This is a genomic window from Methanobrevibacter sp. TLL-48-HuF1, from assembly GCF_023617305.1.
Classification (GTDB): domain Archaea; phylum Methanobacteriota; class Methanobacteria; order Methanobacteriales; family Methanobacteriaceae; genus Methanocatella; species Methanocatella intestini.
In genome coordinates this window covers 465,001-580,343 of record NZ_CP081485.1, presented here as the reverse complement: position 1 = coordinate 580,343, position 115,343 = coordinate 465,001, and the positions used below count along the sequence as shown (strand labels likewise).

Here is a 115,343-nt window from a genome sequence, read left to right as displayed (position 1 = left end):
GTTTTAGAACAAGTACAGTCATAGCTATTGCAATTACTGCATCAGCGAATGTTTCAAATCTTGCAGTTTCCATAATATCAATATTGTTTAATTAATTACTTTAAATATATGTTTTTTTAATATAATTAAGTAAGGTGATAAAATGGATATGTTAATAAATGGTAAACATGTTTCAGCTGATGATTTGGCAGAAGTTAAAAATCCATATACTGGGGAAGTTATTGATACGGTTCCTGTTTCTCATTTAAACAATGTGGATTTAGCTATTGATGCTGCAGTTAATGCTAAAGATTCTATTGAAGAAATGTCTGCATTTAAAGTTTCAAATAAATTATATGCAGTTTATGAAAAATTAAAAGATAATAAGGATGAATTAGCTGAATTGCTTACAAAAGAAGTAGGTAAACCTATTAATGAGTCTGTTGTTGAAGTTAACCGTTCAATTGAAACATTAAGACTTTCAGCAGAAGAAGCTAAAAGAATTTATGGTGAAACAGTTCCATTGGATGGTGGAATAAACGGCAAAGGTTTTTTTGCATTTACTCAGAGGGTTCCATTAGGTGTTGTAGCAGCAATAACTCCATTTAATTATCCGCTAAATTTATCAATTCATAAAATAGCTCCTGCTATTGCATGTAAAAATACTGTAATCATCAAACCTCCATTAAATGCACCATTAACAGTTATGAAATTTGCTGAACTTGTAAATGAAGAGTTTCCAGATGGTGTTATTAATACTGTAACCGGATATGGTTCTGAAGTAGGTGATGCATTAGTAACTTCTCCTAAAGTAGATAAAATTTCATTTACTGGAAGTGTAGCTACCGGGCTGCTTATAGCTTCAAGAGCAGGAATGAAAAAAGTTACTTTGGAACTGGGAGGTAATGATCCTCTTCTTGTTCTAAAAGATGCAGATATTGATAAGGCAGTTAAAGGAGTAATGAACGGTGCTTATTTAAATGCAGGACAGGTGTGTATGGGTGTTAAAAGGATTATTGTTGATGAATCAGTAGCTGATGAATTTACACAAAAGTTAGTTAGTGAAACTAAAAAAATCAAAATGGGCAATCCTATGGATAAAAACACAGTATTGGGAACACTTATTGATGAAGATGCTGCCCGTATGGTTGAAGAAACAGTCAATAATGCAGTTAAAGCAGGTGCCAAAATACTGACTGGCGGAAAAAGAGACGGTGCATTTTATGAAGCTACTGTATTGGATAATGTTACTCCAGATATGGATGTTGTTGTAAATGAAACCTTCGGCCCTGTTGCGCCAATAATTAAAGTAAAATCAGTTGATGAAGCTATTAAAGTAGCTAATGATACAGAATATGGTCTTCAGGCAGGAGTATTTACTGAAAACTTTAGGGATGGTTTAAGGTGTGCAAATGAAATTGAGGCAGGTACAGTTTTTGTAAATAAACAGTCTACATTCAGAACTGATAACATGCCTTTCGGAGGATTTAAAAATAGTGGAACAGGAAAAGAAGGAGTAAAATATGCAGTAGAAGAAATGACTAAGGAAAAATTAATAGGATTAAATTTAAGGTAGCCTATTTTAGAAAGGCTTCTACCAGATTACGTGTTTCATTAAGGGAATCCATAGGAATTCCTTTTGGCATTTCTCCGAGATTTCCTTCAACTTCTTTTAAGATATTTCCGTCCATTCCAAGAAACATTCCTTCACTGGTTGTTTCCATAAATGACTGTGGCGGAAGTAATGACACGCCAACACTGTTTCCTTCTTTTACATTTAAATCATTTGTAACTACAGTTATGGCCCTTTTTCCTAGATTAACATTACATATCATTAAGGAATCTGCATTTGGATGTTTTGTAACACTCATTATTTCTCCAACTTTTATATCGATTCCAATAATTGGATCATTGATGGGACCTAGGGCTAAACGGTCTTTAAGGCCTAAAACAGAGTCTATAAAGAATCTTACTTTAGCTACATTTTCAATTGTTTTTTCCTTATCTTCTTTAGGAGCATTGCTTATAAAAGATTTGTTCCATCCGTCTCCACCTAAACATTCAACAATTTTTTCTCCTTTTTCAATTATTGCTGCAACATCTGGAGAGTTAACCAAATCATCTCCTTCAAGATAAGAGTAACTTAATGATTGGAAATCACTGTTCATGTTTTTTGCTGTTTCAATAGCTAATTTTTTATTCCAGTTTCCTCTAAATGATGCAGTTTGGATAATATTCAAATATTGTTCTCTTGCATGGTTTGCTACTAAAATTCTATAATCTTTACTTGTGTCCCACAATTTATAGTCTCCTTTGTATTCTCTTTAAAATATTTATTTTAATATATTCTTATATTTTTCCTTGTTTTAGGCCTTATTTTGCTTAAAAATTTGTTACATCATAAACTATTTATATTAACAAGTAAATAAATTTAAAATAAGTTAAAGTTATTAATTTACTTTAAGTATAACACGAATTAGATTACATATTGTGGTGTATCAAATGGTGGAAGTTTCAAGTTTAAAAGAATTAGATATTTATACAGTAACAGGACACTATGTCGGAAGAGTGGCTGATGTAATTCTTAATATTAGATTAGGTACAATTTCTAAATTGCAAGTAAGGGCTATTGAACCTGAAAAAAAACAGGTAGGTTTCAGAGACCTTATGAAAAGAAGTTTTCAGGTTGCTCCAGAAGAAGAACATGATGTAAGATCTTTTAAAAATGATTTATTAACTATTGATTTTGATAAAGTTCAAGCTATTGGCGATATAATGTTGATTAATCCAAGAGATATGAAAAAAGTAAGACATGAACCACCAGTGTCTGAGGCTATTTCTCCTAATCAACAATCTCAAATTCCAAAACAAAGTGAGCCTAAAGCACAAACAGAATTTGAAAAATTCTAAGGTTAATTTTTCATCTTTTTTTATTTATTTTTTTTATTTATTCTTGTATTTTTAATTAAATTATTTTTTTTGTTGTGATTTTATGAAAGTGGGAATTATAGGCTGTGGTGCTATTGCTAATATTATAGCTAGTACTATTGTTCCGGAAGATAATAATATAGATATTGAATATTTTTATGATAATGATGTTGAAAGAGCGGAAAACTTGGCATCTTTTGCTAATGGTGTAGCTGTTTTAGATTTAAATGACATGTTGGACAAAGTGGATTTGGTTTTGGAATGTGCTTCTCCGGATTCTGTTAAAGAACATGCTCCAAATGTATTGTCTCATGGTATAGATATGATTATTATGAGTATTGGTGCATTTATGGATAAGGAATTCTACAGTAAAGTAAATGATATTTGTAAAAAGAAAGGTACAAGAATACACCTTCCTTCAGGAGCAGTTGTAGGACTGGACGGTATTAAAGCTGTAGCTGATTTTAATTTGGAAGAAGTTAACCTGGTTACTCGTAAATCTCCTAAATCTTTAGGTAAAGATATTGATGAAGAGGAAGTTTTATTTGAAGGTAAGGCATCAGAAGCAGTAAAAGAGTTTCCACTTAATATTAACGTAGCTGCAACTATAAGTTTGGCCTGTAATCAGGACATTAATGTAAAAATTATTGTAGATCCGAATGTAGACAGAAATGTCCATGAAATTACTGCAAAAGGAGATTTTGGAGAGTTTAAAACAACTACTAAAAATTTCCCATGCAGTGCAAATCCGAAAACCAGTATGCTGGCTGCACTTTCCGCAATTAAATTACTTAAAAGTTTCAATGAATCCATTACTGTAGGATTGTAGGCAATGAAGGAATATGAAGTTTACAGGGATTTGAAAGTTCCTGTAAACTCAAGAATTATCTTAAGACTGGACGGTAGAAGTTTTCACTCATTAGCTAAAAATTTAAACCTTAAAAAACCATATGATGAAGATTTTGCAGAATTGATGGTTAAAGTTTCTAAAGATTTATTTAATGAGTTTGCTCCAGCATTTATTTACACATTTTCAGATGAAATAAGTGTTCTTTTAGATAATATTCCATTTAATGGCAGAATTGAAAAAATAAATTCTGTAATAGCCAGTTTTGCAGCCAGTTCATTTACATACAATTTAAATAAGGAAATTGCCAAGCCTGTTGCATTTGACAGCAGAATTATTCCGATAAATGGTAAGGATATTCCTAAATATTTTAAATGGAGACAGGACGAGGCCTGGAGAAACTGCATAAATGCTTATGGAATTCATATTTTAAAATCAAAATATGGTGATAAAACAGCTAATGAAAAAATAAAAGGATTGAAGTCTTCAGATATTCATGAACTTTTATTTAATGAAGGAATTAATCTGAATGATGTTGATAATTGGAAAAAAAGAGGAATAGCTATTTATAAACAAAATAAAGAAATCGTAGGTTACAATAAAAAGGAAAATAAAAATCAGGTATCTTACCGTAGCTTTTTATTTGAGGATTTTGAAATTCCAATTTTCAGCGAAAACTTTTTTAAGGATATAAATATAATTTAATTGTGATATTATGGGTTTTATTTCAAAATTATTTAATACAGATAGTGATGAATTCAAGGAAGTTAGAGTTGATAGGGAAGTCCTTGAATCTGTAATTTATTATGCTAAAAAAGCGTATCCTAATGAATTTTTAGCTTTTTTTGACGGTAAAATCAAAGATAAAATACTTTATATTACTAGTCTGATTTTTTTACCTGGTGAAACCTGTGATGTTGGAGCTGTTGTCCATACTGAGATGCTGCCGCCTACTTTAAAATACTGGGGATCAGTTCATTCCCATCCAGGACCAAGTGCACATCCTTCCGGTGCAGATTTAAAAACATTTTCTAAAAATGGTTTATTTCACATGATTGTCTGTTTGCCCTATAGCTTGGAAACATTTATGGCATATGACAAGTATGGAGAACCTATGGATTATACTGTAGGGGAATATGCTGATGAAATTGACGGAGACATTAGCGAATTTTTTGATGAAGACGATGTTTTAAAAGATGGTGAAGAGTTAAAACCGGGATTTTTTGATGATGAAGATGATTTTGACTTGGAAGACGAAGATATAGATCAGGATTACAGGGAATACGAGATGAAAACTCAAAACAGTAATCCTACAATAATTTCCAATATAGAATTGCCTCCTCTTTGTGATGGGGATAATATTCAAATTGAATTAGATGAAAACGGAAATATTAAATGTATTTATAAGCTTCCAAAAGATGAATAATTCTCTAATTTTTTATTTATTTTTAAAATCTTAATTCTAGGACAATATTGGATTTTAAATGTATTGTTCTATAAAAATAGCCATATTTGTTTCAGAAATTGAAAAAATATTGTAATTTATGAGTTTAATTCCTATTTGGATTATGTGGAATTTTATTTAATTGATAAACAATGGGGTAACTTTGTTTTTTTCGTAATGTTTTTATAGCTTTTTAATAATACTTTTTAAAAGAATGATTAAATGTGTTTAAATACTATAAAAAGAAAATAAAAATAATATATGTTTTTTTAAGGAAAGATGCAATTAAAATTTAATTAATAATGCTTTTGATAGTATTGGAATTAGTTTTAAATTCTTTAAAACATGATTTAGATAAGATATGATGTACATATCGGAGGTTGAAATATGGTAGATAAAAAAGTAATTATCTTGTCGACTGTAGCTATTATTTTAATGATTATTTTGGTTTTTATTTGTTTCGGAAGTAATTTATCAGTATTTAAACAAGAAACAGATTTGGTTATAACATCTAATTCTACATTGAATAATGGGGATAATTTTACAGTCAAACTGGCGGATAATAATGGAAAAGGAATAGCTAATAAAACTGTTTGTATAAAATTGGTAGATGATGGTGGAAATGTTAATAACTTGAATATTACTACTGATAAAAATGGTGTATCTAGTTTTGGTATAAATGCAAATTCTGGAAATTATGTGGCGAAATGTGTATTTTTAGGAGATGATAATTATGATTCATCGAATATTGTACAAAATATATCTATTATAAATAAGGTAGTTTCATTAAATCAGACGGATAATGTAAATTCTAATTCTTCAGATAATTCTCAAAATAATGGAGTATCAAAATCGGATGATAATTATCAAAGACCTACTACAATGCAAGGGGGTAAAGAACAGTTTACTGCTCATGAATCTGATGTGATGCCAGATGGATGGGATCCCAATAAACATGAATTGTATCGTGTTAATTTGCCTGATGGGAATCATAGAATATATTATGATGATGGATATAAAAGAGTATGTGATAGTCATGGATATGTTTTAAGTTGGGGTTATTAATTTTAAAAATCCATAGCTTCCAACTTATGTTTTTCTATTTTTTTTGTGTTTGTAAAAGTTTACGGGATGTTTTAATTGTATATTTTTTCCACTCCTTCAGCATTTCTGCAATTTCAGAAAGTTCTAAATATATTTCAATTTTATTATTAAATTTCTCCATGTGCATATTAGGTATAATCTTTTTGGTAAAATGCTATATTTTTAAAATCTTAATTCTAGGACAATATTGAATTTTAAGCGTGTCTTTCATTGAAAACATACTTAATAGGATTTATCCCGATACCTATCCCATTTTTTGGAACTAGGGTTCCACTCACGTCTAGTTTGGCTGTCTTCATAATCTTTTGTCGCTTCATTATATGGAGTGTAGCTATTTTCAATTGTTGCTTTCATGGAATCATACTGTGTTTTAGTAAGTTCCTCTTCAGGATAATTTTCATCATCCCATGGTAAATCTCTAGCTAATACTTTTTTTCTTAAATTATATGTGGAGCCACCATGAATATCATATTTTCTGCCATCAATAGTATAAACATAACTCCACGAAAACTTATTATGTTTTTTTATTTCAAATGAAGAAATTTTTTCATTGTTCATTTTATCACTTGTTTTATTTCAAATTAAGCATATTTTTAACTGAAAAACACATTTAAAAATATTTATTATATATTCTCTTACCCATACTATTTAAACACATATTATTCATTCTTTAAAAACATTGTTTGAAAACTATTGAAGCATCACTGAAAAAATCCATTATAATACAATGTTTTTTTGCAATTTCTAAATGGGGGTGACTTTTAATTGTATTTTTATTAAAAAACATGAAATACTTGATTAAAAAAGTAGAAGACAATTTAATGTCTAATTTGAATTATATTATGAATTATTTGGGTAGATTTAAAAAGAAGACCAAGTTTAATTATTTATTTAATGGAAAAATTAAACAAGAAAATAGTTAATAGAATTGTTTAAATTAATAAATGAAACAACTATTAATAAAAGAACTGCAACAGTATTATTAATGACTAAAAAACGAGAAGATTAAATATGCAATGGTATTATGATAGAATAAAAGATAAATCCTCAGAATTAGAAAAATACCCAGGATACCTTCCATCTATTGTGAGGATGGCTATAAATTTGTCTAATTGGTATGATTTTTTGAAAGAAAAAGGATTATATGAAAAAACAATGGATGAAATCTATTCAAAAAGACATATTTCAATAGATGAAGATTTTGAAGACTTCAGACAATGGGTTAAAGATAATCCGGAATATTCAGAATTTATTGATGAAAATAGTACTCCTGAAATTGATGATTATTCAGATATGCGTCCTGTTGGAGGATTAAATGTTGATTATTTTTTAGAGCATGCAGAAGAGATAATAAATGATACTGAGCATTTATCTAATCCTTATGATTTTAGTGCATTGAAATTTGATGATAATGAAATGGTTAGATATTATTATCGTGAATTGGAAAAAACACATAGGGAAATGTGGATGGCATTTGGTAGGGGGAATACTTTTATGAATCCTGGTGAAACAGATGAAGGTAAAGCTTTAGATAGAGTTACTCGGGAATATTGTGAAGCTACAGGACATTGGGATATGTATAATTGGATTGAAATAGACTATGATCATTACATTGAAGAGAATTTTAGGGATTATTAAAATAAAAAAGACATGTAATTTAATATAAATGTGTATTGGAGTATTAGATAAAACTATTAATTTTGATGTTTGATAGAAAATAATAATATGAACAGTCCCGAAGATTACATTTAACAACTTTAATGTAGAGCACTCTTTAATTGAGAAAGTTGGGGGGGATTTTTCAGGATGATTTTTATTATGGTGTTTTTTAAGTGATAATTTAAAGAATAAAAAAATAAAAAACAATATGGTGAAATAATTGTTTTTTATTATAATTCTAATCCAATAGCATCATAGACATTGTCTAAGTCTTGGATTCCTTTTATTACTTCTTTTGGAATTTCTTTATCAAGAGTTAAGATCATAATAGCTCTTCCGCCTTTTTCATCTCTTCCCACTTGCATGATTCCGATGTTTATTCCGTATTCACCTAATGCTGTGCCAATTTTACCGATGCTTCCAGGCACATCTTCATATTTAGCTATGAACATGTGGCCTTCAGGTTTTACATCTACCCAGTAGTCATTTACTTTTAAGATTTTAGGGTCGTGTAAGGTAGTTCCTTCTGCAGAGAATTCATCATCTTCACTTTTTGCAGTTACTTTAATTAAGGAATCATATCCTTTTGAATTTTCAGTTTTGCCTTCAGTTACAATGATTCCTCTGTTTTTAGCTACAATGGAAGCATTTACTGCAGTAACTGGTGAGCTTAAAAATGGATTTACTGCTCCCTGAAGTACAGTTCTGGTTAACATTTCAAGATTGTCGATTTTGGATAATTCTCCGGAGTAAATAACTTCAATTTCTTTAATTTTTCCGTTTACTGCTTGTGAGATGAAACTACCTAATTTTTCACATAATTCTAAGTAAGGAGTTACTTCCTGATAGGTGTTTCTGTCGATACGTGGGAGGTTTAATACATTTTGAGGTGTTCCTCCGTTGATTAAATCGATAATTTCATCAGCTACAATGATTGCAGCATCTCTTTGTGCTTCTTTAGTTGAAGCTGCAATATGTGGAGTTAATACAATATTGTCAAGTTCGAATAATTTGCAGTCTTTAGCTGGAGGTTCTTCTTCATATACATCTAAAGCCGCTCCTCCAATTTTATCATTGGACAATGCTTCATATAATGCATCTTCATCTATGATTCCACCACGTGCACAGTTTGCAATAAATGCTGTGTTTTTCATTATTTCGAACTCTTTTGTAGAGATTAAATGTTTTGTTTCTGGAGTAAGAGGTACGTGAATTGTAATGAAATCAGCTTTTTTAAGGACAGTTTCCAAATCAGTTAATTCCACACCCATTTGAGCAGCTACTTCTTCAGGCAAGTATGGATCGTATGCTACAGCATCCATTTCAAATGCTTTACATCTGTTTACAACCTGTGAACCGATTCTACCCATTCCGATTACACCGAGGGTTTTGTTTCTAAGTTCAACACCCATAAATTTTTTCTTTTCCCATTTGCCTTCTTTTACAGATTTATCTGCAATTGCTGATTTACGGGCAAGACTGAGTAATAATCCCATAGTGTGTTCTGCTACAGTAATTGAAGTTGATTCTGGAGAGTTAACTACCATAATACCTTTTTCAGTAGCGGCATTTAAATCAATATTGTCTACTCCAACACCTGCTCTTGCGATTATTTTAAGATTGTCTGCTTTGTCAATAACTTCTTTAGTAAGTTTTGTCCTACTTCTTACGATAATACCTTCATATTCATGAATTGTATTTGCTAATTCTTCAGGAGTAATTGTAGTATCTACAACGACTTCTGCAGCCTCCTTCAAATTTTCAATACCTTTTTCATTAATTGCATCTGCAACAAGTACTTTCATTATTTCACCATTTTGATTTGATTTTATTTATTGGAAAAATTTATTAAATTTATAAATTAATAAAATAAATACTGATTAAAATTTTATATTTCTTAATATTTAAAATTTTAATTATTTTGCCTATATTTATGAGGTTTTTATTATGGTATCTGTAAATGAGTTTCCAATAGCAACTGCAAATGAAATACCTGGTTTTAAAATTGTTGAAACAAAAGGTTTTGTATATGGTTTAACTGTTAGAAGTAGAGGTGTAGGAGGGCAGGTATCTGCTGGTTTACGCTCTTTAGTAGGTGGGGAAATTAAGGAATATGTTTCTATGATGGAAGATTCCAGAGATGAAGCATTGGAAAGATTAATTGAGCATGCTAAACAATTAGGCGGAAATGCTATTGTAGCAGTGCGTTTTGATTCTAATGATATTTCCAATGTTATGCAGGAGATTCTTGCTTATGGGACTGCTGTTGTAGCTGTAAAAGAAGAATAATTTGGTTGTGATTTTATTTTTCAAGATGATTTTGAATTTAAAAACAAATCAGTTCCCAGAATAATCTTAGGTAATGCTCCTTTTATAGCTGAACCTTATTTTGGCCACAGATCCAGATTGTATGATTTGGATTTGCATAGAAATCCTGATGCAATAGCAGATATTATTGTTGAGTCTTATAATAATGGAGTTAGAGCTATTAATTTAGTTAATGATGATGCATTAATTAAAGGATTTGACATAGCTTTAGATGAAGGCTGTAACATGGATGTTGTAGCTACTGTTGGCAAATCTGATGTGGATTATATGAATCCCAATTATGATGTAGCTAAAGAAGTGGATTGGGAAGATGATATTGAATTATTCAAGAATTATAATTGTCCTTTAATGCTTGTTGATGAGTTTATTGTTGACGGCTATGACTGGAATCTGACTTCAAATATTTTATCTCAGATTAATGATACCTCTGCAGCATCTGGGTTAATAACTGCATTTCCAAATAAAACTACAGATCTGCTTATAAATCATTCAATTTTGGATTTATTTGATTATTATATGATTCCTATAAATAAACTGGCTTATATGATGGATATTCCTTCATTTTTACCAAAAGAAAGACTGGAATTCAAAGCTAAAATTGAAAAATTGGATAAAAAAATAATAGCGACTCGTATTTTGGCAGCAGGGATTTTAAAGCCTGCTGAAGCATTTGATTTTTTAAATACTTTGGATTATGTTGATTTGGTGACTTTTGGTGTAGCTAGTAAAAAAGAAGTTGTGGAAGATGTTACAATATTGAAAAATATTTAATCTTCCTTAAAATCTACTATTTCATAGTTGTCAAATGGAACTAGATTTTTTTGTTTGATTTCAAGGTTTAAACTTTCCAAACCTTGCTCTAATTCTTTAATGTTTTTATTTGAAGGTTTTTTGCCAGTAATTTGCAGGTATTGTCTTGGATTAATTTTACAAAATTCACATTCAAAGTTGCAGCATCTGTCTTTTTCTTCGCAGCCGTAGCCTTCAAGTTCTTCTTTTGTTCCGATTACAATATCTTCAAGAATCTTTGAGACTCTTGAATCTGCTGCAAACATAGCTATTTTTTGAGAATATCCGCAAATTCCAATAGCTTTTTGCCCTCTAAAGTTACAAATCCATTTAATAGGATAATCTTTTATTCCTTCAATTTTTAAGTTTTCTACCATATTATCACAAGTTGTCTTTTCTTTCTCTAATAATTTTCAATAATTCAGAAGGATTTTCAAATTCTTTCAATTCCCAGGATTTAATCACAGGAATGGTTCCAAGTGAATCTTTTATTTTGTCATTATTTATTATAAAAACAGGTTCCGAAGATGTAATCATTGACAAATCTTTTAATGGGATAGCCATTCTTTTTAAAGTTTTTTCACTTCTGTTTTTCTCAACATTAGTTAATAATGATGATTTGTCTTTTGAGCTTTTCATTTTTGCTACAGCATCAAAAGGACTTTTATTTGTAGATAAAATACCGTAACCAAGTTTGGATAAATCATCTGCTCCTTCAACATTACTGTATTCAATATCTTCGCTTATGGTCGGTTTTAATAAATCAATATCCAATGTTACTTTTGTATTTAGTATTTCTTCGAGAATCATAGCTGTTTCTGTATTGGCTCTGACAATTTCATTTTCATATTTATACATTGTTGCTCTTGATACATGAGCCAAATCAGCTAAATCTTTTAATGATAATGAATATTCTTCTCTGTATTGCTTTATAACATTACCGTCAACTTTAACAAAGTATCCTCCTCTGTCTGCAAGGATTTCAGGATATTCATTGTAAAGCAGCATATTTTTCAGAGTTTCAAAGCTTATAGCAGGAACATCATATCTTTCATAGATTACTCCTTCTTCTAAAATACCGTTTCTTGATTTTTCACCAATTATAATGGGGGAAGCAAGGAAGATATTAGCTAATTGTTTCATTTCATGAGCTGTGGCTTCAGTAATACTGTCAATATTTAAAAAAGTTTTTAAAAGTAAAATTAATAAGTTCTTACGAGCTACAAGGTCAAATGATCCTTGGTCGTAAATGTTAGATGTTTTATAACCTTCAGAGGTTAATAAATTATCTATTTCTTGTAACATTTTACTTCGATTTAACATAATTTAATCCCTCTATGTAAATATATGTTTATATTATAGTTGTTTATAATATTAATAATAGGTGATTTTAATTAAATATTTGCATATTGGGATTGATGATACTGACTCTCCAGATGGTATGTGTACTACTTATTTGGCCTGCCATATTATTGATAAATTAAAGGAAGTAGGTATTGAAATTGTTGGTTATCCTCGTTTAATTAGATTAAATCCATTTGCAAGATTCAAAACACGGGGAAACGGCGGCGTTGCTTTTAAAATATTAAATGATGATAAAGTTGATTTAGCTAAGAAAATAGTTTTAGATGAAGTGGAAAAATTAGCTATGTTTGACTGTGATAATACAAATCCCGGTGTTGTATTTTATGATGGTGAAATAACTGAAGAAATGGCTGATTATTCATTTAGGGCTATTTATTCATTTATTACAATTATGGAAGCTGAAGAATTTGGAAATTCTATTGGCTGTGAACTTCATAAATTTAAAAAAGGAAGGGGAATTATCGGATCCATTGCAGCTATTGGACTGCCTTTAGATGATTTTACTTATGAATTATTAGCTTACAGAATACCTGAAAATTATGGTACTAAAAGACACATTGATTATGATTCAGTTTATTTGATGGATAGGGAAACTTATCCTGAAACTTTTGAGAATGTTGATTATGGTGAAGATTATATAGCTATTGAACCTAAAACTCCATGTCCTGTTTTGTATGGTATTAGATCAAATACTGTTGGCGCTCTTAAGAAGGCTAAAGAAATAGTTCAAGTTGAAGAACCTATAGAAAATTACTGTATTTTTAAAACTAATCAGCATACAGATATGCACATTCAAAAAACAGATGATATAAAGAGTATGAAACAATTTGGATGTTATGAAGTAGTGGGAACTGTCAAAAATAAACCGCGTGTTATTGATGGTGGTCATATGTTCTTTTATATCTTTGATGATTCTGGGGAGATTGAATGTGGAGCTTATGAACCAACAAAAAACTTCAGAAAAATTGTATCTGATTTAAGACCTGGGGATGTTATTAAACTCTTTGGGGGGATTGGGGAACAAAATACATTTAACATTGAAAAGTTTCAAGTTGTTAAATTAAATGATATTGAATATAAAAATCCTATTTGTGAATGTGGAAAAAGAATGACTTCTGCTGGAAAAAATAAGGGATTTAAATGTAAAAAATGCGGAAATAAAATTAATGATAATAAAAAAGTTCCTATTAAAATTTTCAGAAAATTAAAAAATTGTCAGTTTTATGAAACACCAGTTTCTGCTAGGCGTCATTTGTCAAAACCTATTTGTAGGATGGATTTATAGAAATTAACTATTATCTATTTTTATTTTTTATTTTTATTAACTCTGATTCTTTATTTCATCGTTCTTATTTTGTGAATTTTATCTTAATTTTTAAGGGTTTTTGTTCCTATTAAAGGAATTTTTGAGCTTGGAATAGTATTAATTTATATAATAGGTTGAATTATGTATTAGTAATAGATATTTTGATATGCTATTTATAAAATAGGTTGGAGTGGGCGCAGATTACTGATAAAAACGAAAAAGTTAAGGGGACAGAACACATATATCGTGATAAGACTGATAAAACTATTTTAAAGAAAGCACCATGGAAAGATTATAAATTACATATTACTGTGCTTTTATTGGTTATTATTTCCGAATTTATAGGGCCCGTTGAATTCAATCTTACAAAAGATATTTGTGTTGTAATTATGCCGTTGTTATATGCAATGGTTCTTGGTTTGGCTTTGTTCTTATTAAAACCAGTTAAATGGATTACTAAAAAACAATCTAAAATTGCAGAAAGTGCAATGCTGTTATTTATAGGACCTTTGCTTGCAAAATTAGCAGTAGCTAGTGGTCAATCATTCCATATTTTACTTGATGTTGGCCCTGCTTTAGTTTTACAGGAGTTTGGTAATTTGGGAACTGTATTTTTAGCACTTCCTGTGGCATTGCTTTTAGGATTTAAAAAAGAAACTATTGGTATGACTAATTCTATTGGTCGTGAAACCAATGTGGCAGTTGTTATTGATAAATTTGGATTTGATTCTGCAGAAACTAGGGGAGTTTTAACAGTATTTATTATTGGAACTGTTATTGGAACGTTATACATCAGTTTTCTGTCATGTTTATGTGTATCAGTTTTACCACTTCATCCATATGCATTTGCAATGGCAACAGGGGTAGGCAGTGCAAGTATGAATGCAGCTGCATTGGCTCCATTGTTAAGTGCTTTCCCGGCAAGTATGAGTACAAATATTCAGGCATTTGCAGGATTCAGTAATTTAATTTCCTTCTGTGTTGGAATTTATTTCTGTATATTTTTAGCTATTCCATTAGCTCAAAAATTATATGCTTGGCTTGAACCTAAAATTGGGAGAGAAACTCCTGTTTCTCATTTAGGGGAGGAAGAATAATGGTTGATGTAATTGACGGTTCAGAAACAGTTTCAACACATGGTATAACTAATTGGATTTTATTATTGGTTATATTTTCAGTTATCACAGTTGTCGGAAATTGGATAGGTTATAAACATCCGATATCTGATTCCCTTGTTGGAATGTTGATTTTATCTATTATAACTTTGGCAGGTTTATTGCTTGAGAGATATTTGCCATTTAATGTCTCTTCAATTATTTACATAAGTCTTATTGGTATTGCAGTTTCCCTACCTATGGTGCCGACTTCTCCATTTGTAGTTAAATATGTGGGACAAGTAGAGTTATTGTCTATTGTAACCGTGTTTTTGGCATATGTAGGTATTGGTATTGGTAAAAACTGGGATCAGTTCAAGGCTATGGGTTGGAGAGGTATGATAGTAACTATTTGTATCATTACTGGAACTTACCTTGGATCTGCATTAATTGCACACATAGTTTTAGTTCTAAGCGGTACACCTTGGTGTTAATTTTTAACACCATTTAAGTTAACTATTTAAGACTATTTTTACAATTTAATTATTAAGGTGTTTTATGTTTTTACAAAATATTTCCAAATTTATTTCAAATTATCGTTATGAACAGGCATCAAAAGAAACCCTTAATGTGGTAAAAGCAGCATTTATTGATTTTTTTGGAGTTACATATAGGGGAGTAAATGAAGAATCTTCTAGAATAGCTTTCAATACGATTAGTGAACTATTTTTTGGAAATATGGAGTTTGAGCTGGAATCTTCTGTTATTGGTATGCCCAATTTTAAAACAAATCTGCTGAATGCAGGTTTTTTAAATGGTATTTCAGCTCATGTTTTGGAATTGGATGATGGTCATAGAGGAGCACAAATTCATTTGGGTGCAGTTATTTTCCCAACTGCCTTGGCTATTAGTGAAGCTTATGATTTGGACGGCAAATCTTTTTTAGAAGCGGTTATTGCAGGTTATGAAGTTGGAATAATGATGGGCCAAATTGTCAATCCCCAACATAGAAACAATGGATTTCATACAACAGGAACTGTTGGAACATTTGTTGCAGGTGCTGTTGCTTCTAAATTGCTTAATCTTGATGAAAACCAAACATTAAATGCTTTAGGTTTGTGTGGAACTCAGGCTGCAGGTCTTTTAGAGTCTGACCATAATGGGAGTATGGGCAAAGTTCTTCATGTTGGAAAAGCTGTTTATAATGGATTAATATCTGCATTTTTGGCTTTAAACGGATTCACTGGTGCCGGAACAATTTTTGATGGGGATGAAGGTTTTTTAAAAACAATGGTTTTGTCAGATAGTGATTTTTCTTTAGATGTTGCTCTAAAAAATATGGGTAAAGTTAGGGTCAGAGACATTTACTTTAAAAAATATCCGTTTTGCAGACATTTGCACTCTTCAATAGATACTGTTTTAAAACTAAAGGCAAGTATAGGTGAAGAGTATGAGCATATTGGAAATGTGATTATCAAAACATATGATGTAGCTGCTAAACATGATAATTATAATCCGAAAAATGTCGAAGAATTAAAACAGAGTTTGCCTTATGCAGTGGCCATTATGCTTGTTTGTGGTGAAATTGATTTGGATGATTTAAATCAGTTAATTGAGTTTGGCCTGCTTGATAGCTATTCAACAGTTGATAAAGTTAACAGTATTAAGAATCTGGCTAGTAAAATAATCATTGTTTCTGATAGTGGATTGGATGAGCTATATCCAAATAAAAGACCATCAAATGTTATTATTAAGTTGGATGAATCTTTCAGAGGGGGAATTTTCCAAAATATTACATTATTGCCAAAAGGTGATTTTGAAAATCCATATCAATTAAAAGATTTAATTGACAAATTCAAAAGTTTGAATCCTGATTTTGATTTAAATAAATTGCTTGTTGTTGATAATATTGAAGATTATTCTATAAAACAACTTATGGAAACATTAAATGAGTAGATACTATGAAAAAAACTGAAGAATTCTTGGAACAGCTTGGAATTAAAAGGGCTTATGACGATTTTGAATCATTTAAACGTTTTAATGATGGAGGACAGTATCGTTTTGAGGTTCCAGGAATACAATCTCCAAAAATAATGGATACTTTACTTAAGGAAGCTTCTAAAAATGAAATAACTATTCATCGTATTACTCAAACCAAAGGAATAATGCTGCTTACTGATGAAGAAATTACAGAAATGGTTGACTTGGCTAAAAAATATGAATGTGAACTTTTTTTATCTGTAGGTCCAAGAGCTACCTATGATACCAGTGCAACTGTTCATACTAAGGAAGGAAGCAGGATAGGATATCGATTAAGAGGATATGACAATTTAGTTTATGCAATTGAGGACGTTAAAAGAGCGGCTGATTTGGGAGTTCGTGGAATACTGTTATATGATGAAGGTTTACTTTGGACTTTAAACCAGATGAGAAAAGCAGGTGAACTTCCGAAATCACTTCATTTCAAAATGTCTGCACATACTGGACATGGAAATCCCGCATCTGCAAAATTACTTGAAGAAAACGGTCTTAATTCTTTCAATCCAGTTAGAGATTTGCAAATTCCTATGATTGCAGCTATTCGTAAAGCAGTGTATATGCCTTTAGATTTGCATACTGAAAATCCGAAATCAACTGGCGGATTTATCAGACATTATGAAGTTCCGAAGATTATTAAAGTAGCTTCTCCAGTATATTTAAAAACAGGAGGTTCAGTAGCACAGTCTCATAATTGGAATACTTCTGAAAAAGAAGCAATTGCTCGTATTAAACAGGTTAAACTGGTTAAAAGAATGATTGACCAATATTATAGTGATGCAATATCTTCTCCTAAAGGATCTAATGATTTATCTATTCCTGAGTGATTATATGGATATCATAGAAGATGTTTCAAATGCAATAATTAAAGCCAGTACAAATCTCTCTGAAGATAAATTCAATGCATTAAAAAAAGCCATTTCTGTTGAAGATAATGAAAATGCTTTGTGGGCTTTAAATCAAATTTTAGAAAATTATAAAGTAGCCAGTAAGACCAAATTCCCTTTATGTGATGATACAGGAATTCCTCATGTAATCATTGAAATAGGTGAAAAAAGAGAAATCACCGGAGAGTTAATAGCTCAGATTAATGAGGGAATTGAAAAAGGATTAAATAATTTGCCTGCCCGCCCTATGGCTGTTAAAGGTAATGATGTTGAGCGAATTGAACAATCAAAAGGATTGTATAACAGTCCGGGGCAGATGAAAGCAGCATCCTTTTTGATAAATTCTTTCAGTGATGATTCAACATATAAAAGAAATATTTCTCCGGACACTTTAAACATCCATTTTATACTGGAAGGGGGAGGTCCTGAAATAAGAGCAAAGACATATAGGGTATATCATAAAAGATCAATTGAAAATGTAATTGGTACAGCTATCGGCTGGTTAAGTGAATCACTTAAAATGTTGGGATGCACTCCTTCTGTTCCTGCTGTCGGTATTGGCCGTACACATTATGAGGCATCATCCTTACTGTTAAAATCAATTGTTTATGGAAATTTAGATTCCCAAAGCGATTTGGAAAATTATGTAACTCAGAAATTAAACGAAACAAATATCGGACCATTGGGTTTTGGTGGAAAAACCACAGTTTTAGGTTCATTTGTTAATGTAGGTAATCAAAGGGCAAGCGGTGTTAGAATTGTTTCAGTCAGACCTTCCTGTTTTGTAGAACCGAGAGTTGCAACATTACATTTATAATGGATTATAATTATATTTTAATTATTAAATTGAGGAAATTAAAACAATGTCGGAAAATAATTTTAAAATTAACGAGCATTCACTAAGAACAGCTATTTCTAAAGTGGAACCTGATAAAATTGTTACTAGGGGATACAATCAAAGAGATTTAATTGAAAAAATTAGATATAGTGATATGGTTTTTCTTCTTCTGAAAGGGAGATTGCCTTCAATAAAAGAGGGAAAATTATTTAATCATGTTTTAGTTTCTTTTTGTGATCATGGAGCCACTCCTCCAAGTACACAAACAGCAAGACTTGTTGCCTCTTCAGGTTCTCCGTTAAATGCTGCTGTAGCTGGTGCACTATTGTCATTTGGACATAAACATGCAGGAGCTATTGAAAAAACCATGGAATTGTACCAGTCCAAGATTGACTCTTTAATGTTAACTGGAGATGCAGATATTGACAATAAACAGATAGCTAGTTTGGCTATTGATTTATACAATGAATATATTGTCTCTAAAAATACTAAAATTCCTGGTTTTGGACACAGATATCATAATGCTGATCCAAGAGCAGATAAATTAATGGAACTTGTTATAAAAGAAGGATGTGTTGGTCCCCATACTAAATTGGCATTGGCCATTGAAGATTTGCTTTATCAAAAGAAAAACATTCGTTTAAATGTTGACGGGGCAAATGCAGCAATTTTGTCTGATTTAGGTTTTGACCCAAAATTAGGATTGGGGGTCTTTATTATTGGCCGTGTTCCGGGCATTATTGCTCATATTTATGAAGAAACTATTGATGAAGATGAATTTAGACGTTTTTGTGACATTGACGACATTGTTTATGATGGTCCTGGAAGGTAGATAATATGGATTTTGATGATGTAATTAATAAAAGGTATAGTGTAAGAGGATATTTGGACAAGGAAGTTGAAGATGAAAAACTTGAATATGTATTGAAAGCAGCTACAATAGCTCCAACAGGAGTGAATAACCAGCCTTTTAAAGTGTTTGTAGTTGACACTAAAAAAAATAAAGAATCTTTATCTGAAATTTATGGGGCTAAATGGTTTGTGGAAGCTCCTTATGTATTATGTGTTGTAGCTAATGTTGATGAAGCATGGACAAGACCTTGGGACGGAAAGAACATAGCTGATATTGATGCAACTATTGTAATGGACCATATTATTTTGGCAGCTACTAATGTTGGACTTGGAACATGTTACATTGCAGCATTTAATGCTGATAAAGCCAGACAATTTTTAAATTTAAATGATAATGAAGTTCCTGTATTGTTTACTCCTTTGGGATATGGAAATGCAGAACCAAGAGACACTCCAAGAAAAGAAATTGATGAATTTGTTGAATATATTTAGATTATAATGAAATTGTTTATATTAAAAGCAGATAATTCCAAGGAAATGAATAATATTTCTGAGGAATTGGCTCAAGAGAAATTTAAAATTACTCAGCAGGAAAATCATTATATTTTAATGAAAAAGAAAAGGTATGGAAATTATGCAGCACATATGTTCTTTTTATTCATTGGATTATTCCTGTTTATGCCTATGCTTATAGCTAATGTTGTATATCTGGCATATTCTTTACTTTGGACAAGTCCGAATGTTTTAATAACAACCGAAACTAAAGCCGAATCTGGAGATGCTTTGGAATTTAATACTATTGATGAAGTATTGGAAAAAGCTAATGCCATGTTTTAATATTAACTTATAATTTTTTCTACTTCATAATCTTCTATTTTTCTTATTATTACTGGTTCATAAGTGGCTGAAGTATCATATTCTGATTCTTCACCTATTTTAGCATCAATAAACACCTGATCAACATTAGGTTCTGACAATAATATCAGCAAATCTGATATGAAATTATCATATTCCTTTTGGGTATTTTCATCTTCAAATTTAAACTGAGGTATTTCATTAGTCCAGATGTCTTCTCCTGGACTGAATTTTCTGTCACTAATTTTTCCGTTTTCTGTTTTTGCATCTAGGATCAATGTAAAATGTTTGTTGTTAATAGTCCATACGCTTCTGTCCATTTTCATCACCTTTATCTACTATTATATTTTATTATAATATAAATATTATAAAGTTTAAAAGAAATAATCATGATTAAAGTTAAGAATATTAAATTATTGGGAATTCTGTTAGCTGTTCTGGTAATATTTTTAGGAGTTCGTCCTTTATTTACTCAGACAATAACTAATGACAGTATAGCTAGTGCGATTATTTTAGTTTTAATTGGAATTGCTTATATTGTTATTGTTGCTAAACCGCAATGGGCTAAGGCAGTTTTCTTTTTTGAAGGAATTATTATTGGAATAAGTGGTTATACTTTACTTGCTACTCCGTATAACTATTTGTTGGGTATTATTGGCCTTGCTATTGTTGTAATTGCTGTATTGGCATATCTGCAAAAATTACCTATGAGTATTTTAAAATATTTTTATAGGTAACTCCTCTTTTTTTTTAACATTTCACATGTTCATGGCACCGTTATTGGACTGTATAAAATTTTACTTTTAAAATTAAACATTGCTCAATATATACTATATTTATTTAAAAATTTCTGAACAAATTGTAATTTTCAATATCTTTATGTTGTTTATTGTCTTAATTTTTCGATTATTCTTTTATTTTTCCTTAAATCAATGAATTAGGTCATGTTAAATATAAATCGTAAAAGATATATATGCTTCCCAATAAAGATTAATATACCATGGTGATTAATTATGGCAGAGATATCAGAAGCTATCGCAATGATAAAAAAAGCTGAATCTGATGCTGAACAACTTATTCTTGATTCAGAGTCCAAATCTGTGGACATGATAAATGAATCAAAAATAAATGCTGAAAATATTATAAATGAGGCAAAAAAAGCAGCAGAAGAAGAAGCTAAAAATACTGTTTTTGATGCAGAAGACAAAGCTAAAAAAGAAGCACAATCTATTGCTAAAGATGGAGAAGCTAATGTAGCTTCCTTAAAAGAAAAAGCTATGGCAAATGTAGATGATGCTGCTTCTATTATTGTCAAAAATGTTTTATAGTGTGAGATTAATGTTCAAGACAGCTAGAATGCGTAAAATTAGAATCGTTACTCTTGATGAGTACATATCCCCTACTGTTAGTGCACTCCACGAACAGGGATTAGTACAAATCAACGAGATTTCTGATAGTATTCAGCAAGATCCTGAATTAGCGGAGTTAGTAACTCCTTCAAAAGCATCTGCTTTCACTGGTAAGTTATCTTCACTTTTAATGAAAACAAGTGCTATTTCTGAACTATTAGGAAATTCTTTATCCGAAGGCCATGGGATCAAAGACACAATAAAGTCTTTTATTAGTCCAGAAATGCCTATTCAAAAAGAAGTTGGGGATTTAGATACTGAAGCTTTAATCAATAAAGCAGAAGACCTTTTGGCTCAAGTTGAAAGTGAAACAAAAGTTATTGAAGGTAAATTTTCCGCACTCGACTCTGAAACAAGTGTATTGACTTCTAATAAAAGTTTAGCTAAGCGTTTATATAATTTAGACATGGACTTGGCTCTTTTAAAAGATTCTAAGTACACTTCCATAACTGTTGGTAGGATTAATGCTGAGTCTGCTTCAGAAATTGAAAGTAACTTAAGTAAATTGACTGATGAATTAGATGTTTTTATAGTCCCTAATGATGATAAAGAAACTGCAAATATTATCGTAGTGACTTTAAAAGAATTCGGCGAAGATGTTTATTCAACACTTCGTAAATTTGACTTTGAGAGAGTTGAAGTTTCCAATATTGAAGGAACTCCACAGCAAATTATCTCAAGTGCTGATTCTAGATTGGTAACAATAGAATCCGAACGTAATTCAGCTAAAAGTGATTTAAGAGCTATTGCTGAAAGATGGGATGACGATATTTTATCTCTTAAAGAAGAATTAGAAAATGAAAAAGAAAAGAATGAAATACTTGCTGCTTTTGTTCAAACAAAAGATACCTATATGTTAGAAGCATGGGTACCTGTTAAAGATACTGATAAAGTTGAGCAATTAGTAGAAAAAAGTTCTGATGGACATTGTACCTTTGAATTAATTGATGTTGAAGGTACTGATGATGAAGATGTACCTATTTTACAAACTAATAAAGGTTATGTAAAACCTTATGAGGTTCTTGTGGATATGTATTCTCCAGTACGATATAATGCTATAGATCCAACATTCTTTGTAGCAGTTGTGTTCCCGTTCTTATTCGGATACTGTTTAACTGATGCATTTTATGGTGCTATTGTAGCTATCATAGGTGTTGTTTTAGTAAGGGGTATGGGTAAACTCAATGATACAATGAAATCATTCGGTTATATTCTTACGGCATGTGGTATTTGGGCAATTATATTGGGTCTTCTCACTAATGGTTTGTTAGGAGATTTCACAGAAAGAATGTTGAATTATAAGTTGCCTACTGTTGTGCCTGCTGTTGAAGCTTTTGTACATCCAGATACTATTTTAATAATAGCAATAGCTATTGGTATAATTTATACTAATATTGGTTTTGTTATTGGAGCTATCAATAATTTCAGATACGGAGAAATAAAAGAAGCTATTGGATCTCAGCTTTGCTGGTTTGTTTTAGAAGCCGGTATTATATTTTTAGTATTAGGATTTATGATGCCTGCAATAGGTATGATCGGATACGGAATTGGAGCAGTTTTAATAATTGCATGTCTTGCTATGTTAATATATGCTAATGGAGCTTATGGAGTTATGGATGTTTTCGGATTTATGGGAGATGTCTTGTCTTATGCTCGTCTTTTAGCATTATGTTTAGCTACAGGAGGTATTGCTATGACTGTAAATATTTTAACTAACTTATGTAATGATATGATTCCAGTTATTGGTATTGTTCTTGCAATTTTCATATTTATATTCGGACATATTGCAAACTTCTTGTTCCAAATTTTAGGTGCATTTATTAACTCTTTACGTCTTCATTACGTGGAGTTCTTTTCACAGTTCTATATGGAAGGTAAAAACAAGTTCCAAGCTTTCAAAGCAAACAGAACTTTTACAAAACTTAAAAATTAAAATTTTTTATTTAAATATATCAAAATTAATTATTATTCAAAGGTGAATTAAATATGGTGGATATTGCTTTAGGTACTGCTTTAGCAGCTATTGGTGCTGGAGTAGCAATTGGTTTCGCCGGATTAGGTTCCGGTTTAGGGCAAGGTATGGCAGCAGCTGGATCTGTAGGTGCAGTTGCAGAAGATAACGACATGTTTGCTAGAGGTATTATTTTCTCTGCATTGCCAGAGACTCAGGCTATTTATGGATTCTTGATTGCAATCTTATTATTAGTATTCTCTGGATTATTAGGTGGTGGAGAAGGTTTATCTACTGAAGCAGGTGTTGTAGCTATCGGTGTAGGTGCAGCTATTGGTTTCGCAGGTTTAGGTTCCGGTATGGGACAAGGTATCGCAGCATCCTCATCTGTAGGTGCTATTGTTGAAGATAATGACATGTTTGCTAGAGGTATTATTTTCTCTGCATTGCCAGAGACTCAGGCTATTTATGGATTCTTGATTGCAATCTTACTTATGGTATTCGGTGGAATATTAGGTTAAGGAGGCAATCTGTATGAGCTCAGGCACAAATAAAATTGTTGAAAGCATTAAGTCTGAAGCCCAGGAGAAAGCTGATAAAATTATTCAAGATGCACAAGCAGAAATAGCAACTATTAATAGTGATGCTGAAAAAACTGCTGAAGCAGAAAAGAATAAAATTTTAGATAATGGTAAAAAACAATCTGATATGAAATATCAGCAAATTATTTCCGAAGCTAAGATGAATGCTCGTAGAGCAGAATTAGGAGCTAAAGAAGAAGTCATTGAAGCAGCTTTTGCTAAAGCTACTGAAGATTTAAAAGCTAAAGCTTCTAGTGATGATGCAGAATATTCAGAATCCTTAATAAAAATGATTGAAGAAGCTACTGAAGAACTTGGTGGTGGAGATTTAATCGTTCAAGTTAAAGAATCTGATGTTGCGAAAGTTGAAGGTCATTTGAAAAAATTATCTGCAGACCTTGCAACTAAAACTGGTGTAAGCACAACCTTAGTATTAGGTGAACCTATTGATGCTATTGGTGGAGCTATACTCAAAACTAGAAATGGTGACATTGAAGTAAATAACACTATCGAATCTAGACTAGATAGATTTAAAGGATTATTACGTAGTGAAGTTGCTAATGTTTTATTTAAAAATTAGGAGGATAAATTATGGCTGATGAAATTGCAACACTTATTAGTTCAGCAGGTCTTACAAATGAAACTTTCTTAGTTTTATGTGTAATTGCTGTTATCGTTATAGGTGCAATAGTCGTAATCATTACATCTAGACCAATTTTGGATATTTATCCATATCTTACTCCTAGTGCAAGCGTACGTGCAAGAAAAGGAAGATTATTTGATGAAAAACAATTATCTGAAATTGTTGAAACAAACAATGTTCACGAATTTGAAAATTATCTTAAAGGTGTTCCTGATTATGCTGACGTATTAGAAGAATATCCTGTTGATAAAGCATTAGATATTCAATGTGCTGATACTTATGAATTTGTAGCAAGAATTGCTCCAAAGGAAATTAGAAGTTCTTTTGTTGTAATGTCTAAAAAAACTGATATTAATAACATTAAAAGTCTTTTAACTGCTAAAGAAGTTGGCCTTACTGAAGAAGAAACTGAAGATTTATTAATTCCACGTGGAGTTTTATATGAAGATTTACGTTCTTTAATTGATGCTGACGGAGTAACTGATGTAGTTACAAGTTTAGACGGCACAGAATATGCTGCTGTATTAGAAGATGCTCTTCCAAAATACGAAAATAGTGGTATGGTTCTTGCATTAGAATCTGCTTTAGATAAATATTATTTAGAAAGTTTATTACGTTCTTCCAATGTTCCTGCTGATGAAAATAAACAAATTTTATTCTCATATGTTGGAACTCAAGTAGATATAGCTAATCTTAAATTGATTATAAGGGCAAAAAAAGACAATTTGTCTTATGATGATATTGCTCCTTATATATTAGAAGACGGTTACCAATTACGTGAATGGAAACTTAAAGATTTAATGGAATCTCCTGATGTTACAAATCTAATATCTGGTTTAGAAGGCACAAAATACTCTGATGTATTAACTGATGCTATGGCTAAATATAATGAAAATGCTTCCATTGCAGTATTTGAAAAAGCTTTAGATGCTTACTTGTCAAAAAGTGCAAAATCTTTATCTATGAAAAAACCATTAGGAATTGGTCCAATTATTGGTTATGTAAGTCAAAAAGAAACTGAAATTAAAAATTTAAAAATTATTGCAAGAGCAAAAAGAGAGGCTGGATTCCCTAACTCTAAAATTATGGAGATGTTAATATGAGTTCTGTAGCAATTATTGGAGATATTGATGTTGTATCAGGTTTTAGACTTGGTGGAGTTAAAAGAGCAGAAGTAGCTAATTCTGCTGAAGAAGCTGTCGCAGCTTTTGATAAAATTTTAGATGAAGAAATTTCAATTATAATTATTACTCAAGTATTAGCTAACGAAATTAGAAATCATATTAATAGGAAAATTGGTTCTAGTGTATTACCAATGATAATTGAGATACCTGATAAAGACGGGTCCTCTGAAGGATCATCTGATCAAATGGCAGATCTCATCAAAAGAGTTATTGGGGTAGAGATGGTTAAATGATTATCGAAGGAAAAATTATTAAAATTGCTGGGCCTGTTATTATCGCGGATGGTATGAGAGGAGCTCAGATGTATGAAATGGTTAGAGTAGGTGAACAAAAGCTCATTGGGGAAATTATTGAGCTTGAAGGTGACACCGCTACCATTCAAGTATATGAAGAAACAGCTGGTATTCAACCAGGTGAAGTAGTTGAAAGTACTGGAGGGCCATTGTCTGTAGAACTTGGTCCTGGTGTAATGGGTTCCATTTTTGATGGTATTCAAAGGCCTTTAGAACTCATCAGAGAAGAATCTGGTGACTTCATTGCTAGGGGAGTAGATGCAGAATCTATCAGTAAAGAGAAAAAATGGACATTCAAACCAGTAGCTAAAGTTGGAGACAAAGTTAAAGGTGGAGATGTTCTTGGTGAAGTACAAGAAACTTCTGCAGTTTTACAAAAAATCTTAGTTCCTCCAATGATTGAAGGTGAATTAACAAGCATTGCTTCTGAAGGTGAATACACAGTATTAGAAGACATTGCTGAAGTTGCAACTGATAAAGGTGATGAAAAAATCCAAATGCTTCAAAAATGGCCTGTAAGGAAAGGACGTCCATATGTAGATAAATTGGACCCTGATGTACCTCTTGTAACTGGTCAAAGAGCACAAGATACTTTCTTTTCAGTAGCTAAAGGTGGAGCAGCAGCTATTCCAGGTCCTTTCGGATCAGGTAAAACTGTTACCCAACAGCAATTAGCTAAATGGGCAGATGCAGATATTGTTATATATATTGGATGTGGAGAACGTGGTAACGAAATGACTGAAGTACTTACTGAATTCCCATACCTTGATGACCCTAAAACTGGAAACCCATTAATGGACAGAACTGTTCTTATTGCAAACACTTCAAACATGCCGGTAGCAGCTCGTGAAGCATGTGTATACACAGGTATTACTATTGCGGAATATTACCGTGACCAAGGTTACGATGTAGCACTTATGGCTGATTCAACCTCAAGATGGGCTGAAGCTATGAGGGAGATTTCCGGAAGACTTGAAGAAATGCCTGGGGAAGAAGGTTACCCTGCATACTTAGCATCCAGACTTGCTCAATTCTATGAAAGAGCAGGAAGAGTAAACACTATTGGTACTACTTCTGATGTAGCTTCCATTACTGTTGTTGGTGCTGTATCACCTCCTGGTGGGGACTTATCTGAACCTGTTACTCAGAACACTTTACGTATCTGTAAAGTATTTTGGGCTTTAGATGCATCTCTTGCAGATAAACGTCACTTCCCTTCAATTGACTGGTTACAAAGTTATTCCTTATATGTAGACAGTATTGAAGGCTGGTGGGCTGAAAATGTAGCTGCTGATTGGAGAGAAACTCGTGATCAAGCTATGATTTTATTACAAAAAGAATCAGAACTTCAAGAAATTGTACAATTAGTTGGTCCTGATGCATTACCTGAAGCTGACCAAGCTACTTTAGAAACTACTCGTATGTTAAGAGAAGATTTCTTACAACAAAATGCATTTGATGACATTGATACATATTGTCCACCTGTCAAACAATACAATATGTTAAAAACTATTTTATTATTCCATAAAGAAGCTCTTGCAGCTGTTGGCAGGGGAGTTCCTATTCAAAACATAGTAGCATTACCTGTTAAAGAAGAAATTGGTAAAATGAAATACATTCCACAAGACGAATTTGCAGCTAAATGTGAAGAAATTCAAGCAGCTATTACTAAACAATGCAGTGAGGCTTAAATATGAACACAAATATTAAAACAAGAGAATATACTACAATCTCCGAAGTCTCCGGTCCTTTAATGGTTGTTGAAGGTGTAGAAGGCGTAGGTTACAACGAAATTGTAGATATCGAAACACCTAATGGTGAAAAAAGAAGTGGACAAGTTCTTGAAGTAACTGACGATGTTGCAGTTATTCAAGTGTTCGAAGGAACAACTGACTTAAACACTAAAAATACTAAAGCTAGATTCACCGGTCAAACTGCTAAAATTGGTGTATCTAGAGATATGATGGGTCGTATGTTCAATGGTATCGGTAAACCTATTGACGGCGGACCAGAAATAATTCCTGATGAAGAATTAGATATTAATGGAAGTCCAATGAACCCAGCTTCTCGTGAATTCCCTGAAGAATTTATTCAAACTGGTATCTCTACCATTGACGGTATGAACACTTTAGTAAGAGGTCAAAAACTTCCTATTTTCTCAGGTTCTGGTTTACCTCACAACGAATTAGCAGCTCAAATCGCAAGACAAGCTAAAGTGCTTGGGGACGATGCAGAGTTTGCAGTAATATTCGCTGCTATGGGTATTACTCACGAAGAAGCTAATTTCTTTATGAGAGATTTCGAACGTACCGGAGCTCTTGAAAAAGTAACTGTATTCATGAACTTAGCTGATGACCCAGCTATTGAAAGAATCTTAACTCCTAAAATGGCTTTAACTACTGCAGAATATTTCGCATTTACTTTAGGTATGCAAGTATTGGTAATTTTAACTGATATGACCAACTACTGTGAAGCATTAAGGGAAATTTCCGCAGCTAGGGATGAAGTACCTGGAAGAAGAGGATATCCTGGATACATGTATACTGATTTAGCTAACATATATGAAAGAGCAGGACGTATTGATGGTAAAGAAGGTTCTATTACTCAAATGCCTATCTTAGTTATGCCTCAAGATGATATTACTCACCCAATTCCAGATTTAACTGGTTATATTACTGAAGGACAAATTGTATTAAGCAGAGAACTCAACAGGAAAGGTATTTATCCTCCTGTAGATGTACTTCCATCACTTTCTCGTTTGATGAGTGGTGGTATCGGTGGAGACAAAACTCGTGATGATCACAGTGGTGTATCTGACCAACTTTACTCTGCATATGCAGGCGGTCGTGAATTAAGAGACTTAGTTGCTGTTGTAGGGGAAGAAGCTCTTACCGAAAGGGATCAAAAATTCTTAGAATTTGCTGAAGAATTCGAAGGTAAATTCATTACTCAAAGTAAAGACGAAGATAGGTCTATCATTGAAACCTTAGATCTTGGTTGGGACTTACTTAAAATCTTACCTAAATCTGAACTTAAACGTGTTAAAGAAGAATTTATTGAACAATACCTTCCAAAAGAATAAGCTCATTCATATAACGGGTGATTAAATGGCACAAGATATTATAGATGGAATAAATCCAACAAGGATGGAATTATTATCTCTTAAAAATAGAACTAAACTCGCTGTTAAAGGGCATGGTTTACTCAAAGAGAAAAGGGATGCTTTAATCAAAGAGTTTTTTGATATTTTGGATCGTGTCAAAGGTGTTCGTGAAGCTGCTGAAAAAAGCTTAAAAGAAGCTAATGAAGCTTTACTTGAAGCTCAAATAGCTATGGGTGACTTAGCTGTTAGAAAAGCATCTTTATCAGTTAAAGATTCTATTGATGTAGATATTAAATCTAGAAGTGTTATGGGTGTATCAGTTCCTATAACTAATGTTAAAATGGAAGAAAGGTCCATTATTGACAGAGGTTACAGCTTTGCTGATACTACTATACAATTAGATGAAGCTGCTAAAAAATTTGAGGAATCTGTTAAATTCTTAATTGAACTTGGTGAAGTAGAAAAAACCATTTTCTTACTTGCTGAAGAGATTGAGGCTACTAAACGTAGAGTAAATGCTTTAGAGCATATTATGATTCCAAGATTCGAAAACACTGAAAAATATATTGATATGAGACTCCAGGAAATGGAAAGGGAAAACTTCGTTAGATTGAAAATGATTAGGTCTACTATCGAGAAGAAAGATAATGGAGCTAAAGAAGCAGCTGCTGAAGAGGTAGCTACTGAAGTAGAAGCTTAAGTTTTACTTAACTTCTTCATTTTCTATCTATTTTTTATTTATTTCAATTTTTAAAGTTTATTAATTTATTATTTATTAAAACAGGTTATTTTTATCAGTTATTGTAAAAATTTTTATTTACTGGAAAATTCTAGAAAGAGGTGTATTTATGCAACGTAACCCTGTAGACCAATTTTTAAAGGACCCTGACAATAAAGCGAAATTATTTATTTGGTTAACTAGATCTATGATAATAGTAACGTTTATGATAACTATAGGTACAATTATATTTATTTTATACTTATTGGGAGTTATTAGCTAGCTTATTTACAGTTTGGCTAGATGATTCTACTTTTTCATATAACTTATCAAAATCTTTATCTTTATCTATTATTGTAAGTAACGGCTCATCTTTTTGTGTAATTGATCCGAGATGGGGCATATCATAAAGGTTGTTTAAATCTATTTTTTCATACTTTACTGTTTTGGGGGAGTATATTATTTTTTTATAGCTGTAATATTTCGCTTTGTCAATAGCTATTATTTCATTTTGGCAGGCTTTGATATGTGCTTCAAGCATATTGATTCCTAAAGCTTGCTGGACACATTCAAATGTTCCCTGAATTCTGGGATTTATTTCAATTACATATAATCCGTTTTTATTTAAAATAAAATCTACACCATTTGATCCGATTAATTCAAATTTTCGGATTAGTTTTTCAGAAGTATCTACCATTTCTCTGTTTATTGCATCAGTATTTTTTACAGGTGCCAATATTGATTTTTCAGTTAATGGAAGAATATTTCCAACATATTTGAACTGACTGTTTTTTTCAAAATCATGCTGTGTTAGCAATCTTGAATTTATAATGTTTTTAGCTTCGTTTTTACTGGCCAATACAGATGAACTTAAATTTATTCCTTCAATATATTCCTGAACAATCAGTTTTTCATTGATGTTTAATTGAAGTTGTGATGGATTATTTAATAAGTTTGTATTATATCCTCCAGATCCTTTAAGAGGTTTTACAATATATTGTACTTTAGGATTATTTTTTTGAATTTCAATAGCTTCATCTACATCATTTACATAAAAAGTTTCAGGGGTTAAAAATTCATTTTTAATTTCTTTATAGAATTTGTACTTATCTTCAACTTTGCAGATGTCTTTATTTCCTAAAATCTTTTTTTGATGTTTTTTTTCAAAATCATTTGGTGAAATTCCGGAAATTGGAATGATATAGTCTACTTCGTCAAGATAATCTTTAGAAACATTTAAAATATTTTCACTGTTAAATTGATCTTCAAAAACACCGCAATCCGAATTTTTACTTTCATCCAATATTATTTTTTGGTTTTTTATTAATGGAACATCTGATGTTGAGAAATAGCTGGTTGAATAAATAGTATAATTTAATTTTAATCCACTTTCAATCATACTACGAGTATTTATTCCGATAAGAAGTAATTTTTCCATAGAATATCAGGTAAAAAAAGTTTTTTAAAAATAGTCCCGAGCGGAGTCGAACCGCCGTCTCCGGGTCCAAAGCCTAGAAGGATTACCACTACCCTACGGGACTATACATTTGTTCGTACTAGTAGTACAACATTCTATATTTATTTGATAAGTAGTATATAAATATATCGATTTATTCTAAATTTTTATAAAATAAACATTTTTCATGCCAACAACAGTCTTCACATACATCCTTGACACTATTTTTGCTGTTAAAAATATGTTTAGTTTCATTAAATAACTTTAATGCATCATATTCTTTGCTATTATCTATTTTTGATAGGATTTCATTATCCATCTTTATGATTTCTGCATTCTGTTTTTCATTTCCGCAAAGATTATTTTTTAAATTTGGACAGCATCTGCAGATATCATCAGCTTTATTTGTAATAGAAACAGTTGTATTTTCAGATTTTCTTAGGTTGTTGATATAACTCATATTCTTAACAAATTTATCATCATATCCATAACCCTGAAATCCCTGAAGACATAATAAGTGATGTCCTCTTAGTGTAAGTTTCATAATATCAATAAATAAAAAAAGAAAAGGTTAAAAAACCTTATTTATTCTTTTGGTAAAAATACTTTAGATACAGATGCTGCACTTAATATTTTTACAATATCTCCAGCAATAAATGGAACAAGTCCCATAATTAACAATTCAGAAATTGAGAGCATTGCACCTTGAGTCATATAAGCCCATAGAGCTAATCCAGCAAGTCCTGGAATGTAAATTATTGCGAAGTTAGCTATTCCAATAACTGTTGCCATTTTAGTGAAGTTACGTGCATCTGCATATTTGTCAGTTATAGCACCAATAAAGTAAGATGCAAGAATAAATCCTATAAAGTATCCGCAATTGGATCCAAGAAGTACATCTATTCCACCACTCATATTAGCAAACCATGGTACACAAGCTACACCAAGAACAATGTATAAAACTTGGCTTAAACATCCATATCTTTTACCAAGTATTAATCCAGAGCATAACACTGCAAATGTTTGTGCAGTTATTGGTACTGGAGTCCATGGGAGTGGAATAATAATTTGAGCCATTAAACCTGTAAAACAAGCCATTAAAAATGACATTAATATTTTAGCAAGAGTACTAGATTCACGTATTCCCTGGAATATGCTTTTTCTAGCAGTATAATAATTATTCATATTCATAGTATTTTCTCCCTGATTTTTAAATCATAATACTTTAATATATTTATCATTTTTACTATTTAATCTTTTGTACAATTATTTATATAAAAAATAGCTAATTAGTTATTGATATGTTGATTGTAAATTTGGGTTGTAGATAAATTGCTGTGTCCAAGTATTTCCTGGATTATTTTGATATTTACTCCTTGTTCAAGTAAATGTGTTGCATAGGAATGACGTAAAATGTGTGGGGTTATTTTCTTTTTGATTCCGCTTTCATTTCCATATTTTTTTATCATTAGCTGAACATATCTTGGAGTTAACTGATTTCCACTTTTATTAACTACTAAATACTTGCTTTTTTGAGTTCTTTTTTTTAAATATTTTTGTATTAACTGGTTGGATGATTTATCAAGTAAAATAACGCGGCTATTGTTTCTACTTACAATGGATAATTGTTTTTCTTCAAAATTCACATCATCTATAGTTAGGTTTATAAGTTCAGAAACACGCAGTCCGGAAGAATATAATAATGTTACTATTAATTTATCGCGTATTTTAGTAATGACACGAAAATCAGAATCCGAATTTTCATCCCATGTAATGCTGTCTAATAGTTGTTTTACTTCTTTTTGCGTTAAAAAATTTGGTGAAGGTTTAGTTCTTTTTGGAATTGCAATTGAATCTAAAAAATGGATATTGTTAAATTCAAGGAATTTTTTAATAACTACTGTAACTAAGTATATGTAATTTTGACTAACATTTTTCACTTGTTTTAAATGGATTATATAACCGTTAAAGAATTTTATGAATTCTTTTTCATTATAAATAGCTATTTGATTTTTTAAGTAAGTGGTAAACTTATGTATTATTGATGAATAGGTTTTAATAGTGTTTTGTGAATAATTATTGTCTTTTAAAGAAGTTATATAATTTTCTTTTATTTTATTAAAATTATAAACATCGAGAATATTGATTTTATTCCCGTTTTTGTCTATAATTTCATTTTTAAAATCATATGTTTCCATTAGGACACCTTATTAATCCATAGTTATTATTTTTAAGTCACCTGGTTTTTTAACTATGTTCATGGATTTAAATGCAACTAATCTTTTTATTCCTTTTAATGAAGCAACATCAACAAGTCTTTGACTTATAATTCCATCAAAAATAACAGTATCAGCAGTATTTTCTATATTTTTAATTTCTTCATAAATGTTTTCGACTTCTACTTCCTGTGTCATGTTTAAAGCTTCATCTAAGATAGCTCCACAGCCACTACCTTCAAATTCTTTTAACATATCTTTCATTAATTTTGTTTCATCATCTTCAACTGGAATTTCTTCAATTTCCACTTCTTTAACTTTAGGTTCGTATTGTTGTTTATTATTTGAATGTTTATTATTGTGTTTGTTGTTATGTTTTTTAGAAGTGGTTTTGTTGTTAGATTCACTTAATATATTGTGATTAGCTAAAAATTGTGCTGTAGGAACTTTATCTCTTAGAGCGATTAATACTTCGTCTTTTTCAAGGTCTTCAACTTCTTTACCTTTAGGAGCACGAGTAATATAATCAACATCTCCTATTTGTAAAAGCTCTTTTAAAATAAGTTCTCCGCCACGATCACCATCTACAAATGCAGTTGTTGTTCTTTTTTTACTTAAATTCCCTATAGATTGTGGGACACTAACTCCTTCAACAGCTACAGTATTTTTGATACCATATTTAAGTAAATTCAATACATCGCTACGACCTTCCACTACGATAATTGCATCAGAAGTGTGTATGCTTGGACCTGCAGGTAATCTGTCTTCACCATATTCTGAGATTTCATGAACACGCATTGCTTCTCTTACTTCTTCAATCATTCTCATACTAGCTGGACTAGCACTTTCAATCATGTTTTTGTAGATTTCTTTTGCACGATTTACAACTTGTTCTCTTTTAACAGCTCTTACATCTTCCACTTTAACTGTGTGAATTTCTGCTTCACAGGGTCCAACACGATTAATTGTTTCAAGTGATGCTGCAAGAATGGCAGTTTCAACTCTGTCTAAGCTAGATGGGATTACAATTTCTCCTTTAGCTCTTCCACCATTGGAATGAATCATTACTTGGATTCTACCAATTCTTCCAGTTCTTTGAAGTTCTCTTAAATCTAAATCATTACTTAATAATCCTTCTGTTTGTCCAAATACTGCACCGACTACATCTGGTTTTTCTACAATCCCATTTGCATTAATTTGTGCATGAATTAAGTATTTTGTTGTAGTTAATTCTTCTCCTTTTCCCATTCTTAAGCCTCCTTTTATTTTTATTGGCTTATTTTTTCATCTTTCTAAAAATTGGGTATTTTAAGAAATAATCATTGATAAACATATCTGATATCTTTTAATTAAAATATCTTCCATACACTAAAAAGAGTTAAAATCTACTGAGCATATTACTAATTTCATTTATAGCTTATAATTGCCATTTTTCTTTATTTTTTAAGATTATATTTAGTTAGTAATATTAATTGCTCCTGTTTTGTTTTTAAATTGAATAATAATTAAGTTGTAATAATGAATGTAAATAAACTCTTTAAGTATAATTGTGAGTATTTTTTATACTTCATTAAATATTTTGAAAATACTAATATATATAATTAGTTAGTCATGTCAAAATTTGGCTCTGTCAAGGACTTTGGTGATTTGAATTTTTAATTTTTAATTTCAAAAAATTTTTTAAATGCTTTTTTGGGTTTTATTTTTTAAAATAAGATAGTAAATTTAATATATTAAGTGGAGCTAATATATTAATATGAATAAAGACAATATAAAAGCTCCATGTTCTATATTGGAGGATAAATAACTTAAACTTTTCGATTTTTTTGAAGAATTTTCTGAATATGAATCTTATGGGGAGAAATTAAGCAATGGATGTTTAAATTCGGATGATAATTTAATTAGGCTTACTAAACATGGTAATTTTTATTTTAAATATAAATATGCATTTTGTCCTGATTGTTATTCCTCAAATGTTGTTAAAAATGGGAATTATGTTCGTAAATTGTATTTTTTAAATGTTGGAGAACAAAAATGTATTATTCAGAAATATAAATGTAAAAAATGTGGTAAAATTTTTTATACTGATATTAAATCTATTGTTGATGAAAATTGCAATATTACAAAGCCTGTAATAGAATATATCAATGAAATATACTCTGTTTCTGGAAATAGTATTTATAAAATTCAGTATATGCTCAAAAGATTCTTCAATGTAGATATTTCACATCAAAGTATTGAATCTTGCATAATATCTGATGAAAATGATGATATAAGTGTGAATGAATCTTATTCTGGATATTATTTGTTTGATAGTCTTTGGACTAAAATTAACGGTGTTTGGAACTATTTTTTAGTCTTATTTGATGTTAAATTGAATTCTGTTGTTTCTATGGATCTGGTGGAATCAGAGGATATTGGAACTATATATAAGTTTTTAGATGATTCCCTACGTAATCAGCCTAAGATTTGTATTGTATCTGATTTAAAAGATGAGTATCATCCAGCAATTGAAAAAGTTGGGGTTAGACATCAATTCTGTATGTTTCACACAAAACAAAAGATAAACAGGAACATTAGAGAGGATAAAAAAAGAAATAATTATTCTGATGAAGAATTGGAATACTTAAATTATTGTAAACAATTAGTTTTTGATGTTTTAGATGCTAATGATTTAGAATCTGCTAAAAAAGGTAGAGATTATCTTATTAGTATACAAAACAATTTGCCGAAAGTTATTTTTAATTTATTGTGGTTTTTCATCATTCCTTACTTTAAAACAATAACATTTCATCTTGAAAATAGTAATGTTCCAACTACAAGTAATAAAATTGAAAATTTCTTTCAAAAAGTTTTCCCTAAGCATATTAAAAAAACATTAAGAACTTTTGAAGGAGCTAGGACAAGATTTTCTCTCAAAACCAAATACTGGGTGCAGAGAAACTTCCGAGGCATTCATCACCAAAGTTATTGACAGTGCCCAAAATTTTTGAAAAATCTTTTTTAATTGGTTTTTACATATTATATTATAATAATTTAATTAAGAGAAGTGATTTGATGTCAATAACACCAAGTGATTTATTACACCATAAAAAAGACTTAAATAAAAAAATTGATGTGGAAGATATAGATTTAAGCGAAATATCTATTGATGATTTAGTTTTCAATAAAAAAAATTATAAGAATTATATTAACTTGATGTCTTTACTTGATTGTGTTTCTACTTGCCAAATTTCTGATGCATATAATGAAATTTCAAGAAGATCAGGTGTTATCAGAGAGTTAAAACCTATTAATAAATTAAAGGTTTGGGGTAGAATTACTACTTGTAAAACTAATAGTGATGATTGGGGAACTTCTGCATTGGCTATTGATGAAGCTAATGATGGTGATGTATTATTTATCAAAACCAATAATTCGAATATGTCTGTGTGGGGAGAATTAGCTTCTACTTGCGCTAAAGCTAATGGTGTTAAAGCAACTATAATTTACGGATCTGTCAGGGATTTGGATGCTCTTTATTATATGGATTATCCTATTTTTGCCTGTGATTATGCTCCAAATGCAGGTAGTGCTTTAGGTTTAGGCAAAATTAATGTAGATGTTTCTGTTGGGGATATGACTATTCGGCCAGGTGATTTTTTCTATGGTGATGAAACAGGAGTGGTTATCATTCCTCAATCTTTGTTTAAAAAGGTCATGAATCAAACGTTGGCTATTAAAATAAAAGAATTAGGTATTATTGATGCTATCAATAATGGCAAAACTTTGTCTCAAGCAGCTGGGTTAAAATAGTGTTTAGGACAATTAAATAGTAAAACATTTAAATAGCAAAATTTATTGATATATAAATATATCGGTACATTTATATAGTATGACATTCATATTTAGTAATTGATACAGATTATTTTATGATTGATTTTTTATGAAAGTTTTAGGAAATAGTTTGCATATTGCAAATTCTGGAAAATTAATAGCTAGATCATCTAAAACACCTAGTCCTGGTGGCATTGTTTTTAATAGCGATAAAACTAAAATAGGCAAGGTTAGCTATGTTTTTGGACCTACTAAAAATCCATACGTTTCAATTAAATTATTTAAATCTGTTAATTTAGATAAAATCAAGAGAAACTATGGCGAAAAACTATTTGTATCAAGACCAAAATCTAAGAAACCTAGGAAGAGGAGGGTGAAAACACGAAACAAAAAGTAAACGAAATCCCTAAAAAGGTTGGACATAAAAGAACAGAAAAAGAAATCATGCAAGGTGATGTCTATGATAAAGATAAACAGACTGTATGTCCAGAATGTGGTTCCACAGAATTAATTGGTGATTATGAAAGAGCAGAAGTAGTTTGTGCTCACTGTGGATTAGTTATTGATGAAAATCTTGTGGATATGGGTCCTGAATGGAGGGCTTTTGATCACGAACAAAGAGATAAACGTACTAGGGTTGGAGCTCCAATTACTTACACCATTCACGATAAAGGTTTAAGTACTATGATTGATTGGAGGAATAAAGACATTTATGGTCGCGATATTCCTGCAAGAAATAGGGCACAATGGTATAGATTAAGGAAATGGCAAAGAAAAATTAGGATTTCTGGTGCTACAGAACGTAACTTGGCATTTGCATTAAGTGAGTTAGACAGAGATTCTTCAAGATTAGGTCTTCCAAGAAGTGTGAGGGAAGCTGCATCTGTAGTATACAGAAGTGCAGTAGATAACAAACTTATTCGTGGAAGAAGTATTGAAGGAGTAGTTGCTGCTTCTTTATATGCTGCTTGTAGACGTTGTAATGTTCCCCGTACTTTAGATGAAATAGCTGAAGTTTCAAGAGTTACTAAAAAAGAAGTAGGTAGGACTTATAGGTTCCTTACAAGAGAATTAAACATTAAATTACCGCCAACTTCTCCAGTAGATTATGTGCCTAGATTTGCTAGTGAATTAGGTTTATCTGGTGAAGCACAATCCAGAGCTATTGAAATTATTGAAAAAGCAATGGAAAAAGGTTTAACTTCTGGTAGAGGACCAACTGGTGTAGCTGCGGCTGCATTGTATATTGCATCTGTTTTATTAGGTGAAAGAAAAACTCAAAGAGATGTAGCAGATATTGCAGGTGTTACTGAAGTAACTATAAGAAACAGGTATAAAGAATTAACAGAACAACTTGAAATGGGTGTAACTTTATAAACACTCCATTTTAACTTTTTTTACTATATTTTTCAATACGATATATTAATTCGTTAACAATTCCATCGTTATTTGTTTTTTTAACTTTAGCTAGTTTTTCCTGATATTTAGGGAGCCTTTTTAAGAATTTTTCCACTTTTTTAGGACTCATCTCTTCATGATATTCACCATAGCCTAATTTCTGAACATAAAATCCGTTTAATGTTTGTTCAAAGTTTCCAATAGCTGGAACGCTGTATATTGGTTTTTTAAGAGATATGGCTTCTGATATAAATGTAAATCCACCATTACATATTACTGCCTTTGCACTAGCTAAATCATTGTAGAATTCATTTTCGTTAAATAATTTGTAGGTTAAATTTTCATCTACTTCATCTTTATTAAATCCGTATACAATAAATTTTTCATTTAAAGATTTTAATTGTTCAACCAGTTTCACACTTTCTTTACTTGTTTGATAAACAATAATGTGATCTTCAATTGTAGGTTTCAGTTTTAAGATATCTTCACGAATCACTGGTGGATAGAGCACTGCCCTTTTTTTAGGTTTGATTTTCGGATAAAAGAAGCTGGTTAAAATATGTATTTTCGGTTTTATTACATATGACTTTATTACGCCTTTTGCTTTTAGCATTTCTCCCTGATGCTTTGGGGGATAATCAATTGCAGTTTGGGTAATCATATGAATATTATCAAGACTTATTAATGGGATGCTGAGAAGTTTGGAAACCATTGTAGCATAGATTTCAAAATCGGTAACAATAACATCGGGAGATAATTTTCTTGCTTTTTTATATAATTCTTCATATCCTTCTTTAATGTTTAGAGGGTTACGTTTGAGAGCGTTGATTAATGTTTTTGTATTGCTGACTTTGTTATTTATATAAACGGTGTTGAATCCGCCGATTTTATAGACATTGTCAAATTTTTCATTTAAATATTTGTAAGCACGGTCACTGCTGAAAATGTAAACGTCATATTTGTCTTTTATACGGTCGATTATTACGCTGCTGCGAATAGCATGACCCATTCCCTCTCCACAGATACAATAAAAGATTACTTTTTTATCCCTGATTTTTGTTTTTTTGACTTTTTTAAGATAGACTTTTGCAGTGTTTATTTTTTGTTTGGATTCATCATAACTGTTTTTTAATTGGTCTAATTTTTCAGATTCCAGAGCAATTTTATCTAATTTATGTTTGCTTACATATTCTTTTCCATGATCAAAACCATAATTCAAATCTGAAGCTTCTGTTCTAATGCCTAAAAAGTCATTTACAGTACTTTTACCGTATTGCTTAGCTAGTGTTGCCAGACCCTCTTCTTCAAGCCTTCTTGTAGAAACTCCAATTTTAGCATTTCTCAGTACTTTAAATCTTTCTTTTTTAGCTAATCTTTCAATGTATTCAGTATCTTCACCAAAAGTTAATTCTTCATTAAATCCACCGCAGCATTCATGTAATTCTCTTTTAGCTATTATGCCATAACATCCGGCACCATGTGGCTTTATTTTTTCAACGCTGATCATAAATAAATTAGCCAAATCATGTAAAAGTTTATCTTCTGTTTTTTTAGAAAGGGGTTTCATTTGTGTAATTGCAATACCTAATCGTTCCATTTTAAATTCATAGATAACTTTTGCAAGATAATCTTCAGTAAGTTTTAAATCAGAGTCTAAAAATAGTAAGTAATCGCCTTTAGCTACTTTTGCACCATTATTTCTACCTACTGCAGGCATGCCTCCTTCAACAACAATACATCCGTATTCTTCAGCTATTTTTACAGTATTGTCTTTAGAGTCAGCATCAGCAACAATTATTTCATAATCACTAAAATCCTGCTGTTTAATACTTTCCAGAAGTACTGGAAGGTATTCTTCTTCATTATATGTAGGTATAATAATGCTTAAAATCATATGTTAATATTAATTTTTAAAACTTATAAGTTTTTATTAAATATATGAATAAATGTTCCAGGAGATTGTATAGTACTCACATTTGTTGTTTAAGGGTATTTTTAAATCTTTAATTAAATTTAATTCATTATAACTTGAATCAAGAGTATAAACTGTTTTATTTTCGCTGTGTTGAATACTTTCTATTGGAAAATCATTTAATTCAATATTGTCTGCAGGATTTACAACTTCAAGTGTGTAATATTCATTATTTGCTCCAAAAATAGCTATTGAAATTCTTAAAGTTATAAAAAGAACAGTTATGATATAAGGTAACAGTCTGTGAAGATAAAATTTCACTTTGCTTAATTTAATATCTTTGTAATGAGGATATTCTTTTTCGGATTCAGTTAATATTTTCTTATTTTTTAAAAGAACTCCTCCAATATAATAATCAAAATAATAATGGTTTCTATAAATTAGAAAAAGTCCGCAAATACCTAACATTGATGGTGTAGAAAACATTCCTCCGTCTAATGCTCCAATAAGTAAGCAGGTTGAAAAAAAACTTAAAAGGATTGTAGTTGGAGCTAAACGTTTTTGATTAGCTAATATTTCAAGTATGAATAGGATTGGGAATAATATGATTACTATTTTAGCTATATTTGGAACATAGGTATATAATCCGACTCCTGTATTGATTCCGCTGCTGATAAATGGCCCGATTAGTGAAGTTATAACTTCTCCAAAAATGGATTTAACTAAGTGGGTATGTAAAATACTGGTACTTGCTGCCTGTGAACTTTCACTCATAAAAGTTACATTTAATGGAATTCCTAAAGACTGTCTAAAGAGAACTTCCACAAGGATTCCTGAAATTAATAAAAGGCCACCTACACAAATAGCTATTTTTAAGTATCTGTCAGAGTCAATATCTTTATTTTTTAAGGTGAATGTTTGACTTAAAATTAAAAACAGTCCGAAAAGTCCAAAGAATAAAATATCTTTTCCTTTAGAAGAACCCATTAAAAATATGCGAGTTAGAGGTCTTACTATTGGATTGAAGATGTCTGTTATAAAAAGTACACCTGCAAATAATATAAATATGAATCCTGCTAATATAATATTATTCCTTTTCATTAAAATTAATTTAAGTTTTTAATGATTTAAAAGATTTACTAAATACGTGTTTTTATGATATTTACATTAGAATATTTCATTGGTTTGATTTTAATAGGGATTGTTGCAGGTTTTGCATCTGGTCTTTTAGGTGTTGGTGGAGGATTTTTAATTGTTCCGTTTCAGTATTTTTTACTGGAATATCTTGGTGTTGACCCGTCACTTGCCATGTTAATATCTCTTGGAACCAGCTTGTCTATTATTATTCCAACAGCATCAAGTGGTGCATATAGACATTTAAAAGTTATGGACAATATTTTAAAACCTGGAATAAGGTTAGGGTTATTTGGTATTGTTGGAGGTGTATTGGGAGGTATAATTGCATCAATGCTGCCGACACAAATATTAAAAATTATATTTGGATGTTTATTGTTATTTATAGCTATTCGTAACTTAATATCCGCCAATAAAAACACTTCAAAAGTCAGAGCCAAATTTAATTTAATAAACATAGCTGTTGTAGGTGTATTGGTTGGAATTTCTTCAGGTCTTTTAGGTGTTGGTGGCGGGGTGTTTATAATTCTGATTTTAACTGCAATATTCGGATTTTCAATGATTGAAGCTATTGGAATTTCATCAGTATTTATTAGCCTAACAGCTATTGGAGGAACCGTATCATATATAATATCTGGATGGGGAGTTAATCCGTTTCCGTATTCATTAGGATATGTAAGTTTAGTTAATTTTGCAGTTATCGCAATGTTTTCAGTACCTTTAGCTTATTATGGTGCAAAAATAGCTCATAAGGTTCCTGAAAAAAGATTAAAACAAATATTTGGTTTAGTGGTTTTATATATTTCACTTAAAATGTTGGGTTTGCTTCCTTAATCCTTAAATTTAACTCCCATTCCCATTGCAGTAATTTGGAAGCTGTCTCCACCTAAACCAATTAAACCATATTCTATTTTCAAATCTAAAATTCCATTCCCACCATTAGTTTTAATGTCATTAGCTATTTTGATTAAAACAGTATCTTTGGCTTTTTTAAGCATTTTTAAAGTATCTTTTTCATATTTTTCAGGATTAACATGGATTAATTTTTTATCTCTTTCTAAAAAAACTGTTTCATGGAAATGACCTATAATTTCTATTTTTTTATTAATTGGATGTGAACTGGTTATAAATATAAAATTCAAATCATTGATTTGTTTATTGCTTTCCAATTCATTTTCCACAACTTCTGTATCAATAGTTCTTATAGGTTTTTGCTTTCCGGTTATTTTATAATACATGTCAGATAATTTGGAATAGGTATAATCTGTAATTTTTTTAAATATTCCAAAGAAATAAGAAATTATTCCAATTATAACTACTAAAAAGAAATAGTTAATAAGTGTAGGAATAGCTGCCTGCAAAATCACGATTATTGATCCGAAAGTAATTACATTTACTCCAAGTGTTGGATTGGATATAATAAAACCATAAACTACAGTTACAAGAAATAAAATAAATGCACTAATAGCTCCAATATCTTCGCCGATTATCTGTTTAGCTAATATAGTTTCAGCGTATCCTGCAGCTAATGGAGCAAAAATAAGTCCAAAATTCCATCCATAAATATCAATATGGAAATATAAAAAAATATAATAAGTTAAAATACCAATAATTGTTCCAAAAGAAATGCAGATAACAGCTTCTTTTAAGTTTTCCACATTTTCTATTCTTTCTTTAAGATTCATGTTATTCGTATTTTATAGCAGTACCATAAGCTGTTACGAGAATTGTATTTCCCATAGTGCCGCCTAAGTTATCATAAGAAATTTTCAATCCGATAATAGCATTTGCACCTAAATATTCGGCTTTTTCTTCCATACTTTTCAGTGCAATATCACGAGCTTTTTGGATTTCTTCTTCATATCTTGAGGTTCTTCCACCTACAACATCACGAACACCAGAAAATAAATCTTTATAAATGTTAGCACCAATTAAGGATTCTCCAGTTACTAAACCTTTATATTCAATAATTTCTTTATTTTCCAGTGTGTTTGCAGATGTTAATATCATTTTTATCACTTATTTCATAAATTGCATTATTCCCCAAATAACTAAGAAAAGAATGATAACTCCAGTTAGAGCATATCTTGTTTTCTTTTGTTGGTTAATTCTTTGGTCCCAAACTGTTTGGCAGTCTGGAGAGCATACAAGTTCGTTTAAAGGTATTGGGGTTCCGCAAATTGGACAATGTTTATGTGGTTCTACAGCCATATTATCACCATATTTTTATATTTTAAAAAAGTCTTTAGTAGTTTTTGTAACTTCTTTTGCAAGTTTTTCTACATCATAATCGTTTTTATAATGAGCAATTGTTTTTAATATATGAGGCAAATATTTGGGTTCATTTTTATTACTTTTAGGTTTTTTATCAAAGTTTTTAGGTATTAAAAATGGAGCATCTGTTTCTATCATTAATTTGTTGGTTGGAATTACACTTACAGCATCTTGTAAGTCACCACCTCTTTTCATATCACAAATCCATCCGGTAACACCAATGCAGCATCCTAAATCGATATAATTTTGAGCTTCCTGTTTGGTTCCTGTAAAACAGTGAACTACTGATTTTTCACAAACATCTTCATGTTTTTTTAAAATATCATATAAATCTTTGTGAGCCTCTCTTTCATGTAAAAATAAAGGCATATCCAAATTTTCAGCTAATTCCACCTGTTTTTCAAACCATTTTCTTTGAACATCTCTTGGAGAAAAATCACGGTTATAATCAAGACCGCATTCTCCAATAGCTATAACACAATCATTTTCAGCTATTTTTTCCAGTTCTGAAAGAGTATTGTCATCACATGTTTTTGCATCATGAGGATGAACGCCGGAAGTTGAGTATAAAGTTCCAGGATAATTAGATGCATATTCACAAGCTATCTGACTTGCTTTGACATTGGTTCCGGTAATTATGAATTTGGAAACACCTTCATCAATGGCATCTTCAATTATAATTTCTCTATTTTTTCTAAAAGAAGGATGCATTAAATTAAGGCCAATATCAATAAGATTTTCCACTTAATCACCTGTTTATTTGCTGATAACTTTGGTTCCTACTTCCTCACCATTAATAGCTTTAATTAAGTTTTCAGAATCATAACCGTTAGCTATTACAGTTTCAAGAGATGATCTTTTAATCATTTGGATTGCAGTCATATCAAAGAATTCATAGGTTCCGGCCTTGGTGTCTTTTCCGCTGATGAATTCTATCATTTCACTAGCTGTAATTTCTTTAATTAATTTAGCATCTTCATATTTGTTCGGATCTTTGTCATACATTCCGTCAACAGAGGTTAGATTAATCAGTTTATCTGCATGAATGTATTCTGCTAAAATAGCTGAAACTGCATCAGTACTGTGTGCAGGTTCTGTTCCGCCCATTACAATTATTTTTCCGGTAGCTGAGTATTCCAAAGCTTCCTGGAAGTTATGAGGTACTTTCTGATAAGCAGCATCTCCAAGTGCAGATAATAACAATTTAGCATTAATTCTTGTAACTTCAATTCCAATATCATCGCACTGAGCTTCACCAGCTCCAAGTTCACGAACAACTCCGATATATTCTCTAGCAGGTTTTCCTCCACCTACAACAACGAATATTTCATGTTCGCTAGCTAATGATTTTAATATTTCACTATATTCATGGAATTTTTTACAGTCATATTCTTTTAATAAAATTGATCCTCCAATTGCTACGACTATCTTCATATATTCACCTTAACTATTATTTATTTGGATGATATTATTTAAATTTTAAATTATTATTTGCTGTAAAAAGAAAAATTGATTTTTAGTTTTCATATAAGTTTGTGGGTTTTTGCTTTAAAAATAGCTATATTTCATTTTTATTATTTTTTTTAGGTCATGGGGTTATTCTGAAATATTGTTTAGAATATTTATATTTGGTGTATTAAATATAATATTATTCAATTATTATGTTCTTGGGGGGGGAATTAAGTGGATTTTAAGGATTTTTTTAGGATTTTAATTTCTAATCGTGATTCTTTAAGTTATCCTGAAAAACATATGAATATCATATTTAAATTTTTTGTTTTTGCGGGGTTTTCGTTTATTTTTTTGATTGCCAGTATTTGTGTGTTGATTTTTTATAATGATTCCTCAAAGTTTATACTTGATTTTGCTTTAATAACTTTTGGTATAATATTTTTGATAATTTCAGATACATATAATGAGGATATCTGTAACAAATGTGGTTTTGGAGAATATTTAAACAAAATGGATAAAATTATTTCAATTGTTTATATAATTTACGTTTTATTGTTTATTTTTATTATTGTGATGATGAAGTTAAATTATGGGAGATAAGTTTTATATTTTTTGTGTGAGTTTTAGTATTTGTTTTTAGGTGTATTGTTGTGTGGGTGTGTATTTTATGAATTTTAGGGATTTTTTTAGGATTTTAGTTTCTAGAAGGCGTTCTTTAAGTTATCAGGAAAGAGTTAAAAATATCATGTTTAGGTATTATGTTTTCAATAGTCTTTCATTTATTTTTTTGATTGTTGGAGCATGTGTTTTGGTTTTTTATTATGGGTTTTCAAAGTTAATGTTTCTTGGTGCTTTAATAATTTTTGGTATGGTATTGGGGATTTTTTCAGGGATTTATGAGAATTGTCTTCGTGCCGAAAAGGATTTTAGGGGGCATTTAGGTTCATGGGAAAGTAATCTTATATTTGCTGTTGAATCATTGTATATTTTATTTTTGTTAGTTCTTTTGTGGAAGATGGGGTTAATTGGGGAGTTATTCAAATATTAAATAATAAATTAATGATGATTTGTATTTGAAAGGTGCTGTTGGAGTTGAATATTACTTAAGTATAATGGGAACATGTTATGAAATGATTTTAAGAATATTAAGGTAGGTTAATTTAACTGAAAATAGATGTATGTATGTTTTATAAATTTTTAAAATAAGAAAAGAAATTAAATTTAGTCAGCATGACCAAATTTAATTTTAAGTTTTTTAATGAATAATCTAGCCCATGTGTAACCAAACATTGAACCTATGAAGCTTCCTAAAATTACTCCTGCAAAGATACCCATTTCTCCATAGCCTAATACGAGTCCAAATAGGTATGCAAAGACTACTTCTGCAAATAATGATCTTACGATAGTTATTATTAATGAGGATGTTCCTTTTCCAACTCCCTGGAATACAAATGATCCTGCAATACCGAACGGTACGAATATTAAGAAGAAACAGAATATTCTAAGTGCAAATGCAATTTGGGATGTGAGATATGCTGTTGCTGCAGAATATGAGAACAGCAATGCGATTTGCGGTGCAAAGATAAATGTTAGAGCTCCTAAAATCAATGAAATTACTAATCCGAATTTAATACTGTATGTGAAACTGGTTTTTAATTTTTCATAGTTACGAGCACCGTATGCTGCTCCAGCTACTGTTAAAAGTGCAGTAGCAATTCCCATTAATGGAATCATTGCCATGGATACAATTCTCATACTTGCAGTATATACTGCTACTGCAGTGGTTGTTGAAACAATAACAAGCATTGCATTTATTGCCATTGTAAGTCCTGAAATGATTAACTGTTCTGCAGTAGAAGGTATAGCTACTTTCATGATTTCAATTACAATTCCTTTACTTTTTTTGAATTGATTAAAACTTAAATTCATGTATGTGTCTTTTTTAACCCATATCCAGTATGCCATTACAATACAGGATATTCCTGCAGAAATTACAGTTGCCCAGGCAGCTCCTGCTATCCCCATATTTAATGAGTATATGAAAATTGGGTCAATAATGATATTTAACACTGCTGTAATAGCTATTGCTATTGTAGCTCTGTTTACATCTCCTTCAGATCTTAATATTGATGAAAGTACAGCTGAGAATAAAAATACTATTAATAATCCAAATGTAACTACACTGTAATCCATACATAGGTCAGTAACACTAGCTCCTCCCATAATTACAACTATTTCTGGGATTAATGGAAGTAATATTATTGGTATTACAATTCCTATGATTGTAGTTAATACAACGGAGTGTAGTGCTGCATTATTTGCTAATTCATCTTTTTTAGCTCCAAATGCTCTTGCAATTAATGAGTTTGCACCGGCACCTATTCCGTTTCCAAGTCCGACAATAATCATAAATAATGGTGTTATAAAACCTAGTGCTGCTAGAGCATCTGCTCCAAGTCCTGATACCCATACACTATCTGCTAAATTATAAAGCATTATAAGAAGCATTGATAGCATCATAGGCCAGGCTAATTTATTGATAGCTTTTTTAGGGTCTCCAGTTATTAATTCAATATTTGCATGTTTTCCTTTGGTCATATCAGCCATTTTTTTCCTCCTTTTGTGTGTTTTTTTGAATGTTTATTGATGATATGGTTATTTTCCTCATTAGTTCAACTATCTGCTTTTCATCAGTATTGCAGGTTGAATATATTTGGTTTTCCCATTCATTATTTAAATCCATGATTTTTAAAGCAACTGCTCTGCCTTTTTCAGTTAAAGACAATTGGTATTTTCTTCTGTTGTTTTCATCTATTTCCTTGTTAATAAATTGTTTTTCTTGTAGTTTTTGTATTGATCTGGCTATACTTCCTTTATCTATTTTAAAATGATTTCCAATTTCTTCTTGACAGGATATGTCTTTGTATAATAAATAGCTAAGTATAGGTGCATGTGATGCGGTTATTCCTTCTTTTTTAAGATAATTATTTAAATATATCATATATTGTCTGTGTATTATGGAAATAAATGTAATAAATTTAATATCATCGTTTTTAAACAAGTTAATGTCACATTTCATAAAAATCATTTTATAAATTTTATTTTGAAAATTTACAGTTTTAATATTATACTTTCATACTATATAAAACAGTTGGTGTGACAACAATTGTCATAACAATAATTGGAAATTACAACATTTTTAATTTCAAAATAAAAAAATAAAAAAGGTTAATTTAATTTTATCTGCGTAATAACCTTTTAAAAATCATATAAATAAACATAATAACTAAAATAATCAATACAATTGGCAATATAGTTAATAAAATGCTGTCATTAACTTTATCAAAATGGTATTCTCTGTTAAAATCCATATGTGATCCGTCAGTATGATTTGCAGTTATTTTAGCAAAATTGTACTGTAAATCGTAATAGCTAATATATGCACCTTCGTAATTTATGTAATCTGGAGCCTGTCCGTTTTCATCCATGTAATTTTTAACAATTCCACCCATTTTTATATAATCATAAATTGAATAGGAATCCTTGGTTAAAATGGAGTATTTCAATGGAGAATCTGGAGCTTCATAATCTTCAGGATTTTCTAATCCGTTTCCATTTAAATAAGTACTGGTTAAATATAACAGTTGTGGGGCTGAATAAGAGTTGTAAGTTCCATTCATTTCATTGTCGTTGCTTTCTAAAAGACTTTGACTAGCATGAGCCATATTTGAAGGAGCTAATTTATGAGTTATTACTAAATTATTGTCATAATGTTTGGTGCTGTTGTAGTTATTTATATTATTAACAATCTCTCTGGCAATATATTTGTTTACATCATCATTATTCTGATTTATAATGCCGTCAGAACCTGCATCAGGATATTCTTTCAATGGCTGGATATAGCTGATTCCTCCATCATTAAGAAATGTTCCGGGGTTATTAATTCCTGCAAAAATTGTTTTTGAGTAGTTATCGTCCCATGCTCTTCTTAAGGATTTTGCAGTATCTAAATCATAATCTCCAGTATTGACAAATATTATCTGTTTGTCTGTAGTGGCTGTGGAATATTTATTTAAAACTAAAAAATTACCTGGATCTACAGCAGCAAACACTACACTAACATTTGAATCAGCTTCAATAGCTCTTGTTCCTTCTCCAGGTCCTGGAGACTGACTATCTACAATTACATTAATTTCTCCATTGCTGATTTTTTCAATATAGGTTTTTATGGAATTAAGCATTCCTACATCATCATTTGTACCCATTATGTTATCGGATGTTAGAAAAACAGTGGTAGTTGCAGATACATCTTGAATTACACTAGCTAATAATAAAATAGCTAATAGGATAATTGCAATTTGTTTTTTCATAATTTTATTTCAATTTTTATGATATAATAATTTTTTTATAGTATAATATTAAATTATTGTTTAAATGGATTATTTTTTGATTTTATTAATTTTTATTAATTTATTAGAAAAAATTTAAATAATTTAAAGTTTAATAAGATTTTTGAGGATTTAAAACGATTATCTTTTATTTTAAGTTCTATATTGTAGTTATTTTGAAAAATAACATTGCTTGTATCAAGTTGAAATAAATTTGTAGATTATAGCTAAGTATTTAATTTTAAAATATTTGGTTTTAGTTAGCTAATTTGATAGTTAAATATTAATTTACGGTTTATTTTCAAATTTCATATTTAAGAATTGTTATTTTCAAGTTTTATACTAAAATAAAAAGTTTAATTGCTAATTAATAGCTAATTTAGGTTAATTAATGGTAGTTAAAAATGTCCTCAAAATAGGAGATTTATAATGTTTAAAAGCAAACAAAAGAATTTTCTTATTTCTATGCTTTTATTAGTTTTATTTTTAGCAACTTTAGGCACAGCTTTTAGTGCTGATTTAAATGAAACTTTGGAAGCTCAGGAAGTAAGTGTATCCAAAGATAATTTAGAAAATTCTCAAAATGACATAGTACAGGGTAGTGAAATAACTGTAAATGGAGGTAAATTTAGTGATATTCAAAAAGCAATTGATAATGTAGATGATGGTGGAACAATTCATTTAAATGGATATTATAGTGCCCAAAATAATGATGCTGTTGTTTATGTAAATAAAAATATTAAGATTGTAGGAGGTTCAAATGCTGTTTTAGATGGAAAAAATATTTCTTGTATTTTTTCAATTCAAAAAACAGGTTCAAATTGCCAAATAAGTAATTTAAAATTTATAAATGGGATGTCAGGTCATGGTGGTGCGATGGTTATTCTTGGTAAGGATGTAACTATTGAAAATTCAGTTTTTGAAAATAATTATGCAGATTATGCTGGAGGTGCAATTTATGTACTTTCAATTTTTGATAATAGCGGTAAATATCCTGAAGAAGGTGAAAATTTAATTATAAGAAACTGTAATTTTACAAATAACTTTGCACAAGTGGCAGCAGGAGCTATTGGTGTTTATGGAAATAATACTCAGGTTAGGGATTGTAATTTCGTATCTAATAAAGTCAAACCAATCACTAATCATAAATCATATGGTGGTGCGATTCAAATTGGTCGTGATGAATACAATATTTATTCTAATGTTGTAAATTGTAATTTTATTAACAATGAAGCCATTGCACATAATTTAAATAACTCTCATGGTGGAGCAGGTTGTGTTAGAGCGGGAATAACTTATCAAAATTGTAAATTTATTAATAACTCTGCAGATCAGGGTGGAGCATTAACTTATCATGCATCAGGTAATATTAAGGATTGTTTTTTTATAAACAACTCTGCAAAACTTTATGGTGGTGCATTAAGTACAGGTTATATAGATATGGATATGAATTTAAAAGTGGCTAACTGTAATTTTGAGCAAAATAATGCTCCTTATGGTGGTGCTGTTCAATTAAAAGGTAAAAATATTGAAATTCAAAAATCTACATTTAATAAAAATGTTGCATCAGTAAATGGTGGCGCTGTTAATATTATAGCTAAAACAGTCACTATTGATGACGTTGATTTTAATAAGAACATAGCTAATGTAAATGGCGGTGCGGTTTATATTAATGGATATAAAACAACTGTTGTAGATTCTTCATTTATAGCTAATGAAGCTATTCCTGATGTTAAAAAATTAGATGACGGGTTAGGTGGAGCTATTTATATAAATAGTTCTGCAGCTACTATTAATAAAAATACATTTAATAACAATGTAGCAAGAAATGGAAGTGCTATTTATTATGATAAATCTGGTTTAAACTGTGTTATTTCAGATAATGCAATGGCAGAAAATCAAGCATGGGTTTATGCTTTGCCAATTTCTGCTAAAAATATTTATTATGGTGAAAATTGTGAAATTTCAGCTACTATATTTGGCGGAAATAATATAGCTAAATATAATGATTTATTTGTTTCAAATGCAATTTATAATAATGCAAAACAGGATAAAATTAAAGTAAATGGTGAAACTCCTATTTTAGGAGCTGTAGATAATGGAAAATTATATCAGGACAGTAGGGAATATAATATGGATGTTTTATTAACTGTAACTTATGAAGACGGGTCTGTAATATTTAATAAAACTTTAAAATCTGATTTTAAAGGTTATGTTTCAAATGTCCTGGAAAATTTAAAGCCTGGAAAATATAAAGTTAGTGCAACCCATTTTGAAGATACTTACTACAAATATATTACAAATGTTACCTATTTCAGTGTTTATCCTAAAGCGGATCTTCAAGTAAATAAAAGTTCTAATTTGATTGATGCTAATTATGGGGATGTGGTAATATGGACATTAAAGATTACAAATAATGGTCCTAATATTGGAACTGGAATTAAATTAAAAGACTTAATTCCTGATGGTTTAATTATTTTGAACTGTGATGATGAAAAATACAATAAAAAAACAGGTATTTTAAATATTGGATCTCTTAACATCGGTGAATCTAAAACAATTAATATAAAAACTTTAGTTAATAAAACGGGAACTTTTATAAATGAAGCTAGTGTGTCTGGAAACGAATATGATTGGAATTTAAAAAACAATAATGATTCAGCAGGTCTTAATGTTAATCCATCAGCAGATTTAGCTATTGAAAAATTAGTTAATGATACTAATCCTAAATTCAATTCTTTAGTTAAATGGACTTTAAGAGTTACTAATAATGGTCCTGATAAAGCTACAGATGTTATTGTTTGTGATCTGCTTTCTAGAGATTTGATTTATCTTTCCAGTACTGGAAATTATGATGTAAAATCTGGTTTATGGAATATTGGAACTTTAGAAAGTGGCAAATCTATTTCTATCGATATTGTAACGTTAGTTAATAAAACTGGAAAAATAATGAATGTGGCTAATGTGTCTGGAAATGAATATGATTGGAATTTAAGTAATAACTATGATAATAATTCTATTGATATTGATGTATGCGCTGATTTGGCTATTGAAAAATTAGTTAATGATACTAATCCTAAATTTAATTCTTTAGTTGAATGGACTTTAAGGATTACTAATAATGGTCCAGATACTGCAACTGGTGTTGTTGTTTGTGATATTTTGCCTGATGGATTAATTGCTATGGATAAATCATTTAATGGAACTTGGAATGTCGGCCAATTACTTGCTAATCAGACAAAGGAATTAACAATAATCTGTTTTGTTAATAAAACTGGAAAGCTTGTTAATATAGCTAATGTATCTGGAAATGAATATGATTATGATTTAACTAATAATATTGCAAATAAAAGCATTGAGGTTAATTCAAGTGTTGATCTTTTTGTTAAAAAATATGTAAACAATAGGACTCCTGACTTTGGTGAAATAATTAAATGGTCAGTTGTTGTTTCAAATAATGGTCCTGATGTGGCTATTAATGTCCAGGTTAAAGATTTATTGGATGAAGGGTTAATATTTGTAAAATCTAGCTTATCAAAAGGAAACTATGATGTTGAATCTGGTATTTGGACTATTGATTCATTAGCACCTATGATTAATGAAACATTGGATATTTACTGTAAAGTTAATAAATCTGGGAAAATTCTAAACTTAGTCAGTGTCAATTCTACACAATATGATTGGAATGAATCAAATAATCATGATAATGAATCTGTTGATGTAATTAAAGTAGCTGATTTGTCAGTTATTAAATTAATTAACAATTCAAATCCTAATTATAATGATTTAATTAAATGGACAATAATTGTTTCAAACAATGGGCCAAATGCAGCTACTGGTGTTGTGGTTAATGATTTGCTTCCAAATGCTGTTGAATATATTTCATCTAATCCATCTAAAGGAGTTTATAATCCTGTAAGTGGTATATGGGATATTGGCAACTTAGATGTTGGTGAAGAATTGCAATTGGATATTGTCTCTAAAATTGTCAAAACAGGAAACATTACAAATGTTGTTAAAGTCAGAGGCAATGAAAAAGACAATAATTTAACTAACAATAATTATGAAAAGTCAATTAATGTTAAACCTGCTGCAGATTTAGCTATTGAAAAATCAGTATCAAAACAGGAAGTTAAATTAGGTGATTTAATTACTTATTTAATTGAAATTACAAATAATGGGCCAGATAATGCTGAAAATATTAAGGTAAATGAATTATTAAACTCTAATTTAAAGTTAATTTCATTTGAGACTACTAAAGGTAATTTCAATAATGAAACCAATGTTTTAACTATTGGTTCATTAGCTAATGGTGAAAAATCTCTGTTAACTATTAATGCCGTTGCAAATAATTGCGGTAAATTTGAAAATACTGTTGTTGTTTCATCGGATACTTTTGATTATGATAAATCCAATAATCATGATTGTGCAAGTGTTTTTGTAAGTGAAAAAACTATGAAAAAATTAGAAAATATTGTAAATAATATCCATTCTCCAATTTTAACTAAAGATTCACTTCAAAAATCCATTGTTTCAAAATTAGAGAGTTTAACACAGGTACAGGCTTTAACAAGTATTGTATTGCCAAAAACAGGTTTGCCGATTGTATTGTTAATTTTAGTTTCAATGATTTCAATTGGATTTTTACCTATTAAAATTTCAAAGAAAAGATAATTTAAAGTAGCTATTTGGCTACTATTTTTTATTTTTTTAAAAGGATTTTTTAAAAATTTTAAACTATAAGAATTATTGATTTTTGCATCAATTATTTTAATGTTTTTTAATAAAAGTATTAAAAAAATAATTCAAAATTCTTAAATTATCAATAGTTTTAAATAGGACTTTTAACAAATATATATCTAGATATTGATGTATTGATGATTTTTTATTAAAAATTACTGTTTTTACTCAATATTAAATGTTATGAGGTGAAATTATGTCTGATGAAGAAATGATTGAAGAAACAAGCGAAGAATTTATAGAAGAAGATGAAGAAAAATTACCTTTCGCTAAAGCAGAAGTTGTTCGTTTAATGAAAGAAAATCTTGATGATGACAAAATGATCAGGGAAAGAGTAAAAGTAGAAATGAACAAATTCTTAGGTGAAGTTCTTAAAAATGTATGTAAACAATTAAATGATTATCCTTATACTACTATTGAGTATGAAATGCTTAAAGAATCTACTTATCCATATACCAACATTACAAGGATTAATCAAGAAAAAGAAAGAATATTATTACATTTAGAAGCTATTAAAGCAGATTGTAATGCATTAGCTATGGATGTTCAAAGAACTTTAAAATTAAAAGATGTTGCTGAAGAAGACGATTTAAGTAGCTTTTTAGCACATGATGATGAAGAAACTGAGGAAGAAGAATAAACTCTTCCTTTTTTAATTATCTTCAATAATACTAAAACCTGTTTTTAATAATTTTAATTCCTCTTCGGGAATGTCTAATATTTCAACATCATCACTTACAACATTACTCTGACCAAAGGGATCTTCAATAATTAAAGTGGCTGTTTTTTCTCCATTTACAAGGCTTTTTAAATCATTTAAAACTAACTGTGCATTTTTTTGAGAAGTATTGTCATTAAATAGATGAAGTGCCTGTTTTACTGCATCTTCAAATCGGGTGATTACTCCTTCAACATTAGTTACATATCCTTCTGATTTTGGACCCGGTTCCACTTTAACGCCAAGTTCTGGAATGGACACAGTTGCTGACTGTGATCGGACAATTCTGGTAGATAAATTATCTTTATTTATTTTTAAAACATATTTTGCAGGATCATTATGTTCAAGTGCTATAATATCACTATGTTTAAATCCGCAAGAATCACAAATAATAGTTGTTTCTAAAACCTTTCCGAAGTGTGGTATTTCAATTTCTTTCATTATAGATTTAGCCACATTCTCAGTGTTGCATGCCGGACATTTGATACTCATTTCATTAATTTCTGCTTCATTCATTATAAACAAATCCTCTTTTTGTTAATTCTTCAATGATATTATTTAAACTATTATCGTCAGGTGCACAGACAGTAAATTTTCTGTACTTTGACAGAGCATATAATTTATTTAAATCTTCTTTTTTCTCTTTGTTTTCATTAATGCTTTTAATAAATTTGGTTGCTTCATCAGAATCTGAAATATTAACAGTTTTAACTAATGAATCTTTAAAGCCTCCTAATTTGTACACGATTTTTGTTATGCTGCTGTTATTCTGTTTTATGATGATGTCAACTACATCTTCTAATTCATCAACACTATTAGTTAAACATACAGTTTTACAGGTTTGTTTTATTGTTTTAAGTAGTTTGGACAATGTATTATTAATATTTTCAGTATTGACTGTTATTGCATTGAATTTTTCAGCCTGAGATATTAGGTGGTTGTGGATTATTCTGTTTTCTTTAAAGAATTCTAATTGTTTTCCACCTCTATGTATTTGAATTGCTCTTTTAACAAATCTTTCTTTATGTGCTTCTTCATCTGATGATAATATAAAGAAATAAATATTTGCATCTTCGTAGAATTGTTCAATATCAATTAATCCAGGAACTAAATGCACTCCTTCAATTATAATGTCATCAAAGTCTGTAATTGCTCGCTGAATTACCTTTTCTAAAGCAGGAATAACATATGATGCGTGTTCATCAAAACCAGCCGCCACCAGTTCCTCATAGTTGTCATATTTTGACTTGTTTCGTAGGCTTTTATATGCTTCATAAGATGAATTGTGGAGTGCTGGAGCATATTCCTTTCCAATAATTCCTCTAACTACAGCACGTATGAAATCACTTTCTATTAAATGTTTTATGTTTAATTGTTTAGCTAATTCTGCAGCTATTGTTGATTTCCCAATTCCAGAGGCACTTCCAATTAATATAACATAAGGTTTTCTCATGTTGGTAGTCTCCTATTCTTTTTAATAGTTATATAATAATTAACATATTTAATTTATAAAAACATTATCTTTTAATAATAAGAAAATCAATAATTAATAAATAGATTATAATTTTTTTTGAAAATCTTTTTTTAATAAAGTTTTTATAAAAAATTAAGATTATTTTGTTACACAGTTGTTATAAATTATAAGTTATAGGAGTGATATTTTTGTATTCAGTAGATTCTGTTAAAGAACTTCAAGATTTGAATCCATTCATTGTTGTTGGTTGTGGTGGAGGTGGTGAGAAATTCTCCAATCTTGAAGGTATTGAAGCAGTTGGCTTTATAGATGATGATGTTAACAAACAAGGAACTCAGTTTTGTGGTAAAACTGTTTCAGGCAGTTTGGATGAATGTTTAAGTGAAACTTCTGCAAACTCTCTTGTTATTATGTTGCCTATTGGAGCTGAAGGTTCAGCTATTAAATATGCTGTTCAAGCTATTGATGCTGGTTTAAATGTTATAACTTCATTTAGATCATTATCTATTGAAGACAATATTTCTTTAAAAAAATTTGCTGATTCAAAAGATTTAATTATCAAAGAAATAGGTCCTAGGTTAGATGTTGTTGAAAAAATAGCAGGAATAGCTCCTGAAAAATCCTGTGAAGTTTTACCAAAAATATCCTATGAACCTAAAGCTCCGGTAATCTTTGTTGGAGGAACTTCTCAGGAATGCGGTAAAAGAACTACTTCCAAAAAATTAGGAATTGCAGCTACTCAAAGAGGTTTAACTTCAGCAGTTATTTCCACTGATGAAATGGGTCTTGAGGAACCTACAGAATTTAATTTTAGAGCAGGAAGTTTATCTGCTATGGATGTTCCTGCAGCAGTATTGTCTGCAATTAAATATGTTGAAGAAACTAAAAAACCGGATATTATTTTCATTGAAGGTCAATCTAGTTTAACTGAAAAAGGAAATCCTCATCCAAGAGGTTTATCTGCAGCTATTTTGATTGGTGCAGCTCCTGATGCAGTTATTATTGGACACAGACCAAACCACCCATACAGGGAACCTAGAGGCATTGAAGAAGAAATTAAAGCTATTGAAGCTGTTGAACCTACAAAAGTTGTGGGAATTTCAATTAATCTTAAAAATGCAGAATTGGATTTGGATACTGAATACTTTGAACATAAATATGACTTACCTGTAGAGGATGTTTATAACAATGGTGCTTCAAAATTATTAGATGCTATACTTGATTATTTAGGAGAGTAATTTAAATGGGTTTTACTGATGCTTTAAAAAGAAGTTTAGGTTTTGAAGAAAATACATCTTTACATAACAAACAGCCAAATAATTATAGAAGGCCAAGCACTCATTCTAGTGACTTTAGAATGTCAAATAATAATGCTTCAGATTTAAGCAGTCATAGCTATTATGATGATGTGTCTATTTCTCCGGAACAGTCTTTCTATGAAATAATGTTAATAAGGCCAAAAACTATTGATGATATTAATTATGTTGTAGATCAAGTTCTTGAAGAAAGTAATCCTGTTATTTTAGATTTATCTTTTTTAGAAAAAGAAAGTCCGGCTAATTTCAAACTTGCCGGTGAAAAAATCAAACAAATGAGAAGTAATTATGGTGCAGAAGCACTTTTACTTTCCCGTTGCAATGATAAAAATTTAATTATTATAGCTCCAAAAGGAGTTAGTTTAGTTAGAAAGTAGAAAAATTCTTATATTTTAAAGAATTTTTCAGCATTTTTAAATGCTACTTTCCCTATTTCTGTTTTTTTATATCCTAATTTTTCGAGTTCACGTACTGTTTTTGGAACAGATAGTGGATCAGAGGGTTTATTGCTGATGTCACTATTTAACAGAAATTTGTCAAATCCATATTCATCCAATATAGCTATTGCTTCTTCTTTGTCCATTTTTTGAGGCTGTACTGTTAATCCTAAAGTGTAATCTTTGTCAATTACATCTTCAACTACATTTTGGTTTATATGGTCAATAACAACTAATTTTGGGTCAATATGTTGAGGTACAATATCCTGAATGACTTTTAAGACTTCTTTTTTATTTTTACGTGGTGTGTGAACAATAACTTTTGATTTAGTTTCTTCACCAATATCTAACTGTTTTTTAAAGATGGATATTTCACTATCTGTTAAATCTTCAAGACCTATTTCTCCAATAGCTACTATCTGTTTGTTTTCAATCCATTTGTAAAGGTTTTCGTATATTAATTCCGGATTTACACTTGTATTTGCAGGATGGATTCCTAAAGCGACTTTTAAATCAAGGCCATATTCTTTAGCTCTTTTGGTGTCATAGTTGAGAATTCTTTCCAAATGATTTAAAAGAGTGCTTTCATTATTTAACTTGTATGGGTAGAAAGCACAGGTTATTGCAGCATCTATTCCAGATAAATACATTTCACCAAAATCTTCACTACTTCTTGAATCTCCATGCATATGTGTGTCAATCATTTCAATCACTTTCTTATAATGTCTATTTTGTGATTAATATTATGGTTGTCTCTCTTAAAAAAATTAATGCTTCAGAGTTATTATTTTTATATTTTTCTTATGTGTTATTTTACACATTTTCTCACTTTGAGAGTTTTTATATTTTTTTAGTATTAAAAATATCTTTGCTAGTAATACTCTTTTTGGTGATATCTGTGAATGAAAATCAAAAATGTATGGAAAACTATGAAACAGTATCTGAAGAAATTAAATATATAACAAACTCTTTAGTAAGGTTAAAAATCTTAGCAACTTTATATGAACAACCGTTGAATATGAAAGATATTAATAAAACTACAGGATTAAGTTATAGCTCAATATCAAGCAATATGTTTGGACTGGAATTGGGAGGTTTTGTTTATAGAAGCGGAAATCTCTATTATATCTCAAATACAACTGAACTTTATATAACTAATATTCTGGAATTAAAAGATACAATAAACTTATTTAATAGGTTTTTTAATATTTTAGATGCTCATATTGTAGACATGATTCCTGAAAATTCAATAGCTCAATTGTATTTGCTTGGAAGGGCTATTTTAGTTGAATCCAATGAAAAAGATATTTATAGGGCTTATAATATAATTCAGCATGCATTAAAAGAAGCCTGCGGTTTGAAATGTGTTTTTCCTTTTTTCTATGGGGATTTTAATAAATATATAAATGATTTAATTGATGAGAACAGGCATATTGAAATAATAATTCCTCAAAACATTAAGGAAAACTTTGAATATTTCTTGAATCTGGAAAATGACAATGTAGAAATGTCTACTTTTAATATTGAAAATAATTTTTTATTGGTTGTAACAGATAAAGTAATGATTCTTGGCCTTTTTAAGGAAGATGGAAATTTTGACCAGAACAGAATAATAACTTCTAAAAAAGAAGAATGTATTGAATGGGGTGAAAATCTATTTGAAAACTTTAAAAATAAGATAAATAAATGAGTATTTTTTACTCATTTATAATATTCTTCCAGATAATCTTTTATTTCATCAATAGCTATTCTTTCTTGAGCTTCACTATCTCTGTTTCTTATAGTTACTTTATTGTCTTCCAAACTATCAAAATCAACAGTTATTGCAAGAGGAATACCAATTTCATCTGCTCTAGCATATCTTTTACCGATTGTTCCACTTACATCATATTCAACTTTAAATCCAGCATTTCTTAATTTATCAGTTATTTCAATAGCTATTTCACGAGGGCCTTCTTTGTTTACAAGAGGATAAATTCCCACTTGAACAGGTGCAACAGAAGGTGCAAATTTAAAGTAATCTTTGTTTTCTGTTTCTTTAAATGAATGTAATAAAACAGAGTAAAGAATACGGTCAATACCAAATGAAGGTTCAATAACATGAGGAACTATTTTTTCACCGGAAATTTCCTCTTCAACATCTTCAAAAAGCAGCAAATCAGGAGTTAACTCATAATCTTTATCCAGACTAACTACATATTTTCCATCATTTTCAATAGCCTGTTTAATTTCATCTACATCAGCTTCTTCAATAGCCTGTTTTACTTTAGGGGAATCTCCTTTAAATATTGGTCCGAATTTGGATAAATTAGGTTTTACAACGGTTTTTTTCACTGTTTTAGGTTCATCATATTCAATAAATACATTTAAATCATCATTACTGTATTTGCTGTGTGATGTTAAGTCGTAATCTCCCCTATCAGCTATTCCGATTATTTCAACCCAGCCATATTTGTCAGTTTTAACTTCAACATCCCAGCAGTCAAGAGCATAATGAGCCATTTCTCCAGGTAAGTGTTGTCTGAATCTTAAAACATCATTGGGAATACCAATTTCATTTAAGAATTTTCTAGCTAAATATAATTGATAAATTAACATTTCATTAGCTACAATTCCTTTGTCAAGCGCTTCACGGGCAGTGATTTCTAAAGGTTCACTGTTATTTATTTGAACATCCTGGGAATTTAAGCATAAAACTTCATCAGCTATCTGACTGAATTTAGGAGTGGTTTTGTCTTTAGGATTTAAAAATATTTCAGCTTCTGCTTGTGTGAATTCCCTTAGACGAATAACTCCCTGTCTAGGTGAAATTTCGTTTCTGTATGCTTTTCCAAGTTGAACAACTCCAAACGGAAGTTTACCTCTAAAGAATCTTTCAAGACGTTTGAATAATATAAAAATTCCCTGAGCTGTTTCTGGTCTCATATAACCTACTTTATCACCTTTAGCTCCAATCATGGTTTTAAACATTAAATTGTAATTCCAGATATTGGAAAGCTTTCCGCCACATTCCGGACATTTGATGCTGTTGTCAATAACGATTTGGTCGAGCTCTTCATTTTCCAGACTTTCTACATCTTCACCAATAACTTCTTCAATAATGTGGTCTGCTCTAAATACTTCTCCGCATTCTTCACATTTGGTCATTGGATCTGTAAAGTTATCAACATGTCCTGATGCTTTTAAAACTTCTTTAGGCATTACAGTAGGACCTTCTATTTCATAAAACCCTTCTCCGGAAACATACTGTTTTCTCCATTTTTGCATTATATTATTTTTTAAACTAGCTCCAAGAGGTCCATAATCTGTAAATCCTGAAACTCCGGAATATATTTCAAAAGATGGCCATAAAAATCCTCTTTTTGCACTGATATTTGTCATTTTGTCATGATTCATAAGTATTAACTTCCATTATTTTTTTAATTCATAATCTAGTTTAACTCTGCTAGATTCAGGTTTCAATTGATTCATATATTTGCTATTTCTTTTCGGATGACCATAAGGTAACTCGGCAGGAGTAGTCATAGTTTCAAATACTAATTGGCATACTCTTTGACCGGGATAAAGTGCAACAGGCATTGCTCCGATATTGGATATTTCCAAGGTTATTCTACCTTCAAAACCAGGATCAACATATCCTGCGGTAACGTGCATTGTAACACCAAGTCTTCCCATACTTGAACGGCCTTCAACTCTAGCTACTAAGTCATCAGGCACTTTAACATATTCCTGTGTTGTAGCTAGTGCAAATTCATTTGGGTGGATTATAAATGCTTCATCTTCAGGAACGGTACTTGATTCCATGTATTCTGCAATATCTTCTTCATCTTTTGGGTCAATATAAGGTTTTCTAATTACCTTAAAGACTTTAAACTCGTCTCCTAATCTCATATCTACTGATGAAGGTTGGATTTGCTGTTCATCCTTCAAAGGATCAATTACAATTTTGCCTTCTTCAAGATATTCTTTTATGGTTTTATCACTTAAAATAGCCATTTTTTCACACAAACAAAATTAATATAATATATTTTTGTGGGTTATTATTTTTTAAGTTTTTGAATTTATAGATTTTGAATATTATTATTTACAAAATTATATTTTTTATAGCTTATTTATTATTGGTTTAAAGTATTGATTAGCTAAGTTTAGTGGTTTGTTGATTATTTAAATTTCATTAATTTGATTATTTATTTTTTTGATGTAATTTAAATTAATTTAAAAAAGTTTTATATATAAGTTATATGTTTATTATTATTTGAAGGTATTATGTATGTTGATTAAAAAGAGATTTATTGTATGTATATTTGTGCTTTTTTGTTTCTTATTGGGATTGAATTTAGTTAATGCTGAAACAGATGATTATATAAATAATATTTCAAATTTTGAAGAAAATATGTCTCTTGATGATAATTATGGCGATTTTTCAGTTAGTCAAGAAAATAATAATATTCAAAATTTTAATGATTCTAATTTTGTTTTAACTGTTGATAATGTTTCAATGTTTTGTAGGGATGGTTCTCGCATAAATATCACATTAAAAGATTGTAATAATAGGCCATTAGCTAATCAAACAGTAATTATTAATATGAATGGTGTTAATTATACTAGAATAACTAATAATTTTGGAAAAACTGATATTGGTTGTGGTTTGTCTGTTGGAAATTATACGGTGACTACTTATTTTAATAATATTTCGGTGTATTCGTGGGTTCATATTAAATCAACAATTATTGGTAATGATTTAGTCAAAATGTTTAGAAATGGTACGCAATTTTATGCAACATTTTTAAAAGGTAATGGATCTTATTTAACTAATACCAATGTTACTTTTAATGTTAGTGGTGTTTTTTATACTCGTAAAACTAATGATAGTGGAGTTGCTAAATTAAATATTAATTTGCTACCGGGGAATTATATTTTAACTGCATATAATCCATATAATAATGAAGAAAAGGCGTTTAACTTAATAATTAAATCATTGATTGTTGAAAATCATGATTTAATAAAATATTGTGGAAATTCTTCTCATTTTTCAGTTAAAGTTTTAAATAATCAGGGATATCCTGCTATACATGAAAATGTGACATTTAATATTAATGGTGTGTTTTATACTAGATGTAGTGATGATAATGGTTATGCTACCTTAAAAATCATGTTGTTGCCTGGTGAGTATATAATTACTATTTCATTTAATGGTGATTCTACTTCAAATAAAATTTATATTTTACCGACGTTAATAACTCATAATTTGACAATGAATTATAAAGATGGTAGTAAATTTAGGGCTAAAATTTTAGATGGTCAAGGAAAACCATTATCCAATAAAATTGTTTCTTTTAATGTTAATGGTGTTTTTTATAATAAGACAACTGATAATTATGGAATTGCTAGATTGAGTATCTCATTATTAGTTGGTGAATATATAATTACTACTTGTTATGATAGGTATCAAGTTGGAAATAAGATTGTCATTGGCAGTAATTTAAATAGTACTTATGGAAATTATTTTATAACTCCTAAAGGAGGTAATTATAATGTATCACGTTTGAAAGTTTCGATATTTGCTGATGACCTTACTGTTATTAAATATAGTTTTGATAATGTTAAATGGCATGAAAAATTAGAAAAAGTAAGCTTTAATTTGAATGCTGGAGTAAGGGATGTTTATTATTCTTTTGATGGTGTAAAAGTTAATCATGAATGTTATAATATTTTTATCAATAAAACAGACACTGAAGTACCTGTTGTTTGGTCAAATTATAGTTCGGGGGTTTATTCTAATTCATTTTCAGTTAAATTAAAAGCTTATGATGATGTAGATAATAATCCAGTTATTTTTTATACAACTAATGGTTCTAATCCTATGATTAATGGAATTAAATATGTTGGTCCTTTTTCTATTTCTTCAACTACTTCTTTGAAATTTTTTGCAAAAGATCATGCTGGGCATTGTAGTAATGTATCGATTGTTAATTATATTTTTTCCAAAGTTGGAAATTTAAATAATTGTAGGGGTTTTAATAGTATTCAAGAGGCAATTGATGATAATTTTACAAAAAATGGGGATGTAATTGAAGTAAATTCTGGAGAGTATAATGAGAATATCGTAATTAATAAATCATTATATTTAAGGGCAGTTTCTGAATCAGTTATTATAAATCCTATTGATAAAGAACATCCAGTGATTAATATTTTTAATGTTAATGGAAGTATTATTGAAGGATTTTCAATAATCAATTCTGGATGTGGTATTAAATTGTATAATGTGTCTAATTTTGCAATTGAAAATAATTATTTTAACAAAGTCTTGCGCTCTATTGATTGTAATCATGTTAATAATGGATTAATTTATAACAATGATGTAAATGTGGAAGAAAATATTTTTCCATTATCTCTTTATCGTCCTTTGGGGATACAGTTAAGTTATTCTAATAATATGATTATAAAAAAGAATTATATAAATTTAGATGCTAATATTGATTCCATTCATTTGATAATGTGGGGTATTAATTTGGAATCTGTTGCAGTAAATTCAAATATTGAAATTTTAGATAATACTATCTACGGATATAGAAATAAGGGTACAGGAATTACTGTTAGAGGATATAATATTACAGTTAGTGGAAATAATATTTCTAATTTTATGCAGGGTTTTTCATGCTATGATTTGTCTAACTCTTCAATTACTAATAATCATTTGTTTGGTAATAAAGATGGTTTATTATTATCTAATGTAACTACATCTCGTATTTATACTAATAATATTGAATATAATATGGAATATGGGGTTTATGTTGACTATGAGAACAATAATAGTTTTTTATATTTAAATCGTATATTTGATAATGGTCAATTTGATTTTTATTGTGATGAAAAAACAAGTTTGAATATAAATAATAATTGGTGGGGGACTAATAATCCAAATATAACATCTAATGATAAAAAGCATCGTTATAATATTTATATTTCTCCTAACGCTAATTTTACATTAGATTCATGGATTATTTTAAGTGTTGATTATAAATCTTATTTTATTAAAAATAATATTTTAGATTCTGCAAAACTTGTTATTAATTTAAATTTTAATAATAAATATCAGGATATATCTAATTTAGGCCATATTCCAGACAATCTCAAAGTCTATTTTAGTTATGGAAATCAAATAGTAACCTCTTTTTTAAAAGATGGTGAAGCAACAATTTACGTGAATTTAAGTAAGGAATATGTTAATAATTTTGTAACTTTCAGTGGATTATTAGATTTCAGCTCTGTAAACATTAATATATCTAGTTGTCCTTCTGTGGAGTATCTGATTTCATCTACTGCAATTGATATTAACACTAATAAATCTGTTTTGTATAGTGATAACTTTGATTATATTTCTGATATAATGTGGTTTAGTGTTGTTTGGCGTGAAACATCAAAGTTTCATGGAGCAATTGATATTATAGTGAATGGAGAAATTGTTAAATCAATTAATATTGTCAATAAATATTATTTGATGTATAAAAATAATTATCGTAATGTTGTTTTTGATGCAATTTCAAAATTTAATAGTTTATTAGCTGATTTGGAACTTTTAAAGTTAAATGATTCTGAAAAACTTAATTTGACATTATATTCATTACAAACAGTTAAATCATATTATTATTTGACAGAGGATGAAACTGAATTTATTTTAAAAAATTATTTTTTATTTATGGATGCAATTGGGTTTGATGTGAGATATGGTGGTGATGATGCACCAACAATACACTTTGAAGATGAAAAAGAAAAATATAACTTAAAGTTTTTAGATAATACTATTCATAGGATTAGCTTTATTTATTATGATAATTTAATTGATGAAAATAATTTAGACATTGGTTATGAGGGGTTACGTAGTTTTGCTTTTGTTAAATCAAAAATGTCAGATTATCAATTAAAATATTGGTTAGATTATGGGGAATTATTGCCTGTTGGAGAAATGAAGGCATCATATGGATCATTTTTATCAGCTTTACTTGTAATTTATGAGCATGATAAGTTGGCGGATAAATTTGCTAATTATTATAATGTAAGTTGGAGTAGAATTTCTCCAGTAGCTTTCTCTATGTGTAATGATTATAGGTATGTATATATTACTGGTGAATCTGATCATGGTATGGGTATGAAAGTTCAAGGAAATGATGCTAATATTTGGAATTTCCGGTTTGCATGTTCTTTTAGCTACAGTATTATTGAACAGATGGTTGGAACTTTCATATGGAATAATACTAAAATTGGAACAGTTACATTATCTATGATTGTTGATTTTTTAAATAACAATTCATGGGATATTTTAGTTAATGACAAATATTTGATTTTTAAAAATGATCAAAAAGGAATGTTTTTAATTTTAGATAAAGTTACAGGTATTGTTCGAGATGCTATGCTTTCGGATAGTTTGATTTGTGCTATGCCTTGTTATCATAATAATATAACTGAGGATGCAAGAGAATATGGTTATAATTTATTAAATATAAGTTCTTTGGAAAGTAAATATTTAGATTCTGTGGGTAATTTTACTAATGGGGTTATACAAGGGATAAATGAGATTAAAGAAGCAGATAATAATATTACTGATGCAATTAATAGTATTGGTTTTGATTGGGAAGATTTCATTATATCCACAGCAATAGGATGTGTAGGTAGTGAAATAATTTCCATAGGTGCGATATTGCTTTTTGCAGCTGTAATGTTTAGTTCTCCTGAATTGGCATTTTTAGCTATAGCTATAGCGGGTATTGGTGAATTTATATTGGCTTATGCAGATGGTTTATTTGATGATGATGTGTCATCTGTTGATTACGCTTTTTTTGTATTTGATTCAGTTATGGCTTGGTGTTTACCTTTGGTTGGGGGAGATATTAAATTAGGCGAAAATATTATTAGATATGCTATTAAAAAAGTGGATGTTTATTATGTGTGTAAACCTATTTTTCAAAGTGTTTATGTAACCTTTGAAAAGAAATTTATTCGATTTGGAGTTAAAGATTTAATTTTGAAAAATTTATATGATGTGCCGTTCATAGAAAAAATTAAAGATGTTGCTAAATGGGATGTTTTCCCAAGTTTTGTGCAGGAAATTATTGATGATAATTCATAAAAATGAATGGGGAGTGTTATTTTGAAAAATATTTTTAGATTTGCATTTCGTCGTTGGGACAAAATACCTAATGATGAACTCAAGGGATATTCAATTTATATTTTTTTGGTAGGTTTATTGATTGGTTGTTTATTATTTGGTTTAATGAAGGTATTGTTTAAATGGAGCTTTAATGAACTTATTATGATTTTATTGGCAAATAGTGTGTTTTCTTTTTTATTTAGTATGGTTATATATAAAAGAGAATGGATTGATGAAAAATATGGTTTGGGCTATGATGGATACTACATTGTTCCTGGAAGAAATGAGGGAATGTCTTATAAAGCAGCTATTGTTTTAATTACAACAGCCGCCCCATTATTTTCTATACTTTTCTTTGTAATGGGTTTGCATTATGGTAATATGATTGTAGCAACAGCTTTTCTCATTGCCATGCCTATCCCATTTATTTTGATGTTTTTAAGGATTGATGCTTATGAAAATAAGATAATTGTCACGCCTAAACAATTAGATTATTGCCCTCCATTTTATTTCGTACTGGGTCAGCTTAATGCAATGGCAGGTCTTGAATTTTCAATAAGGACTATTTTAATTAGTTTGATTTATGGTACTTATCCATTAATTTGGGCAGTATTGTATTTTTTATTTTCTTTTTTAACTCAAATATTCATAGCGTCTCCAGATATTTTGGATAATATGATTTCAGTTAATCTTAGAACTGTACAAGGTTATAAAAAAGGATCGGTTATTTATTTAATATTAATTTTCATAGGTTATGGTATATTTTTAATATTTCAAAATATTTTTTGAGAAGTTAATTTCTTCTCATTTTTTAAAAAAGGAGTCTGTAAAATTTTATAGGCTTAATTATTTTTTATTTTTTTTACAATTGGACTTTTGTTTTGATGAAATTCTTCCTAATTTTTATTTAATTTGAATTTTAATAGTTAAAAAAATAAAATACTTTAATAAATGAGATGTGTATTATATTATAATTAAACAAATTAAATCAGTCTTCAACAGCTCTATAAAATCCAATTTAAAACTTTTTTTGAAGAAAAATGGTTTCTAAAAAAATTATTTCAGAAAGACTAAATAAGCAATTTAATTTTGAAAATACAATTGATAAACTATTTTTACTTTGGAATTAAAGTGTTTCATCACTTAATCAGATAGGCAAACAAAAATCCTATGAAACAATTAATAGTGATGAATTTAAATACTTTGGTTATTATTAAATTCTAATCTTTTTAGACTATCCATGTAAAGATGGACAGAAAAAACAAATAATTTTATAAAATTTTACAGATTCAAAAAAAGAAGTAAAAATACTATGAGTAATTCATAGTATTATTTTGTACCGTATACTCTGTCACCAGCATCTCCAAGACCTGGTAATATGTATGCGGTTTCATTTAAAGTTCTATCAACTGTTGCACAGTAAATTTGAACATCCGGATGGTCTTTTTCAATTAAATTGATTCCTTCAGGAGCTGCAACAACACATAAAAGTTTGATTTTTTGAACTCCCTCTTCTTTAAGTCTTGAAATAGTTGCAGATGCACTTCCACCTGTTGCAAGCATTGGGTCAATAATTAATACTTCTCTGCCTTCAATATTTTCAGGCATTTTAAAGTAGTATTCAATAGGTTGAAATGTTTCTTCATCTCTGTAAAGACCAATATGACCTACTTTTGCATTTGGAATTACATTTATAATTCCGTCAAGCATACCCATTCCTGCTCTTAAAATTGGTACAATGGCATAATTATCTTCGTTTAATTTGCCAGTTTCCATTTTTTCAAGTGGGGTTTCAATTGTTGTTTTTTCCAATTTCGCATCTTTAGTTGCTTCATAACAAAGAAGTGTGGAAATTTCTGTAATTAATTCACGAAATTCTTTAGTTCCGGTATGTATATCTCTTAAAATACCTAATTTATGGGTTATTAATGGATGGTTAAGAACTATTTCATTCATGTTTTTCCTCCGGAATACATAAGTTAAGGATGATTCCAATGATTGCTGCTAAAGACATACCAGAAATAGCTAAGGATAAATCTCCGTATGTAATAGATAATGTAGCTCCACCTAATCCTAAAACTAACATTGTAGCTGCAACAACTACATTTTTAGTGTTTGTAAAATCAACATGGTTGTGGATTAAAATTTTAAGACCGTTTACACTAATGAATCCGTAAAGAAGAATAGAAATACCACCAAGAACAGGGGATGGAATTGCAGTTAACAGTGCAGTTAAATGTCCTGAAAATGCAAAGATAATAGCTATAATAGCTGCAAGTCCAATTACATAAACAGAAGCAACTCTAGTCATACCTACAACAGAAGTATTTTCTCCGTAGGTTGTGTTTGCAGGCCCACCAAGAAGTGCTGCAACAGTAGTAGCTATACCATCACCTAAGAGAGTTCTGTCAAGACCTGGATCTTGAAGGAGGTCTCTTCCAATAATTTCACTTAATACTTTGTGGTCTCCAACATGTTCCACCATAGTTACAAGAGCAATTGGAACAATTGTAAGCATAGCTCCAAAATTAAGATTATAATCAATAAATGGTATGTAGAATGCAGGCATTTCAATAATATGTGCACTTGCAACTCCTGAAAAGTCAACTACTCCAAGAATTGCTGCTGTAATGTAACCAATTATAATTCCAATTAAAAATGGAATAACTCTTAATAATCCTTTTCCTCTTACAGCCAATATTGCAGTACTTAAAAATGCGACAAATGCAATAATTAGGTTGGTCATTGGAACGCTGGCGGCATTTATACCTATTTCTTCAATTGCCGTTGGTGCAAGTGATAAACCAATAATCATAATCATAGGTCCAACAACAACTGGTGGCAATACTTTATCTATCCATTTTTTACCAACTATTCTGATTATAGTTGATATTATTACATACATTAATCCTACAAAAACGATAGCTGTAAAAACACTGGCTTTTCCAGCTATTGCATATCCTGCTACCATAGGTGCAATAAATGCAAATGAACTTCCTAGGTAAACAGGACTTCTTCCTCTAGTACATGCAATGTAAATAAGGGTACCTATACCAGAGGTGACGAGAGCTACAGGTATTGACAAGACATCTGATCCAACGGTGGTATTTACAACGATTGGTACTAAAATTGTAGCTCCAAACATAGCACATACGTGTTGAATAGCAAGTAAAATCCAGTTTACTACGGGAGGCTTGTCTTTAACGCCTAATAGCATATTACTATTTTCACTCATTTTATCTCCTTTAACTTTAAAAAAAACTCTTTTTTGACAAAATAATTGTTTAAATTAAGTATTAATTCCAGATTATTTTTATTTTCTTTGAATAAATAAGTGATTAATTTAATTTTTGTTCATAATAAAAAGAATCTTTTTTATTTTATTTTAATAATATTCATAAATTTTTATTATACATTTATATTTCTTCAATTACAATTATAAAAATCTTTTTAAAATATTTTAACTTAGCTTTGTCTTTTAAGGAAAGTGTATTTTGTAAAAAATAGTTTATATTTAGTTTTTAAAGTTCAACTAAATTATATAATCTGTTAACTATGGAATCAGTTGATTTATCATCGTATTTTAAAGTAATAGCATTTTGTTTACAAGTATTAACACTGAGTCCGTAGCCTCTACATTTATTTTGGTTAATTTGAATTTTTTCATCTTTAAAATTAATGGCATCAGCTATACATATCTCATTTAAGCATTTCATGCAGTTTATACATTTTGAATCGCCGATAACTATTTCCACACTATTTAATTTGTGAATTTTGTCATCTGAGTAGGGCTATTGCTTTCCATAAACAACAGTATGTTTTTGCTTGTTAGTTATTCAGAATCTCCAATTGAAAATATATTTTACTGCAAATATACTTTGTCTGCAAAGCTAATTTTTCTTATTGTTTACCTATTTTCATTTTTAAACGTCTTAAAATTCCTTTTAAGGTGTGAGCTTCTCGGCCTGTAATATATGCTCTATTAATAATGTTTTTAAATGATTTAAGCCCATTTTTCTTTTTGTGTTCTGGAATATCTAAGCTGTCAATTAAATCATACATGTCTTTCAATACATATTCTTTTTCAATAGCTGTACTTTCTTCTAGACCTTCAACAGGGTATTCATGCATATTTTTAAATAATTCATAGAAAATAATAGCTGCTGCATGAGATATGTTTAAAATAGGGTATGTAGGGTCTGTTGGAATTGAAACACAAATGTCACATTCGTCAATTTCTTCATTTGTAAGTCCGTTTCCTTCCCTTCCAAATAGAATAGCTGTTTTATTATTTGTATTGATGTTTTTTCCAAGATTTTCAGGTCTTACTGGTATTCTTGAGAGATTGTAACTTCCGCCAGCTACACCAGTTGAAGCTACTTTAAAGTCTATTCTTTGGCTTTGATAGAATTCATCAAGAGTATTGTATATTTTAGCATTATCCACAATGTATTTTCCATGTGTTGCCTGATAAAATGCTTCTGGGGTTAAAGTAGGCGGATTGATAAGAACCAAATTCTTCAGTCCGAAATTTGCCATAGTTCTTGCAAGAAAACCGATATTTCCGGGGGTTTCACATTCTACAAAAACAATATAAATATTATTTTTGAAATTGCTTAATTCCTTTTCAGCGTCCTCTTCAGGACCTTTGGCTATTTTTATTCCTCTTGACTGTTTTTTAGATTTTGATTTTTTCAAAGAGGTTGATTTTTTTTCAGTTTTGGTTTTTTCTTTAACTTCCGGTGAATTTAAATTAGTTTCAACTATTTTTTCTTCACTTACAGCTGTATCTCCTATTTTAATCAACCCCTATTTATCTAATCTTTTTGATAAGCTAGTTGTAATAGCTCAATTATGTTCATAGCTTTTATATCTTCACGGTCAATAGCGTCCAATCCATCCTGGATGTTGTACTGACAGAACGGACAGATTGTAATTACTGATTCTGCACCTGTATCTTCAATCATTTTTGCTTTTTCTTTTGCAAGGGTCATAGCAATTTCAGGTTGGCCTGCTTTTATTCCTCCTCCAGCTCCACAGCATTGACATGGATATTTCATCTCTTTAAATGTAACTCCCGGAATCTGTTCAAGAATATCACGAGGTTGACCTTTGATGCCTTGGCCTCTGCCTAAATGACATGGGTCATGCCAGGTTACTGTTGTGTTCAGTTCATTCATTTTGTCAGTATCCAATTTATCTACTAGAAATTCACTGATGTCCATTACATTTAGATCGGATCCATATTTCGGATGGTCATTTTTAAGAGTGGAACCGCAGCCTGCACAAATGGTAAGTACAGTATCATAATCTTTAAAAACTTCATTGTTTTTATCAACAAGTTCCTGAACCATGTCTGTCTGACCGGTTCTTATTAATGGTGAACCGCAGCATACCTGTCCTTCAGGAATATCTATGGTTATTCCATTAGCTTCAAGTACATCAATTAATGCTTCTCCGATGTGGTGTAATTTATTATCTACCATACATCCGGTAAATAATGCTATTTTTGAACCGTTGTCATTTTTAACCTGTTCAATAAAACTTTGCCCTTCAGCTTTAATTGATCTTCCTGTTTTTTCTATATTTTCTTTAAATGCAATATGCTCCGGAAGCGGTCCTTTACCTTCTTTACATGCAATTTCCCTTAAACGTTCAATTGCATCTCCAAAGGTGTTTATATCTTTAGGACAAACAGCCTTACACTTTCCGCAACTGGTACATTTATATAATCCTTCTTTTAAACTTTCATCAAGTCTGTCAAATTCATCTCTTGGGTCTGATTCAAATTTGGAAAGGTATCTCATTATGTAAGGTCCGCCAAATTTTGTTTTAATGAATTTTACAACAGGACAGGTTGCAAGACAGGAATAACATTCAATACAACTTCTAACTTTTTTAGTGTTTTTAATATTTTCTGGAGTTAGATTTTCATTTAAATCACTGTCATATCTTTGAGGATTTAAAGAAAGTTGCAAATCTTTTACTTCCTGTTCTATTTGGCTTTTATCAACAATTAAATCTTTAATTACTGGAAAATTTTGAGGTTCAATTATTGCACCGTCCTTTATATCTTTTTGACATGCAAGAGCTCCATTCCCATTAAATAATATTCCGCAGGACCCGCATTGTCCGGCTCTGCAGGAACTTCTAATACTAATGTCAGCATCATATTTTTCATTAATTGCATTAATGGCATCTAAAACTTTCATTTGAGGTGTCTGTTCTATTTCATAACACTCTAAATGAGGTTCACTGTCCACTTCTCTGTCAAACCTTGATACATACACTTTAATCATTACTTTACCCCTTTAGTCATAATCAAATATAAAATAAGTATAATATTTATATTATATCTAAACCTATTATATTATATATTTTATTAGATTTTTAAATTATTTGAGGAAATAAATAATGAACTTAAAAGAATTAGTAACAGGGAAACCTGGTGATAAACAATTTTTGTTAGGTAATGAAGCAGCTGTAAGGGGAGTTATAGAAGCTGGTGTTTCTGTTGCAGCTACTTATCCGGGTACTCCTTCATCAGAGATTGGAAATGTTTTGTCTGGATTGGCTAAAGATGCTAATATTTATTTTGAGTTTTCTACAAATGAAAAAGTAGCTATGGAAGTTGCAGCTACTGCAGCAGCATCTGGATTACGTTCATTTACTTTCATGAAACATGTAGGTATGAATGTAGCCAGCGATTCATTTATGACAACTGCTTATAGTGGAGTAAATGGCGGTATGGTTATTTTATCAGCAGATGATCCGTCACTTTTTTCATCTCAAAATGAACAGGATACTCGTAATTACGGACGTTTAGCAAATGTGCCTATTTTAGAACCTTCTAATTGTCAAGAAGTTAAAGATATGGTTAAATATGCTTTTGATTTATCTGAACAGTTTAAATTACCGGTTATTGTAAGAACAACCACTCGTGTATCTCATATGAGAGGTGTTGTTGAATTTGGTGAAACAGCAGATAATTCTTCAGATGGTGAAACTCATTGGAAAAAAGGATTTTTCAAGAAAAATCCTGCACAATTTGTTCCAGTTCCTGCATTTGCAAAAGATATGCATGTTGAACTCGTGGAAAAAATGGATGAAATTAATAAAATAACCAATGATTCTGATTTTAATGTTGAATCTGATTTCAGCCAAAATAAAAAATATTGTGTTATTGCTTCAAGCAGTGCTTATAATTATGCTTATGATGTAATCAGGTATAATAATTTAGATATTGATGTTTTAAAACTTGGATTTTCATATCCTTTTCCTTATGATAAAGTAGCTGATTTTGTAAAAGATTATGATGAAGTCTTTATTGTGGAAGAGGTAGATCCGATTATAGAAAAAGATACATTAGTAGCTATTGGTAAAAATAATTTAAATACTGTTGTTCATGGTAAATTAGATGGAACATTTCCTGTATACCATGAATTTAATTCTGATATTGTGGCTGATGGTTTTAATAAATATTTGAATTTCATTGAAGAAGATAATAATGATTATTCTGATACTTTACTTAAATTGCAGGAAGAAATTCCTTCCAGGGCTCCAGTACTTTGTGCAGGATGTCCTCACAGGGCAATGTATTACGGAGTAAATAAAGCATTGGAAGACTTGGGAATTCCTCTTAAAGATGCTGTATTTGCATCAGATATTGGATGTTATACTTTAGGAATTAATCCTCCTTACAATGCAGCAGATTACCTGTTGTCTATGGGATCTAGTGTAGGAGACGGCTGCGGATTTTCAATAGCTACTGACCAAAAGGTAATTAGTTTCATTGGAGACTCAACATTTTTCCATAGTGGAATATCACCTTTAATAAATGCAGTTCACAATAAAAATAATTTTATTTTAACTGTATTGGATAATAGAATTACAGCTATGACTGGAGGTCAGCCAAACCCGGGAATTCCTGTTGACGGAATGGGGGATGATGCACCTGAAATTTCCATACGTAAACTGGCTTTAGCTTGTGGCTGCAATTATGTTCGTGTAATCAATCCGTTAAACTTGGATCAGGTAATTAAAACATATAAGGAAGCTTTGGAACGTGATGAGGTTTGTGTAATTATAGCTAAAGCTCCATGTACTTTAATTAAAGGTAAAACTAGAAAACCACCAGTAAATTACATTGATTCTAATTGTAATGGATGTAATAAATGTGTAAGTGAACTTGCATGCCCTGCTATTTCAAAAGATAGTGGAAAAATAACTATTGATAAATCCATGTGTGATGGCTGTGGGGTTTGTATCCAAGTTTGTAAATATGGTGCCTTAGAAGCTGGAAGAGGTGAATAAATATGGATAATCATTATAATATTTATATTTGTGGTGTTGGAGGTCAGGGAATTATTAAAACCTCTGTAATTATTGGAGAAGCTGCAATGAATCAGGGATTAAATGTAGTCATGAGTGAAATTCATGGAATGTCTCAAAGGGGAGGTTCTGTTTCTACAGAATTAAAAATAGGTGATTATAACAGTTCAATTATTCCGGAACATGGTGCAGATATGTTGCTTTCATTTGAGCCTATAGAAACTATAAGGGGATTAAATAAAGTAAATGATGATACTAAAATAGTATTTAACACTCATCCTATTGTTCCAGCTTCATCAGATAAACCTTATCCTGGTGTAGCTAATATTACTGAGGTTTTAAAAGAAAATTTCAAACATGTCCTTCCTATTGATGGAACTAAATTAGCTATTGATGCTGGAAATGTATTGGCTTTAAACATGGTTTTATTGGGGGCAGTAACTGCAGATGATAAATTTCCACTTTCTAAAGAATCTGTTATTGCAGCTATGAAAAATAATTTAAAACCAAAATTTCATGAATTAAACTTAAAAGCTATTGAAAGTGGTTATAATTGGATTAAAGGTTAAATATTTAAATTATTATAAATTAATTAATATTAAGTAAGTACTAAAAAGAGGTTGTTATACATGCCTTATAAAATTGATAATGCTATATTAAAAAAGGATAAAACAGGAAATGTCACTTTAATTGATCCTGAAAATGTTTTTAAAGATGAAGATGCTTTTGTAGCTATTAAAAGTGATGATTTAATCACTATTCAGCTTTTAATAAACAGTATATTGCATAATGATTTTAAAAGATGGTCAGAACTTGGTGTTGTTCCTGAAACAGAACCTGTTAAAAGTTTATTTGTTAGGTTAGGTTATTCTAAAGCAGATATTGCATCATTGTTAAAAGAATTTTAAAAATATTATTGATGGAGGTTTTCAAAATGCCGGAATTCAAATTATCTAAAGAAGCAGGAACTAAAAAGTTTGAGCTTTCAATGGCTATTGATTATGATGAAGATGGCAATATTGAAGCTCAGGAATTTTATGATGGTGTTGACTGGTCTGATAATCCTGCAGATATCAGGTTAAATACTAGTTATTGTGATGAGGATGAACAGGACGAGTGGAATTTGTTTTTCAACGATTTCATGCATTTGCTGGAATCACATGAGTTAACTGAAAAAGCTAAAACTTTAAAAGAAGTGGATGATTCCTATTATTTTGTTGAAGAATGTATTGAAATTGTTTTAACTGAAGAAGATTAAGAAAAGAGGAGGTCTTTTCTATAAATCTTCTATATCTTTTTTTTCCAGAATGTGTGCATCACTATCTTTTAAAAGAGTAATTGATTCATCCATATTTTTCAATCTCATTACTACAATAGCTTTTTCTGTTTTTGAACTTACAAATGCATAGAGGTAATCTAAATTAATACCTTTTTCATCAAATATAGCTAATGTAGAGTTCAATCCGTTTGGTTCATCTGGAACTGCCACAATAATGACATCATTTTCTTTTACAATGAATCCGTCTTTTTCCAATGCTTCAATAGCTTTTTTATTGTCTGAAACGATTAATCTTAAGATTCCGTATTTTGTTGTATCAGCTATTGAAAGTGCACGTATGTTTATGTTTTCCTGAGCTAATGTATTAATAGCTTTTTTCATTCTTCCTTCTTTGTTTTCTATAAATACAGATATTTGTTTTACTACCATGCTTTCACCTTATTCAAAGTTTCTTTCATCAATAACTCTTACAGATTTTCCTTCACTTCTTGGTAATGATTCTGGTTCACATAAAGTTACATTAACTCTTAATCCAGTTTCACTTTTAATGGATTTTACAATCATTGCCTCAGTTTTTTCCATTTCTTTCATTTCATCAGAGAATAATTCTTTAGTAGCTTCTACTTTAACTTCAACTTCATCTAAAGTATCAGGTCTTGTTACTTTAATTAAGTAGTTTGGACTTGCTCCTTTAATTTTAAGTAAAGCCTTTTCGATTTGTGATGGGAAAACCATAACTCCTCTGATTTTTAACATGTCATCGCTTCTACCGGTAATTCTACTCATTCTTACACTGGTTCTTCCACATGCACATTCTTCTATGATTAATGAGGTTAAATCTTTTGTTCTGAATCTTAAAATTGGTATTCCAGTTTTGGTAAGTGTAGTTAATACAAGTTCCCCTTTCTGTCCTGCTTTTAGGGTTTCTCCAGTTTTTGGATTAATAATTTCAGGATAGAAATGATCATCTTGAATATGCATACCATTTTGTTCGATACATTCCTGAGCTACTCCAGGACCCATAATTTCAGTTAGACCATAAATATTGTATGCTTTAATGTTTAATGTATCTTCAATTTTATGTCTCATTTCTTCGGTCCACATTTCAGCTCCGTGAATTCCTATTTTTAAATTAATATCTTCCAAATTAATGTCAGACCCTTCAAGACTTTCTCCAAGATACATTGCATATGAAGGTGTACAGGTTATAACATCACTTTGAAAGTCTTTCATAGTTTCAAGCTGTCTTTTTGTGTTTCCTGCAGAGATTGGTACTGTTATTGCTCCAAATTTTTGAGCTCCGTGGTGAATACCGAATCCTCCGGTAAATAATCCGTATCCGAATGCATTTTGAATAATGTATTCTTTTTCAACACCTACCATTCCAAGACCGCGTGCAATACATTCTGACCAGATATCCAGATCTTCTTTAGTGTATCCGGTAACTGTTGGTTTTCCGCTTGTTCCTGAAGATGCATGAATTTCTACAATTTCTTCGTAAGGAACAGCAAATAAACCAAATGGATAAGCTGCTCTTAAATCGTCTTTTGTTGTAAATGGGATTTTTTCAATATCTTTCAATGTTTTTATGTATTCTGGGGTGATACCAGCTTCATCAAATTTTTCTTTATAAAATGAAACATTATTATAAGCTAATTTAACAGTTTGTTGTAATCTTTCTAACTGTAATTTTTCTTTTTCTTCTTTACTCATACATTCGGCTTCTTTGTTCCATACCATTGTATCACTTGTTAAATATTCTTTGTTCTAATTTTTAATATAAAATTATATATAACTATTCATATTAAAAATTTAATCATATATTAATTTTTTTTAATATATCTGGAGTTTAAATTATGGACATTATGATTTTAGCGATTGTATTTATAATTTACATTTTTGCTTTAGTATATGTAGGTTATTATGCATGGAAAGAAACAGAATCCTCCGAGGATTTTATGATAGGTGGAAAGGATACAAATCCTGCAATCATGGCTTTAAGTTATGGTGCAACATTTATTTCGACAGCAGCTATCATTGGTTTTGGAGGAGTTGCTGGTGAATATGGTATGAGTGTTCTTTGGTTAGCATTTTTAAATATAATTGTGGGAATATTCATAGCTTTTGTATTTTTAGGTAAAAGAACTCGTAGAATGGGACACAGTTTAGGTTCTTTAACATTTCCGGAGTTCTTAGGTAAACGTTTTAACAGTAAATGTATTCATTATTTGTCAGGATTAATTATTTTTTGTGCCATGCCTCTTTATGCAGCTGTAGTTCTTATTGGAGCTGCAAGGTTCTTGGAATCTTCTTTAATGATTGATTTTGGAATATCATTATTTATATTGGCAATTATAATTACATTCTATGTATTCTTTGGAGGTATTAAGGGAGTAATGTATACTGATGCATTGCAGGGCGTAATTATGGTTTGTGCAATGGTATTTTTACTTGGATTTGTTTATTGGTTGTTAGGTGGTGTAACTCATGCAAACACAGCATTAACAGATATGGTAAGCTTATATCCAGCTAGTGCTACAGCTACTGGAGGAACGGGTTGGACGACATTCCCGGAATTTGGTTCACCATTTTGGTGGAGTTTAGTTTCATCTACTCTTATTGGTGTAGGTATTGGAGTATTAGCTCAACCGCAATTGATTGTAAGATTCATGACTGTTAAATCTGATAAGGAATTAAACAGATCTGTTCTTGTTGGAGGATTATTTATTGCAATAATGCCAACTACAGCTTATATTGTAGGATCACTTTCTAATGTATATTTCTTTGATAAATTGGGAAAGATTGCTGTAGATGTTGTTGGTGGAAATGTTGATAAAGTTATTCCGACATTTATTACAATGGCACTGCCTGAATGGTTTGTGTATATTTTCTTATTGTCATTATTAGCTGCAGCTATGTCTACAATCAGTTCTCAGCTTCATACTCAGGGAACTGCATTTGGTGTAGATATTTATGGTACTTTAAGAAATAAAGCTAAACAAAAAGCAGATCAGATTACAGTTACAAGAATTGGTATTCTTATAGCCATTATTTTAGCTTTAATATTGGCATTTTCTCTTCCGGGAAGTATTATTGCTCTTGGAACAAGTTTATTCTTTGAAATTTGTGCTGCTGCATTTTTACCTGTGTTTTTAGGTGCATTGTATTGGAAAGGAATTACTACTAAAGGTGCTATTGCAGGAATTGTTTCTGGAACAGTTGTTAGTTTATTCTGGTTACTCTTTGTATTTGCAAAAACAGCTAAAGGTTTAGGATTGTGTAAGGCAATATTTGGTTGTGCAACTTTATTGCCGGCTATGCCATGGCCTTATATTGATGTAATGTTAATAGCAGTTCCTATTTCTGCTATATTTACATTAGTTGTTAGTTTACTTACAAAACCTCCAGCTCAGGAAATTATTGATAAAGCATTTGAAGATATTGATAATAAAGGAAGTGGGGTACAATGATGGTTTTAGGAATTGAGGACCCTTGGATTTGGGGTGTTTATGTATTAATCATTTTATCCACTTTATTATGTATAATCTATGGGATTGTATACTGGAATAGGGATTATTAATACCTGTTCTCTTTTTTATTTTTTTTTATTTTTTCAAAATAGTAAAATATATATGTCATAAGATGTAAAGGATATATTACACAGTGTAAACTATACATTACATTGTTTTGTAAGTGATGATTATTTCAAGGTTATTGGCTATATTCAATTGTTATTAAATTTCTGCTAATATTGGTGTTTAACACTAAATTAATTATTGTACGACATTCTGACGAAAAATTGAAAAATCCCCTTAACATTAATTTCAATTTGTGGTGTTTGATGTAGTTAATAAATTCTTGATAATTATTTCTTATTTCAGATGCTGGTAAAAAATAGTTTAATTATTTTCGCCAATTGACAATAGAAATTAACATTACCTCCCAATTAATATGTCAAATTAGAAAATTCAAACACATTTCTTAAATTTAATCTCCATTTTGAAAATTATTTTAAACTATTTTATTACTGGTGTTGATAAAAAAATATGTAATTTTGTTATTTAATGTTCACCAAAAAAATTATTTTTAAAAATCACATATTTTTTAATTCTTTTTTATTGTAATCTGTATTTGCAGGAGTTTTTGATAGTGCAGTTTTTATTACTCCAAAGATTGTTTTTAAAAGGTAAGGACCGTCCTGTAAAAACTGTTTTATTATATAATGTGGCCTTAAATAAAATTTAATAAATGCTTTTGCCTGAATTTTTCTCATATCTTTTAATGAACAGTCTACTGTTTCTAAAATTGGGGTTATTAAAGTATATTTAGACCAGTCTTTTATTTTTATAAGATTTTTTTCAAAAGATTCCTTATAGAATTTTGTTCCGGGGTAAGGAGTCGCTAAACTGTATATTGCATAATTCGGTTTAAGTTTATGGACAAATTTAATTGTTTTATTCATAATTTCTTTAGTATCTCCAGGCATACCTAAAGCTACTGAAGCTATTGTTCTTATTTTTAGTTTATGCGCAATTTTAAATGCATTTTCAATTTTTGTTATAGTGGTGTTTTTGCACATACGGTCTAATTGTTGCTGATCTGCTGATTCTACGCCTATAAATATTGTAATACATCCCGCTTCTTTCATTTTTTTTAATACTTCTTCGTCTAAAGTGTCTACACGTGATGTACATCCCCACATGATTTTAATATTTCTTTTTAATATCTCATCACAAATTGCCATTACTTTTCGTTTTTTTAAAGTAAAAGTATCATCCATAAATGCTATTGTGTCAATATTATAATCTGTTTTCAGATGTTCTATTTCATCAACAATGTTTTCTACACTTCTTTCCCGAATTTTTCTTCCATGCATTGCAGCTGATGAGCAAAAAGAACACTGCATAGGACATCCTCTAGTTGTAATCATAGTGGTCATATGGGTATCCATGTCTAATAGACGGTATTTGTCCATTGGCAATAAATTTAGTGCAGGAAATGGAAGTTTGTCTAAATCTTCTATCAGCGGAGCTTCAGGAGTTATTACAATTTCTTTTGAGTATTTGTCTTCAAATACAATTCCTTCAACATCATGTAAGCTGCTCTGATTTTCTAGAGTCTGCACTAGATTTAACATGATGTATTCTCCTTCACCTCTAATTACAATATCTATATTTTCATCTTTTAAGGTTTCTATAAAATTAAATGTAGGATGATATCCTCCTATTACAACTATTGAGTCTGGAAGGGTTTCTTTAACTACCTGTGCAGTTTCAAGCGCTCTTCCTATTGTTGGAGTAAGTGCAGTTAGAGCTACTAAATCAGGTTTTCTTTTAAGCAGTTCATTTTCAACATCTTTAAAATCCATATCTTCTGCAGAAGCATCAAGTATTTCAACATCAACATTGTTTTCTTGCAGTACTCCAGCCATGTATGCAATACCTAATGGTGGAGCTATTACTCCCATAAATTTATATTTAGAAGCAGTTTGTGGCGGGTTAACAAACAAAACTTTCATAATTTACTCCTTCATTATTTAATATTCGTTAAATATGTTATTTTATATATGTTATATAGATAAAGGTTATGTTTGCATAATTGTGAATTCTATAATTAATTTTAATAATATTAAAAAACATAGATATTTACTAATAATTAAATTAATGAGGATAATATTATGATACCTGGTATGAATGCAAAACAGATGAAAAAAATGGAAAGACAAATGAAAAAGATGGGTATGGACATGAAAGACCTTAAAGGGGTCAAAGAAGTCATAATCCGTTTAGAAGATAAAGAATTAGTCATTCCAAATGCTGAAGTAAGTTTGATGAATGTAATGGGTCAAGAAACTTATCAAGTAACTGGTAAAGCACATGAGGTAACAGTTGATGAAGAACTTGTTATTCCTGATGAAGATATTGAAATGGTAGCTAATCAGGCAAAAGTGTCTGAAGATGAAGCAAAAGCAGCTTTGGAAGAGACTAACGGCGATCTTGCAGAAGCTATCTTAAAATTAACTCAATAGGATAATAATATGCCTCTTATTGTACATATTTCTGATTTGCATGTTAGTGAATTGGGATTTGATGAAGATGTTTTTATAAAAGCTGTAGCTGAAATAAATGCCATAAATCCAGACATGATAATATTAACAGGTGATTTGACTAATAATGGTTATTATAATGAATTTGTTCAAGCTACCAAATATTTGGGAATGTTTGATGCACCGTTATTTGCAGTACCTGGAAACCATGATGCTCGTAATTTAGGTTATGAGACTTTTGAAGAGTTAATTGGTGAATGTAGTTGGAAACTTACAAAAGATGATGAATTTGTAGTTGTAGGATTAGACAGCAGTTCTCCAGATATATCAAGTGGGAATATTGGCAGGCCGCAGCATCTTTGGATGGAACATCAATTGGATCAATGTGTTATTGATGAGTTGTTTAGTATTGTGGCTCTTCATCATCATGTAATTCCCATTCCAAAAACTGGTAGAGAGCGTAATGTATTAACTGATGCTGGAGATGTTCTTAAAACATTAACTGATCATGAAGTTGATTTGGTACTTGCAGGACATAAACATGTTCCAAATATTTGGAAAATGAATAATACTTTATTTGTTAATGCAGGGTCATTATCTTCTAATAAGCTTAGAGGTAATGATAAAAATTCATATAATGTATATGAAATTACTGAAGATACAATTAGGATATTTCTTAATAAAGTTGATGGGGAAAGGTTTTTATTTGGAGAATATCCAAGAAATAGCATTTAGTTAACTCTTAATTAAATTTAAATATAAAATTTACAAATAATATAAATATTAATTAAATAAATTTTAGGTGATAATGTGAAAGTTGTTGTTGATGCTTCAAATGTTGCATATAGTACAAAAAATGAAAATTCACAGCCTCAAATGTCCAATATTTTAGCTGCGGTTAAATCTTTAGAAGAAAGTGGTGATGAATTTGTAATAATTGCTGACGCATCACTTCGTCATGACATTGATGATAAAGAAAAATTTGAAAAATTGTTGGAAAGTGAAAATGTAGAAGAAGTTCCGGCAGGTAATGATGCAGATCATTTTATTCTTAACATTGCCCATAATGAAAAAGCTAAAATTTTATCTAATGACAAATTCAGAGATTATGCTGCAGAATTTAAAAATATTAATTCTATGAGGATTCCTTTTGTAATAGAAAATGGCAGAGTTACATTTGGAAAACCTAAATCACCTAAAAAGGATAAAAACATTTTGCAACATATATCTGATGAAATTATTAAGGAATTAAACTTTAAAAGATGGGAAGTTTATACTGGGAAAGAAGGTTTGGAAATTTCACCATTAAACATTGCTAAACAGGCTATTATTCGTATAGATAGTGATAATGATGCCAGTTCTAAACTGGAAAAGGTTTTTTCTAAGATACCTATGTTTAACAAGATTGTAGACATGGTTGATGATGTGGAAGTAGCTGCTCCTTATGTTATTTTTGTATTGGTTCATCCAAAAGATTACAAATTAGCTGTTAAAAATGCGGGCAATATATCTGTTACCGTTGCTGACAGGTTAAGACTTGAGAAAAAACCATTAATAGCTGTTCGTAACGATTTATTTACAAAACCGGGCACTTTTGAGTTAAATATAATGTTAGCTGATGAAGTTACTGAACATGCTCCTTATAATGTTCTTGTTCGTGTAAGTACTCATGATGAAGTATTTATTAAGAAAAATTCAAGAAACATTGCCAGTACTATAGCTGGAAGGCTGGGGTCTTGGAAATTTCCATTTGTTTCTGTTAAACCAGACATGCTTTTAGAAAAACCGGGAGATTTTGAGATTGAGCTAGAAAAAGGAGGAGGTTTGGATGGTTAATAGCTTAACTAAGGAAATTATTAAGCTATCTACAAAACTTAATCCAATTAGTGTTGGAACTAAGTTTTTTCCGACAAATTCTGTTGAAACTGAATATGTGGAGCTATTTAATTATACTCAAACTATTCTTTTTGAACTTGAAAAAGCTGAAATTACCTCTGAAAGTATTTTAGAAAATCTTAAACGGGATGTTGGTGTAGAAAATCTTCCAGAAGAATATAATTTTTATGAACTAAAAGCAGCTGAAAATAAAGTTGAAGAATATGCACTTGTAAGTAACATTATTATGGGTAGTGATCGTTACTTCTATGTTGAGCTTCCGCATCCTTCTAATTTAATTAATATATTTGTTAAAATAATTGAAAATGAAAAAGGACTGATAGTTGAAAAGAGCTCTACAGAACTTGTTGCAAGAATGTTAAGTAAAAATGATGCAATAAGGGTAGCTATTGAAATTATTGGAATTGGATTAGAAAAAGGTGTTCCAATTATTTCTGCAGTTGGTATGACTGGAGCTGCTTCTATTGAGCGTTCAATTAATTATACTCAAAATGTTGGAAATTTTCCCGGAGTTGCATTTACTAAGCTTGGTGGGGAATACGCACTTGTATTTGATGAACCATTTAAATTAATGCAATCTGAACCTAAAGAATTTCAAAATTATTTATTCATTGATTTAATAGACTCAACTGGTTTTATCAGTAAAAATGGTAGAAATAAACTTGTTGAATTAATGACAGGAATTAAAAATTTTATTGAAACTGAATGTGAAGGTGAATTAGAAGGTTATAGGGAAGGTGGTGATGATTTTATAGCTAGATTCCCATCAAAAGATTTAGCTATTCGTGCAGGACTCGATTCTGCTTGGTTTGCATTGGATAATGGTGCAAAAATCAGAGCAGGAATTGGCAGAAGTAGGAGAGAAGCGGGTGAGAGAGCTCAATTAGTTGATAGTTTAAATTCAACATCTCCATTATCATTAGTTGTATTTGAATTAGCTAATGGGTTATATGCTTACAATATTCCTTCTGAATTTTCAAGAACAATTATAGATTTGATTGAAAATCAAAAAGGTAAATTAATTGGAATATTTGCATTTGTGTTTATATTTGTTTATGTTTTATCTATATTCGGTTTAGGAATGTTTAGTTTTATTGGAATAGTATTGGCACTTGTTTATGCACTATTATCTTAATGTTTAAATAAGAGTAGTTTATTAAAAAATTAATTAAAAGAAAGGGATTAAAGTGGCGTCTAAAAACGATGGAACACTTGTTGTGTTTATGGTTATAGCATTAATTGCTTTTTGTGTAGGTGCAGGTATTGGTGTATCTATGGTTATTTCAGATGATGGTGATGATGTGGCTAATAACACAACACACGTTGAAAATGTTACTCATGAAATGACTACAAATATAAATGATACAAACAGTGATATTGTTTATGATTCAGAAATAGATGAGTCAAATTACCTTGAAAAGGGTGAATCAAACTTAGATTATTCAACTAATGACTAATTTATTTTTTTATAATGGGATTATTATGATATTTAAAGAACTTGATGGTGGATTGTCAGTTATTGATAATATTAAGGTAGCAGGTGCTAAAGAAGGAAAATATGGTGTTGCAGTTATTGTATGTGAAAATAGTGATGCTTCTGCTGTATTTACATCAAATAAAATTGTTGCAGCTCCTGTTATATATACTAAAAAAGTTATTGAAAATGGAAAAGTTTCAGCAGTATTTGTCAACAGTGGAAATGCTAATTGTTTTACAGGCAATCAGGGAATAGAAGACTGTAAATCATTGGTTGAATTGGTTTCTAAAGAACTGAATATTCCTGAAGATGAAATAGCTATTTCTTCAACTGGAGTTATTGGCCGTAAAATGCCTTTGGATATTATAACTGATGTAGCTTCTAAAGTATTTTCTAATCTTGGAAATAAACCTGAAGATTCATTAGCTGCTGCAAATGCTATTATGACTACTGATAAAATTCCAAAACAATGTGCTCTTGAAGTTACATTAACCAATGGTCAAAAAGTAAAAATTGCAGGAATTACAAAAGGTAGTGGAATGATTGCTCCAAATATGGGAACTATGCTGTCATTTATTGTAACTGACGGAATAATGGAAAGTAAAGACATTAATAAAGCTCTTAAAATAGCTGTCAATAAAAGTTTTAACATGATTGTTGTTGATGGTGATGAAAGTACAAATGACACCTGTTTACTTATGGCAAATAAAGCATCTGGAGTTAATATAGTTCATGATGGTGAAATTGATCCGAATTTCCAAAAAGCACTTGAATATCTGTGTATTGATTTGGCTAAAAAAATGGTTAAAGATGGTGAAGGAGCATCTAAAGTTATAGAAGCTAATATTTATGGAGCTAAAAATATTGATGAATCCAGATTGGCTGCAAAAGCAATTGTAACTTCTCCTTTATTCAAATCTGCAGTATTTGGTGGTGATCCAAATTGGGGAAGAATAGTCTCAGCAATTGGTTATTCTGGAGCAGATGTAAGTGCAGATACAGTAACAATAGCTATAGCTAATAAAAATGATGAAGTTGATCTTGTAAAGGATGGAAAAATCCTTGCTTTTGAAGGAACGGATAATCTTTTGAGAGCTGAGAAAATTATGCTTGGTGAAGAGGTTATTGTTAATGTTAATCTTAATAAAGGTGAAGCTGAAGCTACAGCATGGGGATGTGATTTAAGTTATGATTATGTGAAAATCAATGCTGAATATACCACTTAAAGAAAAGATATAAATACTTTAAGAAGTAAATATTTTTATGTTATAGAAATTCTATTTTTGATTTTCGATTAAACTGATATTGAATCAAATTTTAACTATTATAGTTATATTGTTTGATTTTAATTTATTAAATAAATTTAATGGGGATATGATTATGGCAAAAGTTAAAGGAACCAATAAAAGAACAAGAGCAAAAAGAAGTTATACCAAACCTGGTAGTAAAAGAGGAAGAGGAGTTAAACAAACCTGGAAAAAATAATCCTCTTTTTTCATAACTTTTTTTAAATTTTAAGCTTATTTTTACTTAGAAAAAATTATATACTATTTTTTAAAGATTATTACTCATATACTATAAGATGTGGTATTATGGGTAAAAAGAAAATGATGATGCCGGCAAATGGCCATAGAATTCAAGGTATGACTAGTGAAAAATTCCTTGATGCTAACGAATTTTTAGATGAATTAAATCTCACAGGTAGTGAGAACTTTATGGATGCAGGCTGTGGGGATGGTCATGTAGCTATTAAAGCATTGGAAGAATACATTACTGATGGATGTGTTTATGCTTTAGATATGTATGAACCGTCTATTGAGGATATGCTTAAATACAAACAAGAAAACAATGCAGATAACTTAATTCCAATTGTATCTAATATTGCTGAACATATTGATTTGGATGATGAAACATTGGATGTTATTTTGATGGTTAATGTTTTCCATGGTTTTAAAGCTACAAGAACTTTAGATGAGGCAGTGGATGAATTAGCTAGAGTAATTAAAACCGATGGTGGAAGAATAGCTATTATGGATTATAAAAAACAGGATGTTAAAAATGGACCTCCAACAGTTATTAGGAGTTCTCCAGAAGATTTGCAGGAATTATTCTCAGCACATGGTCTTAAAATGACTTATTTAAATGAAGAAATTGGGGAAGATATTCCTGAAGGTAAATCTCATTATTTAATAATATTTGAAAAAGAGTAGTTAAAAATGATTTTTGTAGCTATATTGGCAGGTGGAATCGGATCAAGAATGGGGGACACAGATACTCCTAAACAATTTTTAAATTTAGGAGATAGGCCTATTTTAATCCACACAATTGAAAAATTTGTAATTATTGATGAAATTGATGAAGTGATAGTTTTAACTCCACAAAATTTTATAAATCACACTAAGTATCTAATTGAAGAATATATTCCAAATAATGATAAAGTGGTTGTGATTGAAGGTGGAGAAACTAGAAATGACACTTTAAAAAACAGTATTGATTATATTAATGAAAATCATGATGTTGATGATGATTCCATAATTATAACTCATGATTCTGTTCGTCCATTTGTAACTCATAGAATTATTCGGGACAATATTAAAGCTGCAAAAGAATGTGGAGCCTGTGATACAGTAATTCCGGCTACAGATACAATTGTAGAAAGTAGAGACGGTAAAGTTATTAAAAATATTCCAATCCGGGATTATTTTTATCAGGGTCAAACTCCGCAAACATTTAAAATTAATAAGTTGAATTCTTTAATTGATGATTTAAGTGATGATGAAAAGGAGATACTTACAGATGCTGCTAAAATATTTGTTTTAAAAGGTGTTGATGTATCTCTTGTTAAAGGAGATGTAACAAATATTAAAATTACATATCCTTATGATTTGAAATTGGCTAATACGATTCTAAATGATAAAAATGATTAATATTATTTACAGATTAGTAGCTCCAAAATTCTTTGAAGAAGCTATAGAAGAGATTAACATAGATGATGTAATTGTAAGGCCAACATATCTGTCAATTTGTCAAGCTGATCAGAGATATTATCAGGGTAAAAGAGCAAGTGATGTTCTTGAAGAAAAATTGCCAATGGCTCTAATTCATGAAGGAGTTGGGGAAGTGGTATTTGACAATACAGGGAGCTTCAATGTTGGAGATAATGTTGTAATGATACCAAATACTCCAACAAAAAAAGATGATTACATATCAGCTAATTACTTGCCGTCATCAAAATTTAGAGGCAGCGGTTTTGATGGATTTACAAGTGATTTAATTCAACTAAATCCAGACAGACTAGTTAAACTACCGGATAATTTTAATTTGAAAATATCAGCATTTATAGAATTAATTTCAGTAATCTGTCATGGAATAGACAGATTTGAAAAAATAGCTATTAAACACAAAAACAGATTTGGTGTTTGGGGAGACGGAAACTTGGGATATATTATGGCTCTGTTTCTAAAAGAGTTCTATCCTGAAAGTGAAGTTATAGTTATTGGAAAACATGGTGAAAATCTAAACTTATTTTCATTTGCTGATAAAACCTATAAATTCCATGAGGTTCCAGACGATTTAGCTGTTGACCATGGATTTGAGTGTGTTGGATCAAATGCATCACAGGCAGCTATTGATCAGATAATAAATACAATAAATCCTCAGGGATCAGTAATCTTATTTGGAGTAAGCGAATATCCTATTCCGATTAATACGAGATTGGTTTTGGAAAAAGGATTAACAATTCAGGGAATAAGTAGAAGTGAACATAAAGACTTCTTGAAAGTAGTTGAAATACTTAAAAACAACCCTAAATTATTTGATTCATTAGATAAGTTAATTGGTGAAGTTGTAACTGTAAAATCATTAAATGATTTAAAAGAAGCTTTTGACAAAGATTATATCTCAGGTTTTGGAAAAACAGTGTTGGTGTGGGATAAATAATGTGTGAAGAAGAGGACGATGAGTTTACTGTAATCTGCCCAGTTTGTGGTGAGATGGTTGATGCAGGAGATGCAGTTTGTCCGTTCTGTGGAACTCCGATTTAAATATAAATTTTTTTAGAAGAAACTTTTTTTCATATGTTTTGAATGATAAAATTCAGATATTTATTAAAATTGATTTTTTTTAAAAATGAAGAATTCCAAAGATTTAATAAAGTATTAAGTAAAATAATTATTGTAGTGATTAAATGAAGGACGTAAATATTTTAGTTGAGGCTTTACCTTATATTAAAAAATTCCATGAAAAAAAGATTCTGATTAAGTATGGAGGGCATGCTATGATAGATGAAGATGCAATGTCTTCTACAGTTAGAGATACTGTTCTTTTAAAATATGTAGGTATGGAACCACTTATTGTTCATGGTGGAGGTCCGGAAATATCTAGATCTATGGACAAGTTAGGTAAAGAACCTAAATTTATTAAAGGATTAAGGGTTACTGATGAAGAAACTATGGAAATTATTGAAATGGTTTTAGTCGGTAAAATAAGTACGGATATTGTTTCTCAAATTTCTTATCATGATGGAAAAGGTATCAGTTTATCTGGTAAAGACAGCAGATTGATTTTTGCTCATAAAAAACCAGTTAGTAAAGTTACCAGTGAATCTGGTGGGGAAGAAGAAATTGATTTAGGTCTTGTGGGAGAAATTGATTGCATCAATACAGATTTGCTTGAAATGTTTTTAAAAAACAATTATATTCCAGTTATCTCTCCTGTTGGTATAGCTGATGATGGATCAAGTTTAAATTTAAATGCAGATACTGCAGCTGGTGAAATAGCCAGTTCTGTTGATGCTGAAAAGTTAATAATTTTAACTGATGTTCCGGGAGTTTTAAGAGATCCTAATGATCAGAACTCATTAATTCAAAGAATAAAAATAGATGAAGTGCCGGATTTAATTGAACAGGGAGTTATTTCTGGAGGAATGATTCCAAAAATTGAAACATGTGTTAAAGCAATTGAAGATGGTGTTAAATCCTGCCATATAATTGATGGACGTAAAAAACATTCTCTTTTACTTGAAATTTTCACAAAAAACGGTATTGGAACTATGATTTATAAATAGTTCTTATTTTAAAAAATAAATGGAATATAATCTATAAATGATTATATTCTTCTCTTAATTTTCTTCTAAGCAGTTTCCATCCATTAACTCTTGGAAGCTCTTTTAGGCTAAATATTTTTCTTGGCACTTTATATCTTGAAAGATTTTCACGTGCATAGCTAATTAAACCTTCGTTGTCTTCTTTATTTTCCCAAACTACTGCAGCTACAGGTAATTCTCCGCGATGACAATCAGGAATACTGAAAATAGCTATTTCTTTTACTTCGGGATATTTGATTAGAATTTCTTCTACTTCTGTTGGATAAATTTTCCATCCGCTCATCACAATCATGTCTTTTTTACGGTCTGTAATGAACAAACGATTATCATCATCAAGATATCCGATATCTCCTGTTAAAAACCACCCATCTTCTAAAAATGATTCTTTTGTAGATACTTCACGTCTCCAATAACCTTTAGCTACTGCAGGACCTCTTAGTGCAATTTCACCGTGTTCGTATTTTTCAAGCTCTTTGGTGTAGTCATGTTCATCAACAATTTTAACTTCTGAAAAACAAACTGGATGTCCAACACTTTCAAATCTGTCTGCAGTTCTATAATCCTCTGGTCTGATAACAGTCCCGGTTCCAATTACAATTGTTTCAGATAATCCGTAAGCATTAATTATTGGAATGCCGTATTTTTCATGGAATTGTTTCCAGATTTTTCTGTGTAGCGGTCCACCTCCGCTTATTATTTCACGTACAGTTTTTAACTGTTTTTCAGCACCTGTTTCTAATCTTGTCAGGGAGTGTATTACAGGAGGCATTCCTGTTAGAACAGTAACATTTTCTTGTTGGCATAATTCAAGATATTCATCTAAATTAAATTGCTCTACCATGATGTAATAAGCTCCTGCTCTAAGTGCAGCTATTGCCCATGATAATCCTACATGAGCCATTGGATATATTCCCATGTAAACATCGTCTTGTTTTAATGTTAATACATCACATTCATTATGGATTGCAGTGAAATAATTTCCATGAGTAAGCATGGCCCCTTTTGGTTGACCTGTTGTTCCTGAAGTGTACTGTAACTGACATAAATCATCCCAATCTGTAGGCTCTGCAGGTAAAATTTCTCCATTTTTATAATTTTCAATATTTTTTGGAATATATTTGTCTAAATCAACAATATCTTTTGCATCTTCATCAGTAATCATTAATTTTGCCTGCGAATCATCAATGATGTATTCAAGTTCATGAGGAGTAAATACTCTGTTTGTTGGAATAGCTATAGCTCCAAGTCTCCAAATTGCAAATAATGAGAATAAATAGCTGGTTGAGTTATTTAAATATATTAAAACTCTGTCTCCTTTTTTAATGCTGCAATTTTTTAGGTCACGAGCAATTTCTGAAGTTATTGCTAATATTTCACGGGAATTGTATTTTTCATTAGATTTTGGATTGTATAAAACATTTTTATCTAATCTGCAAGCATTTGCATCAAGAAATGTAGTTATATTAAGCATTTAGTAGTCACCTTCAAGTATTTCATGCACGATAGCTTCAGTAAGTTCTGCTGTAGTGCTATTTCCACCTAAATCAGGAGTTAATGTTTTGCTGGCACTTACAACATTTTCAACAGCTTTATTTATTTTATTGCTTATCTCATATTCTTTTAAGTAATCCAGCATCATAGCTATTGTTAAAATCATGGAACATGGATTGGCTATGCCTTTTCCTGCAATATCTGGTGCAGATCCATGAACAGGTTCAAATAATCCGTGTTCATCTCCAATGTTTCCTGAAGGAGCAAGTCCAAGTCCACCTACAAGACCTGCACCTTCATCAGATAGAATATCTCCAAACAGATTGCTGGTTACAATCACATCAAAGTTTTGGGGCCGGGTAATAAGATACATTGCCGCTGCATCAACATAAAAATCATTGCTTTCAATATTCGGGTAATTTTCAGCTATTTTGTAAAAGCTTTCTTTAAATATTCCATCAGTTTTTTTTAAGACATTGCTTTTATGTACGCAGGTTACTTTTTCTTTTTGTTTGGCTATGCATTGTTCAAAAGCAACTTTAGCTATTTTTTCACTAGCTTTTCGTGTAATGATTCTTTGAGCAATTAGTTTATTGTCTTGTTCATATTCAACTTGGCTATAGAGTCCTTCAGTATTTTCACGAACTATTAGGAAATCAATATTGTCCTGTATTGATCTGACTCCTTTGTAGGATTTTATTGGCCTTAAATTTGCATAAACATCAAGTTCTTTTCTAAGATTTATAATTGGGCTTGGTTGGCCTGGTGTGCTTGTACTAGCTCCAAACAATGTTGCATCTGATTTTTTAGCTATTTTAATGGTTTCTTCAGGTAATGTAACTCCATTTTTGTTGTAACATTCAAAACCGGCTTCACCATATTCAAAACTGAAATTCAAATCAAGTTTGTCTAGCAGATATTCGCCAGATTCCATTACTTCTTTTCCAATTCCATCTCCTGGTATTATTGCAATTTTGTACATTATTTCACTTATTTAATTTTGTTCGTATATTTTCGAAATATATTTATATAGTTAGATATAACTATTATATGTTTACAGTTATATTAAATATAGTGAGGAATGTTTATGTCAAAATCTGTTGAAGAATTAATTGAAGATTTAAATGACCAAGATGAATTTGTTGTTGAAGCGACTGCTGGTGAATTGGAAATGATGGGGGAAGAATCAGTAGATGCTTTAATATCTGCATTATCCCATAGGAAGAAAAATATTCGTTTAAATGCAGCAAAAATTTTAGGTGCTATGTCTTATCCCAAATCCATCAATGCTTTAATCTTAACTTTAAGGGATAATAATAAATTAGTTAGAAGAGAAGCTTCTACTGCTTTAAGTCGTATGGGACAGTTAGCTGTTGATCCTTTAATTGAAATTTTAGATGATGAAGATTGGAGGGTAAGAGGTGCGGCTGCCTGGGCTTTAGGAAACTTAAAAGACGATGCAGCTATTGAACCACTTGAAGCACTTTTAGAAGATGAAAGCGGTTATGTTAGAGCCGGTGCTGTAAATGCAATAAATAGCATTAAAAATGAATAACTAATTTTGTTATTTTCTTCATTTTTTCCCTTTTTTTACCACTTTTTTTGAATATTGTTTAAATTTATATTTTTATAGTTACTTTTTTTCAGAAAATTTTTTGGTCGGAAGTAGTTTTCCACTACATTTATATAATATGAAAGGATAAATATTATATTAGCAAATATTCTATATCTTAATAATTTTACTATAACTTTTAGAATTACTGCTATTTTTTTAAAATAATTGTTTAGAATGGTTAGTGAGTTATATGATTACAATAGGAATACTAAATTTACAAGGTGCCGTAAGTGAACATTACGACATTACAAAGAAAGCTATTGAAAATATGGGTATTGAAGCAGAAGCAATTTCTGTAAGGTATGCTGATGAAGTAGCTAACTGTGATGGTGTAATCATTTCTGGTGGTGAAAGTACTGTAATAGGAAAAATCATCAAAGAAAGAGGGATAGATAAAGTTATTAAAGATAACAAGATTCCTGTTTTTGGAACTTGTGCAGGAATGGTTTTGCTTGGTAAAAAAACTGATTTTGATCAACCGTTATTGGGAATTATGGACATTTCAGTTAAAAGGAATGCATTTGGAAGACAAGTAGATTCATTTGAAAGTCCAATTTCTATTTTAGGGGAGGATTATTTGGGAGTTTTCATTAGAGCGCCGTCACTTGATGATTATGATAAGACTAAAGAAGATATTAAAGTTTTATCTGAATTGGATGATGAGATAGTAGCTATTCAGCAAGGACATAATATAGCTATTGCATTTCATCCGGAATTAACTGATGATACTCGAATTCATGAATATTTTATAAAGGAGGTTTTAAATTGTGCGGAATAGCTGGTATAGTTTATAAAGATAAAAAATTACATTGTGCAGGTAATGATATGACCAATATGCTCCATCAACTTCAGCATAGAGGTCCTGATTCTGCAGGTTATTCAATTTATGGTGGAACTGGTCTTAAAGATGATGAATACATCTTAAAAATCCAAGTAAAAGAACAACCAAGATTATTAGAAACAGTAAAAGATACAATAAACTTTGTAACTCCAATTCAGGGTGATGAAGTTCTTCCATCTGTTGGAGATTCATTTATTTATAAATGTAAAGTTCAATTAGATAACTTTTCAGAACTTAAACCACTTATATCAACTGTTGATACAATTGATGATGTTATTGTAATTAATGGAAGTCAGGATTTTGAAATGATTAAGGATGTAGGTTCTGTATTGGATATTGCAGAAAGGTACGATGTACGTGAGGTTAAAGGAACTCATGCTATAGGCCATACAAGGTTTTCAACAGAAAGTGGTGTAGACAGATACCATGCACATCCATTTGAAACTTATATTGTTAAAGATGTTTCTGTTGTCCACAATGGTCAAATTACAAATTATTGGAACATTAGAGATCCATTAGAAAGAAAAGGCCATGTATTTGAAACATTTAATGATACTGAGTGTTTAGTTCATTATATTGCAGATAAATTAGATACGGGTTATTCTTTAGAAGAAGCACTGGAACAATCTGTAGAAGATATGGATGGTCCGTTTTCTTATATTATAGGAACTCCAAATGGTATTGGAATAGCTAAAGATAAATTAGGATTACGTCCGGGAGTAATGGCAGAGACTGATGATGTTTTTGCAATTGCATCTGAAGAAGTATCTTTAAGGGAAGTTGTTGATACTCAAAATATTGAACAAATTTCTCCTGGTGAAGTAATGGTGTATGAAATTTAAGGGTTGGTTTTAATGAAAATAAAAGAATTAGATGCAGCATCACTTTCTCCACGTGAATTAAATTCACAAGTTAAAGAGTCTGCAAAAGATTATGATAAAATACTTATTAAAAATCCTAATGCAATGCATTATTTGGTTGCAGGAGTGACTGATGAAGTTAACATTGAATTGGATGGTTCTGTAGGTTATTTCACAGGAACAATGTGTGATGGTCCGAAAATTAAAATTAACGGTAATGCTGGCTGGTTTGTTGGAGATAATTTAACTGATGGTGAAGTAGTTGTTGAAGGATCAGCTGGTGATGGAGCAGGACAGGGAATCTATGGGGGAACAGTTGTTGTTCGTAAATCAGTAGGTTCAAGGACTGGAGAAATCATGAAAAACGGCACTATTGTCATTGGTGGAAATTCCGGATTTATGACTGGAATATTCATGATGGGTGGCCGTATGGTTATCTTAGGTGATGTGGGAGAAGATGTTGCAGAATCTATTATTCGTGGTGTAATCTATGTTAAAGGGGAAGTTAAAAGCTTAGGATATAATGCTAAAATTGACGAATTAACATGGGAAGATAAACTTGAATTAAAAGAGTTATTGGAAAAATATGATTTTGATTTAAAAGAAGATGAATATGACGAATTTAAAAAAATAGTTCCAGAAAGTGCAAGGCCATTTTACGGTCATTAATTGAATGGGAGGGAAGTATATGCCATATAGAGTAGAGAGAAATCCAGTTTTATGTAAGAAAAACTTTGGAAGACCTGGTTGTTGTTGGTATTTGTGTGATGACCGGGATGAAAAAATCTGTGGAAAGTGTTTCTCATGTTATAATAATTGTCCTCACGGAGTTTATGAAATTATTCAGGGTGAACCATATCCATTAAATCAGGAAAAATGTGTTGGATGTAGAATTTGTTTGGAAATGTGTCCGAATAGAGCTATTGAAGTAAATGCAATTCCGCAGGATGCAAGAGAAGCATGGGGGTTCCCGGATGTTGTAGAAATAGTGAGAAAAGCTCAATCAGCATCATATAAAATCAGAAGTACTGGTGCTTTAAGAAAAATTCCAGACTTTGATGATTTGGTGGTAATACCTGCGCAAGTATCAAGACCTCCTATTGATAAATATAGGGAACCATGTGGAACTGATGTTGTATTAGGAGATAGATATGCTGAAAATCCTTTAAAATTAGATACTCCTGTGATGATTGGAGCTATGTCTTTCGGTGCATTAAGTAAAGAAGCAAAAATGGCACTAGCTATTGGTTCTTCACTTGCAGGAACTGTAACAAACACAGGGGAAGGAGGAATGCTTCCTGAAGAACGTGAACTGGCTGATAAACTTATAGCACAATATGCATCTGGAAGATTTGGTGTTTCTGCAGATTATCTTAAACAGGGAGATGCAGTTGAAATCAAAATTGGTCAGGGAGCAAAATCCGGAATGGGTGGTCACTTGCTTGGTGAAAAAGTAACTGCTGAAGTTTCCAGAATCAGAAAAATCCCCGTGGGGTCTGATGCTCTATCACCTGCAAGACACATGGATATTGTAGGTCCTGAAGATTTAAGCATGAAAATTTCCCAATTACGTGAAATTACTGACTGGAAAGTTCCGATTATTGTTAAATTTGCTTCAGGTAAAGTAGCTTCTGATGTAAAAATTGCAGCTAAAGGTGGAGCAGATATAATTGTTGTAGATGGTATGCAGGGAGGAACTGGAGCAGGACCGGATGTTATTATGGAACATTCAGGTATTCCATCACTTGCAGCTATTGTAGAAGCAGATCAGGCATTAAAAGAAATTAACTTGAGAGAAGATGTAAGTTTGGTAGCTGCTGGAGGAATTCGTTCTGGAGCAGATTTGGCTAAAGCATTGGCTCTTGGAGCAGATGCAGTATATATTGCAACAGCTGCATTAATTTCTATAGGCTGTAGGGTCTGTCAAATGTGTTATAAAGGTAACTGTAGTAAAGGAATAGCTACACAGGATTTATCATTAAGACACAGGATTGATTACAAGGAAATGGGTAAAGCAGTAGCTAATTATATAAATGCAATGACTGATGAGGCATGTATGCTTGTTCAACAGGCGGGAAACACACATATTACAAAATTGGAAAAACAAAACTTAAGGGCCTTAACAATGGAAGCATCAGCTTTAACTGGTGTTCCAATGGCAGGTTCTGAAAACAGAAAAAATTAAATTCCAGGGGTCTGTTCAGCTAGACATAAATTACAAATAGCATTTTCATTGTCTTTTTGTTTGTCTTTAACTGGACAGTAATATTCTCCATTTTTTTCTTCTACTTTTAAACTTCCAGGAAATTCACTTCCAACCGGATGAATAGGCTCTTCCAAAATAAATGTTGTATAAAGAGCAACAATAATATAAATTAAAGGAAACTTATCTTCTTCTATTGTGTAATTTCTTTCTTTTTCAAACTGATGTTTTAATAAATTAAATGATTTATCAAAACTTTCTTTATCAATATCTTTATCTATATAATTGTTATTGTCAAGTATTTCCTTTACACGCATGATGAAGTATTTTACATAAACTTCCAAGTATTTTTCACGATAATTAGCTTGAACATATTTTCCTTCTTCCCTCATTCTAGCTGTTGCAAGCATTAGGTCATAGGGTGAAATTATTTTGCAATATTTTTTTAAGAGTTTTAATAATTCAGTTTTTGTTATTCTTTCTTTTGATGAAATATTGCGTAAATCTTGAAATATGTCTGTTGCTTTCATATATGTTAATTTTATAGTTGAATTATTTAAATTTTTTAGTTTTGTATTCTAAGGAAAACTAATTAATTTTTTAAAATAGATTTAAATAAAATAAACTTAAGATATTATATGGAATAATGTAAAATGTATACTTAAAAGTTTTTTAATACATGTTTTGTACAATAAATTTAATAAATATTAATATTTTATCATTATTCATAAAAATTTTATAAATAATAAATAAGGTGATGATTATGGATAGTGAAATAAGCAAAATGATAATGGAAACTATGTTAACATTAATTACTACAGCATTTGCATTTGTTGCAGGTTTAGCTTGGAATGAAGCAATACAAAAATTAATTGAAGAATTTTACACTGCTGGAGGTGCAGTAACTGGATTATTAATATATGCAGTTATTGTAACTATTGTTGCTGTAGTTGTTACTGTATTACTTGCAAGAATTGCTGGAAAAATGGGTATTGATCTTGATAAAGACTAAATATCCTTTTTTATTTTTTTTCCAAAAATTCTTTTTTGTATTGTTTTTTTAGATGAATCATTTTATTGTCCCTTATAATTTAAATAGTGCCAATGATAGAATGAACTTATTGTAGGTATACTTAATTTGTGTGTTTAAGTATAATTACAGCATTGAGGAATTATATTATGAAAAAAAGATATTTTTTAGTTTTAATTTTAATTTTGTTATTATTTTGTTTAAATACTTGTTTTGCTCAGGATAATGACACTAGTTTAGATAATAATTTGATTACAAATGATAATGTCAAAATTACTACTTATGATTTGGTTAAATATTATCAAAATGATTCACAATTTGAATTTAATGTAAAAGAAAATAATTTGCCTTCTAAAGATTGTACTGTTAATTTAAATGTTGGAGGTAAAAATTACACTAGAGTTACAGACAGCTATGGAAATGGAAAACTTAATATTCATTTAATGCCTGGCAAGTATTCAATTACTACTTCTTATAAAAATACAACTGTTAAAAATAATATCACTGTATTGTCATTTTTGGAGAGTAAGGATTTGGTTAAATATTATCAAAATGATTCTCAGTTTGTATTTAAAGTTTTAAATAAATCTACAGGCGGAACTGTTTCTAATGCAAAGGTAACTTTAAATATTAATGGTGTGTTTTATCATAAAAATACTGATGAGTTGGGTTTAGGTAAATTAAATATTAATTTACGCCCTGGAAAGTATATTATTACATTAATGTATGATAATCTTGCAACTGGTTATAATATTACAGTATTGTCATTTTTAGAGGGTAAGGATTTGGTTAAATATTACAAAAATGATTCTCAATATTTAGTTAAGGTTTTAGATAAATCTGGCAATCCTTTAATTAATAAAACAGTTAAAATGAATATTAATGGTGTATTTTATTATAAAACTACAAATAATTTAGGAATAGCAAAATTAGATATTAATTTAAATCCCGGGGAGTATATATTAACTGCTTATTATGATAATTTGGAAATGGGTAATAAAATAAAGGTTTTAAGTAGAATATCAGGGGAGGATATTTCTTCAACTTATGGAAATCCAGTTAATGTTTCGGTTAATTTTGTAGATTCTACAGGAAATCCCGTATGTAATAAGTTAATTAAATTCAATGTTGCAGGCCAAATTTTAACTGCCTATACTGATGATAAAGGAATTGCAACAATTAATTTAAATAATCCTGCCGGAAATTATATTATAACTTATTATGCTGATAATATGTGCAGCAGTAATAAGTATATTGTTAAAAATGATTGTTCGTTAACAACTTTAAATTGGAATACTGGTGCAGATGTTACTAAAAACTCTTTAATAAAAAATAATTTACCTAACTCAGAATTAATCAATCAAGTCATTAATTCTGCAAAATCAGGCACACCTTGGATTACTTTTAAAGGCGGAATTGGAAATGTGGTATTTATTACTGCAGGTATTCATGGATCAGAGTTATCTTCTCAAGTAGCTGTGTTAAAGTTAATAAGTTATTTGGAAAGCAATCCAATTAAAGGTACTGTACATATCATTCCATTTATCCAACCAAAAGCAACTGCTAGTAATGTTAGGAATTATAATAATGTTAATTTAAATTCAAAAGCAAATGTTCCGGGAACTATATCAAATAATGTAGTGGAATTAATATGTTCATTAAAATGTGATAATTATGGTGATTTCCATTGTACTCAACCTAACGGTGATCCTGGAAAGGATGTAGCTATGGGTTCTTATTCTCCCTTATCTGAAAGTGCAAAAATAGCTGATTTTATTTCTAAAAAAACAGGTTACTCTAAATTAATATATGATATTGCAGGTAAAGAATATGGTGGAGCTATGGAGGATACAGTTAATTTAAGGGGTATTCCATCTGTTACATGTGAAGTATTAACACCTCATGGTACGATTGCTGCTGGAAGTGTGGATAAATCATTCAATATGATGAAAGCATTGTTGCAGTATAATAACTTAATTTAATGATTTATGAGTTTTTTATTTTAAATCTAATTCCTTTTTTTAATTTTTTTCAAAAATTCTTTTTTTAGCATTTAAAGTTAATAAATTATTCTTTTAATCTTTCAACAATTTTTTAAATTAAAAATTAGCAGTTTTTCTTAAAAAGAGATAGTTCGAAGTAAAAAAGAGGAGGGTAATTAAAAGACAGAATAGTTATATATGTTTAATAATTTTGAATATGTTTTTACTTCAAACCTATATTTACATTATTTTTCATATTATAAATACTTTTTTATAAAAAAGTATTACTTAATTAATATTAAAATTTTGAAAAGTATTAATATAATTTCGAAACAAATTTTTCTTTGTGTTTTTTAATAATAATGTGTTTTCAAAAATTTTAAAAATGATAATTATTATAATATAAATAGATTATTTATGATTACAATTACAAAAAAAGAGGAAGTTGTTTTAAATCAGGTAGAAATATTTAATCCTGAATATTCTGAAGGAGTACCTATTAAACTTTTAAAAGAGGAATTAGGATTTCATGAATATGATTTGGTTCAAATTTTAAACACATTATCTGAAAAGAATCTAATTGAGTTTAATGGTGGCAGTGTTAAGTTAACTATTTCTAATAAAGAGATTAATGCGGTTAAATCTAAAAAAGATGTTGAAAAGATTGAACTGAATATTAAAGAAAAAGAATCTTATAATCTAATTAAAGAGTTAGTTGATGATAAGAATTTGGTTTCTAAGTATACTTTAGAAGGCCATTTGTTATATGGTGATTTAAAACTTTCTAATTTTAAAATGTATCATATTATTTTATCTCTGGAAAATAAAAACCTTCTAAAACCCATTAAAAAAGAAGATGGGGAGTATTATTTACTTGTTGAATAAGAAATATAGTAATATAAATTTCTTATTTTTTCATAACATTTATATATTTTAAGTTTAATATTATATTTAAATCACTTTGTTGTGGACGGTTTTTACTATGATGAGAATAAGTATGTCATTACCAAAAAAATTATTGGCTGATTTTGATGAAGTTTTAAAAGAAAGAGGTTATCAATCTCGTTCAAAAGGTATTCGTGATGCTCTTCAGGATTATATTGTAAGACATCAATGGATGAATGAGATGGAAGGAGAAAGAATTGGAATTATTACTATTATTTATGATCATCATTATACTGGAGTTATGGAAAATCTTGCAGATATTCAACACAGTTTCAGAAATGAAATTAACATGAATATGCACCTTCATATGACTGAAAAATATTGTATGGAAATTGTTGTTGTTAATGGGGATATTAGTGAAATTCGTGAGTTAACTGATAAAATAATGAGACTTAAAGGAGTAGAACACGTAAAACTCACAACTACTGCTAATGGTGAAGAGTTTAGTGATCCTGATCATGAACATAATCATCACCATTAATTTTATTTTTTTCACATGAAATTTAAAACAACTCATTACCATTTTGATTTATTGAAAGATGAAGAAAGAATTTCAGCATTTTACGAAGCTATTGAAGATTTATCTGTCAATCAGGAATTAGCTTATGATTTAGGATGTGGAAGTGGAATTTTATCTTTTTTCTTAAATTCTTATTTTAAAGAAATAATAGCTATTGAACAAGATGTTAAAGCTAGTATATGTGCTAAAAAAAATTTAGAAAACTTTAAAAATATTAAAGTTATTAATGAAGATGTTTTTAATTATAATTTTTCTAAAAAATCTGATTTAATTGTTTGTGAAATGTTAGATACTGCTCTTATTGATGAAGAAGAAGTTCCAGTATTGAATCATGTAAGAAATTATCTAAAAGAGGATGGCAGAATAATTCCCCAGGGTATTATTAATATTATAGAACTTGCACACCTGGAGCGAGATTATATTCATTATGATGAAGATGTTTCTTGTGAAATTTTATCAAAGCCGGTTATTTATGATGAGATTAATTTTCTAAATGAAATAAATCCTAATTTTGAAAAAGTCATAACTTTAAAGGCTAAAAAAGATTCTTCAGTTAATGGATTGAAAATTACAACTGTTACTAAGCTTAACGATAATTTGGTTTGTGGACCTACGCCAATGTTAAACCCACCTCTGTTAATTCCTTTAAATGAAAAAAATGTAAAATGCAATGATTTAATTAATGTTAAATTAAAATATATTATGGGAAAAGGAATTGGAACTATTGAAGCAAATTATTATTAGGTGATTTTATTTCATTTAAAAGAGAACTGGAAGAATTTTTAAAAAATAAAGAAAAGTTAATTATATTGGGAATTGGAAACGAGCTTAAATGTGATGATGGTGTAGGACCTTTTATAATTAATGAATTAAAAGATTTGGAAAATTCTGATTTAATAATTATTGATGGTCAAACAGTTCCTGAGAATTTCACAGGTAAAATCAGAAAAGAAAAGCCGTCACATGTAATTCTTGTTGATGCATGTTTGATGGGGTGCAGGCCAGGGGAATTTAAAATTGTAGACAAGGATGATTTTGTCAATATTGGAATTTCAACTCATTCAATGTCTTTATCATATTTTGTTAAATATTTAGAGCGAGATAATGATTTTAAGATAATATTTGTTGGTATTGAACCTGAATCTATGGATTATTCAGATATGCCAACCCCAGTAGTTCAGAAGGGAGCTTATAAGTTTATAAATATTTTAAAGGAGATTTTATGAAAATTTTATTTATTGGTTCAAGATTGTATGATGATATAGATTATTATGTTAGAGAAAATGGTATTGAAAGTATAATTACTGAATCTAATGAAGATGCTATAAATCTGGATTTGCCTGATCAAGTTTTTATTGTACCTAGAGGTATGGACAGTCCAAAACAAATAGCCATCAGTCAGAATGTAGACGCGGTTGTACCATTAATTGGTATTGATCCACCATTAATAGAAGTAGCTAAAATGAAAGAAGAACTTGAAGCTGAAACGGATATTCCAGTAATAGCAGCAAATGTTCGTGCGGTTAGTTTAACTTCTGATAAAATTAAAACAAAAGAGTTCTATAATGAAATTGGCGTAGCTACTCCACAATATCAGATATTAACTAAGGATAATTTTGAAAGTAAATTGGAAATGGAATTTCCAGTTGTTTTAAAGCAGGGTCAAGGGCAAGGAGGAAAAGATATTAAAGTAGCTAATTCTTTAGATGATGTTAAAAAGTACTTTGAAAAGTTCGACCAGGCTTTATGCGAAAAATTCATTGAAGGTTCTGAGATTTCTATTGAAGTATTAGGGTATAATGGTGAATATATGCCTTTATCTCCAATTTATAAAGGTGAAACAACTTTGGAAGGAATTCATCCTTTAAATAAGGTTAAAACTGCTCCTTGTTTAGTTGAAGGATTAGATAATAATCTTATTCAAAGAACTGCATATAAAGTAGCTAAAAATTTAGCTTCTGACGGTATTTTTGAAATGGATTTCATGTTTTCAAAACAGGAACAGCAATTATATGCTATTGAAGTTAACACAAGACCAAATGGAACCAGATATTTAACAACAGCTACCTGCGGAGTTAATTCTTTATGTGAATTAGTAAATATGGCATCAGGTAAATTTTCTATTAAAGACATTCAGGACAAATTAGAATATTATTATGCTACTGAAATTCCTATTGGACATTATGAAGGTCCGGCTTTAAATGAACCTTTAAAATCCTTTAAAAATAATGATTGTGTGGTTCATGGACCTGAAGGATATCAGAGAATTACAGTTAGGGCAAATTCAAAAGAGCAATTAGACAAATATGTTAAAGATTTGATTTAATAATAACTTAAACACCATTAAATTAATTTTATATAACAGTAAGAATAAAATTAATATGATACATAATTTATGTGTGGTAAAATGAATAATGGAGATATGTTAATTCTTTTTTTAATAACATTTTTTGGTGCGGTAATTTTTACATATTGCATTAAAAGAATATTACTTAATGCAAGGATAGCAGATAATCCAATTGTTAGTGAACACAGACATAAAAGCGGTACTCCTACAATGGGGGGTATTGCATTTTTATTTGTAATTTTGTTGATTATTGCTATTTATTATAATAATACTCCAATTTTAATCATGTCTTATATTATGCTTGCAGGAGGTATTGTAGGTTTATTAGATGATTTAATTGGTCTTAAGGTTAAAGAAATTCAGAAAGTTGTTGTAAACTGTTGTGATGAGGTAATTACTTTAGGCAGACTTGATGTTGAGCCTAATGAAGAAGTTAGAGTAGCTACTCCAAAAGCTAAAAAAGAAATTGATAAATTAGTGGAAGAGGGCAAAGTAGAAATTATTGGGGAGGTTCCAATTAAAACAGAACCTGGTGAACTTGAAAAAATCATTTGTCAAATTCTTTTAGGTGTGTTATTAGGTTTAACAGGGGTTGTAACTACAATTGGTGGATTTAATTTGGGAATATTGGCATTTCCAGTAGTTATAATAGCTATTTTAGGTTGTATTAATTGTGTGAATTTAATTGATGGAATGGATGGTTTAGCTGCAGGAATTGTAGGTATTGCATCTTTTGCTTGTTGCTGTTACTTATATTTATGTGGAAATATGGCAGGTATTCCAGTATTCATAATTTTAACTGGATTATGTTTAGGATTTTTAGTATTTAACAAATATCCAGCATCTATATTTATGGGAGATACAGGATCATTTGTATTAGGTACTGGTTATGCTGCAGCTGTTCTTATATCTGATATTCCATACTTTGGTGTTCTTGCATTAGGTGTTCCAATAGCATCTGTTGTTGTTAGTTTGTTACATAGGGCAAATATTATTAAATTGCCTGTTGAACCGTTACATCACACATTAAATCATTATGGTATGTCTGAACGTAAGATTGTACTTAGCTATTGGGGTGTTACTGTGTTATTATGTGTAATTGGAATTCTTGCTCAGTTATACATATTCTAATTTTTCTTTTTCTTTTTTGGTGATTTTTATATGATTATACAAGATTTAGCTAGTTTTATTGAAGGCAACATTATTGGAAAAGACAGTTTTTTTGATGATGAAGGATTTACAGGAAGATTTACATTTTTAAATGATGCCATTGATGGAGATATTGTAATACGCCATAAAATTAATGATAAAGGTGTTGAAATTGCAGCTAGTAAAAATTTAGCCTGTTTAATTACTCAAAATCCTCAGGATGGAGCTTGTGATAAAGCAATTGAATTAAATTTTCCACTGATTATTGTAGATAAAATAGAGTTAGCTACTGCTTATGCTCTTAAATGGACAATTGAAAAATTTTCTCCTGATTCAAAAAATGTTATTATAACGGGCACTAATGGAAAATCAACAACTTCTCATCTAATTTACCATATTTTAAAAAATACTGAATCACATGTTTTTACGAATACGGATAGTGAATCAGAATTTAATACATTAATTGATCCGATGGTTTCCAAATTAATTTCGGATGAAGTTAAAAATAATGGAAAATTGGACTATTTGGTTATTGAAGTTTCTGAAGTTCAAGGTTGGCTTGGAAATTTAATGAAACATCATGCATATCTGATGGCCAGTGCAGTTAAACCCTGTGTTGGAGTTATAACTAATATAGCTATGGATCATATAGGGCTTGTAAACTCTATTGATGAGGTTTTTGATGAAATAAATCAAGTTCCTAATGCTATTGGAGATGGAGTTACAGTATTGAATTATGATGATGATTTAGTGATGAAATTAACTCCAAATAATCCATTTTTATGTTCAATGAATAAATTCGACTCAAAAAATCCTCATGTTTATTATGATGATGGAATTTTTTATGAAGGTAATCTGATTTTGGAAAATAATGATTTGCCATTTACTTCTCATCATTTTATTCAAAATATTTTATCTGCAGTTGCAGCATGCATATCTTTAGATATTGATATCAAAAACATTGTTGAAGGGGTAAAATCTTACAGACCATTAAACAGAAGATTTTCAAAACTTCATGAAAATCCGTTAATTGTAGATGATTTTGCACATAATCCTGACGGTATAAAGGCTACAATTGCGGAAACTTATAAATTACTTCCAAAAAACCAAACATTATATGTTGTATGTTCTATCAGAGGTTCAAGAGGCGTGGAAATCAATAAATTGAATGTTGAAGCATTGGTGGAATCTATGAATGATAATATAAAGCTGGTTTTATCTTCAAGTAATGATGTTGTTGACCATTTAAATTTTGTTGAAGATGAAGAGCGAGAAATTTTCTTTGAAGTGTTAAATCAGAATAATATTGATTATAATTATTTTGATAATTTATGTGACTGTTTAAAAGACACATACAGGTGTGCTGATGCGAAGGATATTATTTTATTAATTGGTGCACAGGGAATGGACCCTGCTGAAGGTCTTTTGGAAAATATTTTAAGGAAATAATTTAAATATTACAAAATTTTAATATAATAAATGTAATTTATTTTTCTATTGCTTATTGATGGAAAAATTTAGAGGATAAAAACATGTTTATAAAGATAAGAAGAGATACATTAATAATTTTATTATTAGCATTCATCTTGATTCTTTGTGGTCGTTTAATAACATATGTTGCTTATGCGTCCTCTGATGAAGTTACTGATGGTGTCCCTATTTCTGGAATCATAGTTAAAGGTAATGATGTTGTACCTGTAGATATTATTAGATCTAATGTTATGCAATCTGGTTTAAGAGACGGTAGTGTAATTCATGGAGATATTTTAAAAACTTCTAAAAAAGAAGTTTCACTGCAGGATGCGATACAAACGGCTCAAGAGTTTGCAAAACGGTCAACAGTTCCGGGAACATCAGTTGCACCTATTTCTGCTGCAGATGTTCAGGTGGATAAAAACACAGGTATTGTTACAGTAACCGTTATTGAAGATTTCTCGTCAGTTGAATTAAAGAATACGACAAATCAGGGTTAATAGAGGGATAGTTTGAAAAAGTGGAGTATACCAATAATTTTCTTTATAATATTTATGATGTGTATAAGTAGTGTGGCTGCTACTTGTAATGTAATGGTTATCACTGATCCTACTGGTAAAGATCCAAATGGAGCGGCTGCTGGAAGTATGTCTTTTGCAGATAACATGTTCCAATCAACATTTTTAATGTCTAAAGAACATCATTTTGCGGTTCTCTCAGGGGGTACTGGTGGTTCAGACTCAAGGTTGGATTCAGTTGTAAACGCTGTTGCTTCTCTTGAAAACAATGCATCTGCAGCTTCTGCAGCTTCAATCGCCTCTAAATATCAGGGAGCTCGTCTAATTGTAGGGGGTCCTGAAATGGGTATTTCAATTGGAGGTTCTTTTGATGCATATGTTGTTACTGTAGATGGTAATGGTTCTATTACTGTAACTCCTTATTCCTCAACTTCTGGTGGAATAGCTACTTTACAGCCAGGACAAAAAGGAGCTATTATTCACTTAAGGAATTCTGAAGGAAACCCATTATATGGTACTGCAGATACTGTTCGTAAACAAACTGCAATTAATATTGGAAAAATGATTAGGGATGGATATCCAGCAACAACCATTGTTTCTGAAGCTATGGGTGAAGTAGCTAATGATTCTGGTGAAAAATACGGTGGGGGTGCGGTAAACCTTGTATCTGGTTTATCCACTGGTGATATGTTCACTCCTAAAGATTTAAATGAATCTGGTTATCCGATGAATGAAGTTTATTCAAAATCTTGTGATGATTGTGGATGGTCTGTAGGTTATCCGTCATCTGAGAATTATGAAGTTTGTCCGGTATGTAATGGTGAGTTAACAACAATTTATGCATATGAAGCATTGGGAAATGCAATTACGGTAACTTCGGACTCTGTTAGTGTTTCAGTTTATGGAAGTGAAAAACCTGGACTTGCATCAACGACTAAACAAATTGTGGATGCATCAGTTGCTAAAAATGGATATGATGCATCAGCTATTGCAACTTCAATTAACAAAGGTATTAATAATGGTCTTTTAGTTGGGGTCGATCATGTAGAACCTAAAGATATTAATGTTAAAAAAGACTCTAAAGCAGTTGGTGTATATTACACAGCATTAAATGGAGATAAATCAGCTCCATCTTGGGATTTACCAGTTGATGCAAGCATATTGAATATTTTAGGCAGTGTACAAACTGCAATTGGAGTAATTTTAATATTGCTTGTAGTATTTAGAAGTAGATTATTGAAATCGTTCCAAAATCGGTGAAATTTTTCACCATTAATTATTTTTTTTAAAACAGTGATACTATGGCATTGGTCTTAATAAGAGGAGAAAACAATTCAAAACTACTAAATGCAATTGCGGACATGGAAAGACATGGAAATTTAAATTTAGCAACTAAACCAAAAATAATTGATGCAAAATTTGCTGATTCATTAGTTGAAAAGATTCTAAATTCTAAACTCAGAACTAGTTCTAAAGTTGCTACTGCCTTTTTTGTTAAAGAAGATATAACTTTAAGTATTATGCAAATTAAAAAAATTCATCCGCCAGCTCATGTTGTAGTTGTTAGTGATGAATATGATGTTTTCAATCAATTAAAAAATAAATTAAATAATGCTCCTGATTTTAAAGGGTATTATTCTCATAAAGCTAAAAATGGCGGAAAAATAGATTATAAACTAAAAGGAAAAGTAAAACATATTGAGAATAAGAAAATAAATAGCTATTCAAACAAATAGCTATCTTTTTTTAATTTTTACAACATTACCGAGAGTACGGCCTTGTGAAGAGTTACCTGTGTACTTGCTTAAATCCAGTTCTTCCACATTCTCAATTAAAGTAATATTTAAAGCATTTTCTAATTTTTTTGTTAATCTTATATCTGGAATCATTTTACCAGATTCAATTCTATTTATAACAGAAACTTTTTCATAGATTTTTTGACCTAATTCTTCTCTTGATAAGTTTTTAGATTCTCTGGCTTTTCTAATTTTGATGTTAAAATCTTCAATTAATTCTTCTTTTGGTTCATCTTTAGAGTAATTTTGTCTTGTTTTTTTATTTTTCTTAGGTTTGTTTGATTTTCTAAATTTTGGTTTTGGAGGTGCTTTTTGTATTTTTCCAAGCTTAGCACATTCATCACAAACAATCATGACAGATCCTTCAATTTTTGCTCTTTTAGGATTGTCAGATACTTGTCTACCACAAATTTCGCATTCCATATTAATCAGTTTTTTCCTAATTTAATTAATTAAGTATTTATCAGTTAATGTATATAATTAATTTCCCATAAATTTTAAATATTATCATTTAGTAAAATAGCATAATAATAAAATTTAAATATGTTAATGTTACTAATGGTTATTAAAGTAACATAGATGTCGAAATTATAAAAATTTTCAATCAATATTATTGGAGATGAGTCCTATGGATAATATTAATGATTTGGAGAATTCTTCAAAAGAACAATTAGTTGAGAAAGTTGAATCAATGCAAGAAGAAATAGATTCATTAAAAGAAGAAAACTCCAGAGCTAAAAGTAATTTAATGTGGAAAGTTAGGAAATTAGAAAAAGATAAAGTTCTAATCGAAAATGAGAAAATCAGATTAGAAAGAGAAACTAAATCCTTACGTTCTGAAGTAGAGAGATTCAGATCACCTCCTTTAGTTTTAGCTACTATTACTGAAGTTTTGGATGATCACAGAATGACTGTTAAAAGTAGTACCGGACCTAGCTTTTTAGTTAATTATTCAAAATTCTTAGATGAAAAATTATTAGTACCAGGTTCCAGAGTTGCTCTAAATCAGCAAACCTTTGGTATTGTAGAAGTTTTACCATCAGAAAAAGATGCAAATGTTACAGGAATGGAAATTGAAACAAAACCTGATATTACATATGATAAAATTGGTGGACTTGAAGATCAAATAATTGAAGTTAAAGAAACTGTTGAACTTCCTTTAAAAGAACCAGAATTATTTGAAAAAATAGGTATTGACCCTCCTAAAGGAATATTATTATATGGACCTCCTGGAACAGGTAAAACTTTACTTGCAAAAGCAGTAGCTAATGAAACAAATGCTACGTTTATCAAAATTGTAGCTTCTGAATTTGTTAAAAAATACATTGGAGAAGGAGCAAGGCTTGTTCGTGAAGTATTTGAATTAGCTAAGGAAAAAGCACCTGCCATTATTTTCATTGATGAACTTGATGCTGTTGCAGCTAAAAGACTTAAAAGTTCCACTAGTGGAGATAGAGAGGTTCAAAGAACTTTAATGCAGTTACTTGCAGAACTTGACGGATTTGAATCTAGAGGGGATATTGGAATTATCGGAGCAACAAACCGTCCGGATATTTTGGATCCTGCATTATTAAGACCTGGTCGTTTTGACAGATTCATTGAAGTTCCGCTTCCTAATGATGATGGAAGAAAACAAATCTTAAAGATACATACTAAAAACATGGCTTTAGATGAAGAAGCAGACTTGGATTTGCTCAGCAGTTTAACTGACGGTCTTTCTGGTGCTGATTTAAAAGCAGTATGTACTGAAGCAGGTATGTTTGCTATTCGTGAAAAAAGAGACAGAGTTACAGTAACTGATTTCATGGATGCTGTGGAAAAAGTTCTTGATAAAGAACGTGACGATGAATTTATAAAAGAAGCAGGCGTGATGTTTGCTTAAATAATATGTAAGCCAATGATGAACCCTATGAGCTCTGATATGTGATGAATGATGGGCGAGCTGAGGCTTACTTTTTAAATCTTATTTTCTTAAAAAACTTTATTTAAAATTAAATTCTAATACAATATTATGTTGTTTAATAAAGATGATAAAATAACTAATGAAAAAACTATTTATCAAACCAAACCTAATATGCTTTTAGGATGTAAAAAAGCTATTTTTGGAGTTATTTTATTAATTGTTGTTTTATCTGTTGCATCACCGATTATTACATTTATTGGTGAAATGCAAGTATATTTAATATCTTATGTTAAATTATCTTTAACAAGGTATGCAGCTATTGCACTTTTTGTAATTATACTTTTTATTATTCTGTATATAATTTGGCAGTTAATCAACTGGTATTATATGGAGTATATCTTAACTGATTCAAGAATTATTATTAAATCAGGAGTTTTATACACCAAAAAAAATTACATGCCTTATGGAACAATTCAGGATGTAAGTACCTCTCAAAGTATTGTAGCTAAAATATTAAATGTTGGAACAGTTTCTGTTTATAGTGCTTATGATAACAATCAAATGAAATTAGCTAATATTTCAAATGTTAGTGAAGTTGAAAACATAATTTTCTCAAGAATATCAAATCAGAATAATTTAAGAGGCAGACATTCCAGAAATGATTTTTCTGTAAACAGACCTCAAAATGAATACTATTCTGATGATGGATATTATGAACCTTCTAATGACTGTCTGTCAAAAAGAAGGCAATATTTAGATGAAGATTACTATGATGAAAACGAGTACTATGAACCTCAGGAGTATTATAAAAAAGAACCTGTTAGAGATTATGAATATTATCCTGAAGAATTAAACTTTGAAGAAGAAAAAAGGCATAATTATGAATATGAACCTTATATGGAAGATTCTTTAGAAGAAAATATTGAAAATGCTATTAACAATATGGATAACAGATCTCAAAGCAGGAGCTATTATAATGAAGGCATAGGTGATTATTCATATGGTGATGATGATTACTATAGGGAAAATGAAGCTGAACTTTATTATAATGATCCAGACACTCAAGATTCAAAATTTGAAGAAAAAGATATAGATACTCATACAAAAGATTCTAAAGAAACCATCATTAGAAGACATTTTGATAAATTTAAAAAATGATTTTTTTTAAAAAAAGATTAGGTGAAGTTAATGGAATTACTATGTATACAATCTCAGGAACATGATAAATTACCTCTTGCAGAACTAAAAGCAGTTATTGAATGTGAAAATATGGAACTGAATATTTCCAAAATAACTGAAGGCCTTATTCTATTAACGGATATTTCCAATGAAAACTTAGATGACTATTATCAGACATTTGTAAGAAGACTGGGATACACACATGAAGTAGATGAAGTAATACTTAAATCTTCCATAGATAAGTTAGAAAAAGATATTTTAGCTATTGACTGGAGCAGATATATTTCTGAAAACTTTGCTGTAAGAGTAAAAAGATTCAACTCTCCAATTGATACAGTAGCTATTGAGCGAAAAGTAGGGTCATTAATTTTATCTAAATGTGAAAATGTAAAAGTAAAACTAAAAAAACCTGATTCCTTAATCAGATTAATTGCTCATGAAGATGCTATTTACATATCCATTGAAAAATTTAAACTTAATAAAAAACATTTTGAAGAAATAAAACCTCATAAAAGGCCATTTTTCTACCCTGGTTCAATGAGTCCGAAATTAGCCAGATGCATGGTTAACCTATCTAGGGTTAATTCTGGAGATTTATTGTTGGATCCTTTTTGTGGAACTGGTGGAATACTTATTGAAGCAGGATTAATTGGATGTAAAGTTGCGGGATCTGATGTTAACTGGAAAATGAAAAATGGAAGTGCCATTAATTTGGATTATTGTGGAATAACTGATTATAGAACATTTAACGTTGATGTACGTGAACTTAAAATGTATGAAAAGGTAGACAGCGTAGTTACTGATCCGCCTTATGGGATTTCTACTTCAACTGGTGATATTGATGGTGATGAAATTTTCAATGAATTTTTCCACTCAATTTATAATAATATGAAAGATGATGCCTATTTGTGTATGGCCAGCCCTCATTATGTTGATTTAAATCCTATGATTGCTGAAGTTGGTTTTGAATTAGTTGAACAATATGGAATTAAAATGCATAGAAGTTTAACAAGAATAATTTCAGTTATTCGTAAGAAAAATGTTTAATTTTTTTTATTTATTTATAAATAAGTAGGTAAGTTTATATATTACTTAGTAATCACCTTTGCTTATTTATATACTATATTTACTTTTTTTCTAAATTATTTATTTTAAAAGAGATTTTTTAATTTTACTTTTCAATTTAAGTTTTAAAATTTTCATTATTTCTCTGGAATTATATTGTGTATTTAATTAAATTATTAGTTTAAATATTCTTTTTTAATATATTATTTGATTTATGTTG

The 115,343-nt window shown here is 30.0% G+C and carries 118 protein-coding genes and 1 tRNA gene (1 of these 119 running past the window's edge); 79 read left to right on the top strand and 40 right to left on the bottom strand.

Annotated elements, in window-relative coordinates; all coding sequences use genetic code 11:
* Positions 1 to 73, bottom strand: the 5' end (the start) of a protein-coding gene (locus K4897_RS02865; RefSeq protein ID WP_019264347.1) for a TMEM175 family protein. The gene continues 521 nt to the left of window position 1, outside the view; the window shows 73 of its 594 coding nt (coding positions 1-73); the start codon lies at positions 71 to 73; the stop codon falls past the left edge of the window.
* Positions 74 to 142: 69 nt separating this feature from the next.
* Between K4897_RS02865 and K4897_RS02860 the strand changes: the two genes are divergently transcribed.
* Positions 143 to 1,555, top strand: a complete 1,413-nt coding sequence (locus K4897_RS02860) for a lactaldehyde dehydrogenase (RefSeq protein WP_019266344.1) — start codon at positions 143 to 145, stop codon at positions 1,553 to 1,555.
* A 1-nt stretch (position 1,556) separates the two neighbouring features.
* Here the strand turns inward: K4897_RS02860 and K4897_RS02855 are convergent, their stop codons facing one another.
* Complete coding sequence (locus K4897_RS02855) at positions 1,557 to 2,279, bottom strand: tRNA-binding protein (RefSeq protein WP_011953907.1); 723 nt, start codon at positions 2,277 to 2,279, stop codon at positions 1,557 to 1,559.
* Positions 2,280 to 2,481: 202 nt separating this feature from the next.
* Between K4897_RS02855 and K4897_RS02850 the strand changes: the two genes are divergently transcribed.
* The 5 genes from K4897_RS02850 (at position 2,482) to K4897_RS02830 (ending at position 6,263) form a co-directional block, all read left to right on the top strand.
* Positions 2,482 to 2,889, top strand: a complete 408-nt coding sequence (locus K4897_RS02850; protein WP_011953906.1) for a PRC-barrel domain-containing protein — start codon at positions 2,482 to 2,484, stop codon at positions 2,887 to 2,889.
* An 82-nt stretch (positions 2,890 to 2,971) separates the two neighbouring features.
* Entirely contained in the window at positions 2,972 to 3,736 is a 765-nt protein-coding gene (locus K4897_RS02845; protein ID WP_011953905.1) for an aspartate dehydrogenase, read from the top strand.
* 3 nt (positions 3,737 to 3,739) lie between these two features.
* Entirely contained in the window at positions 3,740 to 4,459 is a 720-nt protein-coding gene (locus K4897_RS02840; RefSeq protein WP_250416564.1) for a tRNA(His) guanylyltransferase Thg1 family protein, read from the top strand.
* A gap of 10 nt (positions 4,460 to 4,469) precedes the next feature.
* Entirely contained in the window at positions 4,470 to 5,180 is a 711-nt protein-coding gene (locus K4897_RS02835) for a Mov34/MPN/PAD-1 family protein (RefSeq protein WP_250416563.1), read from the top strand.
* Positions 5,181 to 5,585: 405 nt separating this feature from the next.
* On the top strand, positions 5,586 to 6,263 hold the full coding sequence (locus tag K4897_RS02830) for an Ig-like domain-containing protein (RefSeq protein WP_250416560.1): 678 nt from the start codon (positions 5,586 to 5,588) through the stop codon (positions 6,261 to 6,263).
* 261 nt (positions 6,264 to 6,524) lie between these two features.
* Here the strand turns inward: K4897_RS02830 and K4897_RS02825 are convergent, their stop codons facing one another.
* Complete coding sequence (locus tag K4897_RS02825; protein ID WP_019264339.1) at positions 6,525 to 6,860, bottom strand: hypothetical protein; 336 nt, start codon at positions 6,858 to 6,860, stop codon at positions 6,525 to 6,527.
* A 453-nt stretch (positions 6,861 to 7,313) separates the two neighbouring features.
* On the opposite strand from K4897_RS02825, the gene K4897_RS02820 reads away from it, so the two are divergent.
* A complete protein-coding gene (locus K4897_RS02820) occupies positions 7,314 to 7,940 on the top strand; it encodes a desulfoferrodoxin (protein ID WP_019264338.1) in 627 nt (208 codons plus the stop codon).
* 251 nt (positions 7,941 to 8,191) lie between these two features.
* Here the strand turns inward: K4897_RS02820 and serA are convergent, their stop codons facing one another.
* Positions 8,192 to 9,766: a phosphoglycerate dehydrogenase gene (serA, locus tag K4897_RS02815; RefSeq protein WP_019266338.1), complete on the bottom strand. Its 1,575-nt coding sequence runs from the start codon at positions 9,764 to 9,766 to the stop codon at positions 8,192 to 8,194.
* 142 nt (positions 9,767 to 9,908) lie between these two features.
* Here serA and K4897_RS02810 point away from each other — a divergent pair, with 142 nt between their 5' ends.
* Together K4897_RS02810 and K4897_RS02805 are read left to right on the top strand one after the other, a co-directional pair.
* Positions 9,909 to 10,250 (top strand): heavy metal-binding domain-containing protein, encoded by a 342-nt coding sequence (locus K4897_RS02810; protein WP_019264336.1) that lies wholly within the window; start codon positions 9,909 to 9,911, stop codon positions 10,248 to 10,250.
* Between the two features lie 117 nt (positions 10,251 to 10,367).
* Positions 10,368 to 11,060 (top strand): hypothetical protein, encoded by a 693-nt coding sequence (locus tag K4897_RS02805; RefSeq protein ID WP_250416557.1) that lies wholly within the window; start codon positions 10,368 to 10,370, stop codon positions 11,058 to 11,060.
* Here K4897_RS02805 and K4897_RS02800 read toward each other — a convergent pair.
* Both K4897_RS02800 and K4897_RS02795 read right to left on the bottom strand, forming a co-directional pair.
* A complete protein-coding gene (locus K4897_RS02800; RefSeq protein WP_250416554.1) occupies positions 11,057 to 11,455 on the bottom strand; it encodes a hypothetical protein in 399 nt (132 codons plus the stop codon). The genes K4897_RS02805 and K4897_RS02800 overlap by 4 nt on opposite strands.
* Positions 11,456 to 11,459: 4 nt before the next feature.
* On the bottom strand, positions 11,460 to 12,401 hold the full coding sequence (locus K4897_RS02795; RefSeq protein WP_250416553.1) for a transcriptional regulator: 942 nt from the start codon (positions 12,399 to 12,401) through the stop codon (positions 11,460 to 11,462).
* 61 nt (positions 12,402 to 12,462) lie between these two features.
* On the opposite strand from K4897_RS02795, the gene K4897_RS02790 reads away from it, so the two are divergent.
* From K4897_RS02790 to K4897_RS02750, 9 genes are all read left to right on the top strand, one after another.
* Entirely contained in the window at positions 12,463 to 13,728 is a 1,266-nt protein-coding gene (locus K4897_RS02790; protein ID WP_019266337.1) for a tRNA(Ile)(2)-agmatinylcytidine synthase, read from the top strand.
* Positions 13,729 to 13,934: 206 nt separating this feature from the next.
* Positions 13,935 to 14,846 (top strand): DUF3100 domain-containing protein, encoded by a 912-nt coding sequence (locus tag K4897_RS02785; protein WP_019266336.1) that lies wholly within the window; start codon positions 13,935 to 13,937, stop codon positions 14,844 to 14,846.
* Positions 14,846 to 15,337 (top strand): hypothetical protein, encoded by a 492-nt coding sequence (locus K4897_RS02780; protein ID WP_250416550.1) that lies wholly within the window; start codon positions 14,846 to 14,848, stop codon positions 15,335 to 15,337. The genes K4897_RS02785 and K4897_RS02780 overlap by 1 nt, the downstream gene beginning before the upstream one ends.
* 64 nt (positions 15,338 to 15,401) lie before the next feature.
* Positions 15,402 to 16,799 carry an MmgE/PrpD family protein gene (locus K4897_RS02775; RefSeq protein WP_250416548.1) on the top strand — a complete coding sequence of 466 codons (1,398 nt, stop codon included), beginning with the start codon at positions 15,402 to 15,404 and terminating at the stop codon, positions 16,797 to 16,799.
* A 5-nt stretch (positions 16,800 to 16,804) separates the two neighbouring features.
* Positions 16,805 to 17,707: a U32 family peptidase gene (locus K4897_RS02770; protein ID WP_250416546.1), complete on the top strand. Its 903-nt coding sequence runs from the start codon at positions 16,805 to 16,807 to the stop codon at positions 17,705 to 17,707.
* 4 nt (positions 17,708 to 17,711) lie between these two features.
* Positions 17,712 to 18,584, top strand: a complete 873-nt coding sequence (locus K4897_RS02765) for a fumarate hydratase (RefSeq protein ID WP_250416543.1) — start codon at positions 17,712 to 17,714, stop codon at positions 18,582 to 18,584.
* 46 nt (positions 18,585 to 18,630) lie between these two features.
* A complete protein-coding gene (locus K4897_RS02760) occupies positions 18,631 to 19,437 on the top strand; it encodes a citryl-CoA lyase (protein WP_250416540.1) in 807 nt (268 codons plus the stop codon).
* A 5-nt stretch (positions 19,438 to 19,442) separates the two neighbouring features.
* A complete protein-coding gene (locus tag K4897_RS02755; protein WP_250416538.1) occupies positions 19,443 to 19,949 on the top strand; it encodes a nitroreductase family protein in 507 nt (168 codons plus the stop codon).
* A gap of 6 nt (positions 19,950 to 19,955) precedes the next feature.
* Positions 19,956 to 20,294 carry a hypothetical protein gene (locus K4897_RS02750; RefSeq protein ID WP_004036795.1) on the top strand — a complete coding sequence of 113 codons (339 nt, stop codon included), beginning with the start codon at positions 19,956 to 19,958 and terminating at the stop codon, positions 20,292 to 20,294.
* Between the two features lie 2 nt (positions 20,295 to 20,296).
* Here K4897_RS02750 and K4897_RS02745 read toward each other — a convergent pair whose 3' ends face one another.
* On the bottom strand, positions 20,297 to 20,632 hold the full coding sequence (locus K4897_RS02745; protein WP_250416536.1) for a hypothetical protein: 336 nt from the start codon (positions 20,630 to 20,632) through the stop codon (positions 20,297 to 20,299).
* A gap of 69 nt (positions 20,633 to 20,701) precedes the next feature.
* Between K4897_RS02745 and K4897_RS02740 the strand changes: the two genes are divergently transcribed.
* The 10 genes from K4897_RS02740 to K4897_RS02695 all read left to right on the top strand — a co-directional run bounded on the left by K4897_RS02740 (position 20,702) and on the right by K4897_RS02695 (position 30,176).
* A complete protein-coding gene (locus K4897_RS02740; protein ID WP_004032191.1) occupies positions 20,702 to 21,049 on the top strand; it encodes a hypothetical protein in 348 nt (115 codons plus the stop codon).
* 276 nt (positions 21,050 to 21,325) lie between these two features.
* The gene (locus K4897_RS02735; protein WP_004032190.1) at positions 21,326 to 21,640 is read left to right on the top strand and encodes a V-type ATP synthase subunit H; all 315 of its coding nucleotides are present in this window, start codon (positions 21,326 to 21,328) and stop codon (positions 21,638 to 21,640) included.
* Between the two features lie 10 nt (positions 21,641 to 21,650).
* Positions 21,651 to 23,654: a V-type ATP synthase subunit I gene (locus K4897_RS02730; protein ID WP_250416533.1), complete on the top strand. Its 2,004-nt coding sequence runs from the start codon at positions 21,651 to 21,653 to the stop codon at positions 23,652 to 23,654.
* 53 nt (positions 23,655 to 23,707) lie between these two features.
* On the top strand, positions 23,708 to 24,193 hold the full coding sequence (locus K4897_RS02725; RefSeq protein ID WP_004032187.1) for an ATP synthase subunit K: 486 nt from the start codon (positions 23,708 to 23,710) through the stop codon (positions 24,191 to 24,193).
* 13 nt (positions 24,194 to 24,206) lie between these two features.
* Positions 24,207 to 24,833: a V-type proton ATPase subunit E gene (locus K4897_RS02720; protein ID WP_004032186.1), complete on the top strand. Its 627-nt coding sequence runs from the start codon at positions 24,207 to 24,209 to the stop codon at positions 24,831 to 24,833.
* A gap of 11 nt (positions 24,834 to 24,844) precedes the next feature.
* Complete coding sequence (locus K4897_RS02715; RefSeq protein WP_250416530.1) at positions 24,845 to 25,999, top strand: V-type ATP synthase subunit C; 1,155 nt, start codon at positions 24,845 to 24,847, stop codon at positions 25,997 to 25,999.
* A complete protein-coding gene (locus K4897_RS02710) occupies positions 25,996 to 26,313 on the top strand; it encodes a V-type ATP synthase subunit F (RefSeq protein WP_004032184.1) in 318 nt (105 codons plus the stop codon). Before K4897_RS02715 ends, K4897_RS02710 begins: the two co-directional genes overlap by 4 nt.
* Positions 26,310 to 28,064: an ATP synthase subunit A gene (locus K4897_RS02705; RefSeq protein WP_011953887.1), complete on the top strand. Its 1,755-nt coding sequence runs from the start codon at positions 26,310 to 26,312 to the stop codon at positions 28,062 to 28,064. Before K4897_RS02710 ends, K4897_RS02705 begins: the two co-directional genes overlap by 4 nt.
* Positions 28,065 to 28,066: 2 nt before the next feature.
* A complete protein-coding gene (locus tag K4897_RS02700; RefSeq protein ID WP_004032182.1) occupies positions 28,067 to 29,455 on the top strand; it encodes a V-type ATP synthase subunit B in 1,389 nt (462 codons plus the stop codon).
* Between the two features lie 25 nt (positions 29,456 to 29,480).
* On the top strand, positions 29,481 to 30,176 hold the full coding sequence (locus tag K4897_RS02695) for a V-type ATP synthase subunit D (RefSeq protein ID WP_250416528.1): 696 nt from the start codon (positions 29,481 to 29,483) through the stop codon (positions 30,174 to 30,176).
* A gap of 280 nt (positions 30,177 to 30,456) precedes the next feature.
* Here K4897_RS02695 and K4897_RS02690 read toward each other — a convergent pair whose 3' ends face one another.
* From K4897_RS02690 to dnaG, 6 genes are all read right to left on the bottom strand, one after another.
* On the bottom strand, positions 30,457 to 31,632 hold the full coding sequence (locus K4897_RS02690) for an ATP-grasp domain-containing protein (RefSeq protein ID WP_250416525.1): 1,176 nt from the start codon (positions 31,630 to 31,632) through the stop codon (positions 30,457 to 30,459).
* A gap of 31 nt (positions 31,633 to 31,663) precedes the next feature.
* Positions 31,664 to 31,735: transfer RNA gene (locus K4897_RS02685), tRNA-Gln, on the bottom strand.
* Positions 31,736 to 31,804: 69 nt separating this feature from the next.
* The gene (locus K4897_RS02680; RefSeq protein ID WP_019264315.1) at positions 31,805 to 32,194 is read right to left on the bottom strand and encodes a DUF1284 domain-containing protein; all 390 of its coding nucleotides are present in this window, start codon (positions 32,192 to 32,194) and stop codon (positions 31,805 to 31,807) included.
* A 41-nt stretch (positions 32,195 to 32,235) separates the two neighbouring features.
* On the bottom strand, positions 32,236 to 32,841 hold the full coding sequence (locus K4897_RS02675) for a biotin transporter BioY (RefSeq protein ID WP_019264314.1): 606 nt from the start codon (positions 32,839 to 32,841) through the stop codon (positions 32,236 to 32,238).
* Between the two features lie 98 nt (positions 32,842 to 32,939).
* Positions 32,940 to 33,848, bottom strand: coding sequence for a site-specific tyrosine recombinase/integron integrase (gene xerA / locus K4897_RS02670; protein ID WP_019264313.1), 909 nt, complete (start codon positions 33,846 to 33,848; stop codon positions 32,940 to 32,942).
* 12 nt (positions 33,849 to 33,860) lie between these two features.
* Entirely contained in the window at positions 33,861 to 35,114 is a 1,254-nt protein-coding gene (gene dnaG / locus K4897_RS02665) for a DNA primase DnaG (RefSeq protein WP_019264312.1), read from the bottom strand.
* Positions 35,115 to 35,871: 757 nt separating this feature from the next.
* Between dnaG and K4897_RS02660 the strand changes: the two genes are divergently transcribed.
* From K4897_RS02660 to K4897_RS02645, 4 genes are all read left to right on the top strand, one after another.
* Positions 35,872 to 36,840, top strand: a complete 969-nt coding sequence (locus K4897_RS02660) for a hypothetical protein (RefSeq protein ID WP_019266187.1) — start codon at positions 35,872 to 35,874, stop codon at positions 36,838 to 36,840.
* 83 nt (positions 36,841 to 36,923) lie between these two features.
* Positions 36,924 to 37,661 carry an RraA family protein gene (locus K4897_RS02655; protein ID WP_019268374.1) on the top strand — a complete coding sequence of 246 codons (738 nt, stop codon included), beginning with the start codon at positions 36,924 to 36,926 and terminating at the stop codon, positions 37,659 to 37,661.
* Between the two features lie 130 nt (positions 37,662 to 37,791).
* Positions 37,792 to 38,079, top strand: a complete 288-nt coding sequence (locus K4897_RS02650; protein ID WP_019264311.1) for a Gar1/Naf1 family protein — start codon at positions 37,792 to 37,794, stop codon at positions 38,077 to 38,079.
* A 47-nt stretch (positions 38,080 to 38,126) separates the two neighbouring features.
* Positions 38,127 to 39,059 carry a transcription initiation factor IIB gene (locus K4897_RS02645; RefSeq protein ID WP_004032173.1) on the top strand — a complete coding sequence of 311 codons (933 nt, stop codon included), beginning with the start codon at positions 38,127 to 38,129 and terminating at the stop codon, positions 39,057 to 39,059.
* 10 nt (positions 39,060 to 39,069) lie between these two features.
* Here the strand turns inward: K4897_RS02645 and K4897_RS02640 are convergent, their stop codons facing one another.
* Together K4897_RS02640 and K4897_RS02635 are read right to left on the bottom strand one after the other, a co-directional pair.
* The gene (locus K4897_RS02640) at positions 39,070 to 40,974 is read right to left on the bottom strand and encodes an MJ1255/VC2487 family glycosyltransferase (RefSeq protein ID WP_250416523.1); all 1,905 of its coding nucleotides are present in this window, start codon (positions 40,972 to 40,974) and stop codon (positions 39,070 to 39,072) included.
* A 36-nt stretch (positions 40,975 to 41,010) separates the two neighbouring features.
* Positions 41,011 to 41,979: a hypothetical protein gene (locus tag K4897_RS02635; RefSeq protein ID WP_250416942.1), complete on the bottom strand. Its 969-nt coding sequence runs from the start codon at positions 41,977 to 41,979 to the stop codon at positions 41,011 to 41,013.
* 168 nt (positions 41,980 to 42,147) lie between these two features.
* On the opposite strand from K4897_RS02635, the gene K4897_RS02630 reads away from it, so the two are divergent.
* Positions 42,148 to 42,960, top strand: a complete 813-nt coding sequence (locus K4897_RS02630; RefSeq protein ID WP_019264308.1) for a sulfite exporter TauE/SafE family protein — start codon at positions 42,148 to 42,150, stop codon at positions 42,958 to 42,960.
* Here the strand turns inward: K4897_RS02630 and K4897_RS02625 are convergent.
* Genes K4897_RS02625 through pyrH form a run of 5 tightly spaced genes read right to left on the bottom strand, consistent with a single transcriptional unit; the run spans position 42,957 to position 45,834 of the window.
* Complete coding sequence (locus K4897_RS02625) at positions 42,957 to 43,811, bottom strand: hypothetical protein (protein ID WP_250416521.1); 855 nt, start codon at positions 43,809 to 43,811, stop codon at positions 42,957 to 42,959. The genes K4897_RS02630 and K4897_RS02625 overlap by 4 nt on opposite strands.
* Before the next feature lies 1 nt (position 43,812).
* Complete coding sequence (locus K4897_RS02620; protein WP_019264306.1) at positions 43,813 to 44,136, bottom strand: YbjQ family protein; 324 nt, start codon at positions 44,134 to 44,136, stop codon at positions 43,813 to 43,815.
* Positions 44,137 to 44,145: 9 nt separating this feature from the next.
* Positions 44,146 to 44,337: a DUF2116 family Zn-ribbon domain-containing protein gene (locus K4897_RS02615; protein ID WP_019264305.1), complete on the bottom strand. Its 192-nt coding sequence runs from the start codon at positions 44,335 to 44,337 to the stop codon at positions 44,146 to 44,148.
* A 15-nt stretch (positions 44,338 to 44,352) separates the two neighbouring features.
* Positions 44,353 to 45,144, bottom strand: coding sequence for a TatD family hydrolase (locus K4897_RS02610; RefSeq protein ID WP_019266324.1), 792 nt, complete (start codon positions 45,142 to 45,144; stop codon positions 44,353 to 44,355).
* 12 nt (positions 45,145 to 45,156) lie between these two features.
* Positions 45,157 to 45,834, bottom strand: a complete 678-nt coding sequence (gene pyrH / locus K4897_RS02605; protein ID WP_019266323.1) for a UMP kinase — start codon at positions 45,832 to 45,834, stop codon at positions 45,157 to 45,159.
* A 249-nt stretch (positions 45,835 to 46,083) separates the two neighbouring features.
* Between pyrH and K4897_RS02600 the strand changes: the two genes are divergently transcribed.
* Together K4897_RS02600 and K4897_RS02595 are read left to right on the top strand one after the other, a co-directional pair.
* Entirely contained in the window at positions 46,084 to 46,452 is a 369-nt protein-coding gene (locus tag K4897_RS02600) for a stress-responsive transcriptional regulator PspC (RefSeq protein ID WP_250416518.1), read from the top strand.
* A 67-nt stretch (positions 46,453 to 46,519) separates the two neighbouring features.
* Positions 46,520 to 46,900, top strand: a complete 381-nt coding sequence (locus K4897_RS02595; protein WP_250416515.1) for a hypothetical protein — start codon at positions 46,520 to 46,522, stop codon at positions 46,898 to 46,900.
* A 173-nt stretch (positions 46,901 to 47,073) separates the two neighbouring features.
* Here the strand turns inward: K4897_RS02595 and K4897_RS02590 are convergent, their stop codons facing one another.
* The 3 genes from K4897_RS02590 to K4897_RS02580 all read right to left on the bottom strand — a co-directional run bounded on the left by K4897_RS02590 (position 47,074) and on the right by K4897_RS02580 (position 50,222).
* On the bottom strand, positions 47,074 to 48,459 hold the full coding sequence (locus tag K4897_RS02590; RefSeq protein WP_250416512.1) for an MATE family efflux transporter: 1,386 nt from the start codon (positions 48,457 to 48,459) through the stop codon (positions 47,074 to 47,076).
* Entirely contained in the window at positions 48,452 to 48,931 is a 480-nt protein-coding gene (locus K4897_RS02585) for a MarR family winged helix-turn-helix transcriptional regulator (RefSeq protein ID WP_019264301.1), read from the bottom strand. Before K4897_RS02585 ends, K4897_RS02590 begins: the two co-directional genes overlap by 8 nt.
* Before the next feature lie 160 nt (positions 48,932 to 49,091).
* Complete coding sequence (locus K4897_RS02580) at positions 49,092 to 50,222, bottom strand: adhesin (protein ID WP_250416510.1); 1,131 nt, start codon at positions 50,220 to 50,222, stop codon at positions 49,092 to 49,094.
* A gap of 447 nt (positions 50,223 to 50,669) precedes the next feature.
* Here K4897_RS02580 and K4897_RS02575 point away from each other — a divergent pair, with 447 nt between their 5' ends.
* Positions 50,670 to 54,914: a hypothetical protein gene (locus K4897_RS02575; protein WP_250416507.1), complete on the top strand. Its 4,245-nt coding sequence runs from the start codon at positions 50,670 to 50,672 to the stop codon at positions 54,912 to 54,914.
* 262 nt (positions 54,915 to 55,176) lie between these two features.
* The gene (locus K4897_RS02570; RefSeq protein WP_019264298.1) at positions 55,177 to 55,620 is read left to right on the top strand and encodes a hypothetical protein; all 444 of its coding nucleotides are present in this window, start codon (positions 55,177 to 55,179) and stop codon (positions 55,618 to 55,620) included.
* Positions 55,621 to 55,632: 12 nt separating this feature from the next.
* Here the strand turns inward: K4897_RS02570 and K4897_RS02565 are convergent, their stop codons facing one another.
* Positions 55,633 to 56,214: a ZPR1 zinc finger domain-containing protein gene (locus tag K4897_RS02565; protein WP_019264297.1), complete on the bottom strand. Its 582-nt coding sequence runs from the start codon at positions 56,212 to 56,214 to the stop codon at positions 55,633 to 55,635.
* Complete coding sequence (locus K4897_RS02560; RefSeq protein ID WP_019264296.1) at positions 56,207 to 57,151, bottom strand: 3H domain-containing protein; 945 nt, start codon at positions 57,149 to 57,151, stop codon at positions 56,207 to 56,209. Before K4897_RS02560 ends, K4897_RS02565 begins: the two co-directional genes overlap by 8 nt.
* Before the next feature lie 209 nt (positions 57,152 to 57,360).
* Here K4897_RS02560 and K4897_RS02555 point away from each other — a divergent pair, with 209 nt between their 5' ends.
* Both K4897_RS02555 and sepF read left to right on the top strand, forming a co-directional pair.
* Positions 57,361 to 58,410, top strand: coding sequence for a DUF1611 domain-containing protein (locus tag K4897_RS02555; RefSeq protein ID WP_019264295.1), 1,050 nt, complete (start codon positions 57,361 to 57,363; stop codon positions 58,408 to 58,410).
* Positions 58,411 to 58,415: 5 nt separating this feature from the next.
* Positions 58,416 to 58,865, top strand: coding sequence for a cell division protein SepF (sepF, locus tag K4897_RS02550; protein WP_019266314.1), 450 nt, complete (start codon positions 58,416 to 58,418; stop codon positions 58,863 to 58,865).
* 8 nt (positions 58,866 to 58,873) lie between these two features.
* On the opposite strand, the gene K4897_RS02545 is transcribed toward sepF, so the two are convergent.
* Positions 58,874 to 59,629, bottom strand: a complete 756-nt coding sequence (locus K4897_RS02545) for a TatD family hydrolase (RefSeq protein ID WP_250416505.1) — start codon at positions 59,627 to 59,629, stop codon at positions 58,874 to 58,876.
* 194 nt (positions 59,630 to 59,823) lie between these two features.
* Here K4897_RS02545 and K4897_RS02540 point away from each other — a divergent pair, with 194 nt between their 5' ends.
* Positions 59,824 to 60,615 (top strand): winged helix-turn-helix domain-containing protein, encoded by a 792-nt coding sequence (locus tag K4897_RS02540; protein WP_019264292.1) that lies wholly within the window; start codon positions 59,824 to 59,826, stop codon positions 60,613 to 60,615.
* A gap of 11 nt (positions 60,616 to 60,626) precedes the next feature.
* Here the strand turns inward: K4897_RS02540 and glyS are convergent, their stop codons facing one another.
* Together glyS and dcd are read right to left on the bottom strand one after the other, a co-directional pair.
* A complete protein-coding gene (gene glyS, locus K4897_RS02535; protein ID WP_250416502.1) occupies positions 60,627 to 62,321 on the bottom strand; it encodes a glycine--tRNA ligase in 1,695 nt (564 codons plus the stop codon).
* Positions 62,322 to 62,336: 15 nt separating this feature from the next.
* Positions 62,337 to 62,921, bottom strand: coding sequence for a dCTP deaminase (dcd, locus tag K4897_RS02530; protein ID WP_250416500.1), 585 nt, complete (start codon positions 62,919 to 62,921; stop codon positions 62,337 to 62,339).
* Between the two features lie 274 nt (positions 62,922 to 63,195).
* On the opposite strand from dcd, the gene K4897_RS02525 reads away from it, so the two are divergent.
* Together K4897_RS02525 and K4897_RS02520 are read left to right on the top strand one after the other, a co-directional pair.
* Complete coding sequence (locus K4897_RS02525; RefSeq protein ID WP_250416497.1) at positions 63,196 to 68,052, top strand: chitobiase/beta-hexosaminidase C-terminal domain-containing protein; 4,857 nt, start codon at positions 63,196 to 63,198, stop codon at positions 68,050 to 68,052.
* Between the two features lie 225 nt (positions 68,053 to 68,277).
* Complete coding sequence (locus K4897_RS02520; RefSeq protein ID WP_250416496.1) at positions 68,278 to 68,862, top strand: hypothetical protein; 585 nt, start codon at positions 68,278 to 68,280, stop codon at positions 68,860 to 68,862.
* A gap of 540 nt (positions 68,863 to 69,402) precedes the next feature.
* Here the strand turns inward: K4897_RS02520 and upp are convergent.
* The 5 genes from upp to tfrB all read right to left on the bottom strand — a co-directional run bounded on the left by upp (position 69,403) and on the right by tfrB (position 74,372).
* Complete coding sequence (gene upp, locus K4897_RS02515) at positions 69,403 to 70,029, bottom strand: uracil phosphoribosyltransferase (RefSeq protein ID WP_019264286.1); 627 nt, start codon at positions 70,027 to 70,029, stop codon at positions 69,403 to 69,405.
* Complete coding sequence (locus K4897_RS02510) at positions 70,022 to 71,308, bottom strand: uracil-xanthine permease family protein (protein ID WP_029143238.1); 1,287 nt, start codon at positions 71,306 to 71,308, stop codon at positions 70,022 to 70,024. The genes upp and K4897_RS02510 overlap by 8 nt, the downstream gene beginning before the upstream one ends.
* Positions 71,309 to 71,594: 286 nt before the next feature.
* Positions 71,595 to 71,828 (bottom strand): polyferredoxin, encoded by a 234-nt coding sequence (locus K4897_RS02505; RefSeq protein ID WP_250416493.1) that lies wholly within the window; start codon positions 71,826 to 71,828, stop codon positions 71,595 to 71,597.
* A gap of 145 nt (positions 71,829 to 71,973) precedes the next feature.
* Positions 71,974 to 72,879 carry a TrmJ/YjtD family RNA methyltransferase gene (locus K4897_RS02500; protein WP_250416490.1) on the bottom strand — a complete coding sequence of 302 codons (906 nt, stop codon included), beginning with the start codon at positions 72,877 to 72,879 and terminating at the stop codon, positions 71,974 to 71,976.
* Positions 72,880 to 72,890: 11 nt separating this feature from the next.
* Positions 72,891 to 74,372: a fumarate reductase (CoM/CoB) subunit TfrB gene (tfrB, locus tag K4897_RS02495; RefSeq protein ID WP_250416488.1), complete on the bottom strand. Its 1,482-nt coding sequence runs from the start codon at positions 74,370 to 74,372 to the stop codon at positions 72,891 to 72,893.
* Positions 74,373 to 74,487: 115 nt separating this feature from the next.
* Here tfrB and iorA point away from each other — a divergent pair, with 115 nt between their 5' ends.
* From iorA to K4897_RS02475, 4 genes are read left to right on the top strand one after another with little or no spacing between them, the layout of a single operon-like run.
* On the top strand, positions 74,488 to 76,386 hold the full coding sequence (gene iorA / locus K4897_RS02490; RefSeq protein ID WP_250416485.1) for an indolepyruvate ferredoxin oxidoreductase subunit alpha: 1,899 nt from the start codon (positions 74,488 to 74,490) through the stop codon (positions 76,384 to 76,386).
* Between the two features lie 2 nt (positions 76,387 to 76,388).
* Positions 76,389 to 76,973: an indolepyruvate oxidoreductase subunit beta gene (locus K4897_RS02485; protein WP_019266305.1), complete on the top strand. Its 585-nt coding sequence runs from the start codon at positions 76,389 to 76,391 to the stop codon at positions 76,971 to 76,973.
* 60 nt (positions 76,974 to 77,033) lie between these two features.
* Positions 77,034 to 77,312 carry a hypothetical protein gene (locus tag K4897_RS02480; RefSeq protein ID WP_019264280.1) on the top strand — a complete coding sequence of 93 codons (279 nt, stop codon included), beginning with the start codon at positions 77,034 to 77,036 and terminating at the stop codon, positions 77,310 to 77,312.
* A 26-nt stretch (positions 77,313 to 77,338) separates the two neighbouring features.
* The gene (locus tag K4897_RS02475; RefSeq protein ID WP_094516672.1) at positions 77,339 to 77,662 is read left to right on the top strand and encodes a hypothetical protein; all 324 of its coding nucleotides are present in this window, start codon (positions 77,339 to 77,341) and stop codon (positions 77,660 to 77,662) included.
* A gap of 18 nt (positions 77,663 to 77,680) precedes the next feature.
* On the opposite strand, the gene K4897_RS02470 is transcribed toward K4897_RS02475, so the two are convergent.
* Together K4897_RS02470 and K4897_RS02465 are read right to left on the bottom strand one after the other, a co-directional pair.
* Positions 77,681 to 78,112 (bottom strand): amino acid-binding protein, encoded by a 432-nt coding sequence (locus tag K4897_RS02470; protein ID WP_250416483.1) that lies wholly within the window; start codon positions 78,110 to 78,112, stop codon positions 77,681 to 77,683.
* Between the two features lie 9 nt (positions 78,113 to 78,121).
* Positions 78,122 to 79,423: a phenylacetate--CoA ligase family protein gene (locus K4897_RS02465; protein ID WP_250416480.1), complete on the bottom strand. Its 1,302-nt coding sequence runs from the start codon at positions 79,421 to 79,423 to the stop codon at positions 78,122 to 78,124.
* 116 nt (positions 79,424 to 79,539) lie between these two features.
* On the opposite strand from K4897_RS02465, the gene K4897_RS02460 reads away from it, so the two are divergent.
* Positions 79,540 to 81,153 carry a sodium:solute symporter gene (locus K4897_RS02460; RefSeq protein WP_019264276.1) on the top strand — a complete coding sequence of 538 codons (1,614 nt, stop codon included), beginning with the start codon at positions 79,540 to 79,542 and terminating at the stop codon, positions 81,151 to 81,153.
* Positions 81,150 to 81,263 carry a symporter small accessory protein gene (locus K4897_RS09150; protein WP_019264275.1) on the top strand — a complete coding sequence of 38 codons (114 nt, stop codon included), beginning with the start codon at positions 81,150 to 81,152 and terminating at the stop codon, positions 81,261 to 81,263. Before K4897_RS02460 ends, K4897_RS09150 begins: the two co-directional genes overlap by 4 nt.
* Positions 81,264 to 81,776: 513 nt before the next feature.
* Here the strand turns inward: K4897_RS09150 and K4897_RS02455 are convergent.
* Entirely contained in the window at positions 81,777 to 83,201 is a 1,425-nt protein-coding gene (locus tag K4897_RS02455; RefSeq protein WP_250416478.1) for a B12-binding domain-containing radical SAM protein, read from the bottom strand.
* 159 nt (positions 83,202 to 83,360) lie between these two features.
* Here K4897_RS02455 and K4897_RS02450 point away from each other — a divergent pair, with 159 nt between their 5' ends.
* The 11 genes from K4897_RS02450 (at position 83,361) to argB (ending at position 92,167) form a co-directional block, all read left to right on the top strand.
* Entirely contained in the window at positions 83,361 to 83,711 is a 351-nt protein-coding gene (locus K4897_RS02450) for a nascent polypeptide-associated complex protein (protein WP_019264273.1), read from the top strand.
* Between the two features lie 9 nt (positions 83,712 to 83,720).
* Positions 83,721 to 84,464 (top strand): metallophosphoesterase, encoded by a 744-nt coding sequence (locus K4897_RS02445; RefSeq protein ID WP_019264272.1) that lies wholly within the window; start codon positions 83,721 to 83,723, stop codon positions 84,462 to 84,464.
* A 75-nt stretch (positions 84,465 to 84,539) separates the two neighbouring features.
* Positions 84,540 to 85,565: a hypothetical protein gene (locus K4897_RS02440; RefSeq protein ID WP_019264271.1), complete on the top strand. Its 1,026-nt coding sequence runs from the start codon at positions 84,540 to 84,542 to the stop codon at positions 85,563 to 85,565.
* Complete coding sequence (locus K4897_RS02435) at positions 85,558 to 86,760, top strand: hypothetical protein (protein WP_019264270.1); 1,203 nt, start codon at positions 85,558 to 85,560, stop codon at positions 86,758 to 86,760. Before K4897_RS02440 ends, K4897_RS02435 begins: the two co-directional genes overlap by 8 nt.
* 52 nt (positions 86,761 to 86,812) lie before the next feature.
* Positions 86,813 to 87,082: a hypothetical protein gene (locus K4897_RS02430; RefSeq protein ID WP_019264269.1), complete on the top strand. Its 270-nt coding sequence runs from the start codon at positions 86,813 to 86,815 to the stop codon at positions 87,080 to 87,082.
* A 25-nt stretch (positions 87,083 to 87,107) separates the two neighbouring features.
* The gene (gene argJ / locus K4897_RS02425; RefSeq protein WP_250416476.1) at positions 87,108 to 88,328 is read left to right on the top strand and encodes a bifunctional ornithine acetyltransferase/N-acetylglutamate synthase; all 1,221 of its coding nucleotides are present in this window, start codon (positions 87,108 to 87,110) and stop codon (positions 88,326 to 88,328) included.
* Positions 88,329 to 88,694: 366 nt separating this feature from the next.
* On the top strand, positions 88,695 to 89,312 hold the full coding sequence (locus K4897_RS02420) for a class I SAM-dependent methyltransferase (protein WP_019264267.1): 618 nt from the start codon (positions 88,695 to 88,697) through the stop codon (positions 89,310 to 89,312).
* 6 nt (positions 89,313 to 89,318) lie between these two features.
* Complete coding sequence (locus K4897_RS02415; RefSeq protein WP_094516675.1) at positions 89,319 to 90,029, top strand: 2-C-methyl-D-erythritol 4-phosphate cytidylyltransferase; 711 nt, start codon at positions 89,319 to 89,321, stop codon at positions 90,027 to 90,029.
* Entirely contained in the window at positions 90,013 to 91,041 is a 1,029-nt protein-coding gene (locus K4897_RS02410) for a ribitol-5-phosphate dehydrogenase (RefSeq protein ID WP_250416475.1), read from the top strand. The genes K4897_RS02415 and K4897_RS02410 overlap by 17 nt, the downstream gene beginning before the upstream one ends.
* The gene (locus tag K4897_RS02405; protein WP_019264264.1) at positions 91,041 to 91,145 is read left to right on the top strand and encodes a zinc-ribbon domain-containing protein; all 105 of its coding nucleotides are present in this window, start codon (positions 91,041 to 91,043) and stop codon (positions 91,143 to 91,145) included. Before K4897_RS02410 ends, K4897_RS02405 begins: the two co-directional genes overlap by 1 nt.
* 143 nt (positions 91,146 to 91,288) lie before the next feature.
* Positions 91,289 to 92,167 carry an acetylglutamate kinase gene (argB, locus tag K4897_RS02400; RefSeq protein ID WP_019264263.1) on the top strand — a complete coding sequence of 293 codons (879 nt, stop codon included), beginning with the start codon at positions 91,289 to 91,291 and terminating at the stop codon, positions 92,165 to 92,167.
* A gap of 31 nt (positions 92,168 to 92,198) precedes the next feature.
* Here argB and K4897_RS02395 read toward each other — a convergent pair whose 3' ends face one another.
* Together K4897_RS02395 and aksF are read right to left on the bottom strand one after the other, a co-directional pair.
* On the bottom strand, positions 92,199 to 93,677 hold the full coding sequence (locus K4897_RS02395) for a class I adenylate-forming enzyme family protein (RefSeq protein ID WP_250416473.1): 1,479 nt from the start codon (positions 93,675 to 93,677) through the stop codon (positions 92,199 to 92,201).
* Complete coding sequence (gene aksF / locus K4897_RS02390) at positions 93,678 to 94,679, bottom strand: homoisocitrate dehydrogenase (protein WP_250416470.1); 1,002 nt, start codon at positions 94,677 to 94,679, stop codon at positions 93,678 to 93,680.
* A 105-nt stretch (positions 94,680 to 94,784) separates the two neighbouring features.
* Between aksF and K4897_RS02385 the strand changes: the two genes are divergently transcribed.
* From K4897_RS02385 to K4897_RS02365, 5 genes are all read left to right on the top strand, one after another.
* Entirely contained in the window at positions 94,785 to 95,252 is a 468-nt protein-coding gene (locus K4897_RS02385; RefSeq protein WP_250416467.1) for a HEAT repeat domain-containing protein, read from the top strand.
* Between the two features lie 250 nt (positions 95,253 to 95,502).
* On the top strand, positions 95,503 to 96,090 hold the full coding sequence (pdxT, locus tag K4897_RS02380) for a pyridoxal 5'-phosphate synthase glutaminase subunit PdxT (RefSeq protein WP_019266299.1): 588 nt from the start codon (positions 95,503 to 95,505) through the stop codon (positions 96,088 to 96,090).
* On the top strand, positions 96,078 to 96,995 hold the full coding sequence (locus K4897_RS02375) for a glutamine amidotransferase family protein (protein WP_019264258.1): 918 nt from the start codon (positions 96,078 to 96,080) through the stop codon (positions 96,993 to 96,995). Before pdxT ends, K4897_RS02375 begins: the two co-directional genes overlap by 13 nt.
* 12 nt (positions 96,996 to 97,007) lie before the next feature.
* Complete coding sequence (locus tag K4897_RS02370) at positions 97,008 to 97,682, top strand: GXGXG domain-containing protein (RefSeq protein ID WP_019266298.1); 675 nt, start codon at positions 97,008 to 97,010, stop codon at positions 97,680 to 97,682.
* Positions 97,683 to 97,701: 19 nt separating this feature from the next.
* Entirely contained in the window at positions 97,702 to 99,198 is a 1,497-nt protein-coding gene (locus tag K4897_RS02365) for a glutamate synthase-related protein (protein ID WP_019266297.1), read from the top strand.
* Here K4897_RS02365 and K4897_RS02360 read toward each other — a convergent pair.
* Positions 99,195 to 99,746 carry a DUF2115 domain-containing protein gene (locus K4897_RS02360; RefSeq protein WP_250416465.1) on the bottom strand — a complete coding sequence of 184 codons (552 nt, stop codon included), beginning with the start codon at positions 99,744 to 99,746 and terminating at the stop codon, positions 99,195 to 99,197. The genes K4897_RS02365 and K4897_RS02360 overlap by 4 nt on opposite strands.
* A 233-nt stretch (positions 99,747 to 99,979) precedes the next feature.
* Between K4897_RS02360 and K4897_RS02355 the strand changes: the two genes are divergently transcribed.
* The 12 genes from K4897_RS02355 (at position 99,980) to K4897_RS02300 (ending at position 110,916) form a co-directional block, all read left to right on the top strand.
* A complete protein-coding gene (locus K4897_RS02355; RefSeq protein ID WP_250416462.1) occupies positions 99,980 to 100,228 on the top strand; it encodes a DUF5654 family protein in 249 nt (82 codons plus the stop codon).
* Positions 100,229 to 100,395: 167 nt separating this feature from the next.
* Complete coding sequence (locus tag K4897_RS02350; protein ID WP_250416460.1) at positions 100,396 to 102,228, top strand: succinylglutamate desuccinylase/aspartoacylase family protein; 1,833 nt, start codon at positions 100,396 to 100,398, stop codon at positions 102,226 to 102,228.
* 417 nt (positions 102,229 to 102,645) lie between these two features.
* Positions 102,646 to 103,113, top strand: a complete 468-nt coding sequence (locus K4897_RS02345) for a hypothetical protein (RefSeq protein ID WP_019264252.1) — start codon at positions 102,646 to 102,648, stop codon at positions 103,111 to 103,113.
* 97 nt (positions 103,114 to 103,210) lie between these two features.
* Positions 103,211 to 103,654 (top strand): nickel-responsive transcriptional regulator NikR, encoded by a 444-nt coding sequence (nikR, locus tag K4897_RS02340; RefSeq protein WP_049780176.1) that lies wholly within the window; start codon positions 103,211 to 103,213, stop codon positions 103,652 to 103,654.
* Positions 103,655 to 103,669: 15 nt separating this feature from the next.
* On the top strand, positions 103,670 to 104,437 hold the full coding sequence (locus K4897_RS02335; RefSeq protein ID WP_019264250.1) for a methyltransferase domain-containing protein: 768 nt from the start codon (positions 103,670 to 103,672) through the stop codon (positions 104,435 to 104,437).
* A 65-nt stretch (positions 104,438 to 104,502) separates the two neighbouring features.
* Positions 104,503 to 104,919, top strand: a complete 417-nt coding sequence (gene hycI / locus K4897_RS02330; RefSeq protein ID WP_019264249.1) for a hydrogenase maturation peptidase HycI — start codon at positions 104,503 to 104,505, stop codon at positions 104,917 to 104,919.
* Positions 104,916 to 106,019: a carbamoyl-phosphate synthase gene (locus tag K4897_RS02325; protein ID WP_019264248.1), complete on the top strand. Its 1,104-nt coding sequence runs from the start codon at positions 104,916 to 104,918 to the stop codon at positions 106,017 to 106,019. The genes hycI and K4897_RS02325 overlap by 4 nt, the downstream gene beginning before the upstream one ends.
* 69 nt (positions 106,020 to 106,088) lie before the next feature.
* On the top strand, positions 106,089 to 107,171 hold the full coding sequence (locus tag K4897_RS02320) for a glycosyltransferase family 4 protein (RefSeq protein WP_019264247.1): 1,083 nt from the start codon (positions 106,089 to 106,091) through the stop codon (positions 107,169 to 107,171).
* Positions 107,172 to 107,201: 30 nt separating this feature from the next.
* On the top strand, positions 107,202 to 108,638 hold the full coding sequence (locus tag K4897_RS02315) for a Mur ligase family protein (RefSeq protein ID WP_019264246.1): 1,437 nt from the start codon (positions 107,202 to 107,204) through the stop codon (positions 108,636 to 108,638).
* An 83-nt stretch (positions 108,639 to 108,721) separates the two neighbouring features.
* Complete coding sequence (locus tag K4897_RS02310) at positions 108,722 to 109,162, top strand: hypothetical protein (protein WP_004036888.1); 441 nt, start codon at positions 108,722 to 108,724, stop codon at positions 109,160 to 109,162.
* A gap of 54 nt (positions 109,163 to 109,216) precedes the next feature.
* Positions 109,217 to 110,440, top strand: coding sequence for a hypothetical protein (locus tag K4897_RS02305; RefSeq protein ID WP_019264245.1), 1,224 nt, complete (start codon positions 109,217 to 109,219; stop codon positions 110,438 to 110,440).
* A 41-nt stretch (positions 110,441 to 110,481) separates the two neighbouring features.
* On the top strand, positions 110,482 to 110,916 hold the full coding sequence (locus K4897_RS02300) for a DUF356 domain-containing protein (RefSeq protein ID WP_019264244.1): 435 nt from the start codon (positions 110,482 to 110,484) through the stop codon (positions 110,914 to 110,916).
* Here K4897_RS02300 and K4897_RS02295 read toward each other — a convergent pair whose 3' ends face one another.
* Positions 110,917 to 111,399: a multiprotein bridging factor aMBF1 gene (locus K4897_RS02295; RefSeq protein WP_019264243.1), complete on the bottom strand. Its 483-nt coding sequence runs from the start codon at positions 111,397 to 111,399 to the stop codon at positions 110,917 to 110,919.
* 268 nt (positions 111,400 to 111,667) lie between these two features.
* On the opposite strand from K4897_RS02295, the gene K4897_RS02290 reads away from it, so the two are divergent.
* From K4897_RS02290 to K4897_RS02280, 3 genes are all read left to right on the top strand, one after another.
* The gene (locus K4897_RS02290) at positions 111,668 to 112,858 is read left to right on the top strand and encodes a proteasome-activating nucleotidase (protein WP_371921668.1); all 1,191 of its coding nucleotides are present in this window, start codon (positions 111,668 to 111,670) and stop codon (positions 112,856 to 112,858) included.
* A gap of 129 nt (positions 112,859 to 112,987) precedes the next feature.
* The gene (locus tag K4897_RS02285; RefSeq protein ID WP_250416457.1) at positions 112,988 to 114,037 is read left to right on the top strand and encodes a PH domain-containing protein; all 1,050 of its coding nucleotides are present in this window, start codon (positions 112,988 to 112,990) and stop codon (positions 114,035 to 114,037) included.
* Positions 114,038 to 114,067: 30 nt separating this feature from the next.
* Positions 114,068 to 115,105 (top strand): TIGR01177 family methyltransferase, encoded by a 1,038-nt coding sequence (locus K4897_RS02280; RefSeq protein ID WP_250416455.1) that lies wholly within the window; start codon positions 114,068 to 114,070, stop codon positions 115,103 to 115,105.
* Positions 115,106 to 115,343: the final 238 nt, after the last annotated feature.

Coding starts and splice junctions, on each gene's coding strand:
- K4897_RS02860 (WP_019266344.1), top strand. CDS start 143: ATGGATATGTTAATAAATGGTAAACATGTTTCAGCTGATGATTTGGCA.
- K4897_RS02850 (WP_011953906.1), top strand. CDS start 2,482: ATGGTGGAAGTTTCAAGTTTAAAAGAATTAGATATTTATACAGTAACA.
- K4897_RS02845 (WP_011953905.1), top strand. CDS start 2,972: ATGAAAGTGGGAATTATAGGCTGTGGTGCTATTGCTAATATTATAGCT.
- K4897_RS02840 (WP_250416564.1), top strand. CDS start 3,740: ATGAAGGAATATGAAGTTTACAGGGATTTGAAAGTTCCTGTAAACTCA.
- K4897_RS02835 (WP_250416563.1), top strand. CDS start 4,470: ATGGGTTTTATTTCAAAATTATTTAATACAGATAGTGATGAATTCAAG.
- K4897_RS02830 (WP_250416560.1), top strand. CDS start 5,586: ATGGTAGATAAAAAAGTAATTATCTTGTCGACTGTAGCTATTATTTTA.
- K4897_RS02825 (WP_019264339.1), bottom strand. CDS start 6,860: ATGAACAATGAAAAAATTTCTTCATTTGAAATAAAAAAACATAATAAG.
- K4897_RS02820 (WP_019264338.1), top strand. CDS start 7,314: ATGCAATGGTATTATGATAGAATAAAAGATAAATCCTCAGAATTAGAA.
- serA (WP_019266338.1), bottom strand. CDS start 9,766: ATGAAAGTACTTGTTGCAGATGCAATTAATGAAAAAGGTATTGAAAAT.
- K4897_RS02810 (WP_019264336.1), top strand. CDS start 9,909: ATGGTATCTGTAAATGAGTTTCCAATAGCAACTGCAAATGAAATACCT.
- K4897_RS02800 (WP_250416554.1), bottom strand. CDS start 11,455: ATGGTAGAAAACTTAAAAATTGAAGGAATAAAAGATTATCCTATTAAA.
- K4897_RS02795 (WP_250416553.1), bottom strand. CDS start 12,401: ATGTTAAATCGAAGTAAAATGTTACAAGAAATAGATAATTTATTAACC.
- K4897_RS02780 (WP_250416550.1), top strand. CDS start 14,846: ATGGTTGATGTAATTGACGGTTCAGAAACAGTTTCAACACATGGTATA.
- K4897_RS02775 (WP_250416548.1), top strand. CDS start 15,402: ATGTTTTTACAAAATATTTCCAAATTTATTTCAAATTATCGTTATGAA.
- K4897_RS02770 (WP_250416546.1), top strand. CDS start 16,805: ATGAAAAAAACTGAAGAATTCTTGGAACAGCTTGGAATTAAAAGGGCT.
- K4897_RS02765 (WP_250416543.1), top strand. CDS start 17,712: ATGGATATCATAGAAGATGTTTCAAATGCAATAATTAAAGCCAGTACA.
- K4897_RS02760 (WP_250416540.1), top strand. CDS start 18,631: ATGTCGGAAAATAATTTTAAAATTAACGAGCATTCACTAAGAACAGCT.
- K4897_RS02755 (WP_250416538.1), top strand. CDS start 19,443: ATGGATTTTGATGATGTAATTAATAAAAGGTATAGTGTAAGAGGATAT.
- K4897_RS02750 (WP_004036795.1), top strand. CDS start 19,956: ATGAAATTGTTTATATTAAAAGCAGATAATTCCAAGGAAATGAATAAT.
- K4897_RS02745 (WP_250416536.1), bottom strand. CDS start 20,632: ATGGACAGAAGCGTATGGACTATTAACAACAAACATTTTACATTGATC.
- K4897_RS02740 (WP_004032191.1), top strand. CDS start 20,702: ATGATTAAAGTTAAGAATATTAAATTATTGGGAATTCTGTTAGCTGTT.
- K4897_RS02735 (WP_004032190.1), top strand. CDS start 21,326: ATGGCAGAGATATCAGAAGCTATCGCAATGATAAAAAAAGCTGAATCT.
- K4897_RS02730 (WP_250416533.1), top strand. CDS start 21,651: ATGTTCAAGACAGCTAGAATGCGTAAAATTAGAATCGTTACTCTTGAT.
- K4897_RS02725 (WP_004032187.1), top strand. CDS start 23,708: ATGGTGGATATTGCTTTAGGTACTGCTTTAGCAGCTATTGGTGCTGGA.
- K4897_RS02720 (WP_004032186.1), top strand. CDS start 24,207: ATGAGCTCAGGCACAAATAAAATTGTTGAAAGCATTAAGTCTGAAGCC.
- K4897_RS02715 (WP_250416530.1), top strand. CDS start 24,845: ATGGCTGATGAAATTGCAACACTTATTAGTTCAGCAGGTCTTACAAAT.
- K4897_RS02710 (WP_004032184.1), top strand. CDS start 25,996: ATGAGTTCTGTAGCAATTATTGGAGATATTGATGTTGTATCAGGTTTT.
- K4897_RS02705 (WP_011953887.1), top strand. CDS start 26,310: ATGATTATCGAAGGAAAAATTATTAAAATTGCTGGGCCTGTTATTATC.
- K4897_RS02700 (WP_004032182.1), top strand. CDS start 28,067: ATGAACACAAATATTAAAACAAGAGAATATACTACAATCTCCGAAGTC.
- K4897_RS02695 (WP_250416528.1), top strand. CDS start 29,481: ATGGCACAAGATATTATAGATGGAATAAATCCAACAAGGATGGAATTA.
- K4897_RS02690 (WP_250416525.1), bottom strand. CDS start 31,632: ATGGAAAAATTACTTCTTATCGGAATAAATACTCGTAGTATGATTGAA.
- K4897_RS02680 (WP_019264315.1), bottom strand. CDS start 32,194: ATGAAACTTACACTAAGAGGACATCACTTATTATGTCTTCAGGGATTT.
- K4897_RS02675 (WP_019264314.1), bottom strand. CDS start 32,841: ATGAATATGAATAATTATTATACTGCTAGAAAAAGCATATTCCAGGGA.
- xerA (WP_019264313.1), bottom strand. CDS start 33,848: ATGGAAACATATGATTTTAAAAATGAAATTATAGACAAAAACGGGAAT.
- dnaG (WP_019264312.1), bottom strand. CDS start 35,114: ATGGGAAAAGGAGAAGAATTAACTACAACAAAATACTTAATTCATGCA.
- K4897_RS02655 (WP_019268374.1), top strand. CDS start 36,924: ATGTCAATAACACCAAGTGATTTATTACACCATAAAAAAGACTTAAAT.
- K4897_RS02650 (WP_019264311.1), top strand. CDS start 37,792: ATGAAAGTTTTAGGAAATAGTTTGCATATTGCAAATTCTGGAAAATTA.
- K4897_RS02645 (WP_004032173.1), top strand. CDS start 38,127: ATGCAAGGTGATGTCTATGATAAAGATAAACAGACTGTATGTCCAGAA.
- K4897_RS02640 (WP_250416523.1), bottom strand. CDS start 40,974: ATGATTTTAAGCATTATTATACCTACATATAATGAAGAAGAATACCTT.
- K4897_RS02635 (WP_250416942.1), bottom strand. CDS start 41,979: ATGGGTTCTTCTAAAGGAAAAGATATTTTATTCTTTGGACTTTTCGGA.
- K4897_RS02630 (WP_019264308.1), top strand. CDS start 42,148: ATGATATTTACATTAGAATATTTCATTGGTTTGATTTTAATAGGGATT.
- K4897_RS02625 (WP_250416521.1), bottom strand. CDS start 43,811: ATGAATCTTAAAGAAAGAATAGAAAATGTGGAAAACTTAAAAGAAGCT.
- K4897_RS02620 (WP_019264306.1), bottom strand. CDS start 44,136: ATGATATTAACATCTGCAAACACACTGGAAAATAAAGAAATTATTGAA.
- K4897_RS02615 (WP_019264305.1), bottom strand. CDS start 44,337: ATGGCTGTAGAACCACATAAACATTGTCCAATTTGCGGAACCCCAATA.
- pyrH (WP_019266323.1), bottom strand. CDS start 45,834: ATGAAGATAGTCGTAGCAATTGGAGGATCAATTTTATTAAAAGAATAT.
- K4897_RS02595 (WP_250416515.1), top strand. CDS start 46,520: ATGAATTTTAGGGATTTTTTTAGGATTTTAGTTTCTAGAAGGCGTTCT.
- K4897_RS02590 (WP_250416512.1), bottom strand. CDS start 48,459: ATGGCTGATATGACCAAAGGAAAACATGCAAATATTGAATTAATAACT.
- K4897_RS02585 (WP_019264301.1), bottom strand. CDS start 48,931: ATGAAATGTGACATTAACTTGTTTAAAAACGATGATATTAAATTTATT.
- K4897_RS02580 (WP_250416510.1), bottom strand. CDS start 50,222: ATGAAAAAACAAATTGCAATTATCCTATTAGCTATTTTATTATTAGCT.
- K4897_RS02575 (WP_250416507.1), top strand. CDS start 50,670: ATGTTTAAAAGCAAACAAAAGAATTTTCTTATTTCTATGCTTTTATTA.
- K4897_RS02570 (WP_019264298.1), top strand. CDS start 55,177: ATGTCTGATGAAGAAATGATTGAAGAAACAAGCGAAGAATTTATAGAA.
- K4897_RS02565 (WP_019264297.1), bottom strand. CDS start 56,214: ATGAATGAAGCAGAAATTAATGAAATGAGTATCAAATGTCCGGCATGC.
- K4897_RS02560 (WP_019264296.1), bottom strand. CDS start 57,151: ATGAGAAAACCTTATGTTATATTAATTGGAAGTGCCTCTGGAATTGGG.
- sepF (WP_019266314.1), top strand. CDS start 58,416: ATGGGTTTTACTGATGCTTTAAAAAGAAGTTTAGGTTTTGAAGAAAAT.
- K4897_RS02545 (WP_250416505.1), bottom strand. CDS start 59,629: ATGATTGACACACATATGCATGGAGATTCAAGAAGTAGTGAAGATTTT.
- glyS (WP_250416502.1), bottom strand. CDS start 62,321: ATGAATCATGACAAAATGACAAATATCAGTGCAAAAAGAGGATTTTTA.
- dcd (WP_250416500.1), bottom strand. CDS start 62,921: ATGGCTATTTTAAGTGATAAAACCATAAAAGAATATCTTGAAGAAGGC.
- K4897_RS02525 (WP_250416497.1), top strand. CDS start 63,196: ATGTTGATTAAAAAGAGATTTATTGTATGTATATTTGTGCTTTTTTGT.
- K4897_RS02520 (WP_250416496.1), top strand. CDS start 68,278: ATGGTTATATATAAAAGAGAATGGATTGATGAAAAATATGGTTTGGGC.
- upp (WP_019264286.1), bottom strand. CDS start 70,029: ATGAATGAAATAGTTCTTAACCATCCATTAATAACCCATAAATTAGGT.
- K4897_RS02510 (WP_029143238.1), bottom strand. CDS start 71,308: ATGAGTGAAAATAGTAATATGCTATTAGGCGTTAAAGACAAGCCTCCC.
- tfrB (WP_250416488.1), bottom strand. CDS start 74,372: ATGATTAAAGTGTATGTATCAAGGTTTGACAGAGAAGTGGACAGTGAA.
- iorA (WP_250416485.1), top strand. CDS start 74,488: ATGAACTTAAAAGAATTAGTAACAGGGAAACCTGGTGATAAACAATTT.
- K4897_RS02485 (WP_019266305.1), top strand. CDS start 76,389: ATGGATAATCATTATAATATTTATATTTGTGGTGTTGGAGGTCAGGGA.
- K4897_RS02480 (WP_019264280.1), top strand. CDS start 77,034: ATGCCTTATAAAATTGATAATGCTATATTAAAAAAGGATAAAACAGGA.
- K4897_RS02475 (WP_094516672.1), top strand. CDS start 77,339: ATGCCGGAATTCAAATTATCTAAAGAAGCAGGAACTAAAAAGTTTGAG.
- K4897_RS02470 (WP_250416483.1), bottom strand. CDS start 78,112: ATGGTAGTAAAACAAATATCTGTATTTATAGAAAACAAAGAAGGAAGA.
- K4897_RS02465 (WP_250416480.1), bottom strand. CDS start 79,423: ATGGTATGGAACAAAGAAGCCGAATGTATGAGTAAAGAAGAAAAAGAA.
- K4897_RS02460 (WP_019264276.1), top strand. CDS start 79,540: ATGGACATTATGATTTTAGCGATTGTATTTATAATTTACATTTTTGCT.
- K4897_RS09150 (WP_019264275.1), top strand. CDS start 81,150: ATGATGGTTTTAGGAATTGAGGACCCTTGGATTTGGGGTGTTTATGTA.
- K4897_RS02455 (WP_250416478.1), bottom strand. CDS start 83,201: ATGAAAGTTTTGTTTGTTAACCCGCCACAAACTGCTTCTAAATATAAA.
- K4897_RS02450 (WP_019264273.1), top strand. CDS start 83,361: ATGATACCTGGTATGAATGCAAAACAGATGAAAAAAATGGAAAGACAA.
- K4897_RS02445 (WP_019264272.1), top strand. CDS start 83,721: ATGCCTCTTATTGTACATATTTCTGATTTGCATGTTAGTGAATTGGGA.
- K4897_RS02435 (WP_019264270.1), top strand. CDS start 85,558: ATGGTTAATAGCTTAACTAAGGAAATTATTAAGCTATCTACAAAACTT.
- argJ (WP_250416476.1), top strand. CDS start 87,108: ATGATATTTAAAGAACTTGATGGTGGATTGTCAGTTATTGATAATATT.
- K4897_RS02420 (WP_019264267.1), top strand. CDS start 88,695: ATGGGTAAAAAGAAAATGATGATGCCGGCAAATGGCCATAGAATTCAA.
- K4897_RS02415 (WP_094516675.1), top strand. CDS start 89,319: ATGATTTTTGTAGCTATATTGGCAGGTGGAATCGGATCAAGAATGGGG.
- K4897_RS02410 (WP_250416475.1), top strand. CDS start 90,013: ATGATAAAAATGATTAATATTATTTACAGATTAGTAGCTCCAAAATTC.
- K4897_RS02405 (WP_019264264.1), top strand. CDS start 91,041: ATGTGTGAAGAAGAGGACGATGAGTTTACTGTAATCTGCCCAGTTTGT.
- argB (WP_019264263.1), top strand. CDS start 91,289: ATGAAGGACGTAAATATTTTAGTTGAGGCTTTACCTTATATTAAAAAA.
- K4897_RS02395 (WP_250416473.1), bottom strand. CDS start 93,677: ATGCTTAATATAACTACATTTCTTGATGCAAATGCTTGCAGATTAGAT.
- aksF (WP_250416470.1), bottom strand. CDS start 94,679: ATGTACAAAATTGCAATAATACCAGGAGATGGAATTGGAAAAGAAGTA.
- K4897_RS02385 (WP_250416467.1), top strand. CDS start 94,785: ATGTCAAAATCTGTTGAAGAATTAATTGAAGATTTAAATGACCAAGAT.
- pdxT (WP_019266299.1), top strand. CDS start 95,503: ATGATTACAATAGGAATACTAAATTTACAAGGTGCCGTAAGTGAACAT.
- K4897_RS02370 (WP_019266298.1), top strand. CDS start 97,008: ATGAAAATAAAAGAATTAGATGCAGCATCACTTTCTCCACGTGAATTA.
- K4897_RS02365 (WP_019266297.1), top strand. CDS start 97,702: ATGCCATATAGAGTAGAGAGAAATCCAGTTTTATGTAAGAAAAACTTT.
- K4897_RS02360 (WP_250416465.1), bottom strand. CDS start 99,746: ATGAAAGCAACAGACATATTTCAAGATTTACGCAATATTTCATCAAAA.
- K4897_RS02355 (WP_250416462.1), top strand. CDS start 99,980: ATGGATAGTGAAATAAGCAAAATGATAATGGAAACTATGTTAACATTA.
- K4897_RS02350 (WP_250416460.1), top strand. CDS start 100,396: ATGAAAAAAAGATATTTTTTAGTTTTAATTTTAATTTTGTTATTATTT.
- K4897_RS02345 (WP_019264252.1), top strand. CDS start 102,646: ATGATTACAATTACAAAAAAAGAGGAAGTTGTTTTAAATCAGGTAGAA.
- nikR (WP_049780176.1), top strand. CDS start 103,211: ATGATGAGAATAAGTATGTCATTACCAAAAAAATTATTGGCTGATTTT.
- K4897_RS02335 (WP_019264250.1), top strand. CDS start 103,670: ATGAAATTTAAAACAACTCATTACCATTTTGATTTATTGAAAGATGAA.
- K4897_RS02325 (WP_019264248.1), top strand. CDS start 104,916: ATGAAAATTTTATTTATTGGTTCAAGATTGTATGATGATATAGATTAT.
- K4897_RS02320 (WP_019264247.1), top strand. CDS start 106,089: ATGTGTGGTAAAATGAATAATGGAGATATGTTAATTCTTTTTTTAATA.
- K4897_RS02315 (WP_019264246.1), top strand. CDS start 107,202: ATGATTATACAAGATTTAGCTAGTTTTATTGAAGGCAACATTATTGGA.
- K4897_RS02310 (WP_004036888.1), top strand. CDS start 108,722: ATGTTTATAAAGATAAGAAGAGATACATTAATAATTTTATTATTAGCA.
- K4897_RS02305 (WP_019264245.1), top strand. CDS start 109,217: ATGATGTGTATAAGTAGTGTGGCTGCTACTTGTAATGTAATGGTTATC.
- K4897_RS02300 (WP_019264244.1), top strand. CDS start 110,482: ATGGCATTGGTCTTAATAAGAGGAGAAAACAATTCAAAACTACTAAAT.
- K4897_RS02295 (WP_019264243.1), bottom strand. CDS start 111,399: ATGGAATGCGAAATTTGTGGTAGACAAGTATCTGACAATCCTAAAAGA.
- K4897_RS02290 (WP_371921668.1), top strand. CDS start 111,668: ATGCAAGAAGAAATAGATTCATTAAAAGAAGAAAACTCCAGAGCTAAA.
- K4897_RS02285 (WP_250416457.1), top strand. CDS start 112,988: ATGTTGTTTAATAAAGATGATAAAATAACTAATGAAAAAACTATTTAT.
- K4897_RS02280 (WP_250416455.1), top strand. CDS start 114,068: ATGGAATTACTATGTATACAATCTCAGGAACATGATAAATTACCTCTT.